General features: G+C 61.2%; 118 protein-coding genes, 2 tRNA genes and 2 pseudogenes (2 of these 122 cut by a window edge). 68 read left to right on the top strand and 54 right to left on the bottom strand.

Annotation, left to right across the window (positions count from 1 at the left end):
* The 17 genes from OOT33_RS13595 to OOT33_RS17925 all read right to left on the bottom strand — a co-directional run.
* Window positions 1-1196: the 5' portion of a terminase gpA endonuclease subunit gene (locus OOT33_RS13595; RefSeq protein ID WP_307750559.1), read on the bottom strand. Its footprint begins 976 nt before the window's first position; only the first 1196 of its 2172 coding nucleotides appear in the window; its start codon is at window positions 1194-1196; its stop codon lies off the left edge, out of view.
* The gene (locus OOT33_RS13590) at window positions 1180-1836 is read right to left on the bottom strand and encodes a hypothetical protein (protein ID WP_307750558.1); all 657 of its coding nucleotides are present in this window, start codon (window positions 1834-1836) and stop codon (window positions 1180-1182) included. Before OOT33_RS13590 ends, OOT33_RS13595 begins: the two co-directional genes overlap by 17 nt.
* 156 nt (window positions 1837-1992) lie before the next feature.
* The gene (locus OOT33_RS13585) at window positions 1993-2433 is read right to left on the bottom strand and encodes a hypothetical protein (RefSeq protein ID WP_307750557.1); all 441 of its coding nucleotides are present in this window, start codon (window positions 2431-2433) and stop codon (window positions 1993-1995) included.
* Between the two features lie 12 nt (window positions 2434-2445).
* Window positions 2446-3201, bottom strand: coding sequence for a hypothetical protein (locus OOT33_RS13580; RefSeq protein WP_307750556.1), 756 nt, complete (start codon window positions 3199-3201; stop codon window positions 2446-2448).
* A gap of 189 nt (window positions 3202-3390) precedes the next feature.
* Window positions 3391-3756 (bottom strand): hypothetical protein, encoded by a 366-nt coding sequence (locus OOT33_RS13575; RefSeq protein ID WP_307750555.1) that lies wholly within the window; start codon window positions 3754-3756, stop codon window positions 3391-3393.
* An 85-nt stretch (window positions 3757-3841) separates the two neighbouring features.
* Window positions 3842-4819: a hypothetical protein gene (locus OOT33_RS13570; protein WP_307750554.1), complete on the bottom strand. Its 978-nt coding sequence runs from the start codon at window positions 4817-4819 to the stop codon at window positions 3842-3844.
* Window positions 4816-5262, bottom strand: coding sequence for a GIY-YIG nuclease family protein (locus OOT33_RS13565; protein ID WP_307750553.1), 447 nt, complete (start codon window positions 5260-5262; stop codon window positions 4816-4818). The genes OOT33_RS13570 and OOT33_RS13565 overlap by 4 nt, the downstream gene beginning before the upstream one ends.
* Window positions 5259-5432, bottom strand: a complete 174-nt coding sequence (locus OOT33_RS13560) for a hypothetical protein (protein ID WP_307750552.1) — start codon at window positions 5430-5432, stop codon at window positions 5259-5261. The genes OOT33_RS13565 and OOT33_RS13560 overlap by 4 nt, the downstream gene beginning before the upstream one ends.
* The gene (locus OOT33_RS13555; RefSeq protein WP_307750551.1) at window positions 5429-6109 is read right to left on the bottom strand and encodes a DNA methyltransferase; all 681 of its coding nucleotides are present in this window, start codon (window positions 6107-6109) and stop codon (window positions 5429-5431) included. Before OOT33_RS13555 ends, OOT33_RS13560 begins: the two co-directional genes overlap by 4 nt.
* Window positions 6106-6792, bottom strand: coding sequence for a hypothetical protein (locus OOT33_RS13550; protein WP_307750550.1), 687 nt, complete (start codon window positions 6790-6792; stop codon window positions 6106-6108). Before OOT33_RS13550 ends, OOT33_RS13555 begins: the two co-directional genes overlap by 4 nt.
* Window positions 6789-7343: a hypothetical protein gene (locus tag OOT33_RS13545; RefSeq protein ID WP_307750549.1), complete on the bottom strand. Its 555-nt coding sequence runs from the start codon at window positions 7341-7343 to the stop codon at window positions 6789-6791. Before OOT33_RS13545 ends, OOT33_RS13550 begins: the two co-directional genes overlap by 4 nt.
* Window positions 7344-7346: 3 nt before the next feature.
* Entirely contained in the window at window positions 7347-7913 is a 567-nt protein-coding gene (locus OOT33_RS13540) for a hypothetical protein (RefSeq protein ID WP_307750548.1), read from the bottom strand.
* On the bottom strand, window positions 7910-8320 hold the full coding sequence (locus OOT33_RS17930; protein ID WP_373690593.1) for a LexA family protein: 411 nt from the start codon (window positions 8318-8320) through the stop codon (window positions 7910-7912). The genes OOT33_RS13540 and OOT33_RS17930 overlap by 4 nt, the downstream gene beginning before the upstream one ends.
* Window positions 8321-8349: 29 nt before the next feature.
* Window positions 8350-8598 (bottom strand): hypothetical protein, encoded by a 249-nt coding sequence (locus OOT33_RS13535; RefSeq protein WP_307750547.1) that lies wholly within the window; start codon window positions 8596-8598, stop codon window positions 8350-8352.
* Window positions 8595-9167, bottom strand: coding sequence for an MT-A70 family methyltransferase (locus OOT33_RS13530; protein ID WP_307750546.1), 573 nt, complete (start codon window positions 9165-9167; stop codon window positions 8595-8597). Before OOT33_RS13530 ends, OOT33_RS13535 begins: the two co-directional genes overlap by 4 nt.
* A gap of 3 nt (window positions 9168-9170) precedes the next feature.
* A complete protein-coding gene (locus OOT33_RS13525; RefSeq protein ID WP_307750545.1) occupies window positions 9171-9620 on the bottom strand; it encodes a hypothetical protein in 450 nt (149 codons plus the stop codon).
* Between the two features lie 207 nt (window positions 9621-9827).
* On the bottom strand, window positions 9828-10019 hold the full coding sequence (locus tag OOT33_RS17925; protein WP_373690580.1) for a carph-isopro domain-containing protein: 192 nt from the start codon (window positions 10017-10019) through the stop codon (window positions 9828-9830).
* On the opposite strand from OOT33_RS17925, the gene OOT33_RS13520 reads away from it, so the two are divergent.
* The 16 genes and pseudogenes from OOT33_RS13520 to OOT33_RS13450 all read left to right on the top strand — a co-directional run bounded on the left by OOT33_RS13520 (window position 9930) and on the right by OOT33_RS13450 (window position 21154).
* Window positions 9930-10700, top strand: a complete 771-nt coding sequence (locus OOT33_RS13520) for a LexA family protein (RefSeq protein WP_373690579.1) — start codon at window positions 9930-9932, stop codon at window positions 10698-10700. The two genes, OOT33_RS17925 and OOT33_RS13520, sit on opposite strands and share 90 nt — an antisense overlap.
* Window positions 10701-10713: 13 nt before the next feature.
* On the top strand, window positions 10714-11082 hold the full coding sequence (locus OOT33_RS13515) for a hypothetical protein (RefSeq protein ID WP_307750543.1): 369 nt from the start codon (window positions 10714-10716) through the stop codon (window positions 11080-11082).
* A gap of 156 nt (window positions 11083-11238) precedes the next feature.
* Complete coding sequence (locus OOT33_RS13510) at window positions 11239-11406, top strand: hypothetical protein (protein ID WP_307750542.1); 168 nt, start codon at window positions 11239-11241, stop codon at window positions 11404-11406.
* On the top strand, window positions 11403-11855 hold the full coding sequence (locus OOT33_RS13505) for a hypothetical protein (RefSeq protein WP_307750541.1): 453 nt from the start codon (window positions 11403-11405) through the stop codon (window positions 11853-11855). Before OOT33_RS13510 ends, OOT33_RS13505 begins: the two co-directional genes overlap by 4 nt.
* 112 nt (window positions 11856-11967) lie before the next feature.
* On the top strand, window positions 11968-12882 hold the full coding sequence (locus OOT33_RS13500) for a PD-(D/E)XK nuclease-like domain-containing protein (RefSeq protein WP_307750540.1): 915 nt from the start codon (window positions 11968-11970) through the stop codon (window positions 12880-12882).
* A gap of 12 nt (window positions 12883-12894) precedes the next feature.
* Window positions 12895-13602: an exonuclease domain-containing protein gene (locus tag OOT33_RS13495; protein ID WP_307750539.1), complete on the top strand. Its 708-nt coding sequence runs from the start codon at window positions 12895-12897 to the stop codon at window positions 13600-13602.
* Window positions 13599-14678 (top strand): hypothetical protein, encoded by a 1080-nt coding sequence (locus OOT33_RS13490; RefSeq protein ID WP_307750538.1) that lies wholly within the window; start codon window positions 13599-13601, stop codon window positions 14676-14678. The genes OOT33_RS13495 and OOT33_RS13490 overlap by 4 nt, the downstream gene beginning before the upstream one ends.
* A 2-nt stretch (window positions 14679-14680) precedes the next feature.
* Window positions 14681-15925: a hypothetical protein gene (locus OOT33_RS13485; protein WP_307750537.1), complete on the top strand. Its 1245-nt coding sequence runs from the start codon at window positions 14681-14683 to the stop codon at window positions 15923-15925.
* A gap of 68 nt (window positions 15926-15993) precedes the next feature.
* Window positions 15994-17307, top strand: coding sequence for a hypothetical protein (locus OOT33_RS13480; RefSeq protein ID WP_307750536.1), 1314 nt, complete (start codon window positions 15994-15996; stop codon window positions 17305-17307).
* Window positions 17308-17457: 150 nt separating this feature from the next.
* Entirely contained in the window at window positions 17458-18162 is a 705-nt protein-coding gene (locus OOT33_RS13475; protein WP_307750535.1) for a hypothetical protein, read from the top strand.
* On the top strand, window positions 18155-19045 hold the full coding sequence (locus OOT33_RS13470; protein ID WP_307750534.1) for a DUF5131 family protein: 891 nt from the start codon (window positions 18155-18157) through the stop codon (window positions 19043-19045). The genes OOT33_RS13475 and OOT33_RS13470 overlap by 8 nt, the downstream gene beginning before the upstream one ends.
* Entirely contained in the window at window positions 19038-19244 is a 207-nt protein-coding gene (locus OOT33_RS13465) for a hypothetical protein (protein WP_307750533.1), read from the top strand. Before OOT33_RS13470 ends, OOT33_RS13465 begins: the two co-directional genes overlap by 8 nt.
* The gene (locus tag OOT33_RS13460) at window positions 19241-19411 is read left to right on the top strand and encodes a hypothetical protein (RefSeq protein WP_307750532.1); all 171 of its coding nucleotides are present in this window, start codon (window positions 19241-19243) and stop codon (window positions 19409-19411) included. The genes OOT33_RS13465 and OOT33_RS13460 overlap by 4 nt, the downstream gene beginning before the upstream one ends.
* Window positions 19408-19977, top strand: a complete 570-nt coding sequence (locus OOT33_RS13455; protein ID WP_307750531.1) for a DUF1643 domain-containing protein — start codon at window positions 19408-19410, stop codon at window positions 19975-19977. The genes OOT33_RS13460 and OOT33_RS13455 overlap by 4 nt, the downstream gene beginning before the upstream one ends.
* A pseudogene (locus tag OOT33_RS17920) lies at window positions 19974-20135 on the top strand (helix-turn-helix domain-containing protein); the annotation flags it as partial. The gene OOT33_RS13455 and the pseudogene OOT33_RS17920, both read left to right, overlap by 4 nt.
* A 17-nt stretch (window positions 20136-20152) precedes the next feature.
* Complete coding sequence (locus OOT33_RS13450) at window positions 20153-21154, top strand: tyrosine-type recombinase/integrase (protein ID WP_307750530.1); 1002 nt, start codon at window positions 20153-20155, stop codon at window positions 21152-21154.
* 56 nt (window positions 21155-21210) lie between these two features.
* On the opposite strand, the gene OOT33_RS13445 is transcribed toward OOT33_RS13450, so the two are convergent.
* Window positions 21211-21287, bottom strand: a tRNA-Pro gene (locus OOT33_RS13445).
* Window positions 21278-21751 (bottom strand): JAB domain-containing protein, encoded by a 474-nt coding sequence (locus OOT33_RS17915; protein ID WP_373690592.1) that lies wholly within the window; start codon window positions 21749-21751, stop codon window positions 21278-21280. Before OOT33_RS17915 ends, OOT33_RS13445 begins: the two co-directional genes overlap by 10 nt.
* Before the next feature lie 171 nt (window positions 21752-21922).
* Between OOT33_RS17915 and thyA the strand changes: the two genes are divergently transcribed.
* Complete coding sequence (gene thyA, locus OOT33_RS13435) at window positions 21923-22861, top strand: thymidylate synthase (protein ID WP_307750528.1); 939 nt, start codon at window positions 21923-21925, stop codon at window positions 22859-22861.
* Between the two features lie 35 nt (window positions 22862-22896).
* Here the strand turns inward: thyA and OOT33_RS13430 are convergent, their stop codons facing one another.
* On the bottom strand, window positions 22897-23382 hold the full coding sequence (locus OOT33_RS13430) for a flavin reductase (RefSeq protein ID WP_307750527.1): 486 nt from the start codon (window positions 23380-23382) through the stop codon (window positions 22897-22899).
* A gap of 125 nt (window positions 23383-23507) precedes the next feature.
* On the opposite strand from OOT33_RS13430, the gene OOT33_RS13425 reads away from it, so the two are divergent.
* A complete protein-coding gene (locus tag OOT33_RS13425; RefSeq protein ID WP_307751003.1) occupies window positions 23508-24482 on the top strand; it encodes an endonuclease/exonuclease/phosphatase family protein in 975 nt (324 codons plus the stop codon).
* A gap of 26 nt (window positions 24483-24508) precedes the next feature.
* Here OOT33_RS13425 and OOT33_RS13420 read toward each other — a convergent pair whose 3' ends face one another.
* Both OOT33_RS13420 and OOT33_RS13415 read right to left on the bottom strand, forming a co-directional pair.
* Window positions 24509-25603: a hypothetical protein gene (locus OOT33_RS13420; protein WP_307750526.1), complete on the bottom strand. Its 1095-nt coding sequence runs from the start codon at window positions 25601-25603 to the stop codon at window positions 24509-24511.
* A gap of 6 nt (window positions 25604-25609) precedes the next feature.
* Complete coding sequence (locus OOT33_RS13415) at window positions 25610-26326, bottom strand: hypothetical protein (RefSeq protein WP_307750525.1); 717 nt, start codon at window positions 26324-26326, stop codon at window positions 25610-25612.
* Window positions 26327-26514: 188 nt separating this feature from the next.
* Here OOT33_RS13415 and OOT33_RS13410 point away from each other — a divergent pair, with 188 nt between their 5' ends.
* Complete coding sequence (locus OOT33_RS13410; RefSeq protein ID WP_307748129.1) at window positions 26515-27885, top strand: IS1380 family transposase; 1371 nt, start codon at window positions 26515-26517, stop codon at window positions 27883-27885.
* 152 nt (window positions 27886-28037) lie between these two features.
* Here OOT33_RS13410 and OOT33_RS13405 read toward each other — a convergent pair whose 3' ends face one another.
* The 3 genes from OOT33_RS13405 to OOT33_RS13395 all read right to left on the bottom strand — a co-directional run bounded on the left by OOT33_RS13405 (window position 28038) and on the right by OOT33_RS13395 (window position 30543).
* Window positions 28038-28685, bottom strand: a complete 648-nt coding sequence (locus tag OOT33_RS13405; protein WP_307750524.1) for a hypothetical protein — start codon at window positions 28683-28685, stop codon at window positions 28038-28040.
* A 102-nt stretch (window positions 28686-28787) separates the two neighbouring features.
* The gene (locus OOT33_RS13400; protein WP_307750523.1) at window positions 28788-29750 is read right to left on the bottom strand and encodes an FkbM family methyltransferase; all 963 of its coding nucleotides are present in this window, start codon (window positions 29748-29750) and stop codon (window positions 28788-28790) included.
* Window positions 29751-29772: 22 nt separating this feature from the next.
* A complete protein-coding gene (locus tag OOT33_RS13395) occupies window positions 29773-30543 on the bottom strand; it encodes a hypothetical protein (protein ID WP_307750522.1) in 771 nt (256 codons plus the stop codon).
* A 185-nt stretch (window positions 30544-30728) separates the two neighbouring features.
* Between OOT33_RS13395 and OOT33_RS13390 the strand changes: the two genes are divergently transcribed.
* From OOT33_RS13390 to lpdA, 8 genes are all read left to right on the top strand, one after another.
* Complete coding sequence (locus OOT33_RS13390) at window positions 30729-31511, top strand: succinate dehydrogenase iron-sulfur subunit (protein ID WP_307750521.1); 783 nt, start codon at window positions 30729-30731, stop codon at window positions 31509-31511.
* Between the two features lie 136 nt (window positions 31512-31647).
* Window positions 31648-31917 (top strand): acyl-CoA thioesterase domain-containing protein, encoded by a 270-nt coding sequence (locus OOT33_RS13385; protein WP_307750520.1) that lies wholly within the window; start codon window positions 31648-31650, stop codon window positions 31915-31917.
* Window positions 31914-33023: a cell division protein ZapE gene (zapE, locus tag OOT33_RS13380; protein ID WP_307750519.1), complete on the top strand. Its 1110-nt coding sequence runs from the start codon at window positions 31914-31916 to the stop codon at window positions 33021-33023. The genes OOT33_RS13385 and zapE overlap by 4 nt, the downstream gene beginning before the upstream one ends.
* Before the next feature lie 148 nt (window positions 33024-33171).
* Complete coding sequence (gene mdh, locus OOT33_RS13375; RefSeq protein ID WP_307750518.1) at window positions 33172-34134, top strand: malate dehydrogenase; 963 nt, start codon at window positions 33172-33174, stop codon at window positions 34132-34134.
* An 84-nt stretch (window positions 34135-34218) separates the two neighbouring features.
* Window positions 34219-35109 carry a succinate--CoA ligase subunit alpha gene (gene sucD / locus OOT33_RS13370; protein WP_307750517.1) on the top strand — a complete coding sequence of 297 codons (891 nt, stop codon included), beginning with the start codon at window positions 34219-34221 and terminating at the stop codon, window positions 35107-35109.
* A gap of 93 nt (window positions 35110-35202) precedes the next feature.
* Window positions 35203-38016, top strand: a complete 2814-nt coding sequence (locus OOT33_RS13365) for a 2-oxoglutarate dehydrogenase E1 component (protein ID WP_307750516.1) — start codon at window positions 35203-35205, stop codon at window positions 38014-38016.
* 6 nt (window positions 38017-38022) lie between these two features.
* Window positions 38023-39279: a 2-oxoglutarate dehydrogenase complex dihydrolipoyllysine-residue succinyltransferase gene (odhB, locus tag OOT33_RS13360; protein WP_307750515.1), complete on the top strand. Its 1257-nt coding sequence runs from the start codon at window positions 38023-38025 to the stop codon at window positions 39277-39279.
* Between the two features lie 17 nt (window positions 39280-39296).
* Window positions 39297-40697 carry a dihydrolipoyl dehydrogenase gene (gene lpdA, locus OOT33_RS13355; RefSeq protein ID WP_307750514.1) on the top strand — a complete coding sequence of 467 codons (1401 nt, stop codon included), beginning with the start codon at window positions 39297-39299 and terminating at the stop codon, window positions 40695-40697.
* Between the two features lie 17 nt (window positions 40698-40714).
* Here lpdA and OOT33_RS13350 read toward each other — a convergent pair whose 3' ends face one another.
* The 3 genes from OOT33_RS13350 to OOT33_RS13340 form a co-directional block, all read right to left on the bottom strand.
* Entirely contained in the window at window positions 40715-41113 is a 399-nt protein-coding gene (locus OOT33_RS13350) for a GFA family protein (RefSeq protein WP_307750513.1), read from the bottom strand.
* A 10-nt stretch (window positions 41114-41123) separates the two neighbouring features.
* Window positions 41124-43022, bottom strand: a complete 1899-nt coding sequence (sppA, locus tag OOT33_RS13345; protein ID WP_307750512.1) for a signal peptide peptidase SppA — start codon at window positions 43020-43022, stop codon at window positions 41124-41126.
* 134 nt (window positions 43023-43156) lie between these two features.
* Window positions 43157-43849, bottom strand: a complete 693-nt coding sequence (locus OOT33_RS13340) for a hypothetical protein (protein WP_307750511.1) — start codon at window positions 43847-43849, stop codon at window positions 43157-43159.
* Window positions 43850-44218: 369 nt separating this feature from the next.
* Here OOT33_RS13340 and groES point away from each other — a divergent pair, with 369 nt between their 5' ends.
* The 4 genes from groES to OOT33_RS13320 all read left to right on the top strand — a co-directional run bounded on the left by groES (window position 44219) and on the right by OOT33_RS13320 (window position 48181).
* Window positions 44219-44506, top strand: coding sequence for a co-chaperone GroES (groES, locus tag OOT33_RS13335; RefSeq protein ID WP_307750510.1), 288 nt, complete (start codon window positions 44219-44221; stop codon window positions 44504-44506).
* Window positions 44507-44578: 72 nt separating this feature from the next.
* Window positions 44579-46228, top strand: coding sequence for a chaperonin GroEL (gene groL / locus OOT33_RS13330; RefSeq protein WP_307750509.1), 1650 nt, complete (start codon window positions 44579-44581; stop codon window positions 46226-46228).
* Between the two features lie 202 nt (window positions 46229-46430).
* Complete coding sequence (locus OOT33_RS13325; protein ID WP_307750508.1) at window positions 46431-47510, top strand: AI-2E family transporter; 1080 nt, start codon at window positions 46431-46433, stop codon at window positions 47508-47510.
* A gap of 20 nt (window positions 47511-47530) precedes the next feature.
* The gene (locus OOT33_RS13320; RefSeq protein WP_307750507.1) at window positions 47531-48181 is read left to right on the top strand and encodes a peptidylprolyl isomerase; all 651 of its coding nucleotides are present in this window, start codon (window positions 47531-47533) and stop codon (window positions 48179-48181) included.
* A gap of 30 nt (window positions 48182-48211) precedes the next feature.
* Here the strand turns inward: OOT33_RS13320 and OOT33_RS13315 are convergent, their stop codons facing one another.
* Window positions 48212-48682 carry an Lrp/AsnC ligand binding domain-containing protein gene (locus OOT33_RS13315; RefSeq protein ID WP_307750506.1) on the bottom strand — a complete coding sequence of 157 codons (471 nt, stop codon included), beginning with the start codon at window positions 48680-48682 and terminating at the stop codon, window positions 48212-48214.
* Between the two features lie 283 nt (window positions 48683-48965).
* Here OOT33_RS13315 and OOT33_RS13310 point away from each other — a divergent pair, with 283 nt between their 5' ends.
* The 6 genes from OOT33_RS13310 (at window position 48966) to egtB (ending at window position 55577) form a co-directional block, all read left to right on the top strand.
* Entirely contained in the window at window positions 48966-50195 is a 1230-nt protein-coding gene (locus OOT33_RS13310; protein WP_307750505.1) for a thiamine pyrophosphate-dependent enzyme, read from the top strand.
* A 10-nt stretch (window positions 50196-50205) separates the two neighbouring features.
* Window positions 50206-51210 (top strand): transketolase C-terminal domain-containing protein, encoded by a 1005-nt coding sequence (locus tag OOT33_RS13305; protein ID WP_307751002.1) that lies wholly within the window; start codon window positions 50206-50208, stop codon window positions 51208-51210.
* Window positions 51210-52493, top strand: a complete 1284-nt coding sequence (locus OOT33_RS13300; RefSeq protein WP_307750504.1) for a 2-oxo acid dehydrogenase subunit E2 — start codon at window positions 51210-51212, stop codon at window positions 52491-52493. The genes OOT33_RS13305 and OOT33_RS13300 overlap by 1 nt, the downstream gene beginning before the upstream one ends.
* A 280-nt stretch (window positions 52494-52773) precedes the next feature.
* Window positions 52774-53385, top strand: coding sequence for an NAD(P)H-dependent oxidoreductase (locus OOT33_RS13295; protein ID WP_307750503.1), 612 nt, complete (start codon window positions 52774-52776; stop codon window positions 53383-53385).
* A 45-nt stretch (window positions 53386-53430) separates the two neighbouring features.
* Window positions 53431-54384: an L-histidine N(alpha)-methyltransferase gene (egtD, locus tag OOT33_RS13290; RefSeq protein ID WP_307750502.1), complete on the top strand. Its 954-nt coding sequence runs from the start codon at window positions 53431-53433 to the stop codon at window positions 54382-54384.
* Window positions 54381-55577 (top strand): ergothioneine biosynthesis protein EgtB, encoded by a 1197-nt coding sequence (gene egtB / locus OOT33_RS13285; RefSeq protein ID WP_307750501.1) that lies wholly within the window; start codon window positions 54381-54383, stop codon window positions 55575-55577. The genes egtD and egtB overlap by 4 nt, the downstream gene beginning before the upstream one ends.
* On the opposite strand, the gene OOT33_RS13280 is transcribed toward egtB, so the two are convergent.
* Window positions 55574-56407: an amino acid racemase gene (locus OOT33_RS13280; protein WP_307750500.1), complete on the bottom strand. Its 834-nt coding sequence runs from the start codon at window positions 56405-56407 to the stop codon at window positions 55574-55576. The two genes, egtB and OOT33_RS13280, sit on opposite strands and share 4 nt — an antisense overlap.
* A 52-nt stretch (window positions 56408-56459) precedes the next feature.
* Here OOT33_RS13280 and OOT33_RS13275 point away from each other — a divergent pair, with 52 nt between their 5' ends.
* Together OOT33_RS13275 and OOT33_RS13270 are read left to right on the top strand one after the other, a co-directional pair.
* A complete protein-coding gene (locus OOT33_RS13275) occupies window positions 56460-59033 on the top strand; it encodes an HWE histidine kinase domain-containing protein (protein ID WP_307750499.1) in 2574 nt (857 codons plus the stop codon).
* Between the two features lie 2 nt (window positions 59034-59035).
* On the top strand, window positions 59036-59620 hold the full coding sequence (locus OOT33_RS13270; RefSeq protein ID WP_307750498.1) for a biliverdin-producing heme oxygenase: 585 nt from the start codon (window positions 59036-59038) through the stop codon (window positions 59618-59620).
* 58 nt (window positions 59621-59678) lie between these two features.
* Here the strand turns inward: OOT33_RS13270 and OOT33_RS13265 are convergent, their stop codons facing one another.
* On the bottom strand, window positions 59679-60299 hold the full coding sequence (locus OOT33_RS13265; protein WP_307750497.1) for a c-type cytochrome: 621 nt from the start codon (window positions 60297-60299) through the stop codon (window positions 59679-59681).
* A gap of 220 nt (window positions 60300-60519) precedes the next feature.
* Between OOT33_RS13265 and OOT33_RS13260 the strand changes: the two genes are divergently transcribed.
* Both OOT33_RS13260 and OOT33_RS13255 read left to right on the top strand, forming a co-directional pair.
* Window positions 60520-61413, top strand: a complete 894-nt coding sequence (locus tag OOT33_RS13260) for a prephenate dehydratase (RefSeq protein WP_307750496.1) — start codon at window positions 60520-60522, stop codon at window positions 61411-61413.
* A gap of 133 nt (window positions 61414-61546) precedes the next feature.
* Window positions 61547-61638: transfer RNA gene (locus tag OOT33_RS13255), tRNA-Ser, on the top strand.
* Between the two features lie 124 nt (window positions 61639-61762).
* On the opposite strand, the gene OOT33_RS13250 is transcribed toward OOT33_RS13255, so the two are convergent.
* From OOT33_RS13250 to OOT33_RS13215, 8 genes are all read right to left on the bottom strand, one after another.
* Window positions 61763-62578, bottom strand: a complete 816-nt coding sequence (locus OOT33_RS13250) for a sulfotransferase (RefSeq protein ID WP_307750495.1) — start codon at window positions 62576-62578, stop codon at window positions 61763-61765.
* Window positions 62579-62612: 34 nt separating this feature from the next.
* Window positions 62613-63401: a methyltransferase domain-containing protein gene (locus OOT33_RS13245; protein ID WP_307750494.1), complete on the bottom strand. Its 789-nt coding sequence runs from the start codon at window positions 63399-63401 to the stop codon at window positions 62613-62615.
* Window positions 63402-63460: 59 nt separating this feature from the next.
* Window positions 63461-64459: a GNAT family N-acetyltransferase gene (locus OOT33_RS13240; RefSeq protein ID WP_307750493.1), complete on the bottom strand. Its 999-nt coding sequence runs from the start codon at window positions 64457-64459 to the stop codon at window positions 63461-63463.
* The gene (locus tag OOT33_RS13235; protein ID WP_307750492.1) at window positions 64449-66131 is read right to left on the bottom strand and encodes a glycosyltransferase; all 1683 of its coding nucleotides are present in this window, start codon (window positions 66129-66131) and stop codon (window positions 64449-64451) included. The genes OOT33_RS13240 and OOT33_RS13235 overlap by 11 nt, the downstream gene beginning before the upstream one ends.
* On the bottom strand, window positions 66128-67309 hold the full coding sequence (locus OOT33_RS13230) for an aminotransferase class I/II-fold pyridoxal phosphate-dependent enzyme (protein WP_307750491.1): 1182 nt from the start codon (window positions 67307-67309) through the stop codon (window positions 66128-66130). Before OOT33_RS13230 ends, OOT33_RS13235 begins: the two co-directional genes overlap by 4 nt.
* Window positions 67306-68346 (bottom strand): Gfo/Idh/MocA family oxidoreductase, encoded by a 1041-nt coding sequence (locus OOT33_RS13225; protein WP_307750490.1) that lies wholly within the window; start codon window positions 68344-68346, stop codon window positions 67306-67308. Before OOT33_RS13225 ends, OOT33_RS13230 begins: the two co-directional genes overlap by 4 nt.
* Before the next feature lie 739 nt (window positions 68347-69085).
* Window positions 69086-70954 carry an NACHT domain-containing protein gene (locus OOT33_RS13220; protein ID WP_307750489.1) on the bottom strand — a complete coding sequence of 623 codons (1869 nt, stop codon included), beginning with the start codon at window positions 70952-70954 and terminating at the stop codon, window positions 69086-69088.
* Window positions 70955-70982: 28 nt separating this feature from the next.
* Complete coding sequence (locus OOT33_RS13215; protein ID WP_307750488.1) at window positions 70983-72035, bottom strand: ribonucleotide-diphosphate reductase subunit beta; 1053 nt, start codon at window positions 72033-72035, stop codon at window positions 70983-70985.
* 127 nt (window positions 72036-72162) lie between these two features.
* Here OOT33_RS13215 and OOT33_RS13210 point away from each other — a divergent pair.
* The 3 genes and pseudogenes from OOT33_RS13210 to OOT33_RS13200 all read left to right on the top strand — a co-directional run.
* Window positions 72163-72417, top strand: a pseudogene (locus tag OOT33_RS13210) (DUF2171 domain-containing protein); the annotation flags it as partial.
* 465 nt (window positions 72418-72882) lie between these two features.
* Window positions 72883-73227: a DUF2171 domain-containing protein gene (locus tag OOT33_RS13205; protein ID WP_307750487.1), complete on the top strand. Its 345-nt coding sequence runs from the start codon at window positions 72883-72885 to the stop codon at window positions 73225-73227.
* Between the two features lie 138 nt (window positions 73228-73365).
* Window positions 73366-73587: a DUF2171 domain-containing protein gene (locus tag OOT33_RS13200; protein ID WP_307750486.1), complete on the top strand. Its 222-nt coding sequence runs from the start codon at window positions 73366-73368 to the stop codon at window positions 73585-73587.
* Between the two features lie 101 nt (window positions 73588-73688).
* Here OOT33_RS13200 and OOT33_RS13195 read toward each other — a convergent pair whose 3' ends face one another.
* Window positions 73689-74126, bottom strand: a complete 438-nt coding sequence (locus OOT33_RS13195) for a cupin domain-containing protein (protein ID WP_307750485.1) — start codon at window positions 74124-74126, stop codon at window positions 73689-73691.
* Window positions 74127-74145: 19 nt separating this feature from the next.
* On the bottom strand, window positions 74146-76080 hold the full coding sequence (locus tag OOT33_RS13190; RefSeq protein ID WP_307750484.1) for a ribonucleoside-diphosphate reductase subunit alpha: 1935 nt from the start codon (window positions 76078-76080) through the stop codon (window positions 74146-74148).
* A 483-nt stretch (window positions 76081-76563) separates the two neighbouring features.
* On the opposite strand from OOT33_RS13190, the gene OOT33_RS13185 reads away from it, so the two are divergent.
* From OOT33_RS13185 to OOT33_RS13160, 6 genes are all read left to right on the top strand, one after another.
* Window positions 76564-78078 carry a FumA C-terminus/TtdB family hydratase beta subunit gene (locus OOT33_RS13185; protein ID WP_307750483.1) on the top strand — a complete coding sequence of 505 codons (1515 nt, stop codon included), beginning with the start codon at window positions 76564-76566 and terminating at the stop codon, window positions 78076-78078.
* A gap of 20 nt (window positions 78079-78098) precedes the next feature.
* Window positions 78099-78437 (top strand): hypothetical protein, encoded by a 339-nt coding sequence (locus OOT33_RS13180; RefSeq protein WP_307750482.1) that lies wholly within the window; start codon window positions 78099-78101, stop codon window positions 78435-78437.
* Between the two features lie 232 nt (window positions 78438-78669).
* A complete protein-coding gene (locus OOT33_RS13175; RefSeq protein ID WP_307750481.1) occupies window positions 78670-78951 on the top strand; it encodes a hypothetical protein in 282 nt (93 codons plus the stop codon).
* A 52-nt stretch (window positions 78952-79003) separates the two neighbouring features.
* A complete protein-coding gene (locus tag OOT33_RS13170; RefSeq protein WP_307750480.1) occupies window positions 79004-79474 on the top strand; it encodes an SRPBCC domain-containing protein in 471 nt (156 codons plus the stop codon).
* A gap of 86 nt (window positions 79475-79560) precedes the next feature.
* Window positions 79561-79932 (top strand): DUF1428 family protein, encoded by a 372-nt coding sequence (locus OOT33_RS13165; protein WP_307750479.1) that lies wholly within the window; start codon window positions 79561-79563, stop codon window positions 79930-79932.
* Between the two features lie 144 nt (window positions 79933-80076).
* Entirely contained in the window at window positions 80077-80853 is a 777-nt protein-coding gene (locus OOT33_RS13160; RefSeq protein ID WP_307750478.1) for a VOC family protein, read from the top strand.
* 74 nt (window positions 80854-80927) lie between these two features.
* Here OOT33_RS13160 and OOT33_RS13155 read toward each other — a convergent pair whose 3' ends face one another.
* From OOT33_RS13155 to OOT33_RS13145, 3 genes are read right to left on the bottom strand one after another with little or no spacing between them, the layout of a single operon-like run.
* A complete protein-coding gene (locus OOT33_RS13155) occupies window positions 80928-82736 on the bottom strand; it encodes an AMP-binding protein (protein ID WP_307750477.1) in 1809 nt (602 codons plus the stop codon).
* 40 nt (window positions 82737-82776) lie between these two features.
* Window positions 82777-84465 carry a gamma-glutamyltransferase gene (gene ggt / locus OOT33_RS13150; protein ID WP_373690578.1) on the bottom strand — a complete coding sequence of 563 codons (1689 nt, stop codon included), beginning with the start codon at window positions 84463-84465 and terminating at the stop codon, window positions 82777-82779.
* Entirely contained in the window at window positions 84455-85492 is a 1038-nt protein-coding gene (locus OOT33_RS13145) for a quinone-dependent dihydroorotate dehydrogenase (RefSeq protein WP_307750475.1), read from the bottom strand. Before OOT33_RS13145 ends, ggt begins: the two co-directional genes overlap by 11 nt.
* A 356-nt stretch (window positions 85493-85848) precedes the next feature.
* Here OOT33_RS13145 and OOT33_RS13140 point away from each other — a divergent pair, with 356 nt between their 5' ends.
* From OOT33_RS13140 to OOT33_RS13080, 13 genes are all read left to right on the top strand, one after another.
* Complete coding sequence (locus tag OOT33_RS13140; protein WP_307750474.1) at window positions 85849-86727, top strand: helix-turn-helix domain-containing protein; 879 nt, start codon at window positions 85849-85851, stop codon at window positions 86725-86727.
* Window positions 86728-86874: 147 nt separating this feature from the next.
* Window positions 86875-87321 carry an Rrf2 family transcriptional regulator gene (locus tag OOT33_RS13135; protein WP_307750473.1) on the top strand — a complete coding sequence of 149 codons (447 nt, stop codon included), beginning with the start codon at window positions 86875-86877 and terminating at the stop codon, window positions 87319-87321.
* Window positions 87318-87455 carry a hypothetical protein gene (locus tag OOT33_RS13130; protein WP_307750472.1) on the top strand — a complete coding sequence of 46 codons (138 nt, stop codon included), beginning with the start codon at window positions 87318-87320 and terminating at the stop codon, window positions 87453-87455. Before OOT33_RS13135 ends, OOT33_RS13130 begins: the two co-directional genes overlap by 4 nt.
* A complete protein-coding gene (gene sufB, locus OOT33_RS13125) occupies window positions 87452-88930 on the top strand; it encodes a Fe-S cluster assembly protein SufB (protein WP_307750471.1) in 1479 nt (492 codons plus the stop codon). The genes OOT33_RS13130 and sufB overlap by 4 nt, the downstream gene beginning before the upstream one ends.
* Window positions 88927-89448, top strand: coding sequence for a DUF559 domain-containing protein (locus OOT33_RS13120; RefSeq protein ID WP_307750470.1), 522 nt, complete (start codon window positions 88927-88929; stop codon window positions 89446-89448). Before sufB ends, OOT33_RS13120 begins: the two co-directional genes overlap by 4 nt.
* A gap of 208 nt (window positions 89449-89656) precedes the next feature.
* Window positions 89657-90028 carry a hypothetical protein gene (locus OOT33_RS13115; protein ID WP_307750469.1) on the top strand — a complete coding sequence of 124 codons (372 nt, stop codon included), beginning with the start codon at window positions 89657-89659 and terminating at the stop codon, window positions 90026-90028.
* Complete coding sequence (sufC, locus tag OOT33_RS13110; RefSeq protein WP_307750468.1) at window positions 90012-90866, top strand: Fe-S cluster assembly ATPase SufC; 855 nt, start codon at window positions 90012-90014, stop codon at window positions 90864-90866. The genes OOT33_RS13115 and sufC overlap by 17 nt, the downstream gene beginning before the upstream one ends.
* Entirely contained in the window at window positions 90863-91177 is a 315-nt protein-coding gene (locus OOT33_RS13105; protein WP_307750467.1) for a hypothetical protein, read from the top strand. The genes sufC and OOT33_RS13105 overlap by 4 nt, the downstream gene beginning before the upstream one ends.
* Window positions 91174-91944 (top strand): SufD family Fe-S cluster assembly protein, encoded by a 771-nt coding sequence (locus OOT33_RS13100; protein WP_307750466.1) that lies wholly within the window; start codon window positions 91174-91176, stop codon window positions 91942-91944. The genes OOT33_RS13105 and OOT33_RS13100 overlap by 4 nt, the downstream gene beginning before the upstream one ends.
* Before the next feature lie 59 nt (window positions 91945-92003).
* Complete coding sequence (locus tag OOT33_RS13095) at window positions 92004-93245, top strand: aminotransferase class V-fold PLP-dependent enzyme (protein ID WP_373690577.1); 1242 nt, start codon at window positions 92004-92006, stop codon at window positions 93243-93245.
* Complete coding sequence (locus tag OOT33_RS13090) at window positions 93242-93715, top strand: SUF system Fe-S cluster assembly protein (RefSeq protein ID WP_307750465.1); 474 nt, start codon at window positions 93242-93244, stop codon at window positions 93713-93715. The genes OOT33_RS13095 and OOT33_RS13090 overlap by 4 nt, the downstream gene beginning before the upstream one ends.
* Window positions 93716-93735: 20 nt before the next feature.
* The gene (locus OOT33_RS13085; protein WP_307750464.1) at window positions 93736-94098 is read left to right on the top strand and encodes an iron-sulfur cluster assembly accessory protein; all 363 of its coding nucleotides are present in this window, start codon (window positions 93736-93738) and stop codon (window positions 94096-94098) included.
* A gap of 223 nt (window positions 94099-94321) precedes the next feature.
* On the top strand, window positions 94322-94912 hold the full coding sequence (locus OOT33_RS13080) for a hypothetical protein (protein WP_307750463.1): 591 nt from the start codon (window positions 94322-94324) through the stop codon (window positions 94910-94912).
* On the opposite strand, the gene OOT33_RS13075 is transcribed toward OOT33_RS13080, so the two are convergent.
* The 10 genes from OOT33_RS13075 to ispH form a co-directional block, all read right to left on the bottom strand.
* Window positions 94909-96813 carry a CHASE2 domain-containing protein gene (locus tag OOT33_RS13075; RefSeq protein WP_307750462.1) on the bottom strand — a complete coding sequence of 635 codons (1905 nt, stop codon included), beginning with the start codon at window positions 96811-96813 and terminating at the stop codon, window positions 94909-94911. The two genes, OOT33_RS13080 and OOT33_RS13075, sit on opposite strands and share 4 nt — an antisense overlap.
* Window positions 96810-98141, bottom strand: coding sequence for a FecR domain-containing protein (locus OOT33_RS13070; RefSeq protein ID WP_307750461.1), 1332 nt, complete (start codon window positions 98139-98141; stop codon window positions 96810-96812). Before OOT33_RS13070 ends, OOT33_RS13075 begins: the two co-directional genes overlap by 4 nt.
* Window position 98142: 1 nt before the next feature.
* On the bottom strand, window positions 98143-98841 hold the full coding sequence (locus OOT33_RS13065; protein WP_307750460.1) for a response regulator: 699 nt from the start codon (window positions 98839-98841) through the stop codon (window positions 98143-98145).
* Window positions 98842-98967: 126 nt separating this feature from the next.
* A complete protein-coding gene (locus OOT33_RS13060) occupies window positions 98968-99495 on the bottom strand; it encodes a cytochrome b/b6 domain-containing protein (RefSeq protein ID WP_307750459.1) in 528 nt (175 codons plus the stop codon).
* Between the two features lie 43 nt (window positions 99496-99538).
* Window positions 99539-99841 (bottom strand): hypothetical protein, encoded by a 303-nt coding sequence (locus tag OOT33_RS13055; RefSeq protein ID WP_307750458.1) that lies wholly within the window; start codon window positions 99839-99841, stop codon window positions 99539-99541.
* Between the two features lie 2 nt (window positions 99842-99843).
* Entirely contained in the window at window positions 99844-102762 is a 2919-nt protein-coding gene (locus OOT33_RS13050; protein WP_307750457.1) for an insulinase family protein, read from the bottom strand.
* 134 nt (window positions 102763-102896) lie between these two features.
* Window positions 102897-103262, bottom strand: coding sequence for a GIY-YIG nuclease family protein (locus OOT33_RS13045; RefSeq protein ID WP_307750456.1), 366 nt, complete (start codon window positions 103260-103262; stop codon window positions 102897-102899).
* A gap of 19 nt (window positions 103263-103281) precedes the next feature.
* Window positions 103282-103728, bottom strand: a complete 447-nt coding sequence (gene rnhA, locus OOT33_RS13040) for a ribonuclease HI (RefSeq protein WP_129403833.1) — start codon at window positions 103726-103728, stop codon at window positions 103282-103284.
* Window positions 103725-104702: a homoserine kinase gene (gene thrB / locus OOT33_RS13035; protein ID WP_307750455.1), complete on the bottom strand. Its 978-nt coding sequence runs from the start codon at window positions 104700-104702 to the stop codon at window positions 103725-103727. The genes rnhA and thrB overlap by 4 nt, the downstream gene beginning before the upstream one ends.
* A 2-nt stretch (window positions 104703-104704) precedes the next feature.
* The gene (ispH, locus tag OOT33_RS13030; RefSeq protein WP_307750454.1) at window positions 104705-105664 is read right to left on the bottom strand and encodes a 4-hydroxy-3-methylbut-2-enyl diphosphate reductase; all 960 of its coding nucleotides are present in this window, start codon (window positions 105662-105664) and stop codon (window positions 104705-104707) included.
* A gap of 124 nt (window positions 105665-105788) precedes the next feature.
* On the opposite strand from ispH, the gene OOT33_RS13025 reads away from it, so the two are divergent.
* The 5 genes from OOT33_RS13025 to OOT33_RS13005 form a co-directional block, all read left to right on the top strand.
* Complete coding sequence (locus tag OOT33_RS13025; protein ID WP_307750453.1) at window positions 105789-106445, top strand: hypothetical protein; 657 nt, start codon at window positions 105789-105791, stop codon at window positions 106443-106445.
* 198 nt (window positions 106446-106643) lie between these two features.
* Entirely contained in the window at window positions 106644-108371 is a 1728-nt protein-coding gene (gene argS, locus OOT33_RS13020) for an arginine--tRNA ligase (protein ID WP_307750452.1), read from the top strand.
* Window positions 108372-108385: 14 nt separating this feature from the next.
* Entirely contained in the window at window positions 108386-109114 is a 729-nt protein-coding gene (locus tag OOT33_RS13015) for an SPOR domain-containing protein (RefSeq protein WP_307750451.1), read from the top strand.
* A 329-nt stretch (window positions 109115-109443) separates the two neighbouring features.
* Complete coding sequence (nagZ, locus tag OOT33_RS13010) at window positions 109444-110454, top strand: beta-N-acetylhexosaminidase (protein ID WP_307750450.1); 1011 nt, start codon at window positions 109444-109446, stop codon at window positions 110452-110454.
* Window positions 110454-110829, top strand: partial view of a segregation/condensation protein A gene (locus OOT33_RS13005; protein ID WP_307750449.1) — the 5' portion only. Its footprint extends 431 nt past the window's final position; 376 of the gene's 807 nt are visible here — the first part of the coding sequence; it begins with the start codon at window positions 110454-110456; its stop codon lies beyond the right edge, outside the window. The genes nagZ and OOT33_RS13005 overlap by 1 nt, the downstream gene beginning before the upstream one ends.

Here is a 110829-nt window from a genome sequence, read left to right as displayed (position 1 = left end):
AGCATCCCCGAAGCGCCGGCACCCTCGAACACCTGCCCGAAGATCTTGGCCAGCACCTCGCGCAGCTTGTCTGTCTTGCGCGTCCGTTCGTAAACGATGGTGGCCGCTTCAAGGTCGCGCGCCAGTTCGGCGTTCGTCACCATCATACTCATCAGGCCGTGGATCCAGAAACCCATGGAGGGATTGGCATCCGGCAAACCGATGGGCCCGGCCTCGATATCGAGGCTTTGGCCGCGGTGCATCCATTGCCCGATGAGCGACATCGCCTTGCGCTGCTCGTCGCTGAGAAGCGCACCGCAATGCGGGCACTTCATCGCCGCCGTTTCCATCGCCTTTGCGATCCTTTCGTCCCGCCCGGCGTCGACCAGTTTCCGATACCAGAGTTCGGTTCGCGGCACGTCCGGCCAGTGGCTTGTCGGCCAGGGTGACGACCAGGACGAACATTCGGCGCAGGGCCAGACATAGATGCCGCGCGAACTGTCGACCCATGCCGCCGCGATGCCATCGTTCCACCCCGCATCAGGGTGGCTCGTCATTCCGACCTTGCGCTTGTTGCCGAGCGCCCGCCCGCGAACGCGCGACTGCTCCAGAAAGGTCGCCCTGATCCGCTTCGGGAATGTGTCGATCTCGTCGCCGATCATGTAGCCGAACTGGCGGCCCGTGATCGTCTTGTTGCTCGCGGCCAGATATTCGAGGAATCTCCCCGAAACCTTCTTGCGCGCGATCATGTTGTCAGACCGGCCGGAACCCACCTTGGCGGCGATTTCCTTATGATCCTCAAACATGGGTGCGACCTGCTTGTCGCAGTAGGATTTTACTTCGTCGGGGCCGCCCAGATACCAGCCCACATCGGTCATCGGGCCGAACATCATCCGCTTGAACAGATGATTCTCGAACGCCACCGTACCGCCGGTACGTCCCGGCTTGGGGACGATGACCTCCTGCACGTTGGGATCATCGAGCGCGTCCTGCGGCCCCTTGAGATAGGGCGTGAGCGCCAGCGACCAGTATATGTGCCCGGACCCTTCAACGGTCCTGATCTTGCGGAACCGCTGCGCGCAGTCCGTGGTGGAAATATCCTCCGGCGGCGTCAGCAGGTCCAGCGCGTCGAGCGCGATTTGCGCGGCGTCGGCGCAGAAGGCGTTGCTCGCTATGGCATCCAGATCCTTGCGGACCTCGTTAATTCTTTCGCGCAACCAACGGTCTCAGCGCGCGGTCAAGTGCATCTTGCACCGACAGCAGGACGTTCTTCAGTTCCGTCTCGATCTGGCTGCGAATGTCCGGGGGCAGGGCGCCGGTCGGGTCGATGCGCGCCGCCGCTGCCAGCGTTTCGGTCTGCATTGTCGACATGACGGTCGCCAGCACTTTCACATGGGCTTCGGTCCCGACGAACTCCCCCTGCATCTGCTTCAGCTTGTGCGTCGCCATCTGGGCCTGCGCGAGCAGGGAGACGCTGCGGGCCGATGCGGCAAGGTCTAGCGGGTCGTCGACTCCACCATCCTCAGTATCAACAGAGGTCTGGTCGGCAGCATCAAGCCCGCTCTGGAGCCTGACCCGTCGCGCTCTACCAGCGCGCTTCGTCATCTGCTTTTCCAGATCAGCGATCAGATGATTGATCGCCTTGGCGGCATCGAACGTCCACGGCTTGCCATTTGCGCCGCGTTCAATGACCGGGAACGCCTTATCCCGCAGGATACGCTGCTTGAGGATGCGCCAGGTTGTCCCGATTAACCGCGCCAGCTCGGTGCCGCGTATCTGGCTACCATCCGCTATATTCGCCCGCGCTTCGTACATGACGGGCAGATACTGCGTCAGGTCGGTTGTGATGCGGGGCATGGGGATACTCTCAGCGCGCGACGACGCATAAGCGGGCGCACAAAAAAGCGGTCCGGACCTATTTCCGAGTCGCTAGTGGAACAATCGCAGATTTCGGGGGTTTTGCCGCAGAGGCAATTCTTATCAATTGCATGTCCGTATGAGTCGACTTTCATTTTATGTCAATAGCGTTCTGGCAACATTGACTTCACCGGCGACACCTTCAACGAGATCAGCTAGCAGTTTCGCTGTTTCTACGATCGTTTTACGTATTTCGATGTACCGGATTTTATAGATGGCTCTCACCTGTTTGATCGTAAGATCGTGCAATGCGACAAGTTCGAAAGCGGTTGCATCACATATTGAATACAGCTGACTTCTAACCCTTAGAAATTCAGAACGAGCAAGCAATGCAGGATCAGCATTTTTTCGAACAAATAAAATCTCAGGAACACCCAAATCACAATCTGTAATTGTGCGCCTGTCAAATAATTCTGAGCTTGAGTTGTATTTGCTCCGATACCACATGCAAGCCACGAAGGTCTGCTCATCAATTGTATTTCTGATCCGCATCAGGGCAAGCGGCATAATGCTTTTGCGAATTTTCGGATAAACCATTGAAATCTCCGTCTAGACCTTCAAACGGTGCGATACGCCCTCAAAGAGCATGTGACAGGCATGAATGAAGGCGGCACGCACGTTGGCATATGGACCACGATAGCGCTTTGCCACTTCGGTTATGCCGACATCATGGAGCACCACTTGCTCGAACAGGCTGACGATGTCCTCGGGAATAAAGCCCCGAGCCCATCGAATATCGGTGCGCGCTTCGGCGGCCCATTCAGTTCGCGGCAGGTGGCCATAGACCGCATCCCCGCGCACGGTCTCACCATATTGGGCGACGGGAGCGGTCGGTTCCATCTCGGCCGCCTCATACCGATCGCGATACCATTTGCAGGCAGCGAACGTCTGATCGTCCAACACCCCCCGGCTGAGCAGGTAGGTGATCTGGTCGATGTGAAGGCGCCGATACCCGGTCAGCCCGCCATCGGCCCAATGCTTAGCCGCCACCTTGCGGGTGATGAACGCCGGGTCGCGCAGTTGCTCCGGCGTTGGCTTTACCAGCACATCGGCCATGTTTGTTTCGATACCGGCTTCGAAATCGGCAAGGGCGATGCGCCGGCGCTGCTCCTCCTCACGGTCCTTCGCGTCGCGCTCCAGCAGGGCGAGCAGGCGCTGCTCACTCACCGACTTCGCGACCCGCGCTTGCACCATTCGCGCCAAGAGGGAATTATAATCTTCGACATGGCCCAAATAGTCCAATAACCCCTCGGATATCGCACTCGCCACCACACGATCCGCTCCCCGCAACCCCTCGATCGGCATTCTAAGTCCTCCTTTTCCCATGCACCTTGTCGGCTACCATTTGGACGAATGCCCGATCGTCCCATGAAGTGATCCAGGCTGGATCAAGCGCTATAAATCCTGTTTCATGATATGCCTTGGCAGCGCGCTTGCGGGCGCCGTCAGGGTCCGGCTCATGGTTGAGGTGGGCGTATCGGGCGAGCGGGCTGTTCATGCGGCCTCGGACGATTTGTCAGGCTCGGCCGACGGATAGTTCTGAGCCTTGAACTCGGCGGCCAACGCCTCCAGTTCCTCTTTCGTGGGCTGCCGCAGATTCGAGCAGTCACGGCCAAGCTCAAGGTCGCGGCCTACGGGCTCGTCAAAGCCGTATTCCTTCACAATGGCGGAAGCTTCCTCAGGCTTGCAGCGGTTGGCGGGGTCGAAGTTGTCTTCGCGGGCTAGTTCCCATGGATACTTCTCGCGCTCGGGCTGCATTCTCGCCGCCAACTTGGCTCGCTCGACCTTCCGATAATTCCAAGCCTCGTCGATCTCCTTGATGATTGCCGGAACGATCTTGGCGGGATGGTCGGCCTTCATGCGAGCCGCTGCACAACCTCGCTCCAGTAGGTCGTAGGGGATACCCCTCAAGGTTGCCGCCGCGGCTGTAAACCACGCTTCCCGCTCATCGGGCCCCATCCCCGACCCGGCGCAGAGGTCCAGGCACGGGGTCATCTGGGCGTAGAACTGTTTGCGACTGGCGGAGGTCAGCTTCGTTTCCATATCCGCCAGAACCGCCTTCGCGTCCTCCATCAGCGTCGGAGGGATCCGGCCAGAATCGTGCAACGCGATCCATCGACCGACGCGCCGCGACTGCTGTTCGAGACTGTCCGGCAGAGCCAATGGGGCTTGGTTGGTTTCGGTTAAATTGCTCATCGTACTTGCCTTCCAGAACCTTGATGATTTGGTCGTGCGACCGGATCAGGAAATCGAAATCCCACCATCGCGGTGGATCGCGGCCGAGCATTGCGGAACGAGACGCGCGCTTGACCGCCGCCCGCCAACCATCAATTCCGTGCTCTTTCAGGCGAGCAGACAGCTTCTTGCGCCGATCTGGCGTCAGCTTTTGCGGAATGGACCAACCGCATTGCTTGGCGGCTGACTTCCACACTTCGATCGCTTCACCGATGAGGCTGGCGGAATCACGATCAACAATCTCTGATGACCGTCCTGACTCGCCGCCTTCGCGGGCGCTATCCGAAGAAGCTTTAGCTTCTGAGGATATATCTGCTTCTGTCTCTGCTTCTGGGGCCGTTTCGTCGGAACGTTTCAATCGTTCCCTGTAACGTTTCACCCTGTCGGTTGAACTGTCTGATTTATATTGCCTTTTTGCCCATGAGTGTGGAGCGTAATGATAACCGTTAGGGCCACCGTTGCGCTTATCGATAAGCCCAACGTTAAGCAGGCGTTCGATCAGCGTTAGCACCCCCGTTTCTTCAATCCGTAGCGCGAATGAAATGGCTGAAACGTCAGGTAGGACACCATCATATTTGGACGCCAGACACAGGATATTGACCCACGCCTTGAACTCGACAGCTGGAAGCATCTGAACTTTGGGATCATCCAGAACTTCGGCATAGAAGCGGAACCATTGGGCGCTCATAGTGAAAGCGCCTCCGGGAAGAACGGCTTCAGGAAGGCTGGGTCGGCAGTGGCGAGATAATCTTCATCGGTTACTTCTGGGTTTGGCGAGCGCCCAGCGAGGATGACATCATGAACCGCGGCTATAATATCTTCGCGCGATATAAACTTTTGTGTTCCCTCGCTCTCCAAATAGCCGAGAAAGTGCCGTAATTTTCCCTCAGCTAAGAACCATTCTCTGTGGGACCTAAGTTCAGCAAAGGCATTATGAAATGCATTCTCTAAGTCGGGTCCACCCTCGATATATGCGTGTACCTCCAGAAGGACTGGCGACCCAGCTTGGAGCGCAGTTAATCGTTTCTGCGGATTGGATTTGGTGTACCCAATTTTGACCATGGGCGCTTCCAGATCGCGGCGGTAAAGCACGGCCTCTGGCGTAATAAAATAAACGTAACCTTTACTCACCGCCCACTCCTCCAAGCCTTAACCTGATCAGCCGTGGCCCCGACATAAGCCGCTGCCAGCACGTCCAGCGCATGGTCGGACATGGCCACACCATCGGCCTTGGCGGCTTCCTCCTTGCGCGCGCGGTGGGCGAGGGCGGTTTGCTTCTGCCAGGCGAGGCGGTCGGTCATGCTGCCTCTCCTGCGAACATGTCGCTCTGACGTTGAGCTTGTTCAATTCGCTTGCAGGCACGCTCAAAGTAGACAGGATCGCTCTCGATTCCGATAGAAGGGCGGCCGAGACGGGATGCAGCGACTAGGGTAGAGCCAGATCCCATAAAGGGGTCTATCACGGTTCCTGCAGGCAGCTTCTCGAGCAGCCTGCACAAGAGCGCAACAGGCTTCTCATTTGGGTGCTGCCGGCCATTCTTTGCCATGCTCTGCACGGGCGGGCAGTAGATTACGGAACCACAGTCACGCCTCCCCACGAAGAGTGCGGGATCACCAAGGACATAAACCTCCTCGTGATCAGGCTTCCATGGCAGCCGCAAATCGCCCATTCCAAGAGCGCCGCCCTTGTCCCATATCAGAACCATGCGGGTCCCAACTGGTGCCTCCTTCGACCACTTTCCGAAGCAGAGCGTGGGCACGTCACCGAGCAGGCGCAGGCAGGCATCGCGGACGCTGTTATCCTTGTCGCCACGAATATTGCCCTCAGACCAAAGGGCATCTGTGGCGTGGCCACTGCGATAATCATCGCCATATGGGCTATCTGTCAGGCAGCACGAATATCCGTCGACCATAGGCAGGATATCTCGGCAATCGCCCAGATAGAGCGTGGCATTTCCAATGACGACAGGATCGCTCATACCGCCTCCCGGTTCATCTGATACGCCGTCAGCCCAATCTCGATCAGCGCGGTCACAAAGTCGGGCAGCGGGCGGCCATCGTCTTTCGCGGCCTTCAGAACGGCGGCGGAGAGGCGGTGCTTCGGCCCATCCTCGGCGCGCAGGAGGCGGATGTATTCCTCCAGCAGCTCCTTCGCGTAAAGGTCGAGCGACAGAGGATCGCGGTGGCCGTCCAGCCGTTCGCACAGATATTCCATGTCGTCGGCGTCGAGCACGAACGTCACCGCGACCGGCATCGTTGGAGCGGGAGGCATAACCTCGGCGGCTATCGCCTGCACCACGTCCACATAGTCGGGCTTCACGGGAATGAGATCGGTGATGGCGGGCGGCAACTCCTTGCCCGGAGTGCTTTCCACCTTGAACACAGGCACCGGCGCCATGCCCAGCACCAGCGGCTTCTCAAGCGGGAAGCTGTGCTTATAATTGCCCTTAAGGATGACGATCGCGGGCCGCTCGCCGCCGATGTCGATGCGGATGTGCTCGCTGTGCTGGAGCCGGTTGAGCGCGTCCACCACTTGCTCGCGATCGGCGAAGTCGAGAGTGTTCTGCCATGTGGTGAGAGTCAGGCCGGAACGGCCGTCTTGCGCGCGCTTGAGCATGGCATTGAACAGGCGGATTGCCTGCACGGATGTGGATTTTGTCATGCGACGCTCCCAAGGGGCTGGTGCAGGATCTCATGGGCTTCCCATGAGGGGATGATATTCTCCATTGCGCACATGTATGAAAGGATGCCAATCGCCTCTGCCTCGTCGTGCTTCTGAGGTCGGAAACCAAGCTGCGCGCACCGTTCCATTGCGTATTCCTTGAGCTGCTTGGTTTTGGTCCCGCGCTTCATCGAACCGATGAAATGGCGCCGCCATGATGACTGATTGACTGAGCGCACCTTGCGGACTCCCTTCGCCTCGCAATAGCTGTCGACGTGCGCAGCGAGGCCCATCAGGGCGAAGATTGTGTCCTTGTTCGTGACACCGGCACCTGGGCCTAAGTTGAGTGGCTCCTCGTATATGACGATCTCGAACGGGTGGATCTGGTACAGGTCGTTCATGCACTGGTGCAGGCGCAGGAACGACCGCCCGGCCGACGTGAGTTCACTGCCGAGCGACCATGTGCCGGACACCGGCTTGGACATCTCCGGACTCCAGAGTGCCCAGCCGGTGGACCGTTTGCTGAGATCCATCGCGAGGATCGTCGACATGGATCAGTTGACCGTGTGCAGTTCGACGGGTGCCTTTTTCCGGGTCGGCATGGATGGCGCGTCGTCACCTTCCATCTGGTCGACCAGATCCTCGCTGATGCCGATGCCGGCTGCTTGCATACCGCCGTAGAGCGTGCGCAGGTAATCATCGCGCAGCTCGGGATCCATGCGCATTAAGGCGTGAACCGCCTTCATCGCCTTTTTATTGCAATTACAGTCCTTTTCTATGGTCTTCCACGCCGCAGCCTGGTCGCCACGGATCTTCGCGCCTTCTTCCGTGAGGGGGTTGAGATCACCCTTCAGAATTTTGATGGCGCGATCGAAATCGGGCTTTTTGACGATCTCCACCTCATCGTCCTTCTTTTTGGCATTTCGTGCCATTTCACAGTCCTTTCGTGCTGAGCCAATCAGTTCGTATGCGTCGTCCTGCGGTGGATTGGCGGCATCCGCGGCGATGGTGAGCCTGGCTTCGGTGAGCGACAGCCCGGACTCGGCGCAGGCTGTCATCAAAGTTTTCCCTTCACGGATCGCGCGCCGAAACAGGCGCAATTGCATCGACCCGCCGCTCATGAGTGATGTCCGGTGGAGGGGGATTGAACCGGCGCGGTTGCTGTCATGCAGAACAGCAGGGCGGGAGTTGCCCCCCGCGTTCCCTCCGGCGAATCGGTGTTCATCGTGTGACCGATCCCCCCTGTTTCGGCGCCACCGGACGCCGGGGTTTTAACTGTCCGTGTCAAATCATCGACCGGAACGAAATAAAGCGGTGCACCTTCTGGGCTCCGTGGGATGGCCAAAGGCTGCACGACCCTGATGGCTCTGGCTTTGCCGACTGTCCTCTTAATCGCGCCACGTTCAACAAGAGCTTCGATACGGGCGTGGAGCAAGCGTCGGCCAGACATCCCGCATCCTTTTCTCATTTCTTCGAATGTTGGCGATGCGCCGTCGTGAGCTTCAATGTAGCCAGTTATGAAACGCATAATTTGGGACTGGCGCTTGGTGAGGCTTATCATGCTGTCACCTCGGGGTTTCTTCTGTCTTTCCGCTTAAATTGGACGCTTGCCACCACCTCGTCGCGCGGCGCGATCGGCGCGCTGCCGGGCATGAGCTGGGCGGCCTTGATCTGGGCTAGGCGAAGTTCGTTGCGGCGCTTCACCACAGCAGCCTCATGCGCGCGCTTGGCTTCCTCGCGGCGGGTGATGGCGGCGGGGTGGCGCGAATGGCGCTGACGGGCAAAGAGGGAGCGGAGGAGGGTCATGCTGCTTCTCCGAACTTGTCGATTTCATTGCCGAAGACATCCCAGCCAGTGCGTTGCTGGCGGCCGAACACATCGATGTAGGGGCCATCCCAAAGCGCCTCGATGTCGCGGTAGATTTGATCAGGCTTTCGGCTATGTTCGCGGCGAGGCTCGACAATAAGATTGCGCACCGACTTCGATTTCTGCCGGGGCTGTCCGATGGTGCCGACGATGTAGAACTCGGCGGCGCCACGGAAGATATACCCCGTGCCGAATGACCACGCCTTTCCGGTTGGCGATTGCTTGGCCCATGCGCCTCCAGTCTTATACTGGAAGCCGTAATGCGCCATGAGTTCAAGCGCTTCGGGCATCATGGGGAAAACACCCCACATCACCATGACCGCATCCGGCGCGGCAAGATCACCGACCGGGTAAGATTTCAGTTCATCGATCGACATGCAGTCGTAGTGCGCGTGGGGACTCTTGGCGTGGCCCTTCTCGGAATACATCTGATACGACCAAGCCGGGTCGATATGGAGTACCCCATATCCGAACATCCGGAGATCCCCGAAAGGCCAGCCCCCGCCCATGCCTCACTCCGCCGTTTTGCGGGACGCGAAGGGCTGCAGCGTCGCGATGACGTTGGACGCGATCGGCTCGAGCTGCGCCCGCTCGCGATGGTCCAGAACGCCATCGGCGGCCATCTCGGCGATTATGGCCGAGGCGCCGCACAGCGTCGCGATCACCGCGCCGGGCCGCTCGTGCTTCACCACGAGGTCATGCGCGCCCATGCCGACCGCGCCCAAAACCTTTGAGGCGAACTCGGTGCCGAAGAAATGGATCAGCACCAGCAGCTTGTCGGCCGCCGGGGTGCGCCGCTCCTCGCCCGAAGCGATGTAGCTGGAGAGCGTGCGGGAGGGTATGCCGGTGCCCAGCGACACGTCGGCCACCGAGTATTTCCGGCCCGCACCCATGAACAGGCCAATGGCCCGCGCAATTTGTTGCGATGCACAATCCTGCTCAATCAGTGAGTTATCCGACACAGACAGTTGCCTCGTGATGGTGGATGGTGGCGCCATGAAAGAAGGTTTCCACAGCATGATGATTGGGGCTGGCATCGACCGGGTGGGCAATGGAGGAGCCAGCCCCGCAGGCGCGACACGTTGGGGCTCCTGCATGGCGTGCGGGCGCGAGGCCCGAATAGTAAAGGTCCGCGTGGGGGCAGACAGGGTTGCCACAGAGCGCGCAAGTCATGCGGCGGCTTCCGAAGAAGGCAGGGTGATCCCTTTAACTTCGGCGAGCAGCTTCAAATGAGCCATCCGCGATTTGGGAATGCCGATCGTCCGCCAGCTATGGACGGTGGATACCGGGGCTTCTATCTGCTTCGCGACGGCACTGGTTCCACCGAGGGCGTCGAGAATAAGTCCTGCTTCTGTCTGCATACCGACAATAATGCGATATTCGCAACATCATTTCAAGGGGAAAATTGCGATAATGGCAATGGTATATTTCGCCGACGCTGTTTTGATGGCGGCATGACGCAGGATGAGATTCGTGCATTGATTAGGGCGCAGAAGGCGGCTGGAAAAATTAAGTTCAATGCCATGGCCAAACTGTGCGGTATGCCTGATCCGACCTATTTCTCGAAGTCCATGAGCGGCAAGCGAGACTTTACACTAGAAGAAATGGATATTTTGCTCCGGTTCTTCGGATACGATGTCGTGAAGCGTGACGACCGTCTCCGACTTTTGCCCGTGGTAGGCCTTGTCTCTGCTGGCCAGTGGCGAGACGGTTTTGAGCATGTGAGAGAACACGTGGTTTCGCCAGATCAAACTGTCGGCAAAAATGCCTTCATCGTTATCGTGGACGGCGACTCAATGGATAAAGTTGCGCCCGATGGAAGCTACGCCATTGTAGATCCCGACGATAAGCGGTTGTCGACAAAGCGGATGTACGTAGTTCGGAACGGTGGTGGTGAGACCACATTCAAATGTTACAAGGATGATCCGGCTCGACTGGAACCCCTATCGTCAAATCTCGAGCACAAGACTATTTATCCTGGAGAAGAGGGCTTTGAAGTGGTGGGGCGTGTTGTTATGACCATGCAGGTGAATAAGCACTAGCCAGGACGGGTGAATGGATTCGCAGGATTACGCGGGGCTCTCCCGCACAGGCGAGCAAGAGTGGAAGGACGAACGGGGAGGTAGCCCCGTGATCCGCTCAGATGGGGGAATGCTTATCATCAGCGCTTGGATTTGTGCCGCTGCTGCTGTTTCAGGCTTTTTCGTTGCCTTCGTCTTGCCGGCAGGAAATGCTGTGGGAGAGATGGATCCCTTCGCTGCGCAATTTAAGCTTTTACTGGCACTGCTATCAGGCTTCCTCGTGACGCTGTCTGCAATTTTGTACGGGGTTGGTAAGATCGTGAGAGCCATCTACTTTATTCCCGGCCCGTCGATCAAAGTCTGTGGCGACACGGCGGAAGTCAGGGCAAAAAGCAAACTGTAATGCTATCTAAAAGCCTTTGATCTGACGCAAACGTCAAACAGCGGCCGTCCTCGGCGGTCGCCAAAAAGAGCATAAAATGCTATAATCGCAAATTCTGCCTTGACGCGGAAATGCGAATATCGCAATATACCTCTATCACCCCAGATGGAGGTTCCCGTGTCGAAACCCGAAAACCAAGAGCAGTTCCAGGTCGATCATCACGTTGATGACGGCGGATGGAAAGCGACCGTCGCGATCATCGCCGCACTGCTGGTCTACCTCTGGATTGGGTCGGCCATCATCGAAAAGCTGCTTCCCATCGCTCCCGTGGCAGGTGGCCAATGACCGCGCCCGCGATCCGTGCATGGAATGACTGCCTGCTCGTGGCGCGCATCTGCGCTGCGATGATCCAAGCCGAGAAGCTGGGCATGACCATCTCCGCCACCGCGCCGTTCGAGCGTGGCGTGGCGGAGGAATGCCGGAACGCTTTCGGCAGCTTCAAGCGCGAAGATGTCAAGTCGGTGTTCGACGCCGCGCAGGACACAACCGCCCTGCGCCCATCGGGAGGGTTGCTGACCAGCTTGTGGGACAACCTTGCGAACGTGCGCGCCGAGTGGATCACTCTGCGCATGATCGAAGCGGGCTTCAAGAGGAATTGGGCCGACTTCGGCGGCGACGTTGGGCGGCGCGCGTTCGAGGAATATGCGCGGCTTGATGCCGCCGCCCCGACGATTGAGCAGGCAATCGCGCATCACCGTGAAATGGTGCGGCAGGTGGGGAGTCTGGCGGCATGAAAAAGCTGCGCAGAGCCATCTCCGTCCCCTTCATGTTGGTAGGCCTCGTGTGCGCCGTCATGGCTGGCCTGTTCTACCTGATCGACGATCTCATCATCGGGGAAGGTGAGCCATGACGCCGCTCATCACCAAGCCGGGCGCGTTCGAAGGCATCCCAGCCGAAGCCTATCATGGCGCGGAAATCTGTCCGGCACCGTCCATTAGTTCATCCGGCCTGAAACTGATTAACGCCCGCTCGCCTGCGCATTTTTGGTGGCAGTCTCCTATGAACCCGGATCGTCCGGTACAGAAGCAGAGGCCTCACCTCAACCTTGGTTCGGCGCTGCATGATGTCCTGCTGCTCGGCAACGGGCGCTTCGAGAAGCATTACTACGTCCTGCCGGAAGGCTTCGACCAGCGCGCCACCCGGCAATGGGCCGATTATATCGAGGCGCGCGACTATGCGATCAGGAAGGGCCGGATGGTTCTGACCAAAGCGCAGTTCGACACGATGCAGGCGATGGCCGAGGCTGTGTCTAAGCATGAATTGGCTGGGGCATTGCTGACCGCCGGAACACCGGAAATGACGCTGGCCGCGGTCGATCCTGAAACCGGGTGCTGGCTTCGCGCGCGCCCCGACAATCTTCCGTTCAACATGGAGATTATACCGGACATCAAAACCGCCGCTGATGCCTCTATTGACGTTTACGAGCGCGCCGCGACCAGGTTCGGCTATTTCATGTCAGCGGCCCATTATCTCGATGTGATCGACCTCATTTACGGAGAGGCCAAGCGCAGTTTCGTTTTAATCACCATTGAGAAAGAGCCGCCTTATCTGGTGACAATCGACCAACTGGATTCAGTCGACATCGACATGGCGAGGCTGCGCAATAGGGCTGCCCTCAACAAGTTCGCGGACTGCCTGAAAACCGGAATCTGGCACGGATACAACACGCCAGAGCGGCCGATCCGCACCCTGCAAATGACCAATTTCGAACGCGCTATGATTAATCAGGCGATTGATCGCGGCGAACTTTCCTACGCCTGACTGGAGACGACAATGATCCTCTTTTATGACAGTGAGACATCGGGGCTACCCTCTTTTGGCGACCCGTCCGATGCACCCCACCAGCCCCACCTGCTCCAGCTCGCCATGCTGTTGCACGACATGGATGGGAATGAGGTCGATCGCTTCGTCAGCATCGTTCGCCCCGGTGTCCATGAATGTGTGATCGCCCCAGAGGCACTGGAGGCCCACGGGATCACGCTTGAGCGTGCGATGGACGAAGGCTGCGACCCCTTGGTTGCGCTGGATGCGTTCATGGCGTTCGTCGAAAAGGCCGCGCTGCGAGCGGGCCACAATGAATCGTTCGACCGTCGCATCATGCGCATCCATTCCGCGCGCCACAGGTCGGTCAAGTGGGAAGCCGAAGCGCCCAGCTTCTGTACCATGTGGAAGTCAAAGTTCATCATTAACTTGCCGCCGACGCCGCGCATGATTGCGACGGGGATGCCGGGACCGAAAGCGCCGAAACTGGAGGAGGCTTACGAGTATTTCTTCGGCGAGCCGCTGGTTGGCGCACACGACGCTCTCGTCGACATCACAGCTACGGCCCGCGTGTTCTACCATCTGGTGAATGAATGCGGGGTAGCCATGTTCAAAGCGGGGGGTGCCCGCCCGCGCGTATCGACAAAGGCTATCCGTGGCAACGGCCACGCGGCCGATCCGTTCGCAGCCGCCGCCGCGATTATCGGAGGTGCACAGTGAATACCGTCACACCCAACGCCATCATGCGCCAGTCACGACAGGAACCCGCCAGTCAGGCCACCAGCATCGAAATGTCGCGTGCCGTGGCCGAAGTGCAGGCCGCCGTCACCGTCGCCCAGGCACGTCCCCGCGATGAAAGTTATGCCCTCAAGCGGGCCGTGGAAAGCTGCCGGACATGGGAAGTGGCCGAAGGGGCATTCTTCCGCTTCCCGCGCGGCGGCGAAACTGTCTCAGGTGAAAGCATCCATCTGGCTGTCGAGTTGGCCCGGTGCTGGGGCAATATCGATTATGGCATCATGGAACTCGATCGCGACGATACCAATGCGGTTTCCGAGATGCTGGCATTCGCATGGGATCTGGAGACGAACACAAAATCGCGCATGACATTCTTGGTTCCTCACCGCCGCGACACGCGCAGCGGGCCAAAGATGCTCACCGACATGCGCGATATTTATGAGAACAACGCAAACAACGGCGCTCGCCGGTTGCGTGAGTGCATCTTCCGCGTGCTGCCGCCTTACCTCAAGGAGCAGGCCAAGCAGGCGTGTCGAGAAACGCTCGAAAAAGGGCAGGGTGAAAAATCTCTACAAGTGCGGATTGCCGAAGCCATCAGCGCATTCGAGAAGATCGGGATTAATGCAGACAGGATAGAGGCGAAGCTTGGAAAGTCCGCAAAATGGACTGCCGTTGACGTTGCCAATCTGCAAGTGTCCTACCGCTCCATAAACCGCCAGGAAGTCTCTGCCGACGATGAATTCCCTCGGATCGGAACGGAAGAAACAGTCCAAAAGGCGCGCAAGATTGCCGACAAGGCAAAGGGACACCCCGAACCCGAAACCGGCCGCTCCGACGAGCAGCATGGCGACCAGCACGATGGTACGGACGGAAGTCCGGAAGAGCGCGCGGTATCCGAATTGCTCTACCTCATTTACGACGCAAGAGCACAGGAAGAACTCGACGCCTGCATGTCGAAAGTGGCCGCCCTGCGCGGCTCGCTGCCCTCCGACAAAATCACCGAACTCGATGCGGCGCTAGACGCTGCCGAGGCCCGCATCCTTCGTAGCCAGGGAGAATGAACATGGCCGCACGTGCCCGCCGCATTGAAGAAGAGCCCACCGAACCCGCCAATGATGTCATCGACATCGTGCGCAAGGTCGAAGCTGATCCCGCACTCGCTCTGACCGACGAGAAGATGTTTGAGGCCTACTACGCACACGTGGAGCAGCAAGCCCTCAGCGTGAAGGTTGACCTGTCCACCAGCGCTGGGCGCGACCTGATCCGGTCGGCGGCGAGCGAGATTGCCCGGAAAAAGACCGCGTTCGATAGGACGCGCAAGGAGCTGACCGAGGACTACCGCCGCAAGACGGCCACCATCAATGCCGTCGGCAAGCTGGTGGTGGATCGATTCGCCGCCCTGCAACTTCGGGTGCGCCAGCCGCTCACCGACTATGAGGAGCGCGAGCAAGCGCGCAAAATGGAGGCGGACCTTATCCTCACCAACCTGCGCGACGCCGCCATTGTCCGCGCGGACGAGACGGCTGAGGATGTGGAGCGCCGCTTGGGGCGCATTCGCGGCATCAACCTGAATGACGAACTGTTCGGCCCGCGCATCGAGATGGCGGTCGACCTGCGCGACGATGCGGTCAAGGCGCTGGGTGAGGCTCTTGCCCGTCTCAGGCAGCAGGAGGCCGAGCGCGCGGAACTGGAGCGGCTGCGTCGGGCCGATGCGGAGCGTCAGGAGCGGGAAGCGCGTGAGCGACAGGAGCGCGAGGATCGCGAGGCCGAGGAGGCCCGGCAGCGCGACGAGGCGGCTCGTATCGAGCGCGAGCGTCAGGAGGCTGCCGACAAGGCGCGCCGGGATGCCGAGGAGGCGGCGGAAGCCGAACGGCGCGCCGTCGAGGCCAAGCGGAGCTATGCCCGCGACATTATTCAGCACATCAAGGATGTCGGCCTCGGCATGATCGGCGGCAAGACCTACCCCTACGCCATACTCATCCGCGAACTGGAGGAGAAGATCGTCATCGACGATGCGATGGGCGACATGCAGGACGAGGTTCGCGCTATTCGTGATGCGACGCTCACCAGTGTTCGCTCTGCCATGGAATTGGCAGCAGCTCGGGCCGCGAAAGAGGCGCAGGACGAAGAAGATCGCCGCGTTGCTGCCGAACGGGCTCGTCGCGAGGCCGACCAGCAGCACCGTTCCGCCGTCCGCACTGCCGCCAAGGAGGCCATCATGACCTGTGGTGTCGACGAGGACACTGCCCGGAAGATCGTGCTGGCTATCCAAGCTGGAGAAATTCCAGCGGTCCGCATCGAATTTTAAGCTCACCCCCGCGCCCCGGCGCGCATCGCCCGTCAGCCGGGGACAATGGCGGGCAGAAGGGATAGAACATGACTAAACCCATGACCATCGACGAGTTCGCAAAATATCTCGACAACCGTGGATATGTCTACGATCGCACCGAGACCACGATTGACGTAAAGAGCTTTCATAACGTCGATCTGAGGGGGCTGACCACGCTGCCCGAGGGCGTGACCTTCTCCAACGGCGGCTCCGTCGATCTGAGGGGGCTGACCACGCTGCCCGAGGGCGTGACCTTCTCCAACGGCGGCTCCGTCGATCTGAGGGGGCTGACCACGCTGCCCGAGGGCGTGACCTTCTCCAACGGCGGCTCCGTCGATCTGAGGGGGCTGACCACGCTGCCCGAGGGCGTGACCTTCTCCAACGGCGGCTCCGTCGATCTGAGGGGGCTGACCACGCTGCCCGAGGGCGTGACCTTCTCCAACGGCGGCTACGTCGATCTGAGGGGGCTGACCACGCTGCCCGAGGGCGTGACCTTCTCCAACGGCGGCTACGTCGATCTGAGGGGGCTGACCACGCTGCCCGAGGGCGTGACCTTCTCCAACGGCGGCTCCGTCGATCTGAGGGGGCTGACCACGCTGCCCGAGGGCGTGACCTTCTCCAACGGCGGCTCCGTCGATCTGAGGGGGCTGACCACGCTGCCCGAGGGCGTGACCTTCTCCAACGGCGGCTACGTCGATCTGAGGGGGCTGACCACGCTGCCCGAGGGCGTGACCTTCTCCAACGGCGGCTCCGTCGATCTGAGGGGGCTGACCACGCTGCCCGAGGGCGTGACCTTCTCCAACGGCGGCTCCGTCTATCTGAGCAGCCTGACCACGCTGCCCGAGGGCGTGACCTTCTCCAACGGCGGCTCCGTCGATCTGAGGGGGCTGACTGAGGAGATTCAGACCTATCGCGGCGAACGCATCCGGCTGAAAAATGTCGACGGCTACACCATGCTCATTCGCTCCGAACGAGTGCTTGGCGACGCCACGATCTACAGCGCCTCCTACTTCGGCGGCGGCGAGATCGCCGACCTCGAGGCCTGCTATGTGGCGGCCCAAGGCGAATATTTTGCCCACGGCGACACGGTCGAGCAAGCCATGCGCGATGTTCGCTTCAAGATGATGGAGCATGATTTCGACGAGGAGGAACTCGTCAGGGAAATCAAGGAGCGTGGCACGGTCCATATCAACGATTTCCGGCTCATCACCGGGGCGTGTGAGTCCGGGACACGTCAGGGCATGGCGGAGGCGGGCCTTCCTAGCGATGCCGACGAGCTTCCGCTGGATACCGTGCTTGGTGCGGCGTTCGGAAGCTATGGCGAGCGGTTCAAATCACTGTTTGAGCGGGCGACGGCATGAGACAGGAAACCGAAAGCGCGCAGTATTGGCGTAACGTCCACCTCAAGGGCGACAGGTCTCCACCCATTAACCTCCCTGATCGGAGAGTCCGCCGCTCCGTCGGCACCGCGACAATAGTGAGGTGTCACGGCAAGGATGCGGGGGCAATCTATGAATAATATCCCCTCCCGATCCCCTATGTTGCTCGATCACCTGACGAAGCTCGTGAACGAGAGCCGACCCTTTACTTACGAGGGCGCCATGCAGGCCTTGAAGTGCACCGACGAAGCTATCCGCTACCACATGCGGAAGCTGAGCGCGGCGGGCTCAGTCACGTTCACCACGATGCGGGTTGGCAACGACTATGACTACAGCGTCACCGTCACCGGGCTGGGCTCCACCCCTTGGAATGACCTCAATGGTCGTCTGGCGAGGCGCAGCGAGCAGGTCCGGCAGAATCTGGTGGCGTGGCGCAAGCGTAGCGGATGGTCTCTCAATCAGGTCGCCAGCGCGGTGAGCGCGCTCAACGATCAGGTGCTCAATAGCTGCCAGATCAGCAGGCTTCTCGAGGGTGCCACCATGCAGGTTGATTTCCTGCGCATGGTCTCAAAGCTGATCGACGATTACCGCAATCCGGGCAGCTTTGAACAGTGGCAGAACATGATCGCGCGCAGGGCAAAAGCGCGCAAGCTGGACGAGAGCGACGAGATCCTGCGGCGGGTGGAGCAGGTCGAGCGCGAGCGCGATGAACGCCGGCGCGCGTTGCTGGCGGCCGAGCGCGGGCCACGCAAGGTCCAGCAGCGGGATTATCTCGACAAGGCGACGCTCGCGGCGCTGTCGGGGCAGGTTGTGGGGCAGGGGAGGGTTTATGGCTGACAACACCGCCATCGAATGGACGGACGCGACCGTCAATTTCTGGTGGGGCTGTACTAAGGTCGGGCCGGGGTGCGATCATTGCTATGCCGAAACGTTGTCGAAGCGGACTGGCGAAAGCATCTGGGGCGCGGGCGTCCCGCGTCGCAAGATCAAGAGCGCAGTTGCTACCATCTATCGGCTTCAAAACGGGGCATCATGGTGGGCCGCCGATGCAGAGATCGGCAAGCTCCATCCGAACAGTCGCCGCCGGGTGTTCGTGCAATCCATGTCTGACCTTTTTGACAAGGAAGTGCCGGAAGAATGGTTTGCGGAGGCTTGGGACGCTACCAGTGCGTGCACCAGCCTCGACATCCAGATCGTCACCAAACGGGTATCGTTCATCGAAAAGCGTTTGAACGGTCGCATCTGGCCGAACCATGCTGGTCTGATCATCAGCGTCGTCAATCAAGAGGAGGCCGACCGCGACATACCGCGCCTGATCGAATTGAAGCATCGCCTCAGCATCCCATGGATTGGCCTTTCCATGGAACCGTTGCTGGGCGCTGTGACGCTGCGACCCGAGTGGCTGGTGCACTTGAATTGGGTAATTGTGGGTGGCGAATCCGGCCGTGGTGCTCGACCGATGCACCCAGATTGGGTCCGCAGTCTGCTCGGCCAATGCGTAGCAATGGATGTGCCGTTCCTTTTCAAGCAGTGGGGCGAATACGGGCCCTATGATCCAGAGCGTCCTCAATGCGATGTATTCTGGCTGGGAATTGATGGTCATGTGTACGGAGTTATCCCTGATGGTGCCGCTCCCATGGTTCGTTGGGGCAAGAAAGCCGCTGGGCGCTACCTCGACGGCGCGACGCACGACGGATACCCGGAGGTGGCTCATGGCTGAATGTGTCCACCTCATCGGCGCTGAGGATGTCGTCCGGGCAGGCTCGGCAATGTCGTCAGCTGCTGATCAGATGCAGCGCGCGGCCAGCAGCATTGAATACAGCCTCGAAATTCATCGGCAGTTCCTGAATGACTGGCTCAGCAGGCTTGACGGGCTGCTGACAGACCGAATTTCCGATCTTGGGCAGACGATGTCATGACCGAACTCCGCACCGCCCTAAACGCCCAGCGCGCCGGCATCATCACCCACCTTGAGGCCGAAGCATCCCGCCGGCCGCGCGCCAGAGCGTTCACGCGCGGGATCAGGCACGCGATCGATGAGATCAGGAATCGCTTTGATGAGGTGGATGAGGAGGCCGAGAAGTGAAGACTGAGCCGGTCGATCTTTTCGGGAATGCCATCATTCAGCGTCGCGCTGATTTCGATGGTAAAAATCGGCTTCGTCTCATTCGGAAATGGGGCCCGGGCCCCATAGCATGCGTTATTGGGCACAATCCTTCCGCCGCGGACGGCAGCCAGGACGATCCCACATCTCGATGGTGGAATGATTGGTTTCAGCTTTTCGGCTTCGGTGGGTATGTTGCGGTCAATCTGTATCCTTGGTGCAGCGCCAAGCCTGCAGATGTCTATGTCCGTGTCGACGGTATCTACAGGGGCGATTGGGCAGCGCGCGACGAATTGCACTTCGTCAATTTGCCAGCTGTCGCTGCCGAGGCGAAGAAGGCTGATCAGGTTTTTGTATGCTGGGGCGCAATTGCTCGTGACTGCATGTGGATCGACCATGTGATTGAGGAAATTCAAAGGGGAGAAGCTCCATATCCCGATCTCTGGTGCTGGGGAAAGACCATTACCGGCGCGCCCAAACATCCAATGGCGCGCGGAATTCATCGCATCGCGAAGGATCAAAAACCTATCCTGTGGAGAGCAGCATGACAGCCGCCGCGCGCAACATCCATGATGAACGCCCGTTCTCCGCTCAGCAGCTCGCCGAGCGCTGGGATTGCAGTAAGAGCATGATCTACAAGCTCGTGCGCCAGAATCGGTTGCGCCCGTTCTATATCGGTGAGCTAATGCGGTTCAGCGCAGCCGAGGTCGAAAGGTATGAATCATGTCCGCAGCCAATGACGACAGCTATTCCGTCCAGCGCTTTCGCGGAGGGTTTGCCCTCGTCTGGTGGGAGCGCGGAGCAGACGGAAAGCGAACCCGCCATCGCCACACCCTCACGTCGTGCGATCGCCAGAGCGCCGAGGCGGAGGCCAGCGCCCTCTGGCAAGGATCGGACGATAGTCCATGGACCGTGGGCCGGATCATGACCGCCTATCTGGCGACGATGGACGGCAAGCGCTCCGAAGCCCGGCGCGCCGCTGCGTGGAAGGCGATGCGCGGATACTGGGAAAAGGTGATGCCTGCGGGCGTGAACGATCAATCCGCCCGGGCATACCGCGCCACGCGCAAGGTAGGCGATGCCACCGCGCGCTATGAGCTGATGATGCTTTCCACCGCGCTCAACTGGGCGGTGAAGACCGGCAAGATCGCCGCGCGCACACCCTTCTGGCTGCCGCCGGTGCCGGAGCGGAAGGAGCGCCACCTCACCCGCGCGGAGTTCGCGAAGTTTCTCGATGGCATGCGCGCCAACCACGCCCGGCTCTATGCGCTGATCGGAATCTACACGATGGCCCGGCCCGGCGCTATCCTTGAGCTGACGTGGGACCGAGTCGATTTCATGCGGCGCCGCATCAACTTCACGCCCGAGGGGCATGTGCGCACAGCCAAGCGCCGCACCATCGTGCCGATCGGCGACAAGCTGCTCCGCGCATTGCAGGAGGCCTATGAGGGGCGCACCAGCGCGTTCGTGATCGAGCATGGCGGCAAGCAGGTGCACAGCATGAAGAAGGCGTTCCAGCGGGCGAGCGAAAGGAGCGCTGTCCACGCAACGCCATACACCCTGCGCCACACCGGCGCGGTCTGGGCAGCGGAGGAGGGTATTCCCATGCCGGAACTGGCTCAAATGATGGGCCACGACGACGACAGGACGACCCAGGCGCACTACGCCCGCTATTCTCCAGACTACCTCGCCCGCGTCGTCCGCGCGGTCGAAGGTTCAATATGAACCTCCGGCCCCTGTCCGAAAGGCCTCTAAACTATGGCTAAACCCTTGAAAATATGTGGTCGGGGAGAGAGGATTCGAACCTCCGGCCCCTGCCTCCCGAAGACAGTGCTCTACCAGGCTGAGCTACTCCCCGACCGGGCCGGAATCACGCGATCCCGGCAAGGCAGGCGGCAGCCTATAGGGGGGCGGTGCCGGTGTGGCAAGGGGAAGCGCAAGCTTTTCTGAATGGTTCAGCAAGCCCGCCGCGCGGAAGCTGAAATAGTGGTGGGGCGCGAGGATGATATGATCATAGAGCGCCATGCCAGCAAGCGCGAGGTCAGCCTCCAGCCGGTGCGTCAGAAGGATATCCTGCCTGCTGGGGCGGGAATTGCCGGAGGGATGAGTGTGAAGCAGCAACACCAAGGCCGCCCGCGCCTGCGCGGCCCGCCGAACGATCTCGCGCACTGGAAGGGACACACGGTGCCGTTCGCCGTGCAGGGTTACTGCCCCTATGGCCTCTGCCAGCCGATTGATGAAAAGCGCGGCCAGCACTTCCTCCCCGTACGGGCGTGGCTCCAGCGTATCGATAAAAGCGGCAAACCAGTGGGGCGCATGCATCGTGGGAAACTGAGCGGCACCGGCAGTGCTTACCAGATATAGCATGATCCGTTATGTTGTATTTCTTGTGTTTTTCTCACCGTTATGGACCAATTCGTTCGCCTCTTGACGGTGCCAGGTCCATGCGCGAGGAATGGCGCCGTCTTCCTGCTTCAAGGATTCCTCCGCGCGATGCCCCGGCCCGATCATTATGAGTTCCAATATCTTGACCTGATGCGGCGCATCTGGACCGAAGGGCACGAACGCACAGACCGCACCGGCGTGGGCACACGCGCACTGTTCGGCGCAACCATGCGCTTTTCGCTGGCAGATCATGCCGTGCCGCTCCTCACCACCAAGCGGGTGTACTGGAAGGTGGCGGCGCGCGAGATGCTGTGGTTCCTTACCGGCAACACCAATATCCGCCCCCTGGTGCAACAAGGCGTGCATATCTGGACTGACTGGCCGCTGGACAAATATCGCAGAGCCACGGGTGACGAGATCAGCCGGGATGCTTTCGAGGCACGGATCGTGGCGGATGAGGGGTTCGCCACGCAATGGGGCGATCTCGGCCCAGTCTATGGCGCGCAGTGGGTCAACTGGCCGCGCTACGAGCCTGCGGGCGAAGGGGACGGCTTATACCGCCGCGCTCGCCAAGGCCACAATCAGATCGCTGCGCTGGTCGAGGGCATCCGCAACAATCCCGGCTCGCGCCGGCTGCTGTTCACCGGCTGGAATGTCGACGATGTAGACGATATGGCGCTGCCGCCTTGCCATATGACCTATCAGTTTCATGTTGCCGACGGGAAGCTCTCGGGCCTGCTGTTTCAGCGCAGCGCAGATTTTGTGCTGGGTGTGCCGTTCAACATATTCGGCCTCGCGCTGTTGACGCGGATGCTGGCGCAGCAATGTGATCTGGAGGCGGGCGAGATCGTCTGGCAGGGCGGGGATGTGCATCTTTACCTCAATCATGCAGAGCTCATTGAAACACAGCTCGCGCGCATGCCGGAAGGAGCGCCGCGACTACACATCAATCGACGCCCGGCCAGCATGTTTGGCTACCGGATTGAGGATTTCGATGTGGTGGATTACGCGCCCCAGGCGCACATTGCCGCGCCGGTAGCCGTGTGAGCGAATGCTCTGGCCCGCTGTGCGGGCGAGGCCGCTCAGTCCTTCAAGCTCTCGAATGCGCCGTCGAGGTAGAGCAGGGGGTTGATGTCCTCACGCACCACCACATCCAGCACCGAGCCGATGACGATGGTGTGCGTTGCGAACGCAAGCATCTCGCTGCGCGCGCAGATGATCCCGACCTGCGCGTTGGCGAGCAGCGGCGGGCCGAGCCGGTGCTGCTGCCACCCCGCATCGGCAAAGCGCATGTCGCGCATGCTATTGTCGGAGAACAGTCGCGCGGTTTCGACCTGGTCTTTGTGCAGCACGGTGACGCTGAAGTGCTCTGCCTCCACAAGCGCGGGGTGGAGCGAAGCGGACTTGTTGACGCAGACGAGCAGGCTGGGCGGGTCCATCGAAACCGAGCATACTGCTGTGGCGGCCATACCCATGGGCGTGCCGTCCTGCGTCAGGCTGATGAGGTTCACCGTCGCGGCTAGCCTGCGCATCGCCTGCCGAAAGGCTGCTGCTGTCTCGAGGGTCATCGGCGCGCGTCTCCCTGTGCTCACTATGAGGACATCTAGCGGATTCGTGCCGCATAGCAGCCGCCTTTGGGGCAGGCCAGCCCCAAAGGGCTGGCGCGTCGTACCGGGCGGGATATAATGTGGCCATGCCTGTTAATCTGCAACGTCCTCGTCTCGCCGTCACCCTCGCCGGGGCGACTGCGGCGGCAGTCCAGGCGCTGTGCCTGCTGCTGATTTTCGGGCCGTCCTGGCCGGTCCTGATGATGCTGTCTCACGGTGTGCAACTCTTGCCGATGCTCGGGGCCGTGGCGATGATCATTTTAGCGTGGATGGCGGGCTGGCAAGCCACGCGCTTTCCGATCATCCTTTCCGGCCTGATCTGGATAGCGGCTGTCGCCTGGTTGATGACGCAACGCACGGCCTTCTGGCCTAAGCCGCCAGCGGCCCCGTATCCTGATCGAGGTGTCATCCGCATAGTCACGTTCAACGCGTGGTTCGCCAACCACGACCCGGAGGGTGCGGCGCGTTGGATACTGGCACAACAACCGGAAGCCGTAATTCTGCAGGAGGTAGGCTGGCGCAGCCGCGTTTTGCTGACCCAGCTTGCGCTCCAATATCCCTATGTGGTCACATGCCGGGGATCGCGGCCTTGCTCCACGGTGATGCTTTCACGTCGAAAGCCGCTCGATATGCGAGGTCTGGCGCACGGCGATGCCGACAACCGTCATGCGCTCTCGGCCGCCATCATGCGCTTCCCCGAATATACGCTAGTCGGTGTCCACCTTTCTCAACCATGGCCCATGGGCGCTCACAAACGCGAACTGAGATGGCTTGCCAGCGAACTACGCGGCGTGCCACGCCATCGGCTGGTCGTCGCGGGGGATTTCAATGCGACGGGCTGGTCGATGACGATGCGCGATGCTGCGTCCATGCTGTGCTTGACGGCCGCGCCGTCAGACCGGGCGAGCTGGCCCGCGCCGTCTTCTGGATTGCGGGTTCCTGCGATCTTAGATATCGACCATGCATTGCTGGGCCGGGGCTGGGGGGCGGCGCGAATGGAGCGGGGGCCGGATCTGGGGTCGGATCATTATCCGTTTGTGATTACTCTTAACTTAGGTTGATGATGGACCCGTAAATGCGACCTCCATCATCCCCTAAACCGCCGTTTCATTTGTTTGAACGACCTTTTCACCTTTTTCCAACGCAGCCGCACTCGCTCATATCGCGCTAGTGGCAAATAGGCCCAATGACTAGCCTGAAACGGGTTTGGATAGCGCTCATGCAGGTACGGCGCCTCCCTATATAGACGCCTTATGTGTTTTTTTATCTTCTTGCCGTTGGCGAATGTCCCAAAGTGCCACCAGTCATTTGGTATGGTCGGAGCCGTGCTCTTTTCAACTTCATCCTTATACCAGTGCCACAACTCATAAACTTCCACATTGTCCTTGGCATATCGGCTGGTCATTTTGTCGCCGATCGGGCCAAGTTTTGTGAAATGGAAAAATTTGAGCGGGCTGCCGTTGACCCGCGCCATGCCCTTCTCATCAAATGTTACCGTCCGCTGGCTCAGATTCCAGCTGGCTACATTCAACCCCGGATCGCGGAGGATTTTGACGGAATCGAAATAGCACGGGACCAGATTGCACCATTTCTGATCGACGAACAGGCCAATATCCAGCCGATCATGGCACCAGTCGGTAAGGCGTGCATCCCACCATTTCGCGAACCGTCGGCCTTCATCGGTATTGGAGACGCCCACGAAGCCAAGGTTGAACGAGCCGTAGTGAAGTGAGCAAATCTCGTTGTCGATGATCGCACGTACGTCCTCTGGAGGCTCGGGGTCAATTTGATGCGGAGTGAGTACGATGCTGTACGTATCCAACGTGTCTAACACGTCGTCCATGGGGTTGAATAAAGCGGTGTCAGGATCGAAGAAAAACACCTTCTCACAATCGCCTTGTTCGAGGATATAAGTAAGGGCACGGCCCTTCACCCCTGTGCAGGCCTCGATTACGTCATGGCCGAATATCCAGCTTGCGGATTGATCTCCGAAAAGATCTTCAAGGTAAAGAACGCGGTCGAAGGCCTCCTGCTCCAGCTCAAACCTGAAGGACGGAGGCGCGTGATCTGAAATGACAGCCCATGTCACCCAGTCAGGGTGGATTCGTTTGATTGAAGCAGCGAGTACGCGAGCCCTGTTGAGATAGCTAAAGCTGAAACTCGTGAATGCGTGAACAGCCATTTCCAGTTACTTCCCCACCACTTCATAGGTCAACATACTATTCTCGATTATTATTCTACTTTTTGAACGCATTGTCCGAATGAATTCCACAGCATCGAGCAAAGAATCGGATGACAGAAAATCAAGTAGTTCCGAATGCGAGTTGAGTACAGTACCCCTGGAATGCATCTTCACGAGTTGGGCGACATTCCCGGACCAGCTGTTTGTTACGATATAGGCCCCCCCCGCTATAGCTTCGCAGGTGGTCAACGAGAACGTTTCCGCCCAGCCGGGCCAGATTATCACAATGTCGACATTGTGGCTCTCCAAAGCGTCGATCATCGCGCGGGGCGCCTCAGCGGTAGTATGAACGGGCACCCATCGATAATTACCAGGTACTGGCGGCTTGGTCGAAAAAACCAGAAACTTTAATGTTCCCTCCGGGTCATATCGTTTTGCTAAGTCCCAGAAAACGTCCCAACCCTTGAGGTGCGCAGGCGTGCCGATGAAGGCAACGGTGATATCATCAGAGCCGTGAAATGATGGATTTCGCTCCGCATATACTTCTTCCAAGGTGATGTGTGGCAATATTATTGAATTGTCGAAATCCAGTTTATGTCCTGCTTTAGCAACAACCTCGCGGCTAACATTTGACGGAAACACCGCTATGACATTGTCCTGGGATAACAGCTCAAGAATGCGAGTCGTATGGTCTATCCGGTCCTCGCCATAAATACAGGTCATACAAGCATTGGAGGAGGCATCAGGCGCGTGGCAGAAGTGAATGCCATTGCGTAGTAAGGTATAGGAACGACACAGGCTAACCCGGCTTATTCATCGGGCTTGGTCAGAAGGGTTGGCGGGAGTGGTGTAAGCGATTGCTTTGATGTAGGAAAATGGGTGTCTAGACCAGTCCTGCAGCGAGGCAATTTATGCCACGGGCCACACCCGCCGGGAGCGATGATAGCGCGCCGGGATTTTCGTTTCCAGCGATCGGGCGCAAGAAGATCACAGCCGCGTTCGACGGAGGTCGGCTCACCTCGGATGGCGGTGTTCTGCTGCTGGCACAGGCCGAGCGCGCGATGGGGCTTTGCCGGCGGCTTGCGGCTTGCATTGCCGATCCGCGGGACCCTGTGCGGGTGATCCATCGCCTTGATGACATCCTGCGTGCCCGGGTGTTCGCGATCGCCTGCGGCTATGAAGACGCCGATGATCTCGACGCTCTGCGCGACGATCCGGGCTTCCGCCTGGCGCTGGGCAAGCTGCCGGGATCGGGCGCGGGGCTGGCCAGCCAACCGACGATGAGCCGGTGGGAAAATGCGCCGACCACACGCGAGCTGGCCAGGATGATGGCCGCGATGATCGACATCTACTGCACCAGCTACCCCGCCGCGCCGGCGGCGGTGACGCTGGATATCGATGACACCTGTGACGTTGTTCATGGCTATCAGCAGCTCTCCTTCTGGAACGGGCATCATGGCGAGCGCTGCTTCCTGCCGATCCATGTCTACGACACTGCCACCGGCCGACCGGTGGCGATGCTGCTGCGCACCGGCAAGACACCGTCGGGCGCCGAAGCTGCCGGCCACATCCGGCGCCTGGTGCGCCATCTGCGCCGGCACTGGCCCGAAACGCACATCACCATCCGCGGCGACGGGCACTATGGCCGGCCCGAGGTCATGGCCTTCTGCGAGGCGGCCGGCGTCGACTACGTGTTCGGCCTGCCGACCAACGCCGCGCTGCGTGCTGATCCCGAAATCGTCGCTGCCGCCGATGCCTGCGCGGTTAAGCGGGCTCAGCGCCAATATCCGGTCCTGCGCAACTATGCCGAGACCCGCTACGGCGCGAAGAGCTGGAAGTGCCAGCGCCGCGTCGTCGCCCGGATCGAGGCCAGCACGCTGGGCATGGACATCCGCTATGTCGTCACCTCGCTGGCCGAAGGTTCGGCTGAGCATATCTACGACACCCTCTACTGCGCGCGCGGCAACGCCGAGAACCTGATCAAGCGCCACAAGACCCAGCTTGCCAGCGATCGTACCTCGTGCCGCTCAGCCAATGCTAACCAGATGCGCCTCATCCTGCACACCGCCGCCTACTGGCTCGTGTGGCGCATCCAGCAGGAAATCCCGAAGGCTGCCGCGCTCGCCACCGCCGAGTTCGCAACGCTGCGCCTGCGGTTGCTCAAGGTCGCCGCCCGCATCATCGAAACCGCTACGCGCATCCGCGTCGCCTTCGCGTCAGCCTGTCCCGATGCCAGCCTGTTCAGAACCATTGCCACCGGCCTCCGGCCGGCACCCACATAACCAGCGCGGCAGTGCCGCCCAAAGCCCGAGCCCTCGTCCTTCAACCTCGAAAAGCCCATCGATCCTGACGCGGTGAAAAAACCGCCGGAGGAGCTTGCTCTGATCACCCGGCGACCGACAAACCATGCTCGCACGAACCCGGAGCGGAGGCCTCATGAATAGTGCGGGCTAAAATAATCATGGATCCAAAAATAAGCGGGTGGATTGCCACACTGCCGGAGCATCTCACCTATCATTTCGGGCGAGTGGCCCATGAGATGATGAAGGGCGAAAACCAGCTCATAGTTTTCGTTGGCGAGTTGGCTCATCAGTTTGAGAATCCCGGACATCCGCGCCGGTGGTAATTCCTGTCCATTGAGAGATACGCCGACAAGAACGTCTTCTCCCTTCTTCGCCAGTCTGGTCACAGGAATTATCGGATAAATATGTAAATAATCTAGACCCGAAGAATTGAAGTGTCCTAATTCTTTGTCCACGCAAAGTTGGATTCCTCCTGATACTTTCTTGAAATTATCATGACTGATCGAAATCGCTAGGAATTGAGACGATGTTTTATTTTTGATCAATTCATATAAGGAATCATGAGCCCGAGATACATCTTCATTGTTACATATGTATATAGATGTTTCATATTCCTTATTATAACGCGTCATGTGAAGAATGTTAATTTTTTTAACAGTAACATTATCTTCGTTGATTGTTTGTTCTAGATTTAAAAATTTTTTCTTTATCATTCCGTTTTTTTTGTGCGTTATTTTTCGGAAAAAATTTCGCGCTTTCATATCTTTGTCAAATAACATATGCCGAATAATTGAACGAAGACGGCCCGTCTCCTTAGAGAACAATATTGAATTAATAAAGTATTTCGGCAATATTCTCATGAGATAAGACTGACATTCTATTTATTTGAAAAATCTCAATTTTTTGGATCCCAGTTTATGCTGCAATTCCTCATTTTTCTTTCTAAGTTGAGAAAGTGCATGACCCTCTTCATTCATAGTCCAGAATTTTGATATATATTGAATCTGCCCTAGAGCCATCGCAACAATGTCTTCTGTCTGTGTGATCCGTGTTATCACATTTCCTGCAACCATTGCGGGCACATCCGCCGCTCTCTCTTCAGGTACGAACAACAGTGCGCATTCAGAGGCGTCGCCGAAAACATCCATTGGATTTTTTAGGAAATTATTCTTGTTAGCTGCGAAGCTTCGAATACCCATGACTTCGTAGCGCTCCAGCGACCAGCACTGGTACAGCGCAAAACCCGCAGAAATCGAGTTCATTTCGCAGAATACTATTGGTCGGCATCTTTTAAGCGTTTGACCGCCCCCGGCAAGTACCTGAATCTCATGTCCTTCAACGTCAATTTTCAGCAAGTCCACTCGCGGTAAACAAAATTCGTCTAAGGTTGACGTGACGGCATTCCCGCCTTGGGTGGCATCCTGCCCTATGGTTACAATGTGCGTGGCCCCGCGGTTCGCATGCGCACCGGCCATCGAGATGGTGCGACCGGAGATGGAATCCAAGGCAACCCTATGCATTTCTATGTTGGCGATGGGAGCGATTTCTATGTTCTTCCTCAGAAACTCTCCTGTCTGCTCGCACGCCTCGAAGCTGATGACTTTTCCCGTTTCTCCGACTGCTTGGGAGAATGCGCGAGTGTGGGTGCCATAGCACGCACCTATATCGAGCACCGTATCTCCGGGACGGATCATGGTGCGGAGTAAAGAAATCTCGTTCTCAGCCCACTCTCCATAGGTTTTCAATGTATCCGCTATCAGATCATTTTCATCTGGGACAACAAAGGCGCCATATCGTGTTTGAAGTTCGCAAAGCATATCGGGCGTCGATTCGTCTAAGTCCATTCGATATCCCCCTCGATCCCTGCTATGGAGCCAGCGTTGCCTGTTGGCGAGACCAGCGCTGAAATGCAAACCAGTGCAATTTATGATATATGTGCCTTTTGCGTAGATGTACTCTCAATCGCGAATAGGCCAATTGTTCCTCCGTCGTCATCTGATTAAGGAAGGCACGTTTTTGTTCGCGCGCGTTGGCAGAGGAGTAGCCGCGGGAAATGGGGTGCCGCACGGTAATCGCTTCATCGGAAATGGCGGTCATTCCGCGAGCGTAGGCAGCACAGAGAAACAGCCAGTCAATGCCGAGGCCATAAAGATTACCACTATAGTCCGCGCGTTTCATCCGGGGATACAAGGCTGGGCTGAGCGCGAAAACCAGCCCGTCCGTATGCGCGACGATGCTGCAGTCGCTGCCCACGATGCGTTGTATCCGGGTCCGCTCGAGCCGCCACGGCGTTCCAATGATCCGGGGGGTCCAGATGCCAAGCTCGGCAAAACGAGCAAACCCTGCCTTGCATCGGGTGACTATGCGTGGCCAGTCGTCGCACCGGCAGTCTGCATGGATGATGAGCATGATGTCATCGGGTGCGCACTGCTCGAGACAGGCCTGGAACTTGTCTGCCCAGAATAGACGATTGTCCCGCTCAATGACGGGAAGCCCCTCCAGGCAGGCCGGCCTTCCCGAAGGATCGGAATAGACGATCGAGAGTTTATCCGCCGAGGTGGCAAGCGATCGAGCGATGGCTGCGGCTCGTTCGTGCTGGCCGCGCCAGGAAATAATGAAAACATGGATGGCGGGCATTCACAAGCCACTCTATCGTTGGACAGGCGTTCGCTATAGGCGGGTTCTGCTGTGCGGGAAATGGCTTTTCGTCATCGGGACGGTCAAAGGCACCTTTAGTACGCCTCGAGCGGGTGTGCGGTTGTCTATTGAAGTCGGCGGATCAAGGCGCTAGCAGGCACGCAACGGCTAAGGAATTTTCAGGCATGGCGACTTTCACGCTTCCGAAAAACAGCAAGATTACGGGCAAGGGCAAGGTCCACAAGGCGGACGGCGCGGCCAATGTGAAGGCATTCAAGGTCTATCGCTACGACCCCGATTCGGGTGACAACCCCCGATATGACACGTTTGAGATCGATCTGGACGATTGCGGCCCGATGGTGCTCGACGCGCTTATCAAGATGAAGAATGAGCAGGACCCATCGCTGACATTCCGCCGCTCCTGCCGCGAGGGTATTTGCGGTTCGTGCTCGATGAACATCAATGGCAAGAACGGCCTCGCCTGCACTACAGCTATCGAGGATTGCAAGGGTGAGGTGCGTATCACGCCCTTGCCGCACATGGACGTTATCAAGGATCTGGTGCCCGATTTCACGCATTTCTATGCGCAATATGCCTCGATCCAGCCTTGGCTTAAGACGGTATCAACAACGCCTTCGGGCAAGGAGCGGCTGCAATCGCCCGAGGATCGCGAGAAGCTGGATGGCCTCTATGAGTGCATCCTTTGCGCCTGTTGCTCAACCAGCTGCCCCAGCTACTGGTGGAATTCAGACAAGTTCCTTGGTCCGGCAATCCTGCTGCAGGCCTATCGCTGGCTGGCGGACAGCCGCGATGAGTTCACCGGCGAGCGGCTGGACGAGCTGGAAGATCCCTTCCGTCTCTATCGATGCCACACGATCATGAATTGCGCCAATGTCTGCCCCAAGGGGCTTTCGCCTGCCAAGGCGATCGCAGAGACCAAGAAGATGCTGGTCGAGCGCCAGCTCTGACGGTGACTGGCTCGTGCAGCGTCGATTGGCTGACAGGGGCTTATAGCGGCCCGGCGAGTGGCCGGAGAAGTGGTCTCCGGTGCGCTTAAGCCGTATTAGCGAGCATCCTGTTCTACCGGGGCCGGGCACACGCAGCATGCTTGGCGGGCTGCACGGCGGCTTTCTGAGCTCATATGCAGAGAATGCCCTTAGCATTTTTGGGGTGCCATTCGAGCCGCCGGTTCAGCCCGTCACGGTCTCGCTCTGTTTCGAATACCCCGCAGGTGGACGTACCGGAGTGCTCATCGAAGGTGAGGCCGAGGAAATCCGCGAAGCCGACAGGGTGCAATTTGTGCGCCTGACGCTCCGCCAGGAGGGGCAGCAGATCCTGATCGGCAGCGGCGTTGTGCGTAAGGTTCCGCAATGACCGATCTGCTTGCTCGCTATAAGGCACTGATTGCGGCTGGGGAACTGCGTGCCGATCCAGATCAGGCGCGGGCGGCCGAACGGGTGGCCCGCTTGCAGGCGGAACTTGAAGCGCAACCTCCGCGCGGCTCCACGCTGTGGAAACTGTTGCGTAGGGAGCCGGAACCTCCGCGCGGCCTGTATTTGTGGGGCGGGGTGGGGCGCGGAAAGTCCATGCTGATGGACCTGTTCTACGAATGCGTACAGGTGAGGCGGAAGCGGCGGGCGCATTTCCATGAGTTCATGCTCGATGTCCATGCCCGGCTGCGTGAGGCCCGCAAGTCCGAGAGCGGCGATCCGATCCCGCCGGTTGTCGCTTCGCTGGCCGAGGAAGCGCGGCTGCTGTGTTTCGATGAGATGGTCGTCAACAATATGGCAGACGCAGCGATCATGTCTCGCCTCTTCACCGGCCTGCTGGAGCGGCGGGTAACGATCGTAACCACCTCCAACCGGGTGCCCGACGATCTCTACAAGGATGGTCTCAACCGCCAGCTATTCCTGCCGTTCATCGCGCTGATGAAGGAGAGGCTCGATGTGATGAGCCTCAACGGCCCGGTGGACTATAGGCGCGACCGCTTGGGCGACGCGCAGCTGTGGCATGTACCCAATGGCCCGGGGGCCACGCAGGCGCTGAGCCAGGCCTTCTTCCGCCTGACGGACTTTCCACCCGAAGACAAGGCTCATGTGCCCAGCGAGGAGCTGGTCATCCCTGGCGGCCGTACCATTCATGTGCCAAAATCGCTCAAAGGCGTGGCGGTCTTCTCGTTCAAGCGTTTGTGCGGGGAGGCACGGGGCGCGAGCGACTACCTCTCCATCGCGCGCCGGTATCACAGTGTGATCATCGTTGGCATTCCGGTACTGGGTCCGGAAAACAGGAACGAGGCGGCGCGGTTCGTCACGCTGATCGACGCGCTCTATGAATACAAGGTCAAGCTGCTCGCAAGTGCGGACGCTGGGCCGGACGCACTTTATCCCACCGGGGATGGAGCTTTCGAATTTGAACGCACGGCGTCCAGGCTGATGGAAATGCAATCGGACGAATATCTTGCAAAAGGGCACGGTGAGTAACAGCGGAGCCAATATTGCAACTACTTCGCAATATCACAAATAAGTTGCACTGCAGCGAAAACCGGTGTTGAAACCTTAACCAAATGGGCCTAAGCGGGCACAGTTTATCTTGCCGGCGGGGGCCGGTGGCACAAGGAGACTGACTGCAATGGCTCGCAAGAAGATCGCGCTGATCGGCGCTGGCAATATCGGTGGCACGCTCGCGCATCTGGCCGCGCAGAAGGAACTGGGCGATGTCGTCCTCTTCGACGTGGTCGACGGTGTTCCTCAGGGCAAGGCGCTTGACCTTTCGCAGTGCGGCCCGGTCGAGGGTTTCGACGCGAAGATCACCGGTACTAATGATTATAAGGACATCGCCGGCGCGGATGTCATCATCGTGACCGCAGGCGTGCCCCGCAAGCCGGGCATGAGCCGCGACGACCTGCTCGGTATCAACCTCGGCGTCATGAAAGCCGTGGGCGAGGGGATCAAGACCTATGCCCCCAACGCGTTCGTCATCTGCATCACCAACCCCCTCGATGCGATGGTTTGGGCGCTGCGCGAATTTTCGGGCCTGCCGCACCACATGGTTGTCGGCATGGCGGGCGTGCTGGACAGCGCGCGGTTCAGCCACTTCATCGCCGATGAGTTCCAGGTTTCGATCCGCGACGTCAACACCTTCGTGCTCGGCGGCCACGGCGACACCATGGTGCCGGTGGTGCAATATTCGACGGTCAACGGTATTCCTGTGCCCGACCTTATCAAGATGGGCCTGTCCACCAAGGAGCGCATCGACGCGATCGTCCAGCGCACCCGCTCGGGTGGCGGTGAAATCGTGGGCCTACTGAAGACCGGCTCGGCTTTCTACGCCCCCGCTGCATCCGGCATCGCGATGGCCGAAGCCTATCTCAACGATCAAAAGCGCATCCTGCCCTGTGCTGCCTATGTGAACGGGGAATATGGGGTGAAGGATCTTTATGTCGGCGTGCCGGTGATGATCGGTGCGGGCGGCGTTGAAAAGGTTGTCGAGATCGAGCTGGACGATGAGGCCAAGGGCTTCCTCCAGGTATCGGTCGATGCGGTGAAGGAACTGTTGGTCGCCTGCAAGGGCGTTGAGCCGAGCCTCGCCTGAACGGTCTGCACTCCCTCCCCAGGAAAAGTGTGCAGCCGGCGAGGGAAAATATGAAGTGCCACACCACCTGAAGAAGGGGTAAGCATGTCCATACTCGTCAACAAGAATACAAAGGTGATCACCCAGGGGATGACCGGCGCAACCGGAACCTTCCACACCCAGCAGGCGCTGGCTTATGGAACGCAGATGGTCGGCGGCGTGACTCCAGGCAAGGGCGGAACGACCCATGCCGAGACCAACCTGCCGATCTGGAACACGGTTGCGGAGGCCAAGGCAGCGACCGGCGCCGATGCTTCCGTCGTCTATGTGCCGCCGCCATTCGCGGCGGACTCGATCCTCGAAGCGATCGATGCGGAGATCCCGCTGATCGTCTGCATCACCGAAGGCATTCCGGTGCTGGACATGGTGCGGGTAAAGCGCGCCCTTTCGGGCAGCAAGTCCCGCCTCATTGGTCCCAATTGCCCCGGCGTGCTGACGCCCGACGAGTGCAAGATCGGGATCATGCCCGGCAACATCTTCAAGAAAGGGTCTGTCGGCGTCGTCTCTCGCTCCGGCACGCTCACCTATGAGGCGGTGTTCCAGACATCCAACGCTGGTCTTGGTCAGACGACGGCCGTCGGCATTGGCGGCGATCCTGTCAACGGCACCAACTTCATCGACGTGCTCGAGCTGTTCCTTGCTGACGAAGCGACGAAGAGCATCATCATGATCGGCGAGATCGGCGGCGACGCCGAGGAGCAGGCTGCGCAGTTCCTGATCGATGAAGCCAAGAGGGGCCGCAAGAAGCCGATGGCCGGTTTCATCGCGGGCCGTACCGCCCCTCCGGGGCGCCGCATGGGCCATGCCGGCGCGATCGTTTCGGGCGGTAAGGGTGATGCCGAGAGCAAGATCGCGGCAATGGAAGCGGCCGGTATCAAGGTTGCGTCCAGCCCCTCGGAACTGGGAACGACCTTGTTGGAAGTTCTTAACGGTTAACCATGTATGAAAAGCTTGCCGGCGCGCTGCACCGCACCGGAAAGCGATGCGTCCCCCGACTGCACGCGGGACACAAGGACGAAGGAGTCACTCATGGGCTTCGAAGGCCAGGATTTCGACGGCGGCAACGAGATTGAGCGAGGCCCGAGCTGGGCGCGTTCCGGCTGGCCGCTCAACGCTACGGACGATCTGACGTCTGCGCTGGACCCCACGCAGATGGAAGTTGCCGTAAAGGCGGCGGCGAAGGGCTCGGTCAAGCCGATGTCCGACGCCGAGATCAAACAGGCGGCCTCAGACAGCATCCGCGCGATGATGCTGATCCGCACCTATCGTGTGCGCGGGCATCTTGCGGCCAACCTTGATCCGCTCGGCCTGTCGCACCGTGATATTCCGGCGGATCTTACGCCCGAATATCATGGTTTTTCCGGTGAGGCGCTGGATCGCAAGATCTATGTCGGCGGCACGCTGGGCATGGAATGGGCGACGATCCGCGAGATCGTGAATATCCTGCGTGCCAACTACTGCGGCAGTGTCGGCCTCGAATATATGCACATCTCGGATGTGGAGGAGCGCCGCTTCCTGCAGGACCGGATGGAAGGCGCGGACAAGGAAATCGAGTTCACGCCCGAGGGCAAGAAGGCGATCCTCTCCAAGGTCATCCACGCCGAGCAGTATGAGAAGTTTCTGGGCCGCAAATATGTTGGCACCAAGCGCTTCGGGTTGGACGGCGGCGAGTCCATGATTCCCGCACTTGAAGCCGTCATCAAATATGGCGGCGCGCGCGGCGTGCGCGAGATCGTCTATGGCATGGCGCATCGCGGACGGCTGAACGTGCTCGCCAACGTGATGGCCAAGGGATTCCGCGTGATCTTCCACGAGTTTTCCGGCGGCACGGCTAATCCGGAGGATGTCGGCGGATCCGGTGACGTGAAATATCACCTCGGCACCAGCACCGACCGCGAGTTTGACGGCGTCAAGGTGCACATGAGCCTGGTGCCCAACCCGTCGCACCTCGAAACGGTCGATCCAGTCGTGCTCGGCAAGGTAAGGGCGCAACAGGTGTTCCGCGACGACCTTGAAAAGCACGAGCAGGTTCTCCCCGTGCTGATCCATGGCGACGCGGCCTTCGCGGGGCAGGGCATCGTCTGGGAGTGCTTCGGCTTTTCCGGCGTGCGCGGTTACAACACCGGCGGTTGCATTCACTTCGTCATCAACAACCAGATCGGCTTCACCACCAGCCCGCAGTTCTCGCGGGGCTCGCCTTATCCCAGCGACGTGGCCAAGGGCGTGCAGGCACCGATCATTCATGTGAACGGCGACGATCCGGAGGCGGTGACCTTCGCTTGCAAGCTCGCGGTCGACTACCGCCAGACCTTCCATCGCGATATCGTGATCGACATGTGGTGCTATCGCCGCTTCGGCCACAATGAGGGCGACGAGCCGGGCTTTACCCAGCCGTTGATGTACAAGGCGATCCGGCAGCATCCGCCCGTGAGCGAGGTCTATGCCTCGCGCCTGGTGGCGCAGGGCATGATCGACGAGGGCTTTGCCGCAGCGACCACCAAAGCGTTTACCGATCATCTCGAAGAAGAGTTCGAGGCAGCCAAGACCTACAAGTCCAATCACGCTGACTGGTTTGCGGGCCGCTGGTCCGGCCTGCATCAACCGGCGGACATCGAAACCGCGCGGAAAAATGTCGAGACAGCGATCTCTGGCAAGCTGTTCGACAGTCTGGGTCGTACGCTGACCACGATCCCCGAGGGACACGAGGTTCACAAGACCCTGCGCCGCGTGATCGAGGCCAAGGCCGAGATGTTCAAGAGCGGTGAGGGGTTCGACTGGGCAACCGGCGAAGCGCTGGCATTCGGCAGCCTGCTTTCGGAAGGCTATGGTGTGCGCCTGTCGGGGCAGGACTCCGGGCGTGGCACCTTCAGTCATCGCCACGCTGTCTGGCTCGATCAGGAAACGGAAAAGCGCTACATCCCGCTATCGACGATCCCGCACGGCACTTTCGAGGTGCTGGATAGCCCGCTGTCCGAATATGGCGTGCTTGGCTTCGAATATGGCTATGCGATGGCCGATCCCAAGAGCCTCGTGATCTGGGAGGCGCAGTTCGGCGATTTCGCCAACGGCGCGCAGATCATGATCGACCAGTATATCGCCTCGTCCGAATCCAAATGGCTGCGCGCCAACGGTCTCGTGCTGTTGCTGCCGCATGGTTATGAGGGGCAGGGGCCGGAACACAGCTCGGCCCGGCTGGAGCGGTTCCTCCAACTCTGCGCCGAGGGCAATATCCAGGTCGCGAACTGCACGACGCCGGCAAACTATTTCCACATTCTGCGCCGTCAGATGCTGCGTCCGTTCCGCAAGCCGCTGATCATCATGGCGCCCAAGTCTCTGCTGCGGCACAAGCTGGCCGTGAGCAAGGCGGAGGATTTCATGGGCGCGCATCACTTCATGCGCATCCTTTCAGACACTAATCCGGCCCCAGACAAGGAGACCAAACGCCTCGTGCTCTGCACCGGCAAGGTTGCCTATGACCTCATCGAGGCGCGCGACGCGGCGGGAGATAAAGGCACGCAGATCGTTCGCATCGAGCAGATCTATCCTTTTCCGACCGAGGCGCTCGCCGTTCGTCTGGCCCGGATGACCAATCTCGAAGAGGTGATCTGGTGTCAGGAGGAGCCGCGCAACAATGGCGCGTGGTTCTTTGTCGAGCCTTTTATCGAGCAGGCGCTCGATGCTGCAGGCAAGGCGCCGATGCGCGCGCGCTATGCGGGACGCAAGGCGTCCGCCTCGCCTGCGACCGGCCTCGCCAAGCGCCACCTCGCGGAGCAGGGCGCGCTCATTGCCGATGCACTCGGCCACAGCGTCCGCACCGAAATCAAACGTCAGCAGAAAGGCTGATCCATCATGGCTACCGAAGTCAAAGTTCCCACGCTCGGCGAATCCGTTACTGAGGCAACCGTCGGCGCGTGGCTGAAAAAGCCGGGTGATGCGGTTGCGCTTGACGAGCCAATTGCCAGTCTCGAGACAGACAAGGTCGCGGTGGATGTGCCGTCTCCGGTCGCGGGCGTGCTCGGCGAGCTACTGGTGAAGGAAGGCGACACCGTCAATGTCGGCGCAATCATTGCGACGGTCGAAGCCGGTGGCAAGGCGGCGTCGGCTCCTGCTTCCGCAGCTGCCTCGGCTGCGTCCGCGCCAGCCGCCGTGTCCGCTCCCGCCTCTGCCCCAGCACCAGCGCCAGCGAGCGCCGACGACGCTGCTGCCGTGACCCTTTCTCCGGCTGTTCGTCGGCTGGTGCTGGAGCATGGTCTTGACCCGAGCAGCATCAAGGGTACCGGGCGCGACGGGCGCCTGACAAAGGACGATGTGATGGCCGCCGTGGCTGCCGGCACGGCAAAGGCCGCGCAGAGCGCGCCTACGGCGTCCGCAGCTGCCGCCCCTGCTGCTGCACCAGCCTCATCTGCCCGCGCCGAGGAGCGGGTGAAGATGACACGCCTGCGCCAGACCGTCGCCAAGCGCCTCAAGAGCGCGCAGGAAACCGCCGCGCTGCTAACAACCTTCAACGATGTCGATATGTCGGCCGTGATCGAGGCGCGCAACAAATATAAGGATCTGTTCGAGAAGAAGCATGGCGTGCGCCTTGGTTTCATGGGCTTCTTCACCAAGGCGGTGTGCATGGCGCTTAAAGACGTCCCTGCCGTCAACGCCCAGATCGAGGGCGATGAGATCGTTTATTACAATTATGCCGACATCTCGGTCGCGGTGTCCGCGCCCAATGGTCTTGTCGTGCCTGTTATCCGCAATGCGGAAGGCATGAGCGTGGCGGAAATCGAGAAAACCATAGGTGACTTCGGCAAGAAGGCCAAGGACGGCGCCTTGACGATGGAAGACATGAAGGGCGGCACCTTCACGATCTCCAACGGCGGTGTCTTCGGTAGCCTGATGTCAACCCCGATCATCAACCCACCGCAGAGCGCGGTTCTGGGTTTGCACCGTATCGAGGATCGTCCGGTAGTGCGGGACGGCCAAGTAGTCGTAAGACCGATGATGTATCTGGCGTTGAGTTACGACCATCGTCTGATTGACGGGCGCGAGGCTGTGACATTCCTTGTCGCGATCAAGAACGCGATCGAGGATCCCACCCGCCTGCTGATCGACCTTTAAGATACGGAGAGCCCGACATGGCCGACTATGACTATGACGTCCTCGTTATCGGCGCCGGCCCCGGCGGCTACGTCGCGGCGATCCGTGCGGCACAGTTGGGGTTGAAGACCGCTTGCGTGGAAAGCCGCGAGACGCTGGGCGGCACCTGCCTCAATGTCGGCTGCATTCCCTCCAAGGCGCTGCTCCATGCGTCGGAAAAGTTCGAGGAGGTGAACTCTGGCATGCTCGCCAAATACGGCGTGAATGTCTCCGGCGCATCGCTCGATTTGCCGACAATGATGGGCGAGAAGGACAAGGTGGTCTCGGGGCTCACCGGCGGCATCGCGTTTCTGTTCAAAAAGAATAAGGTCGACTGGTTGAAAGGTCACGCCAGCTTCCAGGATGCCCACAGTGTTGAGGTTGCAGGCAAGACCGTGACCGCGAAGAACATCGTCATTGCCACCGGCTCGTCTGTAACCCCGCTTCCCGGTGTGGAGATCGACAACGCCAAGGGTGTGGTCGTTGATTCCACCGGGGCGATTGCGCTGGCGAAGGTGCCGGAGCATCTTGTCGTGATCGGCGGCGGCGTGATCGGGCTGGAGCTGGGCAGCGTATGGCGGCGCCTGGGTGCGAAGGTGACAGTGGTCGAATATCTCGATCAGATCCTGCCGGGCATGGACGACGATGTCCGCAAGGACGCAGCGAAGATCTTCAAAAAGCAGGGTTTCGAGATCAAGACCGGCACCAAGGTGACGGGCGTCGCCGTGAAAGGCAAAAAGGCGACTGTGAGCATCGAACCAGCTACGGGCGGCACGGGAGAAAGCATGGAGGCCGATGTCGTGCTCGTCGCGATCGGCCGCAAGCCGAATACCGATGGGCTTGGGTTGGACAAGATCGGCCTTAGCCTCAACGCGCGCGGGCAGATCGAGACTGATCACGAGTTCGCCACCTCGGTCGCCGGCGTATGGGCGATCGGCGATGTGATCCCCGGGCCGATGCTCGCGCACAAGGCGGAGGACGAGGGCGTCGCGGTGGCGGAAAACATCGCTGGCCTCACCGGTATCGTGAATCATGACGTGATTCCGGGCGTGGTCTATACACAGCCGGAGATTGCCAGCGTCGGGCTCACCGAGGAGCAGGCCAAGACCAAGGGAGCGATCAAGGTCGGCAAGTTCCCGATGATGGCGAACAGCCGTGCCAAGGCGAACGATGAGCCGGACGGTTTCGTCAAGATCATCGCCGAGGCTGATACGGACCGGGTGCTGGGCGTGCACATCATCGCGTCGCTTGCTGGCACGATGATCGCCCAGGCGGCTCAGGCGATGGAATTCGGCGCGTCATCCGAGGACATCGCCTACACCTGCCACGCGCACCCGACGCACAGCGAAGCGGTGAAAGAGGCGGCGATGGCGGTGCAGGGCAAGCCCATCCACATATGATGACGCGTCGCGGCCGCCTAGGCGGGCGGTGCCTCGTTATAACAAGGCAGGTCGTCCGCAAGAGTGAGCCAGGCCTGTTTTTTCGACACCCAGATATGCTCGGTCGGGTGGAATCGGTTCGGATCATTCAGGCTGCCCATGCAGAGGCCGATGCTGTTGGCCGAGGCGCGTTCCGAAAACAGGCTGGTCCCGCAACGTGGGCAAAAGCCGCGCCGCAGATCGGGCGAGCTGTGATACCAGCCCACTGGGCCGTTAATGGTCACGCTATCCAGCGGAACCCGAACGCGGGCGTAAAAGGGCGCGCCCGTCGCTTTCTGGCACAGTGTGCAATGGCACGCGCGGATGTCGATCGGCCTGGCCTCGGTGCTATAGCTGCAGGCGCCGCAAAGGCATGATCCGGTGATTGTTTGAGCCATGCTCCGCTCCTTAACCCAAAAGCCGAGAGAGAAGCGCCAGTAGGCCGTTCTCGCCCGCGCGCTGGGTGGGCGCCGGTGCTTCGAACGTGCCGCACTCCAGGCAACGCGCCTGGATCGATCCCCCTTCAGCCATCATGCGCGCATCGGCTAGCATACGGAATAGCATCGTCCGCTGTCTTGCCACCTGATAGCCGACAAGATCACGTGAAGCGGCTCTGGCGTGCGTGCGCGCCTCGCCCTCGCCGGTCATGCGTGCGATGAAGGCAGTGAACGGGTCCGGCTCCGGATCGATGTAGAGCGGCCGCGCCATGGCAGGGTCAATCTTCGCCAGCCGGGCGGCCTCGGCAACTGCGTCTTCTACCCCGCCGAACCGGTCGACCAGGCCGAGTTGGCGCGCGGTGCCGCCATCCCACACCCGGCCCTGCGCAATGCGGTCAATCTGTTCGGGCGTCTTCCTGCGCGCCTGCCCCACCAGCGTAAGGAAACGGCGATACATGTCTTCCACGCCGAGCTGGGAGATACGGCTGAAATCCTGACCGATGCCGCCCAACACATCCGGCTCGCCTGAGAGCGGGGTCGTTTTAATAGCACTGGTAGTGATGCCGATGTTGCCGAGCATGGTTTCAAAGCTCGGGAGGATGCCGAACACGCCGATCGAACCGGTGATGGTCGAGGGCTCGGCGACAATACGGTCCGCAGCCGTAGCGATCCAGTATCCGCCGCTCGCCGCGACGTCGCCCATCGAGGCGACGACAGGAATGCCCTTTGCCCGCGCGGCGGCAAGCGCGGTGCGAATTTGCTCCGATGCCAGCACCGACCCGCCAGGGGAGTCGATCCGCACCACCAACGCCTTCAGATCGTCATTTTCCAGCGCATCGTCTATCAACGCTGCTATGCTGTCGCCCCCTGCGGTGCCGGGGCCGGCTTCGCCGTCCATAATATCGCCGGCGACCGTGACGACCCCAATCTGGCCATCCCGTGCATTGCGATGCGCGCGCGCATAATCTGCGAGGGTGATAGCGGCGAAGGCCGGCCCCTCCTGCATGGAGGGCGCTTCCCCCGCGAGCGCAAGGACTCGATCTTCAAAGGCGCGCTCGTCGCCCAGCTTGTCGATCAGCCCGGCTGAGACCGCCGCTTGTGACAGGTCACCTTTTGCGGCTTCTACCAACTGAACGGGTGCGGCGGCATAAGTGGCAATCTTCGCGCGTGGGCGGGCCTTGGCGACATCGGCCTGCCAGTTGGCCCACAGCGTATCGGCCAGCGCCTGGCTGGCGGCTTTTGCTTCGGGCGAGGGGGCGCTGAGCATGAATGGCTCGACCGCGCTCTTATAGGTGCCCACGCGATAGATGTGCGCAACGATGCCAAGCTTGTCGATTAATCCCTTGAAATAGGGCATGGAACCGCCGGGCCCGCTCAGTCCCACAGCGCCCAGCGGATTGAGCCAGACTTCGCTGGCATGCGCGGCAAGCATGTAGCTGTCGTCAGTGTATAGCGTGGCATAGGCAAGCACGGGCTTCTTCGCGGCGCGCAGGGCATCGAGCGCCTTGCCTACCCGCATGAGCGCCACCTGCCCGCCGCCTGAGAAGCCATCGAGATTGAGTACGACGGCTTTGACCTTCGCATCCGTGCGGGCCGCGTCCAGCGCGCTCACGACATCGCGCAGCCGATATTCATACACCGGCGCATCGCTGCCCATCAGCGCCGAAAATGGGTCCGTCTCCTGGGGTTGTTCGACCAAGCTGCCGTTGAGGTCGAGCAACAGCGCCCCCTCATGTGTATGCAGCGGACGTTCGCCCGGTGCCATGCTCAGTATCGCATAGAGACCGCCGAAGAACAGCAGCAGGAAGCACAGGACGAGCACATCCTTTACGCCCATGATGATGCGCCAGATGGCTTTCAGGAAGGTCATGCGGTGGCTCCGGCGATAAATGGTCGCTTCTGTGCGGCTCTACCGTGTCGCGGCGTTGGCCGCAAAGGAAAACCCGCCGACACGCAAAGGTCAGACCTTGCGCATCGACGGGTTGAACTACACTGTTGTGCTGATCAGAAGCGATAGCCGATCGTGAGTTGCAGGATCGGATAGACCTTGTAGCCATCAATGTCGTCGTTGACGCTCTGGCGTTCGGCTTCGAGGTTGGTGAGAACTGTCGCGCATGCCCCGGAGCTTGAGGTCGCGCAGGTGCCGGTGATGGTCAACGGCTTGATCTTCACCCGACCCTGGAACAACGCGCCCGCCTCAACACCAAACACGAGCCCGCTGGACAGGCCACCGCCATATCCCAGCGTGAGCGCGGGGGCGACGTCCTTGATGTCCGTATCCGCGCGCACCGACGAGATTTCGGTCGTGGTGTAGGTCTGACCGTTGATTGTGTAGCTGGCGCCATTGTTGGCGATGCCGATGCCGCGTGCCTTGTTTCCGTTGAGCCGCAGGCCGCCAGACAGGCGGAAGCCGCCACCGAACGGATAGACATCAACCATGACGCCGCCCGACTTCAGCTTGACCTTGCCATCATAGGTGATGTTGTCGGAATCAATATTGTGGCTGACACTGAGGAACGTAGCGTTGGCGCGCACGCCGAACATTTCTGAGACGCGATAGCCCACCTCGGGGCCGACGCCGAGCGTGCCGCCGGTGACGCCGACGCTGAGGCGCGCGTTGTCGCCATCGGCTGCATAGGCCGCAAACGAGGTGGTCGCCGCCAACATGGCGGCGATGAATGCCAGTGATTTCTTCATGAACTTCCCTTTTGATGAATGCTGTTACGCTGGATGATTGTTACCTTATGCGTCCCGGGACGGGGCATAATCGCCGGACCTCCAAAGGTAAAGCATAGAAATCGTCCTCGTGAGACAAGTCGTCTAAGCAAAATCAGTGACTTGTTGTCCATCCACATCAATGGTCCCAATAACCGCAACGCTGCAAAAAATTCCTAACCCGCCCCTTGATAGGTTGGAAAGTCGCCCCATATACGGGCCGCTAGCACTCTCAGGCCGAGAGTGCTAATCGCAGTTTGTCTGGGGGTCCGCTCCGCCCGGCATCGCCTTTGGCAGGTGGATGGGTGACAGGAGGTTAGGGGTCTCCATTGGAAAGGGAAAGGCAATTATATGGGATTTCGTCCTTTGCATGACCGCGTTCTGGTCCGCCGCGTAGAGGCGGAGGAAAAGACCGCAGGTGGTATCATCATCCCCGACACCGCCAAGGAAAAGCCGCAGGAAGGCGAGGTTGTCTCCGTCGGTTCCGGTGCAAAGTCCGAGGACGGCAAGGTTACCCCGCTGGACGTCAAGGCCGGCGACCGCATCCTGTTCGGCAAGTGGTCCGGCACCGAGGTCAAGGTTGATGGCGAAGACCTGCTCATCATGAAAGAGTCGGATATCCTGGGCATCGTTGGCTAAGGCCAACGGCCTCGCCATCCTGGGCTGAACTAAGCTTAAACCCTCATAATTCAGAAAGCAGAGGTTATAACCATGGCTGCAAAAGACGTAAAATTCTCCCGCGACGCCCGTGAGCGCATCCTGCGCGGCGTCGATATCCTCGCCGACGCGGTGAAGGTAACGCTTGGCCCCAAGGGCCGCAATGTCGTCATCGACAAGAGCTTCGGCGCTCCCCGCATCACCAAGGACGGCGTTACCGTCGCCAAGGAAATCGAGCTGAAGGACAAGTTCGAGAACATGGGCGCGCAGATGATCCGCGAAGTCGCCAGCAAGGCGAACGACGCGGCCGGTGACGGCACCACGACCGCCACCGTTCTGGCGCAGGCGATCGTGCGCGAGGGCATGAAGTCGGTTGCTGCGGGCATGAACCCGATGGACCTGAAGCGCGGCATCGACCAGGCAGTTGCCAAGGTCGTTGAAGACCTCAAAGGCCGTTCCACCCCGGTTTCCGGCACCAACGAAATAGCCCAGGTCGGCATCATTTCGGCCAATGGCGACAAGGAAGTCGGCGAGAAGATCGCCGAGGCGATGGAAAAGGTCGGCAAGGAAGGCGTGATCACCGTCGAGGAAGCCAAGGGCCTCGAGTTCGAACTCGATGTCGTTGAGGGCATGCAGTTCGACCGCGGCTATCTCAGCCCCTATTTCATCACCAACCCGGAAAAGATGCAGGTCGAACTCGCTGACCCGTACATCCTGATCCACGAGAAGAAGCTCTCGAACCTCCAGTCGATGCTGCCGATCCTTGAGGCGGTCGTGCAGTCGGGCCGTCCGCTGCTCATCATCGCAGAGGACATTGAAGGTGAGGCCCTGGCCACGCTCGTCGTCAACAAGCTGCGCGGCGGCCTCAAGGTTGCCGCTGTCAAGGCTCCCGGCTTCGGCGATCGCCGCAAGGCGATGCTCGAGGATATCGCGATCCTGACCAAGGGCGAGATGATCTCCGAGGACCTCGGCATCAAGCTCGAGAACGTCACCGTCGGCATGCTCGGCACCGCCAAGCGCGTTACCATCGACAAGGACAACACCACCATCGTCGATGGCGCGGGTGATGCAGAGTCGATCAAGGGTCGCGTCGAGGCGATCCGCAAGCAGATCGAGATCACCACGTCGGACTATGACAAGGAAAAGCTGCAGGAGCGTCTTGCGAAGCTCGCTGGCGGCGTTGCCGTTATCAAGGTTGGCGGTGCGACCGAGGTCGAGGTGAAGGAGCGCAAGGACCGCGTCGACGACGCGCTTCATGCTACCCGCGCTGCGGTTGAGGAAGGCATCGTCCCCGGCGGCGGCACCGCGCTGCTTTATGCCACCAAGGCTCTTGAAGGCCTGAAGGGCGCAAACGACGACCAGACCCGCGGTATCGACATCGTCCGCAAGGCGATCCTCGCCCCCGCACGCCAGATCGCCGAGAATGCCGGCCATGACGGTGCGGTCGTTACCGGCAACCTGCTGCGCGAAGCCAAGGAAGAGCAGGGCTTCAACGCCGCGACCGACACCTACGAGAACCTGAAGGCTGCCGGCGTTATCGACCCGACCAAGGTTGTGCGCACCGCGCTTCAGGACGCTGCTTCGGTGGCCGGTCTGCTCATCACCACCGAGGCGACCATCGCCGACGCGCCGGAAGACAAGGCCCCGGCAATGGGCGGCGGCATGCCCGGCGGCATGGGCGGCATGGGCGGCATGGACTTCTAAGTCCTTTCGCAGTCATCTGAAAGAGGGGGCCGGGGATGCGCACAGCGTCTCCGGCCTCTTTTTTTTGGCAAGCGCCGCCACCGGCATTGACTGCGCGCGCTGCCTTTCGCATCACGCAAGCCCATGATCGTTTTTGGCTGAAGTGCTGAATGCGAGAATCATGGGGCTCATCGAAGTGAGCGGCAGTCGGCAGGAGTGCGCCATGATGAACCGTCGTTTCGAGGACCGCGTGTTTCTGGGGCTGGTCTTCGGTGCCACGCTGTTGTTCCTGTGGCTGGTGGCAACATTCTTTGATGCGATCCTGTGGGCGGTAGTCGCGGCGATCATGCTCACGCCCATGCAGCGCGCACTGATGCGTTGGCGGCCGGATCGTCCCAACAGTATGGCCGCCATCAGCCTCATAACCTTGATAGCCGTGTTCATCGTGCCGTTGATGGTCTTGATGAGCTTTTTGCTCCAGGAAGCGGCGCTCCTTTATCAGGGTATTCAGACTGGCAAGATCGACTTCACCTACTATTTCGATCAAGTCCGTCATGCGCTGCCACGCTGGGCGCGCATTCAGCTCAACCGTGTGGGCTGGGGCAATCTGGATGGGATTAGGGAGCAACTTGGCGGATTACTTTCCAGCAGTTTTCAGACGCTGGCGGCGCAGGCCCTGAGCGTCGGTCAACGCGCAGCGTCTTTCCTGCTGGCGCTGGCGGTGATGCTTTACCTCAGCTTCTTCATGCTGCGCGACGGGACGCCCATGTCCCGCAAGGTGATAGATGCAGTGCCGCTCCACCCCTCCCGCCGCGCAGCGCTCGCGGAGAAGTTTGCGGCAGTGGTCCGAGCCACCATCAAGGGCAATATGGTCGTGGCCATCGTGCAGGGTGCCCTCGGCGGCATCATTTTCTGGGCGCTCGGCATTGGCGGCGCGCTGCTCTGGAGCGTGCTGATGGCGTTCCTCTCGCTGATCCCCGCATTGGGTACCGCCGTGGTGTGGGTCCCGGTGGCGATCTACCTGTTTGCGACAGGAGCCGTGTTGAAGGGAGGCATATTGGTATTCTGCGGCGTGTTCGTCATCGGACTGGTCGACAACCTGCTGCGCCCCATTCTTGTGGGGCGGGATACGCAAATGCCTGATTATATGGTGCTGATCTCGACGCTTGGCGGACTGGAACTGTTCGGGATGTCGGGACTTATCGTTGGTCCGGTAATCGCGGCTTTCTTCCTGTCGGTCTGGGAAATATTCATAGCTGATCGGGCGCGCACTCCAGCGCCCGAGGCAAGAGGTGAAGGGTGAAGGCGATGCGTGGGCGTTGGATGACTGCAATCGCACTCGTGCTCGTGAGCGCCGCGCAGACGCAGGCGCAGACCCCGCCCGCCGCATCGCCACCGCCTGCCGTTGCGCCCCAGCCCAAACCCGCCGTGGTGCGGGTCGCGCTTCAGACCAGCGAGGGTGCAATCGTGCTTGAGCTGGAAAAGGACCGCGCTCCCATCACAACCCGTAACTTCCTGCGCTATGTCGATGAGCGCCGCTATGACGGGCAGACCTTCTATCGCGCCGTCAATATCGCGGAGAATTTCGGCCTGATCCAGGCGGGCGTCAGGGTGATGAAGCCCGGGCAGAAAATCATTCCGCCGATTGCACACGAGCCGACTACGCAGACCGGCCTTTCACACCAGACGGGGACTGTTTCGATGGCTCACCGCGCGCTCGGCACCGCGCAGTCCGACTTCTTCATCGTGGTAGGGGACATGTCCAGCCTCGATGCCCAGCCGAGCAAACCAGGTGACAATCAGGGCTTCGCCGCGTTCGGCCGGGTGGTGGAGGGGATGGATGTGGTCATGAAGATCTTGAGCGGACCGATCAACCCCGCGCTGGGCGCGAAGGATGGCATGCCGGGTCAGATGCTGGCCAACCCGATCCGTATCACCTCGGCCCGGCGGGTCGAGACGACACCCAAACCATAGTGCTGATTATGGGGAGCTTATCCCGGCTCCTCACGCACCAATGGGTAGCTGCGTCGTCACCTTTATCTCCGACAGGGTGGTGAGGGAGTTGATCTCCTGAACGCCCGGGACCTGCGAAAGCTTTTCGAACATGAAATGTTCATAGGCCTGGACATTGCTGGCGACGATGCGCAACAGAAAATCCGAATTGCCCATCACGACATAGCATTCGAGCACTTCAGGGAATTCGCTGATTTCTCTTGCGAAATCGGAAAGGTTTGACCGCCCCACCGCCGTTAGCTTGATGAGAGCGAATACCTGGATGTTCAGGCCCAGCTTCTCGCGGTCGAGCAGGCTGACCTGCGCCTTGATGTACCCCTCCTTTTTGAGCCGTTGCACCCGCCGCCAGCACGGTGCCTCGGAAAGACCGATGGCGCTTGCGATGTCAGCGTTGGAGCGGGAGGAATCGGCCTGCAGGAGCGAGAGAATGAGGCGGTCGTACGAATCCAGTTCTGGAAGCATGATTCCTTCCTCATGTTATCTCAGAAAGAAAGAAGCTTTCGCATGAGCACTTTTTCAAGGCAACCTTGGCAATTTTTCTCAAACGTCTTTGTGATACATTCGGCTATAAGGAGATGGAGGAACCTATGGGCCGGAGCCTGAAGCCGTCATCTGAAGTAGTGCGAGGGTTACCCATGCGGGGTGACGAAAAGCGCATCGAGGGCTTGATGGCTACCCATTTGAGTGCGCGCAGTTCAGTCTTCGTAGATGACCTAACTGCGCACACTGCGGAGGGCCTCGCATCATGATCCGTAACAGCACGGGCCTGCATATTCCGGAGCCGGCGCATCGGCCGGGCGAACAGCCGGACTTTTCCCACATCACGGTGCCGCCCGCGGGCAGCGTGGGCAGGCCGCCGGTTGACGTCGATCCGCGCGCCATACGCGACTGCGCTTTCCAGATGATCCGTGTGCTGGATGACGACGGCAAGGTGTGCGGCCAGTGGGATCCCGGCCTATCGGCCGCTGAGCTGGTGGCGGGACTGCGTGCGATGATGCTGACCCGCGCCTATGACACGCGGATGGTGCGGGTTCAGCGGCAGGGCAAGACCAGCTTTTACATGAAGTCGACCGGGGAAGAGGCCGTAGCCGTCGCCGCAGCGATGGCGCTGCGTCGCGACGACATGTGCTTTCCCACCTATCGTCAGCAGGGCATATTGATCGCGCGGGATTGGCCGCTGGTCGAGATGATGAACCAGGTCTATTCCAATAGCCGCGATCGCCTGAAAGGGCGGCAGATGCCGATCATGTACTCAAGCCGCGAGGCCGGGTTCTTTTCGATTTCCGGCAATCTGGGAACGCAATATAGCCAGGCGGTCGGCTGGGCGATGGCGGCGGCGGCCGACGGCAATGACCGGCTGTCTGCCGCATGGATCGGCGAGGGCGCGACAGCCGAGGGTGATTTTCATTATGCGCTGACGTTCGCCAGTGTCTATCAGGCCCCCTGCATCCTCAACATCGTCAATAATCAGTGGGCGATCTCGTCGTTCTCGGGCATCGCTGGCGGGGAAGTGACAACCTTCGCGGCGCGCGGTCTGGGCTTTGGCATCCCCTCGCTGCGGGTCGACGGCAATGATTTCCTGGCCGTCCATGCCGTCACCTCCTGGGCGGCGGAGCGGGCGCGATCCGGCCTTGGCCCAACGCTCATCGAGCTGTTCACCTATCGCGTCGAGGGGCATTCGACTTCTGATGACCCCACGCGGTATCGTCCCGCCAGCGAGGCGAGCGTCTGGCCGCTGGGTGATCCCATCGAGCGGCTCAAGCAGCACCTTATCGTCTCGGGTCACTGGTCCGAAGACCGGCATGAGGCGTTGAGGAAGGAGCTGGACGAAGAGGTGCGTGCAGCCGGCAAGCTGTCGGAAAGCTATGGGACGCTGAAAGAGGGCGACCGTTGGCCCGCAGCGACGATGTTTGACGATGTGTATCGCGAAATGCCGCCGCATCTGCGCGCGCAACGTCGGCAGGCAGGAGTGTGACATGCCCTCGATGAGTATGATCGAAGCGATCAACAGCGCGATGGACGTGGCGCTTGCGCGTGATCCGGATGTGATGATCTTCGGCCAGGACGTCGGCTTCTTCGGGGGCGTGTTTCGCGCCACCGAGCATTTGCAGCAGCGTTACGGCAAGCAGCGCGTGTTCGATGCCCCAATTTCAGAGGGCGGTATCATCGCGACGGCGATCGGCATGGGAGCCTATGGCAAGCGCCCGGTCGTCGAGATTCAGTTCGCGGACTATATCTATCCCGCCACCGACCAGATCGTCTCCGAGGCCGCACGCCTTCGCTATCGCACGGGTGGGGAGTGGTGGTCTCCCATCACGATCCGCTCGCCTTATGGCGGCGGCATCTATGGCGGGCAGACACACAGCCAGAGCCCAGAAGGCATTTTCACCCATGTCGCCGGACTGAAGACGGTCATTCCGTCCAACCCTTACGACGCCAAGGGTCTGCTGATCGCGGCGATCGAGGACGATGACCCTGTGCTCTTCTTTGAGCCGAAGCGCCTCTATAACGGACCGTTTGACGGGCACCACGACCGCCCTGTCCAAAGCTGGGCCGGGCATGTGGACGCCGAGGTTCCGGCCGAGCATTATGCGGTTCCGCTCGGCAAGGCGCGGACGGTACGCGCAGGGGATGAAATCACGATCCTCGCTTATGGAACGATGGTGCATGTGGCGCTGTGCGCAGCGCAGGAAAGCGGAATCGACGCCGATATCATCGATCTGCGAACGCTGATACCGCTCGATCTCGATGCTATCGTAGAGTCGGTGTCGCGCACGGGACGCTGCGTGATCGTGCATGAGGCGACGAGGACCAGCGGCTTCGGAGCGGAGCTGGCGGCCCTGGTGCAGGAGCATTGCTTCTTTGCACTCGAAGCGCCGATCGAGCGGGTGACGGGGTGGGACACACCCTATCCGCATGCGTTCGAGTGGGAGTATTTTCCGGGGCCGCAGCGTGTTGGCGAGGCTCTGAAGCGCGTGGTGAGCATCTGATGGCAGACTATATTTTCAGGCTTCCCGATATCGGCGAGGGTATAGCGGAAGCGGAAATTGTAAACTGGCATGTCGCAGTTGGCGACATGATCGGTGAGGATCAGCCGCTGGTAGACATGATGACGGACAAGGCCACCGTCGAGATCGAGAGCCCCGTCGCGGGCAGGATCGTGCGGCTGGCAGGTGCTGTGGGTGATCAGGTGTCAATCGGCTCCGAACTCGTGGTGATAGAGGTCGAGGGGGATACGCAGGAAGTTGCCGCCGAGCCGGTGGCAACCGAGCAGCCCGTGGTGTGCGATGCACCTGCCCTGCCACCGAACGCTTCCACGAATGCCGAAGCAGCGAACGCGCCGGAAGCGTCGCAACCTGCGCCCCAGTCTGCGCCGCCTGGAGACTCTGGAGCCAGGGCCAAGGTTCTGGCTGCTCCTTCGGTGCGCGCCCGCGCGCGCGATCTGGGTGTGGATCTCTCGCAGGTGAAGACGGCCGATGGCCGCGTCCGACATGGCGATCTCGACAGCTTTCTGCTCTACCACGGCGCCCAGGGCTATCGCGCACCTTCCGCAGGCGCTATCCGGCCTGACGAGACCGTCAAGGTTGCCGGCCTGCGCCGCCGTATAGCCGAGAAAATGGCTGCGTCGAAGCGCCACATCCCGCATTTCACCTATGTCGAGGAAGTTGACGTCACTGCACTGGAAGCGATGCGCGTCGAGCTGAACGAGGGCAGGGGAGATCGACCGCGCCTGACGGTCCTGCCGTTCCTCATTGCCGCCATTTGCGACACGCTGCCCGACCACCCGATGCTCAACGCGCGCTATGATGACGAGGCGGGGGTGGTGACGCGCTTTGGCGAGGTCCACATGGGCATCGCCACACAGACGGACGCGGGCCTCATGGTTCCTGTCGTACGCAGCGCGCAGGCGCTCAATCTCTGGCAGCTCGCCACCGAGATCGCGCGGCTGGCGGAGGTTGCACGCACCGGCAAGGCACGTTCGGAGGAGCTTTCCGGCTCGACGCTGACCATAACCTCGCTCGGCCCCTTGGGCGGGATCGCGACCACACCAGTCATCAACCGCCCCGAGGTCGCCATCATCGGACCGAACAAGATCGTCGAACGGCCGATGTTCGTGCCCGATGGTTTGGGCGGAGAGCGCATAGAGAAGCGCAAGCTTATGAATATCTCGATCAGCTGCGATCACCGTGTGGTCGATGGCTGGGATGCGGCCAGCTTCACGCAAGCATTGAAGACGCTGCTGGAAGCCCCTGTCCGGCTCTTCGCTCGCTGAATTCAGCTCGGCGGCGCCCGGTCATGAAAGCCCGCACCGTATTTGCGCGCTACAATCTGCATAATGCACCGCCAAAACAGGCTCGATAACGTTGCCGCATCAACGAAGCGAAAATGGATCGAGACCAATCGAACGTCGCCCAGAACCCGGCGGAGGGAGAAGAGGCAGGCCGGACGCGCAGCCGGAGACATTTGCCCGTCTTTAGCTGACAATCGATTGGCCTCGGAACTTACCAGGGCGTTTGCCGGTTTCCCAATCTCATCCCAAAAGGAGAGTAGGCATGGCGCTGAGAGCGATCGGCCTCAATTGTACGTTGAAGGCCTCCGGCCAATCGTCCACCGACAAGATGATCGCGCTTATCGCCGATGCGCTGGAGCGGCAGGGCGTCGAGTTTGACGAAACGATCCGCGTGGCTGGACTGAACATCAAGCCCGGCGTCACTTCGAATGAAGGCGAGGGCGATGACTGGCCCGAGCTTCGCAGCCAAATTCTTGAAAATGACATACTGATATTCGGGACGCCGGTGTGGCTGGGGCAAATGTCCAGCATCGCCAAGCGCGTGCTTGAGCGCATGGATGCCTTCCTCGATGAAACCGACGATCAGGGGCGGATGCCGAGTTTTTCCAAGGTCGCGGTCCTTGCTGTCGTCGGCAACGAGGACGGTGCGCACGGCATCACTGCGAATGTGTTTCAGGCTCTGAACGATACCGGATGGACGATCCCCGCCACCGCTGTGTCCTACTGGGTCGGCGAAGCGATGGGCAGCACGGATTTTCAGGACTTGCCCGAAGTGCCGGAAAAGGTCTCGCAGGCCGCAGCCATGCTCGCCTCCAACGCCGCCCATCTCGCGCGATCTTTGCAGCAGAGCCCCTATTCCGGAACCGTTGGCTGAACCCGCAGGACCGGACCAGACATAACACCCCAGAAAGGAGACGGTATGAGCGAAGTCGTCACCCCTGTCCTTGGCGATTTCGGCGAAGCGGTTATCACCGGTCTTTCGCAGGCGCGTAAGACGATCCCGGCCCGCTATCTTTATGATGTTCGCGGCTCGGAGCTGTTCGAAGAGATCACCCGACTGCCGGAATATTACCCTACGCGGACCGAGACCGCGCTGTTAAAAGGCCATGCGAACGACATTGGGCGACTGGCGGGGAAGGGGCGTCCGCTCATCGAATTCGGGGCGGGGTCAGCGACCAAGACCCCGCTGATCCTCGACGCAACATCGGCCCCCATCTACGTTCCTATCGACATTTCAGGAGAGTTTCTTGAGGAGTCGATCGCTGCCCTGGCGGCGAGCCGACCCGCTCTTCGCATCCTTCCGATAGCAGGCGACTTCACCCAGCCGCTGACCCTGCCGCCTCTCGATGGTCCCTTGACCGGCTTCTTCCCCGGTTCGACCATCGGCAACTTTGATCATCGAGCGGCAATCGACTTGCTACGTTCGTTCCGCGCGACGCTCGGGTCAGGCGCGCGGCTGGTGATCGGCATCGACATGCGCAAGAATTCGCGCCTTCTGGAAGCGGCCTACGACGATGCGGCGGGCGTGACTGCTGCCTTCAACCTCAATTTGTTGCGGCGGATCAACCGCGAACTGGACGGGACGATCCCCGTCGAAGCGTTCGAGCACCGGGCAGTGTGGCATGACGGTCTGGGACGGATCGAGATGCATCTGGCCGCAACGCGAGCGATCGGATTTTCGGTGGCCGGAAGGCGCTTTTCCATGCGCGACGGTGAGACGATCCACACTGAAAACAGTTACAAATATGCGCCTGGAGAAGCGCGGTTGCTCGCCCGGGCATCGGGGTGGGAGCCATTGGCTTTCTGGACAGACCCGGATGCCTTGTTCGGCTTACATGTGTGGACAGCGGTTGCGGAAGAGCTTCAACCATGAACGCATATGCCGCCATCGATCAGGGAGCCGAGGTCGCGCCATCGACGCGCTATCGCACGGTGCGCGCCGAGACCGAAGCATTGATCGCCCCGCTTTCTCCGGAAGACTGCCAGATACAGTCGATGCCGGACGCCAGCCCCGCCAAATGGCATCTCGCGCACACGAGCTGGTTTTTCGAGACCTTCCTGCTCGAGGCGTTGCTTCCTGATTACCGGCCGTTTCATCCAGCCTTCGGCATGTTGTTCAACTCCTATTATGTGGGGGTGGGCGAGCGGTTTGCGCGTCCGCAGCGTGGCATGTTGACGCGGCCGACGCTCGAGGAGGTCTATGCCTATCGTCGGCATGTCGACGCGGGGATGGTCCGGTTGATGGAGACCGTGGAGCAGACGAGATGGTCCGCGCTGCTCGAACTCGGGGTGCAACACGAGCAACAGCATCAGGAGCTGATCCTGATGGACATTCAGCATGCATTCTCGCTCAACCCTCTGCAGCCTGCCTACAGATTTGAGGCAGGGCTAGTCCCAGAGTCCACCGCACCCTGTTGGCTCGATGTGCCGGGCGGGCTTTACGAAATCGGGCATGCGGGAACCGGCTTCGCTTTCGACAATGAGGGGCCGCGCCATCGTGTGTGGCTTAACCCGTTCTCGATCTCGGATCGCTTGGTGACGGCGGGGGAATATAACGCGTTCATGGAGGACGGCGGTTATCGGCGCCCGGAATATTGGCTGTCAGACGGCTGGGCAGTGGTGGAGGCGCAAGGGTGGACCGCGCCCCTTTACTGGCAGCAAGATGGCGGCTCATGGACCCGCTTTTCGCTCAATGGGCGAGTGGCTGTCGACCCTGAGGCGCCTGTGCTGCACATCAGCTATTATGAGGCGGATGCGTTCGCGCGCTGGGCCGGTTTCCGCCTGCCGACCGAGGCGGAATGGGAGATTGCTGTGGCCCATGCCCCGCTCCATGAGGTGGACGACAGGGCGTGGCAATGGACTGCCTCGTCCTACAGCCCTTATCCTGGCTTTGCTCCAGCAGCAGGCGCGGTAGGCGAATATAACGGCAAGTTCATGGTCAACCAGTATGTGCTGCGGGGCGGCTCGCTGGCGACACCTGCGGGCCATGCGCGCCCTACATATCGCAACTTCTTTCCTCCTTCCGCGCGATGGGCTTTTACCGGGATACGGTTGGCGCGCAGCTAGGGCGTGAGCGCGAAGTCGATACAGGCCATGCATTGCAGCTGCAACGGGTCGATCAGCGGGATCGTCGAGATATCCTGCGTGATGACGAGGGGAAGCTCGCTGCAGCCTGCGATCACGGCCTCGCAGCCATTCGCAGCCGCGCGTTTGATAAGATCCGCAAAATAGGGCGCGAACGCTGCATCCATTTCGCCGTCAGCCAGCCGGGTCTGGATTGCGCCTATGTGCTCGCGGTCTGGTTCCTCCGGGATGACGACCTCGATCCCTGCCGCCTCAAGCGGTTCGTGGTAATAGCCATCTTCCATCGTGAAGCGGGTGCCGAGGAGCAGCACGCGGCCCACACGCCGGGATAATAGATGCTCGCGCACCAGCGTGATCGCGTGCATCATCGGGGGATCGGGCGGTATCAGATGTGCGATCTCCGCATGGAATTTGTGCAAGGTATTGTTGGCGATCATCCAGCAGTCTGGCGAGAAGCTGAGCAACGTGCGGATTTCGGCGAGCAGCAGCGCGGGGATGCGCGATGCATCGCCCGAAAAGCTCGCTCTGATCTCGGCATAATCAACGCTGTAAAGCGCGATCCGGGCCGAATGGTGCGGGCCCAGCCGCCGCTGCACCTCCTCGTTGAGCATTCGGTAAGGTGGGATGGTAGAGGGCCAGCTCGTGCCACCCAGAACGCCGATCAGTTTCATGTCCTGCATTTCTTCCGGAACATCGAGACGCCTCTGGCTGTAACGGCCAGCATGTAGCGCCTGTTCCCACGCCTTCACCTGTCGCTCGGCCTGAGCGACCGCGCGGATTCCCAGCTGTTCGAACCTATCCTTCGGAACCAACAACCCGTTGGGTGGTTTCCCAGCCAAGTGAAGGGATCGACTAGGCGGATTGATGGCGGACGGCGGATTTCATGTTGATCTCACCAATTGCGATCGCGAACCCATCCACCTCCTCGGGGCCATTCAACCGGTAGGGTTTCTGCTCGCGCTGAGCGCCGACTGGATCATCTCGCGAGCTTCGGAAAACGTGGCGCAGTATTTCGGGCACGAGCCGGAAACTCTGATCGGCAACCCGCTGTCGGATTTCATTGACCCCCGGCTTTTGCATGATTTGCGCAACCGCGTAGCCTATCTTGTGAATTCGGACACGGTGGAGCGGGTCTTCGGCTGTCATTTGCGCAACGACGAACAGCCGTTTGACGTGGCGCTGCACTTCTCCGCCAATCAGATCATTCTTGAGGCTGAACCAGGCAGTGACCTCAACAGCGATGCCACGGGCAATGTGCGGTGGATGATGGCGCGGCTGGATGGCCAGACCACGCTTGACGCATTTTATCGGGAAGGGGCACGTCAGATACGCGCATTGCTGGGTTATGATCGGGTGATGGTGTACAAGTTCGCGCCCGACGGCCATGGCGAAGTGGTTGCTGAGGCATGCAAGCCGGGGATCGGCAACTTCAAGGGGTTGCATTATCCCGCGAGCGACATTCCCAAGCAGGCGCGCGCACTGTATCTTCGCAACCTGATCCGTATCATCCATGATGTGGATGCCGAACCGGTGCCGGTCGTGCCGCCGCTGGACGAAAACAAGCAGCCGATCGATCTTTCGTTGTCGGTGCTCCGGTCGGTGTCGCCGATCCACCTGGAATATCTCAGGAACATGGGCGTGGCCGCGTCCCTGTCGATTTCGATCATCGTCGACGACAAGCTATGGGGGCTGTTCGCCTGTCATCATTACGCGCCGCTCTCGCCGGACTTCCATAAGCGCTCGCTAGCGGAGCTGTTTTCCCAGATGTTCTCGCTTCGGCTGGAAAGCCGCGAGCGGCGGGAGCTGGTAGAGTATGAACGCCGCGCGCGTGACATTTCCGATCAGCTCCTCGGAGCGGTGGCTTCGGATGAGACCCTGCTCAAAGACCCCGACTGGCTGGCCGACATATTGACCCGCACGATCCCCGCCGACGGCGTCGGGGTGTGGATCAACGGCTCTTATGCTTTTTCGGGCACCACGCCGCCGACCGACGACTTTCGCCGCATCGTCCGCGCGCTGAACGCGACGGCGGCCGGAAAGGTCTTCGCCACCGATCACATCGGTTCTCTCGTCGATGGGGCCGAAAGTTTCGCGCGCGAGGCGGCGGGGCTGCTTGCTATCCCGATCTCCCGGTCTCCACGCGATTATGTCGTGCTGTTCCGCTCGGAGATGAAGGAATCGGTACGATGGGCGGGGGACCCCTATAAACCTGTCGAATATGGTCCGAACGGCCCGCGCCTCACCCCCCGGCAGAGCTTCGCCGAATGGCAGGAGCAGGTCGAGGGCAAGTCTGCGGCCTTTACGCCTTCGCAGTTGCGCGTGGCAGAGACGTTGCGCGCCACATTGATCGAAGTGGTGCTGCGCCTGGCTGACGAGGCGGCGTCCGAGCGGCATCAGGCGAACGCCAGGCAGGAACTGCTGATTGCTGAACTCAATCACCGCGTGCGCAATATTTTGGGCGTCATACGCGGTCTCATCAGGCAATCCGAACCGGATAAGGAGGCAGTCAAGGAATTCGTGAAGGTCGTCGATGGCCGCATTCACGCCCTGGCCCGCGCACACAACCAGATTACGGACGACCATTGGGGGCCTGCTCCGCTGGAAGCGTTGATCGAGGCGGAAGCCGCCGCCTTTGCCGTGCACAAGCAGAACTCGATCATCTCCGAAGGACCGGCCGTACTCCTCAATCCACAAGCCTATTCGACCATGGCGCTCGTCATTCACGAACTGGTCACCAACTCCACCAAATATGGCAGCCTTTCTGCCGATGGGCAGGTCAGCCTTACATGGGCGTTGGACGACAACCGCGATCTGGTCATCGACTGGCGGGAATCGGGAGGGCCTGCTGTGCGCCAACCCACGCGCAAGGGTTTTGGCACAACGATCATCGAACGCTCCGTGCCCTATGATCTGGGAGGCGCGGCGAAGATTGTTTATGAAGTCGGCGGGGTGCATGCGCGTTTCTGCATCCCCAAGCGGCACGTCAGCGAACCGCCCGCAGGCTTGAAGTCGCGCATTCGCCTTCCCCATGCTCCCCACAGGCAGGACGTGCCGGTGCAACCCGAGCTGCTGGCAGGGCTTTCCGTGATGCTGGTGGAGGACAGCCTGATCATCGCGATGGATGCCGAGGATATACTCCAGCGCTTTGGTGCGTCCCTGACCACGGCATCGACGCCTGACGCCGCGCATGACCTGCTCGACGACTCACAGCCCGATTTCGCCATCCTCGATATCAATCTGGGTGATCAGACCAGCTTCGGCATCGCCGATCGCCTGAAGGACATGGGCGTGCCCTTCTTCTTCGCGTCGGGTTATGGCGAGCAAGCCAATCTGCCGATGGAGCACCGAGCGCGGCCCGTGGTTCAGAAGCCCTATACCAGCGGAAATCTTTTGCGGGCGGTGGAAGATCTGTTGGGCGTCAGCCCCGCTGGGCGCTGACGATGAATCGGCCTGTTGCCCTTCTAACGGAAGACGAGGTTGCCACGGACGACGTGTCGGCCCTCCAGACTCTGCGCATTGCCACGCGCGCCGATCACGAGGCGGTGGACGCTGCGTTCTCGCGATTTTCGCTCGCCACGCGCGCTGGATATGGGGATTTCCTCACAGCGCATGCGCGCATTCTCCCCGTGACCGAGCGCCTCATCGCGCCGCATGGACTGATCAATGACTGGCGGGGGCGGGCCGAGGCGCTGCTTGAAGACCTGAAAGAGTTGGGACTCGACGCGCCGCAGGACATGGATCTCGTGCTGCCGGACGGGGAGGCGGCACGCTGGGGCGCGCTCTATGTGCTTGAAGGCTCGCGGTTAGGGGGTGCCGTTCTGGCGAGGCGAATAGCGCCGGGCCTGCCGGTTGCCTTCCTGAGCGCGGTGCATCGGCAGGGCGGATGGGCCGCGTTGCTGGCGCGGCTCAACGCGGCAGACACCGGCTCCGCCTGGCGCGCGCAAGCGATACTGGGCGCCAAGGCGCTTTTTCGTGCTTATCTGACTGCGCCATCCCGAGCGGCGTCACCACCCAGCGCGCGATAGAGGCTCACCAGATTGCTCGCCCGCGTCAGCTGGGCGAGCGCCTCATTGCCGCCGGAAATTACTTCGCCGGAGCAGCTGCGTTGGCGGGAGCCGCAGCATTATCGGCCCCTTCCGCTGCATTGGCGGCGTTGCCTGTGCCCTCGGCAGCGGCGGGCGCATCGGCTGCAGGCAGCGGCAGGTTCGAGCCCTGCGTGTTGAGCCACGCGATCAGGTTGGCGCGATCGACCGGGTTACCAAGGCCTGCGAAGGTCATCTTGGTGCCGGGCGCATAATCACGCGGGCTGGTAAGCCATTTGTCGAGCGCAGCAAAATCCCAGTTGCCGGGGACTTTCTTCAGCGCGTCGGAGTAAGCGAAACCCGCGACATGGCCGTGCGGCTTGCCGACCGTGGCATAGAGATTGGGGCCAATGCCGTTTGCGCCACCCTGGTTGACGGTGTGGCACGCGGCGCACTTGGCGAAGACCTTCTCGCCCTTGGCGACGTCTGCGGAGGCGAGCAGGGTGTTGAGCGATGGACCGGCCGCGCCGCCTTCACCCTCGGCCTCCACGCCCTCAATGGCGTAGCCCATCTCTTCCGGGCGCTCGGAGTGGAACATCTTGCTGGCTACGATGCCTCCGCCGAGCGCGATGATGCCCGCGAACAATGCCCAACCCGCAAATGTATTGAAACGATCATCCATGCGCCCGCAATCCTTCTTCAAACCCTGGCCGCCCCCTTGCCCCCGACTGCGCGGCGCGGCGGTGCCAAATTCCTGCCATTCATGCCGAAAGAAGCGCTCCGGGCATGGTGCACCCCCCTCGTATGCGCGATGCCATAATGGGAGGATCGCTCCTGCGCAAGCTAAGCTTGCATGGATTCTCGACTGCCCTTAAGCGCGACGGCGGAGGCGCAGTCACGCTATGGAAAGCTATCCCGTTCCCGCTCGCACGCTGGTGGAGCAGATGAGCGCTGCGGCGCTGGCCGATCCAGCGCGCGCCATCGCCTTTCAGGGTGCGCCGGGTGCCAATTCGCATCGAGCGGCGCTTGAATATAGCCAAGAATGCGCGCCATTGCCCTGCTTTTCATTTGAGGATGCGCTTGACGCCGTGATCGAGGGTAGGGCGGACCGGGCGATGATCCCGATCGAAAATTCCCTGCATGGGCGCGTGGCGGACATGCACCATCTGCTCCCGGAATCAGGCCTGTCGATCGTCGATGAGCTGTTCCTGCCGATCCACCACCAGCTGATGGCGCCTGACGATTCGCCGGTGCGCGAGGTGCTGAGCCACGTGCAGGCTCTGGGCCAGTGCCGCCATTATCTGCGCGAGCGGGGCATTCGTGCGATTTCGTATGCAGACACGGCGGGTGCGGCTGCGCTGGTCGCGGAGAGCCGGGAGCAGGGCGTGGCGGCAATCGCACCGACGCTGGCGGCGGAGTTGTACGGCCTGAAGATTCTCGCGCGCGACATAGAGGACAGCCCCGACAACATGACCCGGTTCGTCGTGCTCGCGCGCCACGCCGTCACGCCGCCCCCGGGCACGCCGACGATGACCAGCTTTCTGTTCGAGGTGCGTAATATTCCTGCCGCGCTCTACAAGGCGCTGGGCTGCTTCGCCACCAATGGCGTCAACATGACCAAGCTGGAAAGCTATCAGCGCGGGGCCAGCTTTGCCGCCACGGAGTTTTACGCGGACATCGAAGGCATGCCCGGCGATGCGGCGGTGGACCGCGCGCTGGAAGAGCTCGGATATCAGGCGAAATGGGTGCGCATTCTGGGCAGCTATGCGCAAGCCCGGCCGCGTACCCCTGCCTGACGGGCCGGTCTCGCCGCGCCCGGCATATTTCGCGCGACAGAGGGTTCAGCCGGATTGCCAAGCGGCCGGAGCACCGCTATAGCCCCTCTCGTTCAGCCCGCCACATGCCAGTCTTATGGCGAATTCTTAGTGCGGAGACGTGGGTGAGTGGCTGAAACCAGCGGTTTGCTAAACCGTCGTAGCCTTAAGGGGCTACCGAGGGTTCGAATCCCTCCGTCTCCGCCAACTTTTTCAAAATCGATGTTCATGCGCTGAGAAGCCGAAGTCGCGCGGCCGAGACCAAGAGCCGCTACCCAAGCCCCCAACACATCGTGTCAGTTTTCGGTTTTCGAAACGAGAGCCAGATCGCCTAGTGGTTCATAATCTTGCATGATTGTGTGTATGCATCATCGCATATGGTATTGACGATATTGATCTGACCCTCATCCAAAATGATCGGGGATTTCTGCGCGTTTTCGACAGAAACTCCGTAGTTTTTGGATATCCAGGGACTTTGCTCGTTGAAAGCATGGAAAAATTTAGATTTCCAGACATCTGCATTATTGATGGTGATCGAATTGCTTATTTTCGAGAATTTATGCCCGATATTGCCTGACATGATCTCATCATAATGCACTATCGTCAGCCTATCAGCATGATTTTGGTGTAGCGCAATGAGGAAATCGAAATATTTCACAAGCTCGGAAGACAAGTTTATCATGACGTTGTCATCGACCGTTCTTCCATATTTTCTTTCAACCGAAACCCGTGAGGAGATGACCTCCGCAGGGTCACGAATGGTGAAAACATAGTGCACTCTCGGGAAAGCCTGATGCAGCCAGTCCATATGCGCGTACATATTGGGGTCTTTGAGGCAGAGGAATTCTGGACTCTCGAACCGAAGCCATGAGTGCATGATCAAAGTGGCGATCTGCTCCAGGCCGTAGTCGATGAAATTTTGCTTCGAACCGAAATAATCGACATTGTGCTCGTCGCTGTTGAGGCCCGTAACAAAATTGTTCAGAATGCCTGTGAGGAATGAAGACTCCGGCACATAGTCATTCACATTCGGAGATGTGCACAACAGGGCATGGCATATCGTCGTCCCGCTGCGCGGGCAGCCGGAAACGAATATGGGGTTGATGTGGTTCTGGACAAAATCCAGATAATTCGTGGATGGTTTCATGCGAATTCTCCAACTATCTGTGCAGTGTCCATGCTCAGGAATTTACTGGTTTGCGGGCTGAAATGGCAATTTCGGCCGCATTGTCAGGGAAGATCTTTCCGAGACTGTTGAGCCCGTCAACAACATCGTCGCCAATTGTCTTGAGGATGGCCGCCATCTGTCCGTTCGAAAAGGGCTTGAACATATAGCCGGAAAACTGCTCCGGCTGGAATCCGGCGTCTTCGATCACTTCGGTCAGGCTTTCCCGGTTGTAGACGACCGGGTGACCAAGCTCCAGGTTGCGGTCCGATAGCTGCGTGGGGCTGTCCATCATGCCCATTTCCACTGCCAGAAGGCGGTGAAAGGAATTGGCATTGGGGACGCTGACGAAAAGATGCCCGCCGTCTCGCAGCAGATCATGAGCAGCGTTCAACATGTTGGCGGGCTGGGTGGTCTCATGCAGCAGGCCAGACAGGAGAACCGCGTCAAATCCGCCCGGCAAATGATCTCGCAAAACAGGAACCTGATCCTCCAGATAGCCGCGCGTCAAAGCCAGCTTGTTCGAATGCTTGATCCGCCGTTCAAAGTCGTCTGCGTAGGACGATGGTTCGACTACGACCCATTTGCGAATTGCGGAGCCGGCAAGATCGAAGCGGTCAATCAGCAGGTCTGGCCCGCAGCCAACCTCAAGAACCGTATGCGGCTGGCAGTCTGCGAGGAACTCCAGGCAACAGTCCTGTCGCGCCGTGATGAGATTATGCTCAAACCCCATGTCGGCGAGGTATTTCTGGGCATAATCCTCGGCCGAGATGAGCTTTGATGCGTTGGATGATGCTGCGCGCATGATCCGCTCCCTTTCCTGTTCGGTCAGTGCCATATGTGACGGTTCGTGGATCTGCGGGTTCATTGAAAGCCGGCATCGATGGCGGCCAGTCGTTCAAGATCGACATCGAAATGCCAGTGAACGGTGACGCCGGACCCAAATTGCAATTTCTGTTTCAGTAGGCCCTTGTTGATGGAAAATCCGTCTTTCAGAGTGTTGACGCCGAAGGAGAAAATTCCAAAGCCCGCTTCGGCATACCGGCCGATCAGATTGGCGAGCAGGAAATCCACGGCGCCCAGCTTCCGGCCCTGCTCGGTCGAAGCGATATATTGGGTGTGCGCGGTGCTGCTGTTGTAGGCAAGGCACCATGTGCCCGCCAGGATTTCGCCGCCGGGGCCGATGGCCAGCCAGAGCCTGCTCCCGTCCTCAAGCCGACCGCGCAGCGACAGCAGTTCGTCGATGCTGTGCACGGGCGCCACGCCATGGCGTGCCGACAGATTTTCCGTCAGCATGGAATAGAATAGCCGCCATTCCGCTTCGCCCTGCGCTTCGCGGACCGTAATTTCCTTGCGCCCGGCAGCCTTGACGGATGAGCGCCGCTTTTCGGAGAGGGCGTGGGCCCGGTCGAGACGGATGAAATTCCAGAGGTCGGTGCGGTGCACTGACGCCACCCGAATCATCAGACGCAAGTCGCTTTCATCGAACTGCTGCCCGAAAATGGCCGGTTGCGGCTTGTATGTCATCCGACGAAAGCCACGATCCAGCAGATGCCGCGCACAGGCGGAAAGCAGCGTAGCGCGCTTTTCCGGGTCGATCCCGTCTTCGATCAACCCGCCAAAAGTGCTGCCGGGATGTGACACGATCGTATCGGGCGCACTTGGCGAACGGGCCAGCGGCAGTGCCGCTTGCAACCTTACCCCCGGATCGCTCCACAGGCACAGGCTTTCATCCTGAAAGCGATCTCCATGATAGGCCAGAAAGCGCCGACTGTGCATGATGGTCCCGCCATGGCTGCGCGCTATCAGCGCGTCCCATGGCGCGGCAAAGCGATCCTCATAGCGGGTGATGCTATGCGACATGGCACCTGTCGTGATCCTGCTCCAGCGGGGCGTTCTCGTCAGAAGGATCGAAGGCGGCGGCGATGGTGCGCAGATGGGAGGCCTGGCTGGTCTGGCCGGTGGCATCGAGAACACGCGCCATGAGCAGAAGCCATTGCGGAAGCGATTCCTGGCCGATCCAGTGTATCGACATGATGTCGCCCGGTTGCGCCATCATCAGGCCCTCGTTGAAATCGGCATTGAGCGGCGCGCCGGACAACAGCCAGACGGCCCGCCGTACCGCGACGTGCGGGGTCGTGGGCACATAGGACAGCAAGCTGCTGCAGAACGCGACATCGTCCTGAATGGCGCCGATGCACAGCAGCATGGCAAGTTCGCAGGGATCGAGCAGGCCCAGCTCAAACTGGCCTGCAGCAACTTCGCCTTTGCCGAAGGAAATGGGGCGGCGGCCAATGCCCTCGACCGCGGTATCCATATTGCCTTCCAGCATCGCGATGACGCCTAGCAGGAAGTGCGGCTCGGCGATATGGCCGATCCATCGCACCGCCTCTTGCAAGCCTGCCTTCGCCTCGATCAGCGCCCGACCGGAGAGGATGGCGCTCGCGGCATTTCGCAGCGCGGCCGACATGGGCGACGGCCCGTATGACAGCCCGGCTACCGACGCCGTGGCGGTTTGTGCGGGCACATTGCGGAACTTGCCGAAGCGGCCGTTCTGCTGGGTGACTTCATCCGGGCCACATGTCATGCGGCACTCGAACCAGTCGAGCATATATGTCCAGTGCTTGCGGGTATAGCGCCCGTGAACGAGATCATGCCCGGCCTTGCGGATGTGCTCGTAAAGCGCCGTGTCGGCGGCGACGGATCTGATCCGTCGATAGAGTTCATCGCCTTCGCCGAGCAGGCAGTTCTCCATGTCTACGAAGCCCAGCGCCTCCACTACCTCCGAGCGGGGCGCCACCAGCACCGCGCCTGCGGCCGGGATTTCCAGATGCTTGCGCACGACATAATCGAGGCGCGTCGTGTCCGAAACGGAGAAGTAGCTAGCGGACAGCAGCCGGGCATATTTCTCGTTACGCGCTTCGAATGGATTGGGTTCCTTCAGCGTATAGCCCGGATGGGGATAGACCAGCGTCGGGATCAGACGCTGGATTTCTTCCAGAAACTTCGCTCGCCACGCGTAAAATGTCGGGAAGAGATGGCCGCCGAAAACGCTGACGGGGATGGTTTTTTCCAGCCCATAGTCGCGGAATATGTCACTATCGATGAACTTCGGGATCACGAAATGGTCGCGCAGCGCCAGCTCCGGCATCTGCTGGAGATGCTCGATGCCGCAGAAGATCGTGTCGACGCCACATGCCTCCAGCAGCGGCATGAGATACGGCCGCATGGGTTCGTGGGGATCGCAATCATAGTAAAGCGCGCGCGGAATCTCAGGGAATGCTCGCGGGTTTGTGATGTTCAACGCAGGCGAGCGGACCCAGTGCACGGAATCGAAGATCACGAAATCTGGCTTCAGGCGCTCGCATGCCTCGGCAAAGTCGAAATCCTGCTCGATGACGGTGACATCGCAGTGCAGGGCGAGGGTGGCGACCCACTCGTCAGACGCCTCACGCGGGAGCGCCGACGCTGCGGGATTGGGATATGGCCTCACGCACAGGACGCGGCGACGGGGAAAGATGCGTGTGTTGATCATGAGCGGCTCCCCTTGAAGAAATCATGGATAGCGTCGATGACTTGATCCTGCTGCTCCGCCGTCATCCCGGCGAACATGGGCAGCGAAAGGCCGTTGGCTGCCCAGTCCTCTGTCACAGGAAAGGGCGCGGTGGCGTGCGATGAAGCGATGCCGGAGAGGCAGGGCTGGCGGTAGAGCGGGACGGGGTAATGAAGGCCCGTCTGAACGCCTCGCGCATCCAGAAATGCCTTCAGCGCGTCGCGCTGCCGCGTGCGCACCACATAGAGATGATAGACATGATCGCCGTGCGCCGTGACGGGCAGGCGAAGCGGCGTTCCTGCGAGCGCCTCCGCATAGCGCGCGGCGACGGCGCGACGCTGATCGGTCCAGCCGTCCAATCGCCTCAGCTTGTGCGACAGCACCAACGCCTGAATGCCGTCCATGCGGTAGTTATAGCCGACACGCTCATGGACATAGCGCTCGCCCTGACCGTGATTGCGCACGGCGCGCATCAGGTCGGCCTTGTCGCCGTCATCGGTCACGACCAAGCCGCCTTCGCCCGCGCCGCCGAGATTTTTGCCGGGATAGAAGCTGAAGCAGCCCATTGCGCCGAAGGTGCCGACCGACCGCCCCTGATGGCACGCGCCGATGGCCTGCGCGCAATCCTCGATCACGGTAAGGCCGTGGCGTTCGGCAAAGGCGAGGGTGGCGGGCAGGTCAACCGGCTGGCCATAGAGATGCACGGGGATGATCGCCTTGACGCCCGGCTCCATGCGCCGCTCTGCATCGGCGAGGTCGATGGTGCCGGTGGCGTCGTCTACGTCGCAGAATACCGGAATGGCGCCTTCGTAGATCAGGCCCCAGATCGTGCCGATGAAGGTGTGGGCGGGCACCAGAACCTTGTCGCCGCGACCGATGCCGGCGGCTATCGTCGCGACATGGAGCGCGGAGCTGCCGCTGTTGACCGCAACGGCATGTTTGGCGCCGAGATAATCGGCAATCTGCGCCTCAAACGCCGTTGCCCATGGGCCCTGGCAAAAGGCGCTTTCCGCAAACAGCTTTTCGAGGTCGGCCATCGCCGCCGGTCGGATCTGATCCCACTGGATGGAAAGATCGGCAAAGGGGACAGGCGTGTGGGCCATGTCCTCCAGCGGCTCGTACCGCACGCTCGCGTTCATCCGCGTGGCCACGGCGTTCACGCCGCTTCGATCGAGAGAGGAATTTCCGACATAGCCGTTCTCACCTGTTTCAGACTTTGATCGAGGATGACCTGCGCGCGCTCCAGCGTGCGGACGACCCGTGCCCCCAGGCGTCCGTCCGAGCGGGCGATCTCTTCGCCCAGCACGACGCGCCGGAAATGCTCGATGATATCCGCCAGCGGCTCGTTCTCCGGCAAGCGCGGCGAGGTTACCGATCCGATCCGGTAGTTGGGCAGGATGATGTCGCGGTCCTGCCGGGGGTGGGTGGTGATGCCGCTGTCATAGATCTTCAGCGGCTCGTTGCGATCGAGATCGTCCCACACCGCCATCTTGTCACTGCCGCCAACCGCGATGCGGCGCACCTTCACCGGCGACATCCAGCTGAGGTTGAGATGGGCGACCATGGCGTTGGGATAGTGGAAGGTCAGATAGGCAATGTCCGGAAAGCCGGCATTGACGTGGCAATAGCCTGACGCCTCGATGTGGATCGGCTCGCCGTTGAACAGATAGTCGATGATCGACAGGTCATGGGGCGCGAGATCCCACAACACGTTCACATCCGGCTGAAACAGGCCGAGATTGATCCGCTGGGAGTCGAAATAGCTGACATGCCCCAGCTCGCCGGAGCGAACCAGCTCCCGCAGTTTCGTCACCGCAGGATGGAACAGATAGGTGTGATCGGTCATCAGGGTGAGACCGTAAAGCTTTGCGCGGGCGTTGAGGTCTTCGGCTTCCGCGCTGTCCGTGCAGAGCGGCTTTTCGACCATGACATGCTTGCCGTTGTCGAGGGCAGCCTTCGCCTGCGCATAATGAGAAGCCACCGGCGTGGCGATGCAGACCGCGTCGATATCGGGATCGGCGATCAGATCCATCGCATCCGTATATCGCCGGATGGCGGGGTGCGTCAGGGCCAGGCGGTCGAGCACGTCTGCCTTCGCATCCGCGACGGCGACGAGCTGAATGGCGGGGTTGCCGGAGAGGGCACGGAACAGGTTTTTCCCCCAATAACCCAAACCGCAAAGGCCGATCTTGATCATGAGGGAAAAAAGTAAAGAGAAGTGGCTAATGAAGCGTTAACGACAAGGTATGGGGGGCGGACGGCGGGGTGTTGGAGGGGGGCGCACAGGGGTGTTTACCCCGGAAAAACGAAGGATTAATCGGTCCCGCCCATTTCGCTTGGGAAATGGGCCAACACAAAAGAGCCGACCGATTGAACGGACGGCGGGGTGTTGGATGCGGGCGCACAGGGGTGCTTACCCCGGAAAAACGAAGAAAATCGGTCGGCGTGTCCCTGCCTCGGACACCCGGGGCTCGACAACATTGTGGTAACGCAAGAAATAATGCGTCGAGACTTTTAATGGCTCGCTCTTGGGTTCTGCTCTTCCCGCATTGAGCGTTGTTGCGCTCCCGGCGTAGCTAGCGCGCGGAAGTGCGGGGCTGAGAGGCAATTATGGTTAGCCGCTGGCCAAGCCCTAAACGCCGAGTGGGATAATCGCGGGGGTAAAGCATTTCCTCTCATCCCCGCTCCTCAGCTTCAGGCCCGCCGGCAACGTCCCCTACAGAACACGTCAAGGCGATGCCGGGTTATACGCGGATCCATACGTTCCCGGATGACTCCACGCCGACCGACCCCTTGCCAGCATTTGGACGGAGTGAACCGCCCGCGTGGACTGACAAGGGCTTTCCATCCGAACCCCGAGCTGTGGCCTGCAGACAGGAAACGGACGGGTGGGGGCGTAGCAAAGGGTGGGGGCTGTAGGACAGGGGAAATATCGACTATCTTTCACTCCTATTCCCTTTAATTTTCTCCAAGAATTTTTGCTTGATGATGCTACTATCTTCAATCGACTCAAATATTTTCTTAAGATCTTCAAAAAATACACGCTCCTGCAAGCAAAGATCTATCTCTTTGTTAGAGCTGTATTTTTCATCAAACTTCTCAAAATGAGGTTTGCCTTTTTGTATCAGATCGCCAGAACTCAAGTGGTCAGAATAATTAGTGTAAATTAAACCTTGGCTTTCTGCAACTATTTTTGCAGCTTCGTCAACTACATCTAAGGTCAAAAAAGAAATCTTATCACGTAGAATTTCATAAAAGCGGGACATGACATAACAGAAACCATGATAAGGCCCGGGTTTCAAATTCCAAAATGTAGCGCGCCCATCTGCGATTCTAATCTCAAGGCCATCCCAACGAGCAAGTAGCGGGCCCAGGAGCGTGCCAGTTCGCGAATTAAATTTCTCTACAAAATCGATGTATGCTTTAGCTTTCGGGCGCACCCAAGCGGCTTCCAGTCGGTCCTTCGTCATATCAAAAAGCATAATCAGAACTGAATCCCACGGACGGAAAGTCATGCTTTCCAAAAATTCATCTCTCAATTCATCCGGGCAATGACAGAGGAATAAAGCTGAAAAATATTCCTGAAATGAACGATGTATAAAAGAGTAAAATAAACCCTCTTTTTGTACTAGACATACCGACTCAATAAGATCGAATAAGAAATTATCTGCTGAAGTGGTGTATCCACAATAAGATATCGCGTCGTCTATAGCTTCTAAAATACCAACATGCGAAAACTCAAAAGTCTCAGTAAGATAAGTATTCATACAAAATGTTGAGAAAAGTTTTGAAAACTCGTCAATACGTAAACCCGATTTGGTTTTTCTTTCATACTGTTCTTTATAAGTGTCATGTTTCTCAAACAGCGTTTCGAAAGCTCTCTGATAAAATAGATGCATCTTATCAGGAATATTTGCGTTTTGTTCATAAGTGAGCATCATTAAAGTTGCAAGTAATGGTGTTGATAGAAAACTAGAATGATTTTCGTAAAGACCGTCATCCAGTTTGTCCAAAAATCTCTGCTTTACTCCTTGGTCATATTCAATTTTAGTAATTAGGGATTTAACTTGATCCAGCTTCATCGGTTCTATTGAGAACCTGTGAAAATCTTTCCATGAATCAAACTTTTCGTCAGGACGACCAGATACAAAAAGCGATATATCAGGGAAATCTTGAGAGATTTTTATAATCTCTTGTTCAACTAAGGAACGTTTATCAAAATTTATCTCATCGAAGCCGTCTAAGAATATAGAAAATATTCCTTTTTCTAAAGCTTTGATCAGTACTTTTGAGTCAAGTTCTGATTGTTGTCGATAATTGAGGTGTATATATTCGATAATGTCTATTTTCGAAAGTCTGTTAAAATCTCTCAATTCTACAAAAATCGGAATTTTTCCAGTTGGTTTCTCGTACAGGCATAGCGCCATATATCGCATTAATATACTTTTTCCAAAGCCAGCAGAGGCTGATATTACTACTCTACAATTTTGATTCGATTTCTCTAGAAGATCTAAATGATCGATTTCCGCGTCGTTATTGCTTCTCAAGAATATATCGACAAAATGGTCACTCAGTGGAACTGGTCTTGTTGGAGCGGCGAAGGTTTTTATCGTAGAGACGCGCTTATTAGTTTGGACAAGATAACTTTCGTAACTTGTCAGTGCGGTGACCAGCTCAACCAATGTCTTGTAGCCAACATTTTTTAATCCTTTTGCTGAAGCAGCAAACGCGGCTACGAAAAGTCTTCGTACTTTTGGTTCAGCGATTAGTGAATCTAAAAACGATGGTTCTGATTGGTTGCCCATCTAGTAATCCTTGAAGCTGACGTTGTCTCTACTCCGCCGCCACTCCAGCGCGGCTGAACATATCCTCGCCCTCGTCGCCTGCGCTGCTGTCTTCGTTTGCGACCTTGCGCTTCCTCCGGTCGAAGCTGTCCCACACCTCGTTCCAGTTGCCGCGGGTCGCGGCCTTGCTGTATTCGGTCGCGCGGGTTTCGAAGAAGTTGGCGTGCTCCACGCCGTTCAACAGCGGCGCGAGCCAGGGCAGGGGGTGTTCGTCGATCATGTAGATCGGCTGGAAGCCCAGCTGGCCGAGACGCCAGTCCGCGATGTAGCGGATGTACTTCTTGATCTCCTTGGCGGTCATGCCCGGCACCGGCCCCATCTCGAACGCGAGGTCGATGAACGCGTCCTCCAGCCGCACCGTCTTCTGGCAGCAGTCAATAATGTCTTCCTTCACCGCCTTGGTCAGGCAGTCCCGCTCCTTCACGAAGGCGTGGAACAGGCGCGTGATGCCCTCGCAGTGCAGGCTCTCGTCCCGCACGGACCAGCTGACGATCTGCCCCATGCCCTTCATCTTGTTGAAGCGCGGGAAGTTCATCAGCATCGCGAAGCTGGCGAAGAGCTGCATCCCCTCCGTGAACCCGCCGAACATGGCAAGGGTGCGGGCGATGTCTTCATCAGAGTCCACGCCGAACTGCTGCATATAGTCATGCTTGTCGCGCATTTCCTGATATTCGAGGAACATGCTGTACTCGCTCTCGGGCATACCGATGGTATCGAGCAGGTGCGAGTAGGCGGCGATGTGGATCGTCTCCATGTTGGAGAACGCCGTCAGCATCATCTTGACCTCGGTCGGCTTGAACACGCGGCCATATTTGTCGTGATAGCAATCCTGCACCTCGACATCCGCCTGGGTGAAGAAGCGGAAGATCTGGGTCAGGAGGTTGCGCTCATGCTCGGAGAGCTTTTGCGCCCAGTCCCGGCAGTCCTCGCCCAGCGGCACTTCCTCCGGCATCCAGTGAACCTGCTGCTGGCGCTTCCAGTATTCATAGGCCCAGGGGTACTCGAACGGCTTGTAGACCTTGGAGGCTTTCAAAAGAGACATGGGCTTAACTCCGGTTAAGAGAGATGCTGGAAACGGACCGGTGCGCAACGGGCGCGCGCCGGACGGGTGAAACACGGATGCCTGCGCCTGCGTTTCGGGAACGGAGTCCCCAAGCAGGAGATACACTATGTTGAGCAGAAACGACATCCGCGAACATGCGGACATCATTGGCGCGGATGGCGTGCATGTGGGCACGGTGGATCGGGTCGACGGCAAGCGCATCAAGCTCACCAAGGCAGACAGCGGCGGCGCGGGCTATGGCGGCGGGCATGAGGGCCATCATCATTATGTGCCGATGGGCCTCGTTGCCGACATTGAGGAAGATGGCAGCGTGCGCCTCTCCGCCAATGGCGACGTTGCCGTTACCTTTGAGGAGGAAGAGGGCGGGAGCGACATCGCGGCGGACGGGCCTGCTGGCGGCGGTATGGCTGCTGCGGCTTCCGGCGACGAGCTGGAGGACGAGGACTCTGAGGAGGATGAGGATCTGGACGAGGACGATCTGGACGAGGACGAGCTGGACTTCGACGAGGACGACGAGGAGCTGGAGGATGACGAGTTCGACGACGAAGATGAGGAGGAGGAAGACAGCCTGACCGCCCTTGACGCCGAGGACGACGTCGGCCGCGAGTTTGTCGAGGAGCATGGCGACATGGGCGACGGCAACGCGACCGACCCGGCGGAGAGATACACCCGCCGCCGGGCTGACTGAGCCTGCTTCGCGCCGCCTCGGCATCCGGCCAGGGCGGCGCGACGAAAAGAAGGTTAAGCGCGCATTGGCAATGCCCCGCGCGGAACCGAAGCTGCCCCTGCCCGTTCCCGGCAGACACGATATCCAAGGAGAGGACACATGATCGACACAGCAAGGATCAGGGAACATATGGAAGTGATTGACAGCCAGGGCCGTCACATCGGCACCGTGGACCGGATCGAGGGCGCGCGCATCAAGCTGACCTCGCGCGATGCGACCGACGGGCAACATCATCATGTCGATACCGACGCGATCGACCGGGTCGACGGCGACCGGCTGGTGCTGCGCGAGGGCGCGGCGACTACGATGAGCGAGGCGCAGATCGCGGCGGCCAGCGCCTATCACGCCGGCCAGAGCCCGCTCTCCGGCGCGCAGGACCGGCCCTTGTTTGGCACCAGCGGCGAGGGCACCGGGATGGGTGGATCGGGCAGCGGCCAGCACTGAGTTCTGGGAAAATTCGGCTCGGGCGGCCTGCGAATTCATCTCAGGTCCGCCAGCCGGTTTCCGCCTGCGACGGAGCGAGGAACGACGAAAAGCGCCGGTGGTTTTATTCCTGTTCGCATCTGAATCAGGAGACGCAACATGTTCGAGAAATGGCGCATCAAGGAACATATGGAAGTGACCGACTCGTCCGGCCAGCACCTCGGCACGGTCGACAAGGTTGAGGACGACATGATTGTCCTGACGCGCAGCGACTCGTCCGACGGGCAGCATCATCGCCTGCCGATCGACGCTGTTGAAAAGATCGACGACAACCGGGTCTATATGAAGACGGGCACCTTCGCCTCTACGCCGCAATATTGACCCACGTTCCCCCCGCGACAGGCGCATGCGCCTGACGCCTCTAGTCCCGGTGCCGCAAGGCGCCGGGACTATTGTTTGGGCTGAGAGGATATCAGCGCACTTCATTTGAGCGTGGCCCCGTTGCCCACGGGGGCGGCGTCAATCATGACGCAGGCAAGAAACGCGGGTTCGGTTCCGTCATTGCGCCAGCCATGCATCACGCCGCGATCTACAATCATGTCGCCCACGTGGCAGGTCGTCTCGCCATTCTCAGTGACGAGCACGGCTTCGCCTTTGATCACCACCAGATAGTCGATCGTATCCGTGGCGTGCATGCCAGGGCCAAACAACTCGCCCGGCGCCGGTGGGATCTCCACCATCAGGAACTTGCTGCCCCCGCGCGGCATGGCAACGTAAAACTCCCCGCCCTGATCCTCAACTCCGCTATTGTCTACCGGCGTTTCCGCCGTCGCCCACGCAACCATCTCCGCCGCGCCATCAAGGATGATGGCGGAGCGGCCAGCGGCATCAAGGCCGGTGACGATGCGGCGGTGGGGCATTGCTATGCCTGTCGAGCACTTACTGGCACGCCAGGCATTCGTCATAGTCCGTCGATCCGCCGATCTCGAACTTGGGCGCTTCGGCCGTGTTGTCGGCCTCGACGCCGCCGGCAAAGCCCGCGCGCTGGACCGATTTGGAGCGGAGATAATAGAGCGACTTGATGCCCAGCTCCCACGCGCGGAAATGAAGCATCAGCAGGTCCCACTTCTCGACATCCGCAGGAATGAACAGGTTCAAGGACTGCGCCTGATCGATATAGGGCGTGCGGTCCGCCGCGAGTTCGAGCAGCCAGCGCTGGTCGATCTCGAAGCTGGTCTTGAACGCGTCCTTTTCCTCCTGGCTCAGGAAATCGAGATGCTGGACCGAGCCGCCGCGCTCGAGGATCGAGTTCCAGACGTTCTGGCTGTCCTTCGCCTTCTCGATCAGCAGCTTTTCGAGATAGGGGTTCTTGATCGAGAAGCTGCCCGAGAGCGTCTTGTGGGTGTAGATGTTGGCCGGGATCGGCTCGATGCAGGCCGAGGTGCCGCCGCAGATGATGCTGATCGACGCGGTCGGCGCGATCGCCATCTTGCAGCTGAACCGCTCCATCACGCCCATGTCGGCGGCATCGGGGCAAGGGCCGCGCTCCTGCGCCAGCATCATCGACGCCTCGTTCACCTTTGCTGAAATATGCTTGAAGATGCGCAGGTTCCAGCTCTTGGCCATCGCGCTCTCGAACGGGATCGTGCGCGCCTGCAGGAAGCTGTGGAAGCCCATGACGCCGAGGCCGACCGAACGCTCGCGGCTCGCGCTATATTTGGCGCGGGCCATCTCGTCCGGCGCGCGGTCGATATAGTCCTGCAGCACATTGTCGAGGAAGCGCATCACGTCCTCGATGAACTGCTTGTCGCCGTTCCACTCGTCCCAGGTTTCGATGTTGAGCGAGGAGAGGCAGCACACCGCCGTGCGATCATTGCCCAGATGGTCGCGACCCGTGGGCAGGGTAATTTCCGAGCAGAGGTTGGAGGTGGAGACCTTGAGGCCAAGATCGCGGTGATGCTTGGGCATCATGCGGTTCACCTGATCGGAGAACACGATATAGGGCTCGCCGGTGGCGAGGCGGGTCTCGACCAGCTTCTGGAACAGCGCGCGCGCGTCCACGCTGCCGCGCACCGAGCCGTCCTTGGGCGACTTGAGCTCAAACTCCTGCCCATCGCGCACCGCCTCCATGAACGCGTCGGTCAACAGCACGCCGTGGTGGAGGTTGAGCGCCTTGCGATTGAAATCGCCGCTGGGCTTCCGGATTTCGAGGAACTCCTCGATCTCCGGGTGCGAAATGTCGATATAGCAGGCGGCGGAACCCCGGCGCAGGCTGCCCTGGCTGATCGCGAGGGTGAGCGAATCCATCACCCGCACGAAGGGGATGATGCCTGACGTCTTGCCATTGAGGCCTACCGGTTCGCCGATGCCGCGCACCGCGCCCCAATAGGTGCCGATGCCGCCGCCCCGGCTGGCGAGCCAGACATTCTCGTTCCAGGTGTTGACGATGCCCTCCAGGCTGTCGTCCACCGAGTTGAGATAGCAGGAGATAGGCAGGCCGCGCCCGGTACCGCCGTTGGAGAGCACCGGCGTTGCGGGCATGAACCACAGGCGGCTGATATAATCGTAGATGCGCTGGGCGTGATCGGAATCGTCGGCATAAGCGCAGGCGACGCGGGCAAACAGATCCTGATAGCTCTCGCCGGGCAGCAGATACCGGTCCTTCAGCGTCTCCTTGCCGAAATCGGTAAGCAGCGCATCACGCGACGCATCGGTCACGACATCGAAGCGGCGTGCCGCGACGCTCTTCGAATCAGGCACTGCCTCCTTCGCCGGGGCATTCGCCGTTTCGCTTGCCTTGGCCGCCTGGGGCCGTTCCATTTCCATTACCGCCATATCGCCTGCGCCCACCTGTTCGTTTTCTCTGAAGTCCATCTGCACCGGCCCCTGATGTTCACTGTCTGTTCGATTCGGTCAAGGGTATGAGGAGCAAAAATCCATCATACACCATCTGAACGCGATGGGCACCGGAATCGCTCCCCCTTATGGCTCGGAAAACGGCACAAAAACAACCCTTCGCCGAAAGTATCGGCGTTTCCGAACCACAATCTGTTGGGTAACCCCCGTTGTCCCTACACAAGGGATAGTGCCACAGTGGTGGCGCGATGCAAGAGGGTAAATGACAGTTCAGGGACTCCGTTCGTCGCTGATGAGATTCGGTTCGTCGACGATGCATCCTCGTATGGGGCAGCGACGCGCGGGAAAAGCTGACCTCTAAAAAAGGCAAGAGAACGGAGCGCGAATGAAAATAAATATTGGCGGACAAAACTATGCCCGACCTCGGAGGCTGGACAGCTTGTGCCAAGTTCGACATAGCGGCGCCAAATCTCATCCCATTCCGCCGGAAGGACATCATCCATGACCGTCATAAAGGCCGCAGACCTGATCGAGAGCGTCGCCGACGCGCTGCAGTTCATCAGCTATTACCACCCGATGGATTATATCCGTGCGTTGGGCGAGGCCTATAAGGCGGAGCAAGGCCCGGCGGCGAAGGACGCGATCGCGCAGATCCTCACCAACAGCCGCATGTGCGCGGAAGGGCATCGGCCGATCTGCCAGGATACCGGCATCGTCAACGTGTTCATCAAATGGGGCATGGACTGCCAGCTGGACGATACCTCGCGCCCGTTGCAGGACATTGTCGACGAGGGCGTGCGCCGCGCCTATCTGCATCCCGAGAACCGGTTGCGCGCATCGATCCTGAAGGACCCGGCGTTCAGCCGCGTGAACACCAAGGACAACACGCCCTGCGTGCTCAACGTCGAGATGGTGCCGGGGTCGAAGGTCAGCGTCGATGTTGCGGCGAAGGGCGGCGGCTCGGAAAACAAGTCCAAGTTCAAGATGATGAACCCGTCCGACAGCATCGTCGACTGGGTTCTCGAAATGGTGCCGCAGATGGGCGCGGGCTGGTGCCCGCCCGGTATGCTCGGCATCGGCATCGGCGGCACGGCGGAGAAGGCGGTGCTGCTCGCCAAGCAGAGCCTGATGGAGCCCATCGACATGGCGCAGCTCAAGGAACGCGGGCCGCAGACCGACATCGAGCGCCTGCGCGTGGAGATTTTCGACAAGGTCAATGCGCTCGGCATCGGCGCGCAGGGGCTGGGTGGCCTTTCCACCATCCTCGACGTGAAGATTTATGACTATCCCTGCCATGCGGCGGGCAAGCCGGTGGCGATGATCCCCAACTGCGCCGCCACCCGCCACGCGCACTTCGTGATGGATGGCTCCGGCCCCGCCTATCTGGAGCAGCCCAAGCTCGACGAGTGGCCCGATGTGCAATGGGCGCCGGACAAGGAGGCGATCCGCGTCGATCTCGATACGCTCACCCCGGATGTGGTGCAGAGCTGGAAGGCGGGCGACCGGCTGCTGCTCAACGGCAAGATGCTGACCGGGCGCGACGCCGCGCACAAGCGCATTCAGGACATGCTGGCCAAGGGCGAAGCCCTGCCGGTCGATTTCAAGGGCCGCGCGATCTATTATGTCGGCCCGGTCGACCCGGTGATGGGCGAGGTCGTCGGCCCCGCCGGCCCGACCACTGCCACGCGCATGGACAAGTTCACCGACATGATGCTCGACCTTGGCCTGCTGACGATGATCGGCAAGGCGGAGCGCGGCATGGGCGCGGTCGAGGTGATCAAGAAGCACAAGGTCACCTATCTGATGGCGGTGGGCGGGGCGGCCTATCTCGTGGCGCGCGCGATCAAGGGCGCCAAGGTCGTCGGCTTCGAGGATCTGGGCATGGAGGCGATCTACGAGTTCGAGGTGAAGGACATGCCGGTCACCGTTGCGGTGGATAGTGAGGGCAACAACGTTCACCACCTCGCGCCTCTGGTGTGGCGGGACAAGATCGCCAAGGAGGGTCTGCTGGCCTGATCAGGTAAAGGGGGGATCACATGCGGTACTGGGTCGGAATTTTTGCGGCGGCGGCATTGTCGTGCCAGTCTGCCTGGGCAAAAAAAGAAGAAAGCGTGATTGTGGGCGGCAAGCCGATGCCGATATCGGTCTACTTCCAACGCATGATGGGAGGAGGACCGATCCTTGACGAACCGGACCTCAAGGCTGCTGTCGCCAAGGCGGAGGCTTTTCCGCTCGGCACAAAAGAGAACCCCGTGCGCGCTGAAAGCCCGGCGGGGCAGCGTGCCTACCTTTCCAGGCTGAAATGCCCGGACAACAGCACGCCCTCCTTCATGCGTGCGGGCATCTCGGCCCGGGTATTTATGGCTCTATCATAGACGACTATGTCGTGAGCTGTGCGTCGGCGAGCACGGAGCCCAAACATGTGGTCATGGACATGTACTTCAAAGGCTATGTCGAAGCGCGGGCGGTGCCAGGCTTCACCATTGACCCTGTGATTTAACCGATAGCTTGTGTGCGTATCGTGCCCGCCGACACGGTGGGCAGCACTTGCTTGCGCAACCAAGCGCGGACATGGACGTTGGCTCCTTCATGAAGGAGAACGCCACCATGGCATTTACGCAGCTAGACCCGCCCATTCCGCTGGAGGTCATCGACAAGGGCAAGGGCCTGGCGATCGGCATGATCGACTATGGCCCGGAGCATAATCTCATTTGGGTCACCGCCATCGACGACACCGGCGAAATCTGGTGTGCGCCCAACCCCAAGGTGCGCATGCAGCAGAACTGGACTTTGGGCCGCCCGCGTCCGCTCAACGGCCCCAGCCCCGCTTATGCAGGCGATCATCTTTGCGCGGGCAGCAATGACGTGCAAAAGGTGATCCAGAACTGACAGGCGCGCGGGTTGCCATGGTGCGCGTGTCCGGGCTTTGAGGAGGAAGGCCATGAACGATGCCGTCAACGCGCTGTCTGTAGAAATTCTGATCGACGCGCCGCCCGAGAAAGTATGGGATGCGATGACGCGCCGCCAAGCCGAGTGGTGGTGTCCGCGCCCGTGGCGGACGGAGATAATCGCGCAGGAGTGGAGGGCCGGAGGGCGCTGCGCAATGGTGATGCGCGGGCCGAACGCGGGCGAGGAGCACGCGTCGGAAGGCATATTCCTGGAGGTCACGCCCGGCGTGCGGTTCGTCACGACCGACTGCGTGTCCACGGTGACGGGTGCGGGGGACTGGACGCCCCAGCAGCCGTTCATGATCGGCATATGGGAGCTGATACCCGAGGGCGGTGCCACCCGCTACCGCGCCAGCGCGCGCCACTGGAGCGCCGAGGCGCGGAAACAGCATGAGGATATGGGATTTGTAGAAGGATGGCAGGCCTGCGCCCGGCAGCTGAAAGAGCTGGTCGAAACGGCCTAGGCGCGGGCGGATCAAGAGAGACTTGGCATGCCGTTTGAGCGCGAAGAGGCTGCCTCACTTTGGAAACGTCGGACAGGAGAACGGCTATGGCATATGTGGACGGGTTCGTGATCGCGGTGCCGACCGCGAACAGGCAGGCGTTTATAGACCACGCGCGCGAGTTTGATCAGATGTTGATGGACGAGGGCGCGCTGCGCATCTGGGAGTGCTGGGGTGAAGATGTGCCCGAAGGCAAGCAGACCGACTTTCGCAGGGCGGTACAGGCTGGGGAGGAAGAGACGGTGTGCTTTTCCTGGATCGAATGGCCGGACAAACCGACGCGTGATGCCGCCTTCGCCAAGTTTGAAGACATGATGAAAACCGACCCTCGCTTCGACCCCGCGAAAAACCCTCCGCCTTTTGATGGGAAGCGCATGATCTTCGGCGGGTTCGAGCCGGTGGTGATGCTGGGGGATTAGTAAGGCAGAGATATCTGAACCTGTCTGATTACCAGTAAAGCTGATACTCTCGCATCACGATCGTTGCGCTCGCCAAAGCCAGAAGTTCCCTGTTTTGTCGAGCGCCGGACGTGAACACGCAACGGGCAACTTTGGAGCGAAGCGATGGCGAACAAGCATGGCGATTTCATCTGGTACGAGCTGATGACGAGCGATGCGGATGCGGCTCAGAGCTTTTATGGCTCCGTGCTCGGATGGACGTTTGCGGGCAGCAATACGCCCGGAATGGATTATCGGATCATCAACGCACCCGAGCATAGTGTTGGCGGCGTGATGCAGCTGACGCCCCAGATGATGGAGGGCGGCGCATGTCCGGCGTGGGTGGGCTATGTCGCGGTAGATGATGTCGACAAATGCGTCGAGAGCATTGCTCATGGTGGCGGCAGGATCCTGATGCCGGGCATGGACATCGCTGAGGTGGGTCGCATCGCGATGGTGACCGATCCACAGGGTGCGCCTTTTTACATCATGCGCCCTTCCGGCGAGGGTGAGAGCCTGGCCTTTGCCCATGACCGCCCCCGGATCGGCCACTGCGCCTGGAATGAGCTGATCACGTCTGACCAGAGCGCGGCGTTGCATTTCTATGGTGTGCGGTTCGGTTGGGTGAAGGACGGGTCCATGGATATGGGACCGATGGGATCCTATGATTTCATTCGTCACGGAGCCATGATCGGCGCGATCATGACCGGCACCGACCAGATGGGGCCGCCGCACTGGAACCACTATTTTCGGGTAGCGGATATCGATGCGGCGGTAACGGCCATAGACAGCGGCGGCGGCAAGGTGATCAACGGCCCGATGGAAGTTCCGGGCGGCGACTTCGCGTTGCAGGGTATAGACCCCCAGGGCGCACATTTCGCGCTGGTAGGGCAGCGTCGTTGATCAGGGTTTCAGTGCGTATTGGACCGTGCGTGGGGTAGGGAGCGGGAAGGTCGACCATGAATATGGTGGCTTCCTCACCCCTTGTACAACCCATCCAGCCTTTCCTGATACGCCCCGCGTATCACATGCCGCCGGATCTTGATCGAGGGGGTGAGCATCTGGTTCTCGATGGTAAAGGGGGCGTCGGCTATGATGAACTGGCGCACGCGCTCGGTCACTGAGAGGTCCGTGTTCACCCGGTCTACTGCCGCACGCAGGGCGGTGTGGAGCGCGGGGTCTGCGGCGAGTTCGGTCAGGGAGGCCTGTTCCTTGCCGTTTGCCTTTGCCCATTCGGCCAGCCACTCCGCCTCCGGCACGATCACGCCGACGAGATAGGGCCGCCGGTCGCCGCTCACCATCGCCTGGGCAATCTCGTCCTGCAGCGTCAGCATGCCCTCGACCTTTTGCGGCGAGACATTGTCGCCCTTGTCGTTGACGATGATGTCCTTCTTGCGATCGGTGATCTTGAGGCGGCCGCCCGCATCGAACTCGCCGATGTCGCCGGTGTGGAGCCAGCCATCGCGCAGCACGCGGGCGCTTTCCTCAGGGTTGCGCCAATAGCCGTGCATCACCAGCTCTCCGCGGACGAGGATTTCGCCGTCCTCGGCAATTTTCACCTCCACGTGTTTTAGCGGCGTGCCGACCGTGTCCATCTTCATGCCGGTTCTTGGCCTGGTGACGGAGACGACCGGTCCGGCCTCGGTCTGGCCATAGCCCTGCAGCAGAGTGAGGCCGAGCGCGTGGAAGAAGCTGCCGACGTCGGGATTGAGCGGCGCGCCGCCTGACACCAGCGCCTTGATCCGCCCGCCGAAGCGCGCCTGCACCTTGGGCTTGATGGTGCGGTTGAGGAGCGCGCGCACGGGACGGTCCCACAACGGTAGTCTGCCCGCCGCCATCTCCTTCGCGCCGAGGCGCAGCGCCTGATCGAGCAGGATCTGCGCGGCGCGGCCTTGGCGTTCGATCGCCTTCATCACGCGGGCGCGCAGCACCTCGAACAGGCGCGGCACCACGACCATGATCGTGGGGCGCACCTCCTCGATATTGGAGGCGAGCTTGTCCAGCCCCTCGGCATAATAGATCTGCCCGCCAAGGCCGATGGGGAGGAACTGGCCGCCGCTATGCTCATAGGCGTGGGAGAGCGGGAGAAAGGAGAGAAATATTTCATCGCCCCAGCCGAAATCGCCTGCGATCACGTCGATGCAGCCCTCGACGTTGAGGAGGATCGCGCCGTGATGCTGCTTCACTCCGCGCGGGGCGCCGCCGGTGCCGCTGGTGTAGATGAGGCAGGCGAGGTCATCGCGCTGCGCGGTGAGGGAGGAGGCGCAGGCGGCGGGATCGGCGGCAGGATCGCCGGTATGGGCGGCGATCAGCGCGTCCCACTGGCGCAGCTCAGCGACGCCCGCCTGGGCAAACTTCAGCGGCTCGATGCCGATCACGAGGCTCACGCAGTTGGAGTGGATGACGGCGGGCATCAGCGCCTTGGCGAGCTTGGGCGTAGAGACGATGACGGCGCGTGCCCCGCTGTCGTTGAGGATATGGTCATGGTCGCGCGTGGTGTTGGTGGTGTAGGTAGGCACACTGACCGCGCCCGCTGCCATGATGGCAAGGTCCGCGATGCAGAACTCCGGTCGGTTTTCGGACACGATCATCACCCGGTCGCCGGGGTTGATCCCTTCGGCGCGCAGGGCGGATGCGAGCGCGGCGACCTGACGCGCTGTCTCGGCCCAGCTGATCGACATCCATTGTCCCGCTTCCTTGCGCCATAGGAAGGGTCGCTCGCCCTGTTCGCTCGCGCGGGTGAAGAACATGGTGACGAGGTTCGGGAAATGCTCGAACTGGCGCATGGCCTCTCCGGTTTTGTTATCTGGAGCTTCTATATCCCCCTCATTCCGTAAGGGCCACCCCCACGCTGCGCGGGTCGGCGGCGCCCTGCCAGCGGCCATCGGGCAGGCGCTCCGCTGCGTTGGCCTTGAGGCGCGCGGTGAGAGTTCCGACATGGTGACCCATGGCCTCCAAGGCTGGCTTCATCGCCTCCAGCTTCGTGCCGGGCTCCAGCGTGAGCCCGTCCCTGTCAAAGAAAATCAGGCCGAGGCCGAGGCTGTCGCGCGCGCTCATGCCCCAGTCGAGATGCGCGATCAGGGCCTTTGCGACCTGCATGATGATCGTGCTGCCGCCGGCGGCTCCGACGACGAAGACGGGCTTGCCACTCGCATCGTAAATAATGGTGGGCGTCATAGACGAGCGGGGGCGCTTGCCCGGCTCTACGCGGTTGGCGACGGGCGCGCCGTCCTTCTCCGGCGTGAAGTCGAAGTCGGTCAGCTCGTTGTTGAGGAAGAAACCGTGGGCGATAAGCTGGCTACCGAATGGTCCTTCGACTGTAGAGGTCATCGTCGCGATATTGCCGATGTCGTCTATTGCGACGAAGTGGGTGGTGCCGGGTGTTTCCGGCCCCTTGGCCGGAGTGCGAAGGGGCGCGCCCGGCGGCGTGCCCGGTTCGTAGCTGCCGCGCGCGGCGCCGGGTGCGATCAGGGTGGAGCGGCCCTGGATATAGGCGCGGTCGATGAGGCCGTTGACGGGCACCGCAATGAAATCGGAGTCGCCCAGATATTTGCCCCGGTCGGCAAAGGCCAGCCGCATCGCTTCGCCGATGAGGTGCCAGCTCTGCGGGCTGTCCGGCCCCAGCGCCTTCATGTCGAACCGCTCCAGCATGCCGAGGATCTGGACCACCGCCACGGTGCCGGAGGAGGGCGGGCCCATACCGCAGATTTTATAGACGCGGTATTGCCCGCACACCGGCGGGCGGCTCTTTGCGCGATAGGCGGATAGGTCTGCCCTGGCGAAGGGCGTCGGGTTGCGTGGGGCGTTAGAGACGGCCGCGCTAATGGCGGCGGCGCCCTTGCCCTTGTAGAAGGCGCGTGGCCCCTTGCGTGCGAGTTTCTCAAGGAAGTCCGCCAGCGCCGGGTTTCGCAGCATCTCGCCTTCGCGCGCCGGGCGGCCGTCGATCCAGTAGATTGCGCGGGCGTCTGGAAAATCCGCCCAGAGCGGCGCGGCGCGTTGCAGCGCCTCGGCGAGTGGCTTGCTCACGGCAAACCCCTCTCGCGCAAGCCGGATGGCGGGCGCGAACAGCGCGGCCCATTTCAGGCGGCCCCAGCGATCATGTGACTGCTTCATCAGGGCGATATTGCCCGGCACGCCGACTGACTTGCCTCCGGGCACCGCCTGCGAGAAGGGCAAAGGCTTGCCGTCTGCGCCAAGGAAGAGGGCGGGCGTTGCGGAACGGGGCGCGGTCTCCCGCCCGTCTATCGTCGCAAGTTCACCGCTCTTACCGTCATGATGCAGCAAGAAGCCGCCGCCGCCGATCCCGCTCGATTGCGGCTCGATCACGGTGAGGGCAAGCATCATCGCCAGCGCGGCGTCGGTGGCGGACCCGCCCTTGCGCAGCATTTCCATGCCCGCTTCGGATGCGCGCGGATCGGCGGAGGAGACTGTACCTGCGGCCAGCGCCTGCGTGGTGAAACTGAGTAGCGCCAAAAGCGCCGCGAGGAATGCGCGCACGGGAGCCCTACGGCGCATCGACACCCACAGCCTGCGAAATATTGGTGAATCCGTCGCGCATCAGTAGTTCCTTCAGCCCCTTGTTGATCCGTGCCGCGAGCCACGGGCCTTCGTAGACCATCGCACTATATATCTGCACCAGAGATGCGCCAGCGCGTATTCGCGCATAGGCTTGATTGGCGCTTGCGATACCGCCGACGCCGATAAGCGGCATGGCAGCGCCCAGCGCCGCGCGGAAGTCGCGCAAGCGTTGCAGCGCAAGGTCATGCAGCGGCGCGCCGGAAAGGCCGCCTGCCTCGCCGGCGTGGGAAGAGCATAAAGCCGGGCGACTAATAGTGGTGTTTGACACGATCAGCGCATCGACCTTGTGGTCGGTGATACTGGCTGCAATGTCGTCTATGTCGGCGGGCTCAAGGTCCGGCGCTACCTTGAGGAAGATGGGCGGGCCTTGCTCGCCACGCGCCGCCATCACCGCGCCAAGCAACTCGTCCAGCGGTCCGCGTCCCTGTAAGGCGCGCAAACCGGGCGTGTTGGGAGAGGATATGTTGACGGTGACGTAATCCGCCAGCGGAGCCATGGTCCTCACGCCAGTGACATAATCGGCAATGCGATCCGCGGCGTCCTTGTTCGCGCCAATGTTGATTCCGATCACCCGGCCGGCGCGTGGCATGGCAGCGATCCGCCGTGCGGCGTCGGCCTGCCCGCCGTTGTTGAAGCCCATGCGGTTGATGACAGCGCGGTCTTCTGTCAGGCGAAACAGGCGCGGCTGGGGATTGCCTGCTTGCGGTTGCGGCGTAAGCGTTCCCAGTTCCGAGAAACCTAATCCAAAATGGTGCATTTTGTGGGCTATCAACCCTTCCTTGTCGAACCCTGCGGCGAGCCCGACGGGGCTGGGGAAGGCTATCCCCGCCACGGTCGTCCGCAGCAAAGGGTCCGCCTCTCCCGGCATGCCGGACGGCATCGCGCGGATAGCCGCGAGCGCCAGATGGTGAGCTTTTTCGGCATCCAGACGGAAGAGAAGTGGCTTGAGCAGGCGATAGAACATGGCCGGGCTTTATGGCAGCGGGGAAACCGATCGTCAAAGCGCCGAAAAATTTCTCCCGAGCGATGAAACTGTATAACATTACGCGTGCATGTCCATTTCATACAAGCGTGGGCGCATTGTTCTGAATAAACAGGCGCCGCGACCCGAAGGGCTCTCTGGTTATACCAAGAGACCTTTACACCTTAGGCCCGGTAGCAATGTGCTGCCGGGCCTTTTTTTCCAGCGTCGTCGTTCTTAGTTGACAGCAATATTGTTGCCGGAGCAATTATCGATCTGTAAAGACGATCTGCTCGGACTTGGTTAAGGTTCCGGTTCGGCCCCCTCAACAGAACGCACGGCAAGGGCAGCACGTCGTCATGGATCATGCATTTTCGGGTAAGGACGAGGGCGCGCAGGTTGAGCTGAACTATTGGGAGCCCTCCGAAAAGCTGCGCTATTTTTTCGGTTCCATATATCGATTCACCACGAACACGTCCCGCTATAAGGACATGACGAGAGCGGATATGCCGCAACTTCGGTTCATGGTTTCCGGCCACGGCAATTACGAGTTTTGTAATGGCGAGGTGCAGCCGACGCCGGAGGTTTGCATGGTCGGCCCCACGATGGGCGCGACGAGATTCCTGCTGCAAAGCCCGGCCATAGTCTATGGCGTGTCTGTATTGCCGCTGGGCTGGCTGGCAATGTGTGGGCCGGACGCGAGTGAGGCGGTCGACACGCTGTTCGATGTCGGAAAGCGCATGGGTGAGAGGTTTCACACTGAGCTGGAACGGTTGCGTGCCGAGGCGGACGCCGACGAAGCTGTTGCGGGGCTATGGACGTTTCTCGAGAGCGAACTGAAACCGGTTGATGATCAGATGATCCGGCTGGTGTCTGCGATTGACGAGTGGCTGAGCGAGTCGGATTCGCCCCAGATCGAGGATATCGTCGCGGCCACCGGCCTCTCGGCGCGGCAGCTCGCGCGCTATACCAACAAGCTCTATGGCGCGCCGCCCAAGCTGCTCGCCCGCAAATATCGGGCGCTGAGGTGCGCGTCGCAGATCGTGATCGACAAGAAGAACTGGACGGAGCTGTGCGACGAGGGGAATTTCTATGACCAGTCGCACTTCATCCGCGAGATCAAGCAGTTCCTAGGTCACACCCCGCATCAGCTGCTGCATGACCCGACGGCGGTGGCGCGGTTGACGGTGCAGCGGCGGGCGCTGACCGGGCTGTCGAAGATCAACCGGATCAGCTGACTTTCTAGGGCTTTTTCCACGTGGAAAGGCGCTGCGGAGGCTTGATTTGTAGGATCACCGCGCCCACATGCGTTTAATCGGAGTGATTCGCTCCGAATTAGCGCACGTCTCTCTGACATGCGCCCAAATAGGTCGGGATTTGGGATTATGCGGCTTTCGAGCCTGGCGGACTATGCGGTGGTGATGATGGGTGCGGCTGCGCGGCATTGTGGCTCGGCGTCGCTTGTCGATGCCGAGGGTCGAAAGCGCGCGCGCACCAGCGCGACAGAGCTTGCTGCCGAGACCGGCATCCCGCTGCCCACCGCGCAAAAGCTCGTCAGCCTGCTTACCCGCGCGGGGCTGCTGAAATCGGTGCGCGGCGCGGGCGGCGGCATCAAGCTCGCGCGTCCCTCCGCGGCGATCAGCCTTGCGGACATCATCGAGGCGATCGAGGGGCCGATCGCGATGACCAACTGCACCACGCACACCACATGCAGCTGCACGATCGCGCCCGATTGCAGCGTGAAGCCGCACTGGAACGCGGTGAACAGCGCGATTCGCGGCGCGCTCGGTGATGTCAGCCTTGCCAGCATTTCAGCGGGAGCGCGGATATGAACCCGCGCGAAGCGCATTATCCTTTTTCGCTCGGCGTCCTCTGCGCCTCGGCGCGCAAAATTTTTGTTCGCGCAGAGGCCGCAAAGAGCGCAGAGAGTTTTGAGAGCCGCCTCGCGGCGGGGGTGGTGCGGTGAACAGCGCGCCCGTAAAGGATGCCGCCGCCCATGCTGCCGCCGCGCGCGTTGCGGAGTATGAGCATGGCTGGGTGGCGGACATCGAGCAGGAATATGGCCCCAAGGGCTTGTCCGAAGATACCGTCCGCTTCATTTCGGCGAAGAAGAACGAGCCGGAATGGATGCTGGAATGGCGCCTCAAGGCCTATCGCCACTGGCTGACGATGACGCCGCCGGACTGGGCGAAGCTGAAGGTGCCGCCCATCGACTACAGCCAAGCTTACTACTGGGCCGCGCCCAAGGCGAAACCGAAGCTCGGCAGCCTGGACGAGGTCGACCCGGAAATCCTGCGCGTTTACGAGAAGCTCGGCATTCCGCTGGAGGAGCAGAAGGTGCTCGCGGGCGTGGAGGGCGCGCGCAAGGTTGCCGTCGACGCGGTTTTCGACAGCGTGTCCGTCGCCACCACCTTCCGCAAGGAGCTGGAGGAGGCGGGGGTCATCTTCCGCTCGATCTCCGAAGCGATCCGCGAATATCCGGAGCTGGTGAAGAAGTGGCTGGGCAGGGTCGTGCCGATGCACGACAATTACTTCGCCACATTGAATTGCGCGGTCTTCAGCGACGGCACGTTCGTCTACATCCCCGAGGGCGTGCGCTGCCCGATGGAGCTTTCCACCTATTTCCGCATCAATGCCGAGAATACCGGCCAGTTCGAGCGCACGCTGATCGTTGCCGACAAGGGCAGCTATGTGAGCTACCTCGAAGGGTGCACCGCGCCGCAGCGCGACGAGAACCAGCTCCACGCCGCTGTGGTCGAGCTGGTGGCGCTCGATGATGCCGAGATCAAATATAGCACGGTGCAGAACTGGTTTCCGGGCGACGCGGAAGGCAAGGGCGGCATCTATAATTTCGTGACCAAACGCGCGCTGTGCCAGGGGCGGAACAGCAAGGTGAGCTGGACGCAGGTGGAGACGGGGTCTGCCATCACCTGGAAATATCCGAGCTGCGTGCTGAATGGTGAGAACAGCGTTGGCGAGTTCTACTCGGTCGCGGTGACGAACAATTATCAGCAGGCTGACACCGGCACCAAGATGATCCACAACGGCAAGGGCAGCCGCTCCACCATCGTGAGCAAGGGGATCAGCGCGGGCAAATCGAGCGGCACCTATCGCGGCTTGGTGCGCGTGGGGGCGTCGGCGGATGGCGTGCGCAATTTTACGCAGTGTGACAGCTTGCTGCTGGGGAGCGAATGCGGCGCGCATACCGTGCCCTACATCGAGGTGAAGAACCCGACGGCGACGATCGAGCATGAGGCGACCACATCCAAGATTTCCGACGACCAGCTGTTCTACGCCATGCAGCGCGGGCTGGGGCAGGAGGAAGCGGTGGCGCTGATCGTCAACGGCTTTGCGAAGGAAGTGCTGCAACAACTGCCGATGGAATTCGCGGTGGAGGCGCAGAAGCTGCTGGGGATCAGTCTTGAGGGGAGTGTGGGGTGACAGGCCTAACACCTTCGGACCAAGCGAAGCGCCTCAACACCCCTCCCCAGATGGGGAGGGGCCGGGGGTGGGGGCTGTCGGCAGGGCGCCTCGAAGAATTGCATCGGCGCGCCGCCGAGATGCGCCGTAATCCGACCGAGCCGGAGAGGCGGCTGTGGCGGCATCTGTCGGCTTCGCAACTGGACGGGTTCAAATTCCGCCGTCAGGCGGTGATCGGCGCGAGCATAGCGGATTTTTACTGCCCGGCGGCACGCCTCGTCGTCGAGGTGGATGGCGACACGCATGACGCGAACAAGGACCAGTTGCGGGATGACCGTCTGGGCGCGATAGGCCTGCGTGTTGTGAGGGTTTCGAACCATGATGTCATGACGAATATGGAGGGCGTTTTGCGGATGATTGCCGCTGCGTTGCGCCAAGGTGATGGCCCCCACCCCAACCCCTCCCCTGAAGGGGAGGGGCTAGAGATGGTGGAGGCGCAGAAGCTGCTGGGGATTTCGCTTGAGGGGAGCGTGGGGTGATGAGATCGCACGTCCCTCATCGTCACCCTGAACTCGTTTCAGGGTCCATCGCGCCTCATTATCCTTCGCTCCCGAAGGCGGGATGGATGCTGAAACAAGTTCAGCATGACGGTTTCTCTTTTTCCTCTGCGGCTCTGCGTCTCTGCGCGAGAAAGATTTTGTTCGCGCGGAGGCGCGGAGACGCGGAGATTCTTTGGGGGAGGGTGGGGTGATAAAAAATATCTTCGGCATAATTCTGGCTGTTTCGACTCTTAGCGTAGCACGCGCCCAAGACCCATCTCAGCTAACGACAATGCAGGTGGCCATAATCTACGATCAGTGCCTGGCTCGGGCAGCACAAAGAGCATCTGAAACCGAGGTTCCACCCGAAGCAATTTTTGGAATAGCTAAAGCTGCCTATTCGCAGACGAGAACAATGCTCGTAGGCGACCTAGGCCCGGGGTCGGAAAAAATAGTCGTGCTGGACAAGATAGATACGGATCGCGAAGCGACGTTCCCTGAAAGCACGCGGAAGGTTCGTGAAATGCGGCGGCAGTTTGAGGAAAAGTGGGGAAAGCGTGACAATGCTCCAAATCAATAACCTCTCGAACACCGTCGGGGACAAGCCGATCCTCAAGGGCCTCTCGCTCAGCATCAACGCGGGGGAGGTTCATGCGATCATGGGGCCGAATGGCGCGGGGAAATCGACGCTGGCTTATACGCTTGGTGGGCGGCCGGGCTATGAGGTGACGGGGGGTGAAGTGCGCTTTGCTCCCCTCCCCTTCAGGGGAGGGGCTGGGGGTGGGGCTGCTCCGTTGGACCCGGCGTTGCATGAAACTGCCTCCCCCACCCCTAACCCCTCCCCTGAAGGGGAGGGGGATTTAATCGACCTGCTCTCCCTCGCGCCGCATGAGCGCGCGGCGGCGGGGTTGTTCCTTGGCTTTCAGTATCCGGTCGAGATACCCGGCGTGTCGAACCTGCAGTTCCTGCGCGAGAGCCTTAACTCCCAGCGCCGCGTGCGCGGGGAGGAGCCGCTTTCGGGGGCGGAGTTCATCAAGCTTGCCAAGGAGAAGGCGGCGCTGCTCGGCCTTGATATGGAGATGCTGAAGCGGCCTGTGAATGTCGGCTTTTCGGGTGGCGAGAAGAAGCGCGCCGAGATGGTGCAGATGGGCATACTCGACCCCAAGCTGGCGATCCTCGACGAGACAGACAGCGGGCTGGATATCGACGCGCTGCGCGTGGTCGGCGCCGGGATCAACGCGATCATGCGCAAGCCCGACAAGGCGGTGCTGCTCATCACCCACTATCAGCGGCTGCTCGATTATGTGAAGCCCGATTTCGTGCATGTGCTCTCCAAGGGGCGGATCATCAAGACCGGCGGGCCGGAGCTGGCGCTGGAGCTGGAGCGCGAAGGCTATGCAGAGGTGGTGGCCGCGTGATCTTGTTGCTCGCCCTGGCTTCGGCCACGACTTTGGCCACGCCGCCGGTGCTGGACGAGAGCACGGCGACTTTGCTGCGCCAGCGGCTGGAGCGTGCGCGCGCTGTGATCAGCCGCGATGCGCACGGCAAGGCGGTGTGCGCCGCCCGCCCGACGACGGATGAGGACCGGCTGGACGAGATGCTGTGCGACGAGGCGCTGCGCTGTGTGGCGCGGGGGGCCAAGGGCGTAGGGGCGGTCAACGCCTGCGTCGCTCCGCGCAAGCCCGAAATGCTGCTCGCGATGCGCCGTCTGCGGGAATATTCGCGATGAGCGCGCTCGCTCTTCCGACGCGCCGGGCCGAGGACTGGCGCTATAGCAACATCGAGGCGGCGGCATCCGTGTGGCCGGTGCCCGCGCCGGAGCGGATCGTGCTGGGGCCGGGCGAGCAGGGCGCGCGCGCTCTGTTGCAGGATGCGGCGGACGATGCGGTGGTGGTGCGGGACTATGTCATCACGCTGGCAGAGGGCGCGCGGCTCGATTTCCACCTGCTCAACAGCGGCGGGCGGCTGGGCCGGGTGACGTTCGACGTGCGGCTGGAACGCGGTGCGCATTTCGGGCTGCATGCGGCCGTGATCGGCGGGGGCGAGCAGACGCTGGAAGTCGTCACTACCGTCACCCATGCCGAGCCGGATGCCACCAGCGAGCAGGTGGTGCGCACGGTGCTGGGCGGGCGGGCGACGGGCAATTATCTGGGCAAGATCGGCGTCGCCAAACATGCGCAGGGCACGGACGCCAGCCAGTCTGTCAAGGCGATGCTGCTCTCGCGGCAAGCAAGCGCCAACGCCAAGCCGGAGCTGGAGATTTTCGCCGACGATGTGAAATGCGCGCATGGCTGCGCGATCGGCGAGCTGGACAAACAGGCGCTGTTTTACATGGCGGCGCGCGGGCTGGACCCGCAGACTGCGCAGACGCTGCTCCTACGCGCGTTCGTTGCGGGCGTGTTTGACGGGATCGCGGACGAGGCGGAGCGCGAGCGGTTCGAGGCGGCGGCGCTTTCCAAATTAGAGACTTTGGCCAAGCTGGAGGGGTTGGCATGAGTGGGGCGACAAAATCTCCCCTCCCCTTCAGGGGAGGGGCCGGGGGTGGGGATGAGGTTGTGCCGGACGCCCCCACCCCAACCCCTCCCCTAAAGGGGAGGGGCTTTATCAGGGGAGATTTTCCCGGCCTGCTGACCGCCGATGGGCAGCCTTGGCATTATCTCGACACCGCCGCGACCGCGCAGAAGCCGCGCGCGGTGATTGACGCGATGGCGCGGGCGATGGGCGAGGATTATGCCACGGTGCATCGCGGCGTCTATGCGCGCTCGGCCAACATGACCCTGGCGTTCGAGGCTGCACGGCGGCGGGTGGCGGGGTTTATCGGCGCGGCGGGCGCGGAGGAGATCGTGTTCGTGCGCGGCGCGACCGAGGGGATAAACCTCGTTGCGCAGAGCTGGGGCGGGACCAACTTGCAGGCGGGCGACCGCATCTTGCTGAGCCAGCTGGAGCATCACAGCAACATCGTGCCGTGGCAGCTGGCGGCGGAGCGGGCGGGGGCGCAGATCGATGTCGTGCCGCTCACAGAGGATGGGCGTATCGACGTTGAGGCCATGGCCGCGATGATCACGCCTGCGCATAAAATGGTCGCGCTGGCGCATGTGTCCAACGTGCTGGGATCGACGCTCGATGTCGGCCAAGCGGCGGAGATTGCGCATTCGGTCGGCGCGCTGCTGCTGATCGACGGCTGTCAGGCGGTGCCGCGTTTGGCCGTCGATGTCGGCGCGTTGGGCTGTGATTTCTATGTGTTTTCCGGGCATAAGCTCTATGGGCCGACCGGCATTGGGGTGCTGTGGGGCAGGAAAGAGCTGCTCGATGCGATGCCGCCCTATCAGGGGGGCGGCTCGATGATCGACCGCGTGACCTTCGCGAAGACCACTTATGCCCCCGCGCCGACCCGGTTTGAGGCGGGGACGCCCGCGATCGTCGAGGCGGTCTCGCTCGCGGCGGCGGTGGACTATGTGGAGGGCATCGGCCTTTCCGCGATCCACGCGCATGAGGCGGCGCTGGTCGCCCAGGCACGCGATGCGCTGTCGCAGATCAACTCCGTGCGCTTGCTTGGCCCTGAGGACAGCGCGGGCATTATTTCCTTTGAGGTGCAGGGGGTGCATCCGCACGATGTCGGCACCATATTGGATGAGGAAGGCGTCGCCATCCGCGCCGGGCATCATTGCGCGCAGCCGCTGATGGACCATCTGGGAGTGCCCGCCACCGCGCGGGCGAGCTTTGGCATCTATAGCGACGAGAGCGACATCGCGGCGCTGGTGCGGGGAATAGAAAGAGTAAGGAAGATCTTCGGATGAACGAGGAACGCAAGATCATGACCGAGGAAGTGGACGCGGTGGCCCCTCCGCCCAAGGCGCGGGTCGAGGACGCGGGCGAGCGCGCGGCCGACAAGCTGGAGCGCAAGCGCGACTATCTCGAAGGTTTCCTCAGCCAGCAGCCCGCAGAGGCGGCGCCGGGCGAGCCGGGCGGAGACGTGTATGAGGGCGTGATCGCGGCGCTGAAAGAGATTTACGACCCGGAAATCCCGGTCAATATCTATGACCTCGGCCTGATCTATGGCGTCGACGTGACCGACGGCCATGTGGTTGTGACGATGACGCTGACCACGCCGCACTGCCCGGTGGCGGAGAGTATGCCCGCCGAGGTGGAGCTGCGCGTCGGCGCGGTGCCGGGGGCAGGTGATGTGGAGGTGAACCTCGTCTGGGATCCGCCGTGGGATCCGCAACTGATGAGCGACGAGGCGAAACTCGAACTAGGGATGCTGTAGCCACGGCTTAAGGAACGATTATGACCGTAGAGACCAAGACCCCGCGCGCACGGCCTGCCGCCGTTACGCTGACGCCGTCGGCCGAGAAGCGTATCGCGGAGCTGATGGCACGCGCGCCGGAGGGGGCGATCGGCGTCAAGCTCTCCACCCCGCGCCGGGGCTGCTCAGGCCTTGCCTATTCGGTCGATTATGTGACCGAAGAGGCGAAGTTCGACGAGAAGATCGTGACGCCCGGCGGGGTGTTCTACATCGACGGCGGATCGGTGCTCTATCTTGTCGGCAGCGTAATGGACTGGCGCGAGGATGATTTCACGGCCGGGTTCGTGTTCGACAATCCCAATGCCAAGGGCAGCTGCGGCTGCGGCGAGAGCTTCACCATCTAAGGCGGGATTGAAATTCAATCCATACGGGCCTGCAAAGCCCAATTTTCTGTGCTTCGGTGCTCACGTACCTTGAGTACGCTGCGTTGAATCGAGTCACGTGCCTCGATTCAAGATGCTCGAAAATCAGACTTTTGCCCTGCGGTCGCCTGCGGCCCCGGCTCCATCTGAACTGAATTTCAATCCCGCCCTAGCATGTGCCATGATCGGCGGCTAAGAATTGGCCATGCGGACTCATCCAAGTATGTTCCTTGCCCTGCTTCTCGCCCCCGCTGCATGTGCAGGGCCGGTCGAGACGCATCTGCGCTCGGCAGGGGCGGGGGTGGCGAGCGATACGGCGCTGATGTGGGCGCCGCTCCCTGTGGAAGTGCAGGCACAGACGGCAGACGCGCGCGCTGCTTTGTCGGATGCACTTCGAGAGAAGGGGTATCGCATCGTGGATGACGCGCCATTGGCGCTTTCGATGGGCCTTGCCGAACGACCGGCGGGTATCGGCGTGACCAAGGGGCAAGGCGAGGCGCTTTCGATGGGCCTTGCCGAACGACCGGCGGGTATCGGCGTGACTAAGGGGCAAGGCGAGGCGCTTTCGCCTGCCAAGCAGCGCCGCCCGTTGCAAAGCTGCGCGGACAGGATGCTGCGCGTGAGCATCAGCATTACGGACCGGACGAGCGGGGACACGCGCTATGCCGGATCTGCGGAAGAGGCGCATTGTCATGCCAGGCTGGCTGAGGCGCTGCCCCGGCTTGCGCGGCTGGCGGTCGCGGATATGGCGCGGCCAGCGGGCGCGCGGCTGGTTCAGAGCGCGGGCAGGGATTAGGCTTCATCCTCCTCCCAAACCGGCAGGCGCAGCGTGAACTGCGCGCCGCCGGATGGCCCCTGCGCATACAGCGCCTCGCCGCCGCATTGCCGGGCCGCGGCCGCCACGAAAGCGAGCCCCAGCCCCGAGCCGCGCACGCCAGACGCCGCGCCGCTATAGCCGAAGCGGGCGAAGGGATTGGCCTGGCGTTCGGGCGGCAGGCCGGGTCCGTCATCGCTCACGCAGGCGAGCGCGAAATCGCCTTCGCGCGAGAGGGCGCAGCGGATGACGCCGCCGCCGGGCGAGGCCTGCACCGCGTTTGCGAGCAGGTTGGTAAAGGCGCGCACCAAAGTGGCGTCCTCGCCCAGCACCCAGCATTCCACGCCGTCCATCGCGCTGCGGTCTAGGCGGACGCCATGGGGCTGCGCCTGCGGCCAGATCAAGTCGATCGCCTGCGCCATCGCGTCGCCCACGTCCACCGGGACGCATTCCGGTGGCTGGCTTTCCAGCCGCGCGAGCTGGACGAAATTGTCCGCCAGCGCCAGGGTCGTTTCGGCGTGGCGGCGGATGCGGGCGCGGGTGGTGCGGCGCTGCTCCGGCGATTCACCGGCGTTTTCGCTGTCGAGCAGGGCGATGATCGCCGCCTGCGGCCCGCGCATGTCGTGGCTGAGAAATTGCAGCATCTCCTGCCGTTCGGCAGCGTTACGCTGCATCAGTGCGATGATCTGCGTCAGGCGCTCGGTGCGGCGCGCGATGCTATCTCCGCCCTGTCCGCCCAGCATTGCGCGCGAAAGTTCGGACTGCGCGAGCAGCGCCTCAACCTGCGTGTCGATGAAATGGGTGACGGCGCTGAGACGGCGCCAACTCCAGAGTGGATAGACGATCGCTATCCCGATCAGCGCGGCTACTGGCGAAACCCAATGGCCCGTCCATGCCAGCGCGGCAATGCTGCCGACCACCAGCGCGCCTGCAAGCGTAAACGTGACGACGAGCGCTTGCGTCGGCAGGAGCCGCCAGTAGGCGAGCATCAACAGCCAGAGCGGGACGAGCGACCACGCTGTCCCCCAATCCCGGCTCACCGGTGTGATGAGACGGTCATTGAGCAAGCTGCTCAGCAGATTTGCCTGCACTTCCGCGCCGGGCATCAGGTCCGCGCTGCCCGGCACGGCGTAATGATCGCTGAGGCCCGTGGCGGTTGCGCCGACGATCACGGTCTTGCCCTTGAGCAAAGCAGTTGGCGTTTCGCCATTCAGCAGTTGCGCGAAGCCGATGGTGCGGAAGCTGCCGGTGGGGTTGAAGGGCACGTACACTGACGGCGTTGCGGCACGTTCATCTGGGTAGGCGGGCGAGGGCCTTTTCCGCATCTCGCGATAGGCCAGTTCCGCGAGTGCGGGGAGCCAGTGCGCCCCATCCCGCGCCTTCATCTCCACCCGCCGGGCGCGGCCATCTCCATCCAGCTCCAGATTGACGATGCCTACGCCCGCCGCCGCTTTGGCCAGTGCCGGCTGCGGCTGCTCGACTGCATAGGGCGCGCCATTGGGGCCGGGAATATCGAACAATACCGGCAGGAACACGGGTGGGCCTTCGCGCATCGCGCTGGCCAGCGCCGCGTCGTGCGGCGAAGCCTCGACAAACAGAACGTCATAGAGGATGGCCTTCGCGCCCGCCGCCTGAAGCCGCGCCAGCATGCGCGCGTGAACATCGCGCGGCCATGGCCATCTGCCAACCTGTTCGAGCGAGGCATGATCGATGGCGACGATGACGATGGCGTCATCGGGCGGGGCGGCACGGAGCGGCGCGGTGGCATCGTAAAGCAGACGCTCTGCGCGCTCGAACAATCCAGCCCGCTCGCCCAAGTACAAGGTAAGACTGGCCACCAGCCCGATCAACAGCCATTCCAGCCAGAGGCGGCGGGACTTCACGGCTTGCCGGTCGTATCCGGAGAGACGATCAGCCGCTGCGGCGGCAGCCAGTTGGTTACGCGGTCTCCATCTTCATATTGGGTCAGTCCCACCCGCCAGACATAGACGCCCGGCGGCAGGTCTGAGAGCGTGATCGAGTCTGCCTCCAGCCCCGGTTCATCGACCAGCGGCGGAGCCTGCGCGCGCTCCGGCCTCAGGATGAAATGATAGAGCCGCTTGCCTGATCCACTACCCGACCAGGCGAAGCGCCAGCCCTCCGTTCCTTGTTCGGCGGAGGCGGATATCCCGGCGAGCACGCGGCGCATCGTGTAGTTTTGCGGCATGCCCTCAAGGCCGCTTGCCGCGATGGCGGTGGCGCGCACGAACCAGCGGCCGTTGGGTATGTCGGCAAAGCTCAGATCGGGTGTGGGCGATGTCGCCTCGCGCTCCAGTTCGACGAATCCGGCGTCGCGCGCGATCTGAACATGATAGCCGCGCGCGCCGCTGACGGCCGAGAGGCGGAGGGTCACAAGCGGGTCGGTATGCACCTTGCCCGGTTCGATCAGCTCCGGAGGGGGGAGCAGCGCCTCCTTTTCAACCGTGCCGTTCGCCGAGGCACTGGCGCCGAAGCCCTGCTCGATCGCCATGTCGGCCGTCGCCTTGCCTGCCGCGAGGCCGACGGTGCCTTCCGTCACTTCGGTGAGCGAGGGTGCGTCGCCGCCTTCATAGCCGACGCGGAAGTTCGTGCCGCGCACGGCGGCGGTGGCGATGGGCGTGCGGATGCGATAGCTATCCCCCGCGCCTTTCAGCGGCGCAACGCTGGTCTCGATCCGCCCCTGTTCGACGAGGAAATCGAAATCCACCGACCCCGTAAGGAGGATGCGGCGCATCGCGCGAACGCGGATGCGGGTGTTCGACGGCAGGGCGATGCGCGATCCGTTGGACAGCTCCAGCGTGGCGAAGCTCGATGCGCCGGTCTCGATCAGCGCGCCGGGCAGCACCGCCATGCCCCTGGCGAGCGGCGCGCCCGGTCCGGCTGCGGGGACAAGGGTTGCTGCTCCCTTGAAAGCAATGATACGCGCCGTGAGCGGTTCGCCCTTCAACAGGCGGGTGGGAATGGTGAGGCGGGTGCCGGGCGGGATCCGATGCGGGTTGCCGACGCGGTTGAGGCGCTGGACGATGCGCCAGTCATCCCGCCGCTCCATATAGCGCTGGCCAAGCGCATAGAGGCTGTCGCCCTTGCGAACGGCGTAGGAAACGGTGTCTTCCGCCAGAGCGGGAGTGGCGACGGCGAGCAAAACCGGGGCGAGGGCGCGCAGGCAAGCAGCCGCTATCCCCGGTCCCCACATCTCACCCCTCCTCGTCGAACACCTCCAGCCGATACCCATGACCGAAGATCGTCTGAAGCCTATAGCCGTTTTCCGGCCCGAGGCGAAGCTTTGATCGGATGCGCGAAATGTGCATGTCGAGCGTGCGGGTGGGCAGATCCGGCACGCTGTTCCACAGGGTTTCGAGGATGTAGGCGCGCGAGAAGGCGCGGTTGGGGTTGAGGAAGAACAAACGCGCCAGCGAGAATTCCCGCGCGGTGAGGATGATCTCCTCGCCATCGAGCAGCACGTTGTGAGTCATGCGGTCGAAGCTGTAGCGGCCGAAATCTTCCACCCGGCTTTGCTTTTCGGGATGATGGGTAGTGCGGCGCATCACCGCCTCGACGCGGGCAAGGATCACATTCTTGGATTCGGGTTTGATGATATAGTCGTCCGCCCCGGCATTGAGGGCCTCGGCTACGTCCGCCTTGTCCGAGCGGCTGGTCAGCATGATGATCGGCGGGCAGGGGGAGAGCGTCTCACGCGCCCAGCGCAGGATTTCGAGGCCGCTCGACGTCGGCATCATCCAGTCGATGATGACGAGGTCGAACGTGTCGCGCATCATGGCGTTCATCAGGTCTCTTCCGTCACGGAAGGTGCTGCACTTGTGCCCGCCGTCGCTTAACAGCGAGACCATGAATTCACGGATCGTTTCTTCGTCGTCGGCAATGGCGACCCGCATTAATCTCTCCAACTATGGGCAGAATTTCCGCGTGGCTTTATGGTTCTATTATGTCCGTGTCATTGTGTGTTTCGGGAATTTTACACTTGTTTACTGAGTTATTAGTTGCCGACGGGTATCGGTTTGTCAGAGCATGCGCTTCAACACTTTGTCTTTAAGGCGAAAGTGATGATAGAGCGCGGCCCCGACATGAAGCAGGAGCAGCGGCAGAAATAATGTGCCCATGATTTCGTGTCCCTCGTGCGCGGCCTCCGCCAGCAGGCTGCCCTTGACCACGGCGAGCTTCGGGATGTCGAACAGGCCGAACCAGTTGAGCGGATATGGCCCGGCGGATGTGAAAATCCATCCCGACAGCGGCACGCCGATCATCATGACGTAGAAGAGGATATGCAGCCCTCGCGCCGAGACCGCCTGCCAGTGCGGCGTATCTGCGGGTAGGGCAGGGGGCGTGTGCTTCAACCGCCAACCCAGGCGAAATAGCGTGAGCATCAATATTGTGAGGCCGATGGACTTGTGAACGCCGGGGGCCCAAGGATTGGCTTCCCATGCGTCGCTGGTAAGGCCCAACCGCAGTTCGATGATGATGGCCAAGGCCATGACCCAGTGCAGCGCCCGCGCGACGCCGTCATATTTCACCAACCCCTGATCACTCATATCCAGCCCCCCGGCTGACTAAAGCGGCCCCGCGCCGCCAACGTTAGGTTCTTCGCGTCCCCGTCATCGCCATCGCGCCGAATGCGCCTGCCTGAATGGTGCCGGTGAGGCGGTCGCCCTCTACCACGGCTTCGCATTCCAGCGTCATCGGCATGGGCATGATCATGTCCATCGTCCATTTGAGCATGTTGCCATCGACCGTGCCGTTCTTCACATCGAGCGAGCCCAATGGCCCGGCATTGGTGCCGTGGAAGGTGCCGCCGTTGCTGATGACGGTGAACACGCTGGGCTGATCCCCCATCGGCGTCTTGGTGGTGCAGTCATAGGCGCCATCGACGGATGCCATGCTTATTTCCTCTCTTCGTGCGCGGCGGGCGCAGGCGCGCTGCCTGAGTCGTTTGGTTGCCCAGGCGCAATCTCTACCGGAAGGCCGAGCTTTGCAAGCTGTGGCATTACGACGGCCTTGTCACCCACCACGACCCAGAAAAGCGAGGCGGGATTGATGGCGGCGCGGGCGGCGGCATCGAGCGCGGGCGCGGTCTGCGCCTTGTAGCGCGTGGCGAGGCTTTCGACATAGTCAAAGGGGCGCCCCAACAGCGCGTCCCGCTGCATCTGGCTGAGAACTGTGCCCGATGTCTCATAGCCGCCGGGTAGCTCGCGGATCGAGCCGTTCACCGTGCGCTCCAGCTCGGCCGAGGTGATGCCCTTGCCGCCGAGGAAGTCGGTGATGTTGGTGCGCAGGGCGGCGATGCTCTCTCCGGTCTTGTCCGCCTGCACCGGCGCGACGACGACATAGGCAATATTCTCGGCGTTGCGCTCCACCACCGAATAGGCGCCATAGGACCAGCCCTTGCTCTCGCGCAGGTCCATGTTGATGCGGGCGAGGAAATTGCCGCCCAATATGTCGTTGGCTGCGACGAGGTCGGTGATGTCGTCGCGACCCTTGCCGGGCAGGATCATGCCGCCATAGATCATCGACTGCGGCGATTGCGGGCGGTCTACCAAGATGATGCGCGGGCGGGCGGCGGGCGGCGCGGCGCTGAAGTCCTTTTTGCCGGGCAGGTCGCGCGTCATCGGCCAGGGGCCGAAGCGGCTTTCGAGCTGGGCAGTGAGATCTGCGAGCGTAATGTCCCCTACGGCGAAGATTTCCGCCGTATCCGCGCGCAGCCATTTGCGGTGAAAGGCGGCGAGGTCGTGGCTGGTCAGCCTCGCCACTACGGCGGGGTCGCCGGTGCCGCTGCTGCCTACGCCATAGGGATGCTCCGGCCCGTAGAGCGCCGGGAAGAAGGTGCGCCGCGCGAGGCTGCGAGGGTCTGTCCGCTCCTGCGCGATTGCGGTGAGCAGCCCGGCGCGCACGCGCTCCAGCTCCTTGGCGTCGAACGCGGGGTGGAGGATGACATCGGCCAGCAGATCGAGCGAGGGCGCGAGATTGGGGGTGAGCGCATAGAGCGAGACGGTGGTGCGGTCGAGCGACGCGCCGACGCTGATGTTCGCGCCCAGGCGCTCCTGCTCCTCGGCGATCTGGATGCTGGTGCGGCTGGCCGTGCCCTCCTTGAGCATGGCGAGGGTGAGCGCCTGCGTACCTTGCGCGGTTTTGGGATCGGCCGCCTTGCCCGCATCGAACGAGACGGAGAGGCGGAGCGTCGGCAGGCCGGTGCGCCGCGCGAGGTGGACCTTGATGCCGTTAGAGAGCGTCGTTGTTTCGACCGCCGGGAAATCGACATTGGCGAAGCTGCCCACGGTGGGAAGCTGGCTGCGGTCGACATCCTTGGCGAAGGGCTTGGTGGGCGCCGGGCCGGTGGTAGGCGCCGGCGCTGCTTCGGCGGTGGCGCTGGCGGGTGCGGTGGTGCCGTTGCCCGCTTCGGCATAGGCATCCCGCTCACCCGGCACGACCGAGAGCGCAAAGACGGGGCGGGAGAGCCACTTGCCCATGGCGGCACGCACCCGCTCCGGCGTGGCGGCGGCGATTTCGGCCAGTTCCTTCTTATAGTGGCCGGGGTCGTTGGAATAGAGCAGGCCCTGGCCGAGCACCGCAGCCTTGCCGCCGCTGTCTCCCACCTGCTCCAAGGAACCGATGCGGGCGGAAACGTCGCTCATCGCCACACGGCGCACCTCGTCTGCGGTGGGGCCTTTCGCGATATAGTCGGCGAGGATTTCATCGAGCCGTTTGGCGAGCACGGCCGGGTCGACGCCGGGCTTGACGTCCGCCGTCACCTCGAAAATACCGAGCTGTGCGAACTGCTGAACCTGCGCGGTGACGGAAACCGCGAGCTGCTCGCCCTTCACGAGCTGGTTGTCGAGCCGGGAGGAGGCAAGGCCGCCCAGCACATGCGCGCCGATGGCGAGCGGGGTCGCTTCCGGGTCATTAAGGCCCGGCACTGCCCACCAGCGATAGAGCCGCGTGGTGGCGACGTGATCTTTCAGCGTCACATCCTTGCGGGCAGGCAGCGCGGGAATATCGACCTTCACCGGCGCGACCTTCGGCCCGCGCGGGATCGCTCCGAAATATTTGGTGACGAGGCGCTTGGCAGTCTTCGCGTCGATATCGCCCGCCAGCACCAGCACGGCGTTGTTGGGGCCATAATGCCCCACGAACCAGCTCCGCACATCGTCGAGCGTCGCGCCATCGAGATCCTTCATCGAACCGATGGTCGTGTGGCCATAGGGATGATCGGCGGGCAGCAGGCCATCCAATTGCGCATATTCGACGAGGCCATAGGGCTGATTGTCACCCTGCCGCTTTTCGTTCTGCACCACGCCGCGCTGGTTATCGAGCTTGGCCTGATCGACCCCGCCGAGCAGATAGCCCATGCGGTCGCTCTCCAGAAACAGCGCGGTTTCCAGCGCACCGGTCGGCACCGTCTGGAAATAGTTCGTGCGGTCGAACCAGGTATTGCCGTTCATGTCTGTCGCGCCGATCTGTTGCATCGGCTCGAAATAGTCGCCGGGCGCATGCTCCGAGCCGTTGAACATCAGATGCTCGAACAGATGGGCAAAGCCCGTCTTGCCCTTCGGCTCATGCTTGGAGCCGACATCATACCAGATCGAGACGGCGACGACCGGCGCCTTGCGATCGGTATGGACGATGACGCGCAGGCCGTTGGGGAGGGTGAACTGCGAATAGGGGATGTCGACTTTGGAGACGAGATCCGCCGCCGATGCCTGCGCGAAGGCCGGGACGGGTGCGAGCGCGAGCGGGGCGAGGGGCAGCGGTGCGAGGGCGAGGAGCAGGGGGAGTGCGCGGCGGACGGGACGGGCAGGGGGCATGAGCAGCTTTCGGGTGCGGTGATGGTGATGGGGCACGAGCATAGCCGCCCGCGGCGCCGCTGCAACGCAAATTGGCGGGATGAGATGAAGCGGGGATGAATGGGGGGGGCCCAGTTCGTCATGCTGAACTTGTTTCAGCATCCATCGCGCCTCAAGGGCGCAAGCCCGAGCGAGGGCGCTAGGTCGGCCCAATGCGGATTGTCGCTCTCAATGAGATTGATTTTCCATTGTCTGTGCCAGCGTTTCAGCTGTTTCTCACGCAGGATTGCACTTTCCATAGCACCGAACATCTCATAGCGAACGAGCAGGTGAACCGAATAGCGGTTGGTAAAACCCGGAACCGCATGAGAGCGGTGCTGATACAGCCGCGTAACGAGATCGGATGTGACGCCGATGTATAGCGTTCCATATGGCTTACTGGCGAGGATGTAGACGCAAGGTTGCTTTTCGATCACATCGCGGAGCCTGCCGCGAAATGGATGCTGAAACAAGTTCAGCATGACGAAGGAGGAGGGGGCACTACCCCCGCATCTTCTCCGCAGCGGCGCAGGCGAGTACGTCGGCGCGTTCGTTTTCCGGGTGGCCGTTGTGGCCTTTGACCCAGCGCCAATCCACCTGATGCGGGGCGGCGGCGGTGAGGAGGGCTTGCCAGAGGTCGGCGTTTTTCACCGGCTTCTTGTCCGCCGTTTTCCAGCCGTTGCGCTGCCAGCCGTGGACCCATTTGGTGATGCCGTCTCGCACATAGACGCTGTCCGTCGTCAGCACAACCTTGCACGGGCGCTTGAGGGCCGAGAGCGCCTGCACTGCCGCCATCATCTCCATGCGGTTGTTGGTGGTGTCGGCTTCGCCGCCGGACAGCTCCTTTTCATGCGGGCCGGAGCGGATCACCGCGCCCCAGCCGCCGGGGCCGGGATTGCCCTTGCACGCGCCGTCTGTGAAGATCTCGACTTTGGTGAGGCCGGTCATGCGCCGAGCAGGTCCGCCGGGTTGGCCTGCGCATAGAAATCGAGGCGCTTGAGGTAGGCGAGCGGATCCTTGCGCGTCACCAGGGCGTCGGGCGGCGTGTTGATCCAGTCATAGGCGCGGGTGAGCAAAAAGCGCAGCGCAGCGCCCCGGCACAGGACCGGGAAGGCAGCGCGCTCGGCGTCGGTCAGCCCGTGGGCCTCAGCATAGCCGCGCACCAGCGCCGCGCCGCGCGCGGCGTGATACGCGCCCCCGTCCGCCGCAAAGCACCACGCGCCGTGCATGATTGCCAGATCATAAGCGCGGATGTCCGTGCAGCTGAAATAGAAGTCGATGAGACCGGTGACGGCGTCTCCGCTCATCAGCACATTGTCCGGGAACAGATCGGCATGGATCACGCCGCGTTCCAGCGCGCTTGGCCAGCGCGCGTCGAGGAAGGCGAGCTCCTGCGCCACCCGCGCGGCGAGGCCGGGGGCGATGTCATCCAGATGCGTGCCGCATTTGTCGGCAAGGTCGTGCCAGCCGTGGAGGTCGAGCGCGTTGCTCCGCTCCTGCGCGAAGCCCTCGCTCGCGCGGTGAAGCTCGCCCATGGCGCGGCCAGCGGCGAGGCACTGGGCGGGGGTCGGCTCCGTTACCGAGATGCCGGAGAGGAACTCGATCAGGCAGGCGGGCCGGCCGGCGAGCTGTTGCAGCTTGTGGCCCTCCCGGTCCGCGATGAAGCGGGGCACCTTGCAGCCGTTCGCGCCGAGATGATCGAGCAGGTCCATGAAAAAAGGCAAGTCCGCCTCATCCACGCGCTTTTCATAGAGGGTGAGGATGAAGCGCTCCGACGCGCCGTTCGCCCGGCGGGTTTCGAGCATGTAATTGCTGTTCTCCACCCCTTCGGCGATACCCTTGGCGGAGACGAGTTCGCCGGTGTCGTAGCGGGTCAGAAACTGCGCCATGTCTTCGGCGGGGACGTGGGTGTAGACAGCCACTCTTACGCTACCTCCAATCCCTTGGGCAGCTTGAAGGCGATGTTTTCCCGCGCGGTCTCCACCGTGCGCTCGGTGACGGCGAAGCGGGCGGCGAGGGCGTCGACGACTTCGCGCACCAGCACTTCCGGCGCGGAGGCGCCCGCAGTGATGCCCAAGGTGCGCACGCCTTCCAGCCAGCCGAAGTCAATCTCCGCCCCGCGCTGGATCAATTGCGCCTTCGCTCCCGCGCGCTCGGCGCATTCGACGAGGCGCAGCGAGTTGGAGCTGTTGGGGGCGCCGATCACCAGCACGGCATCGCAATCCTGCGCCATCGCTTTCACCGCCGCCTGCCGGTTGGAGGTGGCGTAGCAGATGTCTTCGCCTTTGGGCGCGATGATCTCGGGGAAGCGCGCCTCCAAGATGCCGATGATCGCGGCGGTATCGTCGACCGACAGCGTGGTCTGCGTCAGATAGCCGAGATTGGCGGGGTCTGCGGGCTGGATTGCGCGCGCGTCGTCCTCGGTCTCGATCAGGGTCATCGCGCCGTCGGGCACCTGGCCGAAAGTGCCGACGACTTCCGGGTGGCCCTTGTGCCCGATGAACAATATGTGCCGCCCGGCCTCGACCTGCCGCTCGGCCTGGCGGTGAACCTTGGAGACGAGCGGGCAGGTGGCGTCGAGATAATCCAGCCCGCGCTCTTCCGCCGCCGCCGGGACCGACTTGGGCACGCCATGGGCCGAGAACACGACCGGCACGTCTGCGGGCACTTCGTCCAGCTCCTCAACGAAGACCGCGCCCTTGGCCTTGAGGCTATCGACCACGAACTTGTTGTGCACGATCTCGTGCCGCACGTAGACGGGCGGGCCATATTTCTCCAGCGCGCGCTCGACGATGATGATCGCGCGGTCGACGCCCGCGCAAAAGCCGCGCGGCGCGGCGATCAGCAGGTCAAGCGGCGGGTAGGGCGATGCGGCGTCGGTCATGCCCTGAGCCATTAGGCAGGATTGGCTGCGAACGCTAGTGGGGGCGGCACATTACGCGCGCTTTGTGTTGCGCGGTTGGCAGAGGGTCGATAAGAAGCCGGTTCTTACCGCCGAAGGAAATTCCGTGACACCAGCTCGCCACCCCTTGAGGACTTTCTCGATTGCCGCCGTCGCGCTGCTCGCGCTCGGGGCGTGCTCCAGGAAGGGCGATCTCGATGAAACCGGCGGCATCATTGCGGTGCGCAGCGCCTGCCCGGTGGCGGCGATCCCGGCGCAGACCGGCGACGTGACGCTGTTCAACCCCGCAGGCAGCACCGATGCCGCCGCCATCGACGTGGTGGCGAGCATGACCAATCTGCGCTCGACCTGCTCGGAAACGGCGGACCAATATTATACCGAGGCGACGTTCGACGTGCAGGCGAGCCGCCGCGATGCTTCTGCGGCACGCGATGTGGACCTGCCTTATTATTCGGTCGTGGTGCGCGGCGGCAACGCTGTGATCGCCAAGCGGGTGGGCACGGTGCGCGTCAGTTTCGCGGCGGGCCAGTATCGCGCGCAGGCTTCGGCCAAGGCGGCGTCCTATGTCGACCGCGCGCAGGCGAGCCTGCCGGCCGATGTGCAGCGCAAGATCACCCAGAAGCGCAAATCCGGCGAGGAAGATGCGGCGATCGACCCGTTCACGCTCCCCGAAGTGCGCGCGGCGTTGCAGCGAACCAGCTTTGAGCTGCTGGTTGGATTTAATCTCACGCCCGAGCAGTTCAAATATAACGCGACGCGGTAAGCGGCCTGATATTCGGCCCATGCGGGCCTGCAAAGCCCGATTTTCTGCGTTTCGGTGCTCACGTACCTTGAAGTACGCTGCGCTCCGATACTCGAAAATCATGCTTTTCGGCTCCACCTGAACCAAATATCAGACCGCTTCGATGTTCGTTTTTCGATGTTCGTTTAATGCGATTACAGGAAGAGTAAGGTCCGAGCTTTGACACTCTACGTTCGTTTCGCCGCGCACATGGATGCGCTGCTCGATGGCATGATCGCGAGCGGGGAGCTGCCCGCTGACATCAACCGCAAGGCGGTGACGGTGGAGCCGCCGCGCGACGCGAGCCATGGCGACCTCGCCACCAATGCCGCGATGGTGCTGGCCAAGCCCGCCGGGCTGAACCCGCGCGCGCTCGCTGAAAAGATCGCCGCACGGTTGGACGCGCTCGAGGAGGTGGAGAGCGTCTCGATCGCCGGGCCGGGCTTCATCAACATGACCCTCACGGCCGCGACATGGGCGGGGGAGCTGCGCGCGATCGAGCAGATGGGCGCGGACTACGGCAGGTCAAGCAGCGGCGCGGGCGTTACCGTCAACGTCGAATATGTCTCGGCCAACCCCACAGGGCCGATGCACATGGGCCATTGCCGGGGGGCGGTGGTGGGCGATGCGCTCGCCACCCTGCTGGAAGCCGTCGGCCACAAGGTGATCCGCGAATATTATATCAATGACGCGGGTGGGCAGGTCGATGTGCTCGCGCGCTCGGCCCATCTGCGCTACGCGCAAGCGCTGGGCGAGGACATCGGCGAGATACCGGAGGGGCTGTATCCGGGTGATTATCTGGTGCCGGTGGGGCAGGCGCTGGCTGAGGAATATGGCGAACGGTTCGTGGGCGCGCCGGAAGCCGACTGGCTCGTCCTGTTCCGCACCCGCGCGGTGGCGGCGATGATGGAGATGATCCGGAGCGACCTCGCGCTGCTCGGCATCCATCATGATGTCTTCGCCTCCGAGGCCGAATTGCAGGCGGCGAAGAAACCGGAAGCCGCCGAGGCGTGGCTGCGGGACCATGATCTTGTTTATGACGGCGTTCTGGAAGCGCCCAAGGGCGAGACGCCGGAGGATTGGGAGCCGGTTGAGCTGCCGCTGTTCCGCTCCACCAAGTTCGGCGACGATCAGGACCGGCCGATCAAAAAGTCCAACGGCAGCTGGACCTATTTTGGCGCGGACATGGCCTATCATTTCCAGAAGGCGCAATCGGCCGATCAGCTGATCGACATATGGGGCGCGGACCATGCCGGAACGGTAAAGCGCATTCAGGCGGCGGTCGCGGCGCTGACGGAAGGCAAGGCGCGCTTCGACGTGAAGCTGGTGCAGATGGTGCGCCTGCTGCGCGATGGCGAGCCTGTGAAGATGTCCAAGCGCGCGGGCAACTTCGTGACGCTCGCCGATGTGGTGCGCGAGGTCGGCAAGGATGTGGTGCGCTTCACCATGCTGACCCGCAAGGCGGACGCGCAGATGGACTTCGATTTCGCCAAGGTGGTGGAAGCCTCGAAGGACAATCCGGTGTTCTATGTGCAATATGCGCATGCGCGGATCGCATCGCTCGGGCGCAAGGCGGCGGAGGCGGGCATGGCGCTGCCCGCGCCAGACCTGTCCCGCCTTGGGACGGAAGAGCTGGCGCTTGTCAAGCTTGCAGCGCAATATCCGCGCATTATCGAGGCGGCTGCACAGGCCCGCGAGCCGCACAGAATCGCCTTTTTTCTAGGGGATTTGGCGGCCTCCTTCCATAGCTGGTGGAACATGGGCAACGATGATGCAGCGCGGCGAATAATCGTGGTTAACGACGCTCATATCACCGCTGTTAGGCTTTTCTTGGCGCAGCAAATCGGGCAGATTGTGCGCAACGGCCTTGCCCTCATGGGAGTGGAGGCACTTTCGGAGTTGCAGTGATGGCGAACAACGGCATGAACGACACCCTCGCCCTTGACGATGAGGACCGTCTGCCGTGGCTGGAACCTGCCTATGAGGACGACGGCGAGGATGAAGTCTCGCTGGTTCGGCTGGGTGCGCTGATCCTCGCCGGGCTGGCCATATTGGGCCTGGTGGTGGGCGCCGTCTATATGATCCGCAATTATTTCGCCGAACAGGAAGAGCCGCAGGTCCTGTCCGCGCCGAAGGGGGCATACAAGATCCCGGCCAAGAGCGCCGACGCCAAGAAGTTTGCGGGCGAGGGGGACGAGACCTTTGCCGCAAGCGAGGGCAAGGAGCGGGGCGGCGTGATCGACCCCTCCAAGCTGCCCGAAGCGCCGATGACAACGACCGCCGCCAGCGCCGACGCAGCGGCAGGCGCCAAGACAGCCACGCCCGTGTTGACCGGGCCGAAGGTCGTCATGCCGGTCTCAAAGCTGGGGCAGCAGCTGGCAGCGCCCAAGGCTTCCCCTGCCGCAGCGCCCGCAGCCAAGACCAGTGGGCCGATGATCCAGCTCGGCGCCTATAACAGCGAGGCGCTGGCACGATCGAGCTGGACGCGGCTCTCCAAGCGCTTCGACTATCTCGGCGCGCTTACCTATCATATCGAGCCGGTGACGGTGAACGGCACGCAATTCTTCCGCCTCCGCGCGGCAACCCCGCAGGCGGGGATACTCTGCGGCAAGCTGAAGGTAGCGGGCGAGAACTGTCTGGTGGTGAACTGAGGCGGTCTGTCCGGACACTGCATCATTGCGGACATCTCCTCCTTCGTCACCCCGGGCTTGACCCGGGGTCCCGCTTTTTTGATGTTCCGAAGATATGTGACACCATACAGGGCGGATGGGTCTATAAGCGCTGGCGGCGCCAGTGGAAGTTTGACCGGATCGAGGGTGGCAGTCCGGAATGGCGCGATCTGTTCGATCTGCTGGCCTGACAGAACAGCGGGACCCCGGGTCAAGCCCGGGGTGACGGTGAGGATCAGGCAGCTATCCACACCATAGCGCCTTCCGTATTTTCCCTTTCGCATTATGCTGGCCGCCGCTAGTCTCCGCCCATGAAGCCGGTGATTTTCGGAATGGCGGGGGAAAGCCTCAGCGCGGAGGAGCGCGCGTTTTTTCGCGAGGCGGAGCCTGCGGGTTACATCCTGTTCAAGCGCAACTGCGTGGGCAAGGCGCAGCTGCGCGCGCTGACGGACGATCTGCGCGCGCTGCACGGCCGCGACGACCTGCTCATCATGATCGATCAGGAGGGCGGGCGCGTGGCGCGGATGCAGCCGCCGGTTTGGCCTGCCTTCCCGCCGATGCAGCGGTTCGATGCACTTTATGACGTTGCGCCCTCATCGGCGATGATGGCGGCGCGGTGGAATGCGCGCGCGATTGCGCAAACCTTGCGCGAGGTAGGCATCACCGTGGATGCGCTGCCGCTGCTCGATGTGCGGCAGGAGGGGGCGTCCGACATCATGGGTGACCGCACGCTTGGCGCGGAGCCGATGCGCGTGGCGGCGCTGGGCCGCGCGGTGCTGGAGGGGTTGGGCGAGGGCGGCGTGGTCGGCATCGTCAAGCACATGCCCGGGCATGGCCGCGCAATGGTGGACAGCCATCATGACCTGCCGACCGTTGCCGCCGACGCGGCGACGCTGGAGAGCGACCTTGAGCCGTTCATCCGCCTGAAGGCCGCGCCGATGGGGATGACCGCGCATATCATCTATACCGCCTGGGATGCGGAGCGGCCCGCGAGTCTCTCGCCCGTGGTCATCGAACAGATCATCCGCCAGCGCATCGGGTTCGACGGGCTGCTGATTTCCGACGATCTCGACATGAAGGCGTTGCAGGGGGATATCCCATCCCTTGCGGCGGGTGTCGTGGCAGCGGGGTGCGACCTTGCGCTCAATTGCTGGGCGCGAATGGAGGATATGGCGGGGATCGCGAACGTGCTGCCCGATATTTACGAGATTTCGCGCGCGCGGCTCGACCGGGCGATGGCGGGGGCGGGTAAGGCGGTGGATGACATGCCGCTGGAGGAGATGCTGGCCCAGCGGGACGCGCTGCTGGGGGTGATGGCCTGATGGCGGGGCGCGAGGAAGCGTTCGATCTGTTCGAACCGCCCCGCGCGGCCGACGATGTGCTGACCTTGAGTTTCGAGAGCTGGGAAGGGCCGCTCGACTTGCTGCTCACGCTCGCGCGCTCGCAGAAGGTGGACCTCAAGCAGATTTCGATCCTCGCGCTCGTCGAGCAATATCTGGCGTTCATATCCGGCGCCAAGGCGCTGAAGCTGGAGCTGGCGGCCGACTATCTGGTGATGGCGGCATGGCTGGCCTATCTCAAGTCCGCGCTGCTGCTGCCCAAGGCGATGCAGGAAGAGCCCTCGCCCGAAGAGCTGGCGCTTCGGCTGCACCTGCGGCTTCAGAGGCTTTCCGCTATGCGCGATGCCGGTGCGCGGC

It is taken from the genome of Sphingobium sp. DEHP117 (assembly GCF_030867385.1).
In the GTDB taxonomy this organism is placed as follows: domain Bacteria; phylum Pseudomonadota; class Alphaproteobacteria; order Sphingomonadales; family Sphingomonadaceae; genus Sphingobium.
Note: the sequence above shows the minus strand (reverse complement) of the source record. Positions and strands in the feature narration are given on the sequence as shown.

Coding starts and splice junctions, on each gene's coding strand:
- OOT33_RS13590 (WP_307750558.1), bottom strand. CDS start 1,836: ATGCCCCGCATCACAACCGACCTGACGCAGTATCTGCCCGTCATGTAC.
- OOT33_RS13585 (WP_307750557.1), bottom strand. CDS start 2,433: ATGGTTTATCCGAAAATTCGCAAAAGCATTATGCCGCTTGCCCTGATG.
- OOT33_RS13580 (WP_307750556.1), bottom strand. CDS start 3,201: ATGCCGATCGAGGGGTTGCGGGGAGCGGATCGTGTGGTGGCGAGTGCG.
- OOT33_RS13575 (WP_307750555.1), bottom strand. CDS start 3,756: ATGAAGGCCGACCATCCCGCCAAGATCGTTCCGGCAATCATCAAGGAG.
- OOT33_RS13570 (WP_307750554.1), bottom strand. CDS start 4,819: ATGAGCGCCCAATGGTTCCGCTTCTATGCCGAAGTTCTGGATGATCCC.
- OOT33_RS13560 (WP_307750552.1), bottom strand. CDS start 5,432: ATGACCGACCGCCTCGCCTGGCAGAAGCAAACCGCCCTCGCCCACCGC.
- OOT33_RS13555 (WP_307750551.1), bottom strand. CDS start 6,109: ATGAGCGATCCTGTCGTCATTGGAAATGCCACGCTCTATCTGGGCGAT.
- OOT33_RS13550 (WP_307750550.1), bottom strand. CDS start 6,792: ATGACAAAATCCACATCCGTGCAGGCAATCCGCCTGTTCAATGCCATG.
- OOT33_RS13545 (WP_307750549.1), bottom strand. CDS start 7,343: ATGTCGACGATCCTCGCGATGGATCTCAGCAAACGGTCCACCGGCTGG.
- OOT33_RS13540 (WP_307750548.1), bottom strand. CDS start 7,913: ATGAGCGGCGGGTCGATGCAATTGCGCCTGTTTCGGCGCGCGATCCGT.
- OOT33_RS17930 (WP_373690593.1), bottom strand. CDS start 8,320: ATGCGTTTCATAACTGGCTACATTGAAGCTCACGACGGCGCATCGCCA.
- OOT33_RS13535 (WP_307750547.1), bottom strand. CDS start 8,598: ATGACCCTCCTCCGCTCCCTCTTTGCCCGTCAGCGCCATTCGCGCCAC.
- OOT33_RS13530 (WP_307750546.1), bottom strand. CDS start 9,167: ATGGGCGGGGGCTGGCCTTTCGGGGATCTCCGGATGTTCGGATATGGG.
- OOT33_RS13520 (WP_373690579.1), top strand. CDS start 9,930: ATGGACGGTGGATACCGGGGCTTCTATCTGCTTCGCGACGGCACTGGT.
- OOT33_RS17925 (WP_373690580.1), bottom strand. CDS start 10,019: ATGCAGACAGAAGCAGGACTTATTCTCGACGCCCTCGGTGGAACCAGT.
- OOT33_RS13515 (WP_307750543.1), top strand. CDS start 10,714: ATGGATTCGCAGGATTACGCGGGGCTCTCCCGCACAGGCGAGCAAGAG.
- OOT33_RS13505 (WP_307750541.1), top strand. CDS start 11,403: ATGACCGCGCCCGCGATCCGTGCATGGAATGACTGCCTGCTCGTGGCG.
- OOT33_RS13500 (WP_307750540.1), top strand. CDS start 11,968: ATGACGCCGCTCATCACCAAGCCGGGCGCGTTCGAAGGCATCCCAGCC.
- OOT33_RS13495 (WP_307750539.1), top strand. CDS start 12,895: ATGATCCTCTTTTATGACAGTGAGACATCGGGGCTACCCTCTTTTGGC.
- OOT33_RS13485 (WP_307750537.1), top strand. CDS start 14,681: ATGGCCGCACGTGCCCGCCGCATTGAAGAAGAGCCCACCGAACCCGCC.
- OOT33_RS13480 (WP_307750536.1), top strand. CDS start 15,994: ATGACTAAACCCATGACCATCGACGAGTTCGCAAAATATCTCGACAAC.
- OOT33_RS13475 (WP_307750535.1), top strand. CDS start 17,458: ATGAATAATATCCCCTCCCGATCCCCTATGTTGCTCGATCACCTGACG.
- OOT33_RS13470 (WP_307750534.1), top strand. CDS start 18,155: ATGGCTGACAACACCGCCATCGAATGGACGGACGCGACCGTCAATTTC.
- OOT33_RS13465 (WP_307750533.1), top strand. CDS start 19,038: ATGGCTGAATGTGTCCACCTCATCGGCGCTGAGGATGTCGTCCGGGCA.
- OOT33_RS13460 (WP_307750532.1), top strand. CDS start 19,241: ATGACCGAACTCCGCACCGCCCTAAACGCCCAGCGCGCCGGCATCATC.
- OOT33_RS13450 (WP_307750530.1), top strand. CDS start 20,153: ATGTCCGCAGCCAATGACGACAGCTATTCCGTCCAGCGCTTTCGCGGA.
- OOT33_RS17915 (WP_373690592.1), bottom strand. CDS start 21,751: ATGCATGCGCCCCACTGGTTTGCCGCTTTTATCGATACGCTGGAGCCA.
- thyA (WP_307750528.1), top strand. CDS start 21,923: ATGCCCCGGCCCGATCATTATGAGTTCCAATATCTTGACCTGATGCGG.
- OOT33_RS13430 (WP_307750527.1), bottom strand. CDS start 23,382: ATGACCCTCGAGACAGCAGCAGCCTTTCGGCAGGCGATGCGCAGGCTA.
- OOT33_RS13425 (WP_307751003.1), top strand. CDS start 23,508: ATGCCTGTTAATCTGCAACGTCCTCGTCTCGCCGTCACCCTCGCCGGG.
- OOT33_RS13420 (WP_307750526.1), bottom strand. CDS start 25,603: ATGGCTGTTCACGCATTCACGAGTTTCAGCTTTAGCTATCTCAACAGG.
- OOT33_RS13415 (WP_307750525.1), bottom strand. CDS start 26,326: ATGACCTGTATTTATGGCGAGGACCGGATAGACCATACGACTCGCATT.
- OOT33_RS13410 (WP_307748129.1), top strand. CDS start 26,515: ATGCCACGGGCCACACCCGCCGGGAGCGATGATAGCGCGCCGGGATTT.
- OOT33_RS13405 (WP_307750524.1), bottom strand. CDS start 28,685: ATGTTATTTGACAAAGATATGAAAGCGCGAAATTTTTTCCGAAAAATA.
- OOT33_RS13400 (WP_307750523.1), bottom strand. CDS start 29,750: ATGGACTTAGACGAATCGACGCCCGATATGCTTTGCGAACTTCAAACA.
- OOT33_RS13395 (WP_307750522.1), bottom strand. CDS start 30,543: ATGCCCGCCATCCATGTTTTCATTATTTCCTGGCGCGGCCAGCACGAA.
- OOT33_RS13390 (WP_307750521.1), top strand. CDS start 30,729: ATGGCGACTTTCACGCTTCCGAAAAACAGCAAGATTACGGGCAAGGGC.
- OOT33_RS13385 (WP_307750520.1), top strand. CDS start 31,648: ATGCTTGGCGGGCTGCACGGCGGCTTTCTGAGCTCATATGCAGAGAAT.
- zapE (WP_307750519.1), top strand. CDS start 31,914: ATGACCGATCTGCTTGCTCGCTATAAGGCACTGATTGCGGCTGGGGAA.
- mdh (WP_307750518.1), top strand. CDS start 33,172: ATGGCTCGCAAGAAGATCGCGCTGATCGGCGCTGGCAATATCGGTGGC.
- sucD (WP_307750517.1), top strand. CDS start 34,219: ATGTCCATACTCGTCAACAAGAATACAAAGGTGATCACCCAGGGGATG.
- OOT33_RS13365 (WP_307750516.1), top strand. CDS start 35,203: ATGGGCTTCGAAGGCCAGGATTTCGACGGCGGCAACGAGATTGAGCGA.
- odhB (WP_307750515.1), top strand. CDS start 38,023: ATGGCTACCGAAGTCAAAGTTCCCACGCTCGGCGAATCCGTTACTGAG.
- lpdA (WP_307750514.1), top strand. CDS start 39,297: ATGGCCGACTATGACTATGACGTCCTCGTTATCGGCGCCGGCCCCGGC.
- OOT33_RS13350 (WP_307750513.1), bottom strand. CDS start 41,113: ATGGCTCAAACAATCACCGGATCATGCCTTTGCGGCGCCTGCAGCTAT.
- sppA (WP_307750512.1), bottom strand. CDS start 43,022: ATGACCTTCCTGAAAGCCATCTGGCGCATCATCATGGGCGTAAAGGAT.
- OOT33_RS13340 (WP_307750511.1), bottom strand. CDS start 43,849: ATGAAGAAATCACTGGCATTCATCGCCGCCATGTTGGCGGCGACCACC.
- groES (WP_307750510.1), top strand. CDS start 44,219: ATGGGATTTCGTCCTTTGCATGACCGCGTTCTGGTCCGCCGCGTAGAG.
- groL (WP_307750509.1), top strand. CDS start 44,579: ATGGCTGCAAAAGACGTAAAATTCTCCCGCGACGCCCGTGAGCGCATC.
- OOT33_RS13325 (WP_307750508.1), top strand. CDS start 46,431: ATGATGAACCGTCGTTTCGAGGACCGCGTGTTTCTGGGGCTGGTCTTC.
- OOT33_RS13320 (WP_307750507.1), top strand. CDS start 47,531: ATGACTGCAATCGCACTCGTGCTCGTGAGCGCCGCGCAGACGCAGGCG.
- OOT33_RS13315 (WP_307750506.1), bottom strand. CDS start 48,682: ATGCTTCCAGAACTGGATTCGTACGACCGCCTCATTCTCTCGCTCCTG.
- OOT33_RS13310 (WP_307750505.1), top strand. CDS start 48,966: ATGATCCGTAACAGCACGGGCCTGCATATTCCGGAGCCGGCGCATCGG.
- OOT33_RS13305 (WP_307751002.1), top strand. CDS start 50,206: ATGAGTATGATCGAAGCGATCAACAGCGCGATGGACGTGGCGCTTGCG.
- OOT33_RS13300 (WP_307750504.1), top strand. CDS start 51,210: ATGGCAGACTATATTTTCAGGCTTCCCGATATCGGCGAGGGTATAGCG.
- OOT33_RS13295 (WP_307750503.1), top strand. CDS start 52,774: ATGGCGCTGAGAGCGATCGGCCTCAATTGTACGTTGAAGGCCTCCGGC.
- egtD (WP_307750502.1), top strand. CDS start 53,431: ATGAGCGAAGTCGTCACCCCTGTCCTTGGCGATTTCGGCGAAGCGGTT.
- egtB (WP_307750501.1), top strand. CDS start 54,381: ATGAACGCATATGCCGCCATCGATCAGGGAGCCGAGGTCGCGCCATCG.
- OOT33_RS13275 (WP_307750499.1), top strand. CDS start 56,460: ATGGCGGACGGCGGATTTCATGTTGATCTCACCAATTGCGATCGCGAA.
- OOT33_RS13270 (WP_307750498.1), top strand. CDS start 59,036: ATGAATCGGCCTGTTGCCCTTCTAACGGAAGACGAGGTTGCCACGGAC.
- OOT33_RS13265 (WP_307750497.1), bottom strand. CDS start 60,299: ATGGATGATCGTTTCAATACATTTGCGGGTTGGGCATTGTTCGCGGGC.
- OOT33_RS13260 (WP_307750496.1), top strand. CDS start 60,520: ATGGAAAGCTATCCCGTTCCCGCTCGCACGCTGGTGGAGCAGATGAGC.
- OOT33_RS13250 (WP_307750495.1), bottom strand. CDS start 62,578: ATGAAACCATCCACGAATTATCTGGATTTTGTCCAGAACCACATCAAC.
- OOT33_RS13245 (WP_307750494.1), bottom strand. CDS start 63,401: ATGCGCGCAGCATCATCCAACGCATCAAAGCTCATCTCGGCCGAGGAT.
- OOT33_RS13240 (WP_307750493.1), bottom strand. CDS start 64,459: ATGTCGCATAGCATCACCCGCTATGAGGATCGCTTTGCCGCGCCATGG.
- OOT33_RS13235 (WP_307750492.1), bottom strand. CDS start 66,131: ATGATCAACACACGCATCTTTCCCCGTCGCCGCGTCCTGTGCGTGAGG.
- OOT33_RS13225 (WP_307750490.1), bottom strand. CDS start 68,346: ATGATCAAGATCGGCCTTTGCGGTTTGGGTTATTGGGGGAAAAACCTG.
- OOT33_RS13220 (WP_307750489.1), bottom strand. CDS start 70,954: ATGGGCAACCAATCAGAACCATCGTTTTTAGATTCACTAATCGCTGAA.
- OOT33_RS13215 (WP_307750488.1), bottom strand. CDS start 72,035: ATGTCTCTTTTGAAAGCCTCCAAGGTCTACAAGCCGTTCGAGTACCCC.
- OOT33_RS13205 (WP_307750487.1), top strand. CDS start 72,883: ATGATCGACACAGCAAGGATCAGGGAACATATGGAAGTGATTGACAGC.
- OOT33_RS13200 (WP_307750486.1), top strand. CDS start 73,366: ATGTTCGAGAAATGGCGCATCAAGGAACATATGGAAGTGACCGACTCG.
- OOT33_RS13195 (WP_307750485.1), bottom strand. CDS start 74,126: ATGCCCCACCGCCGCATCGTCACCGGCCTTGATGCCGCTGGCCGCTCC.
- OOT33_RS13190 (WP_307750484.1), bottom strand. CDS start 76,080: ATGGACTTCAGAGAAAACGAACAGGTGGGCGCAGGCGATATGGCGGTA.
- OOT33_RS13185 (WP_307750483.1), top strand. CDS start 76,564: ATGACCGTCATAAAGGCCGCAGACCTGATCGAGAGCGTCGCCGACGCG.
- OOT33_RS13180 (WP_307750482.1), top strand. CDS start 78,099: ATGCGGTACTGGGTCGGAATTTTTGCGGCGGCGGCATTGTCGTGCCAG.
- OOT33_RS13175 (WP_307750481.1), top strand. CDS start 78,670: ATGGCATTTACGCAGCTAGACCCGCCCATTCCGCTGGAGGTCATCGAC.
- OOT33_RS13170 (WP_307750480.1), top strand. CDS start 79,004: ATGAACGATGCCGTCAACGCGCTGTCTGTAGAAATTCTGATCGACGCG.
- OOT33_RS13165 (WP_307750479.1), top strand. CDS start 79,561: ATGGCATATGTGGACGGGTTCGTGATCGCGGTGCCGACCGCGAACAGG.
- OOT33_RS13160 (WP_307750478.1), top strand. CDS start 80,077: ATGGCGAACAAGCATGGCGATTTCATCTGGTACGAGCTGATGACGAGC.
- OOT33_RS13155 (WP_307750477.1), bottom strand. CDS start 82,736: ATGCGCCAGTTCGAGCATTTCCCGAACCTCGTCACCATGTTCTTCACC.
- ggt (WP_373690578.1), bottom strand. CDS start 84,465: ATGCGCCGTAGGGCTCCCGTGCGCGCATTCCTCGCGGCGCTTTTGGCG.
- OOT33_RS13145 (WP_307750475.1), bottom strand. CDS start 85,492: ATGTTCTATCGCCTGCTCAAGCCACTTCTCTTCCGTCTGGATGCCGAA.
- OOT33_RS13140 (WP_307750474.1), top strand. CDS start 85,849: ATGGATCATGCATTTTCGGGTAAGGACGAGGGCGCGCAGGTTGAGCTG.
- OOT33_RS13135 (WP_307750473.1), top strand. CDS start 86,875: ATGCGGCTTTCGAGCCTGGCGGACTATGCGGTGGTGATGATGGGTGCG.
- OOT33_RS13130 (WP_307750472.1), top strand. CDS start 87,318: ATGAACCCGCGCGAAGCGCATTATCCTTTTTCGCTCGGCGTCCTCTGC.
- sufC (WP_307750468.1), top strand. CDS start 90,012: ATGCTCCAAATCAATAACCTCTCGAACACCGTCGGGGACAAGCCGATC.
- OOT33_RS13100 (WP_307750466.1), top strand. CDS start 91,174: ATGAGCGCGCTCGCTCTTCCGACGCGCCGGGCCGAGGACTGGCGCTAT.
- OOT33_RS13090 (WP_307750465.1), top strand. CDS start 93,242: ATGAACGAGGAACGCAAGATCATGACCGAGGAAGTGGACGCGGTGGCC.
- OOT33_RS13085 (WP_307750464.1), top strand. CDS start 93,736: ATGACCGTAGAGACCAAGACCCCGCGCGCACGGCCTGCCGCCGTTACG.
- OOT33_RS13080 (WP_307750463.1), top strand. CDS start 94,322: ATGCGGACTCATCCAAGTATGTTCCTTGCCCTGCTTCTCGCCCCCGCT.
- OOT33_RS13070 (WP_307750461.1), bottom strand. CDS start 98,141: ATGTGGGGACCGGGGATAGCGGCTGCTTGCCTGCGCGCCCTCGCCCCG.
- OOT33_RS13065 (WP_307750460.1), bottom strand. CDS start 98,841: ATGCGGGTCGCCATTGCCGACGACGAAGAAACGATCCGTGAATTCATG.
- OOT33_RS13060 (WP_307750459.1), bottom strand. CDS start 99,495: ATGAGTGATCAGGGGTTGGTGAAATATGACGGCGTCGCGCGGGCGCTG.
- OOT33_RS13055 (WP_307750458.1), bottom strand. CDS start 99,841: ATGGCATCCGTCGATGGCGCCTATGACTGCACCACCAAGACGCCGATG.
- OOT33_RS13050 (WP_307750457.1), bottom strand. CDS start 102,762: ATGCCCCCTGCCCGTCCCGTCCGCCGCGCACTCCCCCTGCTCCTCGCC.
- OOT33_RS13045 (WP_307750456.1), bottom strand. CDS start 103,262: ATGCTGAACTTGTTTCAGCATCCATTTCGCGGCAGGCTCCGCGATGTG.
- rnhA (WP_129403833.1), bottom strand. CDS start 103,728: ATGACCGGCCTCACCAAAGTCGAGATCTTCACAGACGGCGCGTGCAAG.
- ispH (WP_307750454.1), bottom strand. CDS start 105,664: ATGACCGACGCCGCATCGCCCTACCCGCCGCTTGACCTGCTGATCGCC.
- OOT33_RS13015 (WP_307750451.1), top strand. CDS start 108,386: ATGAACGACACCCTCGCCCTTGACGATGAGGACCGTCTGCCGTGGCTG.
- nagZ (WP_307750450.1), top strand. CDS start 109,444: ATGAAGCCGGTGATTTTCGGAATGGCGGGGGAAAGCCTCAGCGCGGAG.